At 72.9% G+C, this 109,390-nt stretch carries 100 protein-coding genes, 3 tRNA genes and 1 pseudogene (1 of these 104 cut by a window edge); 59 read left to right on the forward strand and 45 right to left on the reverse strand.

The genetic code is table 11. The features are described 5' to 3' along the window. On the reverse strand, positions 1-139 hold the beginning of the coding sequence (locus E4P38_RS04270) for a helicase C-terminal domain-containing protein (RefSeq protein ID WP_135130510.1). Its footprint begins 2,129 nt before the window's first position; only the first 139 of its 2,268 coding nucleotides appear in the window; it begins with the start codon at positions 137-139; its stop codon lies off the left edge, out of view. A gap of 50 nt (positions 140-189) precedes the next feature. On the opposite strand from E4P38_RS04270, the gene E4P38_RS04275 reads away from it, so the two are divergent. The 3 genes from E4P38_RS04275 (at position 190) to E4P38_RS04285 (ending at position 2,677) form a co-directional block, all read left to right on the forward strand. Continuing rightward, positions 190-702, forward strand: coding sequence for a hypothetical protein (locus E4P38_RS04275; protein ID WP_135130511.1), 513 nt, complete (start codon positions 190-192; stop codon positions 700-702). A 101-nt stretch (positions 703-803) separates the two neighbouring features. Continuing rightward, positions 804-1,025 carry a hypothetical protein gene (locus tag E4P38_RS04280; RefSeq protein ID WP_135130512.1) on the forward strand — a complete coding sequence of 74 codons (222 nt, stop codon included), beginning with the start codon at positions 804-806 and terminating at the stop codon, positions 1,023-1,025. Next, complete coding sequence (locus E4P38_RS04285; protein ID WP_135130513.1) at positions 1,022-2,677, forward strand: AMP-binding protein; 1,656 nt, start codon at positions 1,022-1,024, stop codon at positions 2,675-2,677. Before E4P38_RS04280 ends, E4P38_RS04285 begins: the two co-directional genes overlap by 4 nt. A 30-nt stretch (positions 2,678-2,707) precedes the next feature. On the opposite strand, the gene E4P38_RS04290 is transcribed toward E4P38_RS04285, so the two are convergent. Next, complete coding sequence (locus tag E4P38_RS04290; protein WP_135130514.1) at positions 2,708-3,034, reverse strand: hypothetical protein; 327 nt, start codon at positions 3,032-3,034, stop codon at positions 2,708-2,710. A gap of 49 nt (positions 3,035-3,083) precedes the next feature. Further along, positions 3,084-3,851, reverse strand: a complete 768-nt coding sequence (locus E4P38_RS04295; RefSeq protein WP_135130515.1) for an endonuclease/exonuclease/phosphatase family protein — start codon at positions 3,849-3,851, stop codon at positions 3,084-3,086. A gap of 76 nt (positions 3,852-3,927) precedes the next feature. On the opposite strand from E4P38_RS04295, the gene E4P38_RS04300 reads away from it, so the two are divergent. Continuing rightward, entirely contained in the window at positions 3,928-4,494 is a 567-nt protein-coding gene (locus E4P38_RS04300; RefSeq protein WP_135130516.1) for a nucleotidyltransferase family protein, read from the forward strand. Here E4P38_RS04300 and E4P38_RS04305 read toward each other — a convergent pair. Next, on the reverse strand, positions 4,481-4,795 hold the full coding sequence (locus E4P38_RS04305) for a DUF202 domain-containing protein (RefSeq protein WP_135130517.1): 315 nt from the start codon (positions 4,793-4,795) through the stop codon (positions 4,481-4,483). The genes E4P38_RS04300 and E4P38_RS04305 overlap by 14 nt on opposite strands. Continuing rightward, positions 4,792-5,151: a DUF202 domain-containing protein gene (locus tag E4P38_RS04310; RefSeq protein WP_135130518.1), complete on the reverse strand. Its 360-nt coding sequence runs from the start codon at positions 5,149-5,151 to the stop codon at positions 4,792-4,794. Before E4P38_RS04310 ends, E4P38_RS04305 begins: the two co-directional genes overlap by 4 nt. Positions 5,152-5,292: 141 nt before the next feature. Between E4P38_RS04310 and E4P38_RS23380 the strand changes: the two are divergent. Then, positions 5,293-5,469: pseudogene (locus E4P38_RS23380) on the forward strand (cold-shock protein); the annotation flags it as partial. Between the two features lie 223 nt (positions 5,470-5,692). Here E4P38_RS23380 and E4P38_RS04320 read toward each other — a convergent pair. Beyond that, positions 5,693-6,181, reverse strand: a complete 489-nt coding sequence (locus E4P38_RS04320; RefSeq protein WP_135130520.1) for a DUF2771 family protein — start codon at positions 6,179-6,181, stop codon at positions 5,693-5,695. Then, positions 6,172-7,614, reverse strand: coding sequence for an MFS transporter (locus E4P38_RS04325; RefSeq protein WP_245160772.1), 1,443 nt, complete (start codon positions 7,612-7,614; stop codon positions 6,172-6,174). The genes E4P38_RS04320 and E4P38_RS04325 overlap by 10 nt, the downstream gene beginning before the upstream one ends. A gap of 218 nt (positions 7,615-7,832) precedes the next feature. Here E4P38_RS04325 and E4P38_RS04330 point away from each other — a divergent pair, with 218 nt between their 5' ends. After that, positions 7,833-8,651 carry a DUF3027 domain-containing protein gene (locus tag E4P38_RS04330; RefSeq protein WP_135130522.1) on the forward strand — a complete coding sequence of 273 codons (819 nt, stop codon included), beginning with the start codon at positions 7,833-7,835 and terminating at the stop codon, positions 8,649-8,651. On the opposite strand, the gene E4P38_RS04335 is transcribed toward E4P38_RS04330, so the two are convergent. Together E4P38_RS04335 and E4P38_RS04340 are read right to left on the reverse strand one after the other, a co-directional pair. After that, positions 8,648-9,001 carry a VOC family protein gene (locus tag E4P38_RS04335; protein WP_135130523.1) on the reverse strand — a complete coding sequence of 118 codons (354 nt, stop codon included), beginning with the start codon at positions 8,999-9,001 and terminating at the stop codon, positions 8,648-8,650. The genes E4P38_RS04330 and E4P38_RS04335 overlap by 4 nt on opposite strands. 12 nt (positions 9,002-9,013) lie before the next feature. After that, entirely contained in the window at positions 9,014-9,244 is a 231-nt protein-coding gene (locus E4P38_RS04340; RefSeq protein WP_135130524.1) for a DUF2530 domain-containing protein, read from the reverse strand. 155 nt (positions 9,245-9,399) lie between these two features. Here E4P38_RS04340 and E4P38_RS04345 point away from each other — a divergent pair, with 155 nt between their 5' ends. The 5 genes from E4P38_RS04345 (at position 9,400) to thpR (ending at position 13,877) form a co-directional block, all read left to right on the forward strand. Next, a complete protein-coding gene (locus E4P38_RS04345) occupies positions 9,400-10,968 on the forward strand; it encodes an NCS2 family permease (protein WP_135130525.1) in 1,569 nt (522 codons plus the stop codon). A 63-nt stretch (positions 10,969-11,031) separates the two neighbouring features. Next, positions 11,032-11,466: a MarR family transcriptional regulator gene (locus tag E4P38_RS04350; RefSeq protein ID WP_135130526.1), complete on the forward strand. Its 435-nt coding sequence runs from the start codon at positions 11,032-11,034 to the stop codon at positions 11,464-11,466. Next, a complete protein-coding gene (locus E4P38_RS04355; protein ID WP_245160773.1) occupies positions 11,463-12,866 on the forward strand; it encodes an MFS transporter in 1,404 nt (467 codons plus the stop codon). Before E4P38_RS04350 ends, E4P38_RS04355 begins: the two co-directional genes overlap by 4 nt. Positions 12,867-12,930: 64 nt before the next feature. After that, the gene (locus E4P38_RS04360; RefSeq protein WP_135130527.1) at positions 12,931-13,317 is read left to right on the forward strand and encodes a hypothetical protein; all 387 of its coding nucleotides are present in this window, start codon (positions 12,931-12,933) and stop codon (positions 13,315-13,317) included. A gap of 14 nt (positions 13,318-13,331) precedes the next feature. Further along, a complete protein-coding gene (thpR, locus tag E4P38_RS04365; RefSeq protein ID WP_245160792.1) occupies positions 13,332-13,877 on the forward strand; it encodes an RNA 2',3'-cyclic phosphodiesterase in 546 nt (181 codons plus the stop codon). Positions 13,878-14,003: 126 nt separating this feature from the next. Here the strand turns inward: thpR and E4P38_RS04370 are convergent, their stop codons facing one another. Next, complete coding sequence (locus E4P38_RS04370; RefSeq protein ID WP_135130632.1) at positions 14,004-14,972, reverse strand: aldo/keto reductase; 969 nt, start codon at positions 14,970-14,972, stop codon at positions 14,004-14,006. A gap of 27 nt (positions 14,973-14,999) precedes the next feature. Here E4P38_RS04370 and E4P38_RS04375 point away from each other — a divergent pair, with 27 nt between their 5' ends. Further along, the gene (locus tag E4P38_RS04375) at positions 15,000-15,827 is read left to right on the forward strand and encodes a thioesterase family protein (RefSeq protein WP_135130529.1); all 828 of its coding nucleotides are present in this window, start codon (positions 15,000-15,002) and stop codon (positions 15,825-15,827) included. On the opposite strand, the gene E4P38_RS23760 is transcribed toward E4P38_RS04375, so the two are convergent. Genes E4P38_RS23760 through E4P38_RS04390 form a run of 3 tightly spaced genes read right to left on the reverse strand, consistent with a single transcriptional unit; the run spans position 15,824 to position 17,957 of the window. Next, positions 15,824-16,525, reverse strand: a complete 702-nt coding sequence (locus tag E4P38_RS23760; protein ID WP_280791043.1) for a TetR family transcriptional regulator — start codon at positions 16,523-16,525, stop codon at positions 15,824-15,826. The two genes, E4P38_RS04375 and E4P38_RS23760, sit on opposite strands and share 4 nt — an antisense overlap. Further along, complete coding sequence (locus tag E4P38_RS04385) at positions 16,441-17,241, reverse strand: ABC transporter permease (protein WP_209308923.1); 801 nt, start codon at positions 17,239-17,241, stop codon at positions 16,441-16,443. Before E4P38_RS04385 ends, E4P38_RS23760 begins: the two co-directional genes overlap by 85 nt. Then, positions 17,238-17,957, reverse strand: a complete 720-nt coding sequence (locus tag E4P38_RS04390; RefSeq protein ID WP_135130530.1) for an ABC transporter ATP-binding protein — start codon at positions 17,955-17,957, stop codon at positions 17,238-17,240. Before E4P38_RS04390 ends, E4P38_RS04385 begins: the two co-directional genes overlap by 4 nt. Positions 17,958-18,165: 208 nt before the next feature. On the opposite strand from E4P38_RS04390, the gene E4P38_RS04395 reads away from it, so the two are divergent. Then, the gene (locus E4P38_RS04395; protein WP_135130531.1) at positions 18,166-18,978 is read left to right on the forward strand and encodes an RNA methyltransferase; all 813 of its coding nucleotides are present in this window, start codon (positions 18,166-18,168) and stop codon (positions 18,976-18,978) included. On the opposite strand, the gene E4P38_RS04400 is transcribed toward E4P38_RS04395, so the two are convergent. The 4 genes from E4P38_RS04400 to sepH form a co-directional block, all read right to left on the reverse strand. Continuing rightward, entirely contained in the window at positions 18,975-19,448 is a 474-nt protein-coding gene (locus E4P38_RS04400; RefSeq protein ID WP_135130532.1) for a general stress protein, read from the reverse strand. The genes E4P38_RS04395 and E4P38_RS04400 overlap by 4 nt on opposite strands. Positions 19,449-19,519: 71 nt before the next feature. After that, the gene (locus E4P38_RS04405; protein WP_135130533.1) at positions 19,520-21,367 is read right to left on the reverse strand and encodes an ABC transporter ATP-binding protein; all 1,848 of its coding nucleotides are present in this window, start codon (positions 21,365-21,367) and stop codon (positions 19,520-19,522) included. Positions 21,368-21,440: 73 nt separating this feature from the next. Continuing rightward, positions 21,441-23,222, reverse strand: a complete 1,782-nt coding sequence (locus tag E4P38_RS04410) for an ABC transporter ATP-binding protein (RefSeq protein WP_135130534.1) — start codon at positions 23,220-23,222, stop codon at positions 21,441-21,443. Between the two features lie 56 nt (positions 23,223-23,278). Continuing rightward, positions 23,279-24,226, reverse strand: a complete 948-nt coding sequence (gene sepH / locus E4P38_RS04415; protein WP_135130535.1) for a septation protein SepH — start codon at positions 24,224-24,226, stop codon at positions 23,279-23,281. A gap of 235 nt (positions 24,227-24,461) precedes the next feature. On the opposite strand from sepH, the gene E4P38_RS04420 reads away from it, so the two are divergent. Together E4P38_RS04420 and E4P38_RS04425 are read left to right on the forward strand one after the other, a co-directional pair. Continuing rightward, positions 24,462-26,333 carry a prolyl oligopeptidase family serine peptidase gene (locus tag E4P38_RS04420; protein WP_135130536.1) on the forward strand — a complete coding sequence of 624 codons (1,872 nt, stop codon included), beginning with the start codon at positions 24,462-24,464 and terminating at the stop codon, positions 26,331-26,333. Beyond that, the gene (locus E4P38_RS04425) at positions 26,330-27,784 is read left to right on the forward strand and encodes a circularly permuted type 2 ATP-grasp protein (protein ID WP_135130537.1); all 1,455 of its coding nucleotides are present in this window, start codon (positions 26,330-26,332) and stop codon (positions 27,782-27,784) included. The genes E4P38_RS04420 and E4P38_RS04425 overlap by 4 nt, the downstream gene beginning before the upstream one ends. Positions 27,785-27,875: 91 nt before the next feature. Here E4P38_RS04425 and E4P38_RS04430 read toward each other — a convergent pair whose 3' ends face one another. The 3 genes from E4P38_RS04430 to E4P38_RS04440 form a co-directional block, all read right to left on the reverse strand. Next, positions 27,876-30,566, reverse strand: coding sequence for an ATP-binding protein (locus E4P38_RS04430; RefSeq protein ID WP_245160775.1), 2,691 nt, complete (start codon positions 30,564-30,566; stop codon positions 27,876-27,878). Positions 30,567-30,699: 133 nt separating this feature from the next. Then, on the reverse strand, positions 30,700-31,815 hold the full coding sequence (serC, locus tag E4P38_RS04435) for a phosphoserine transaminase (RefSeq protein ID WP_135130538.1): 1,116 nt from the start codon (positions 31,813-31,815) through the stop codon (positions 30,700-30,702). A gap of 111 nt (positions 31,816-31,926) precedes the next feature. Continuing rightward, on the reverse strand, positions 31,927-33,057 hold the full coding sequence (locus E4P38_RS04440) for a citrate synthase 2 (RefSeq protein WP_135130539.1): 1,131 nt from the start codon (positions 33,055-33,057) through the stop codon (positions 31,927-31,929). Positions 33,058-33,242: 185 nt separating this feature from the next. Between E4P38_RS04440 and pdxH the strand changes: the two genes are divergently transcribed. After that, positions 33,243-33,890 carry a pyridoxamine 5'-phosphate oxidase gene (gene pdxH / locus E4P38_RS04445; RefSeq protein ID WP_209308924.1) on the forward strand — a complete coding sequence of 216 codons (648 nt, stop codon included), beginning with the start codon at positions 33,243-33,245 and terminating at the stop codon, positions 33,888-33,890. Then, positions 33,887-35,275 carry an MFS transporter gene (locus E4P38_RS04450; protein WP_135130540.1) on the forward strand — a complete coding sequence of 463 codons (1,389 nt, stop codon included), beginning with the start codon at positions 33,887-33,889 and terminating at the stop codon, positions 35,273-35,275. The genes pdxH and E4P38_RS04450 overlap by 4 nt, the downstream gene beginning before the upstream one ends. Positions 35,276-35,428: 153 nt before the next feature. Here the strand turns inward: E4P38_RS04450 and E4P38_RS04455 are convergent, their stop codons facing one another. Continuing rightward, complete coding sequence (locus tag E4P38_RS04455) at positions 35,429-36,097, reverse strand: UdgX family uracil-DNA binding protein (protein ID WP_135130541.1); 669 nt, start codon at positions 36,095-36,097, stop codon at positions 35,429-35,431. An 86-nt stretch (positions 36,098-36,183) separates the two neighbouring features. On the opposite strand from E4P38_RS04455, the gene E4P38_RS04460 reads away from it, so the two are divergent. The 6 genes from E4P38_RS04460 (at position 36,184) to E4P38_RS04485 (ending at position 44,213) form a co-directional block, all read left to right on the forward strand. Beyond that, positions 36,184-37,101: an ATP-binding cassette domain-containing protein gene (locus E4P38_RS04460; protein ID WP_135130542.1), complete on the forward strand. Its 918-nt coding sequence runs from the start codon at positions 36,184-36,186 to the stop codon at positions 37,099-37,101. Then, entirely contained in the window at positions 37,098-38,288 is a 1,191-nt protein-coding gene (locus tag E4P38_RS04465) for an ABC transporter permease (RefSeq protein WP_135130543.1), read from the forward strand. The genes E4P38_RS04460 and E4P38_RS04465 overlap by 4 nt, the downstream gene beginning before the upstream one ends. Positions 38,289-38,326: 38 nt before the next feature. Continuing rightward, positions 38,327-39,307 (forward strand): TIGR03557 family F420-dependent LLM class oxidoreductase, encoded by a 981-nt coding sequence (locus tag E4P38_RS04470; protein WP_135130544.1) that lies wholly within the window; start codon positions 38,327-38,329, stop codon positions 39,305-39,307. A gap of 73 nt (positions 39,308-39,380) precedes the next feature. Further along, on the forward strand, positions 39,381-40,253 hold the full coding sequence (locus tag E4P38_RS04475; protein ID WP_135130545.1) for a tetratricopeptide repeat protein: 873 nt from the start codon (positions 39,381-39,383) through the stop codon (positions 40,251-40,253). Between the two features lie 83 nt (positions 40,254-40,336). Next, a complete protein-coding gene (ppc, locus tag E4P38_RS04480; protein WP_135130546.1) occupies positions 40,337-43,144 on the forward strand; it encodes a phosphoenolpyruvate carboxylase in 2,808 nt (935 codons plus the stop codon). After that, positions 43,137-44,213, forward strand: a complete 1,077-nt coding sequence (locus tag E4P38_RS04485; RefSeq protein WP_135130547.1) for an inositol monophosphatase family protein — start codon at positions 43,137-43,139, stop codon at positions 44,211-44,213. Before ppc ends, E4P38_RS04485 begins: the two co-directional genes overlap by 8 nt. Before the next feature lie 3 nt (positions 44,214-44,216). On the opposite strand, the gene E4P38_RS04490 is transcribed toward E4P38_RS04485, so the two are convergent. Beyond that, complete coding sequence (locus tag E4P38_RS04490) at positions 44,217-45,617, reverse strand: FAD-dependent oxidoreductase (protein ID WP_245160776.1); 1,401 nt, start codon at positions 45,615-45,617, stop codon at positions 44,217-44,219. 81 nt (positions 45,618-45,698) lie between these two features. On the opposite strand from E4P38_RS04490, the gene E4P38_RS04495 reads away from it, so the two are divergent. Next, the gene (locus E4P38_RS04495) at positions 45,699-46,007 is read left to right on the forward strand and encodes a putative quinol monooxygenase (protein WP_135130549.1); all 309 of its coding nucleotides are present in this window, start codon (positions 45,699-45,701) and stop codon (positions 46,005-46,007) included. Positions 46,008-46,011: 4 nt separating this feature from the next. Here the strand turns inward: E4P38_RS04495 and E4P38_RS04500 are convergent, their stop codons facing one another. From E4P38_RS04500 to E4P38_RS04515, 4 genes are all read right to left on the reverse strand, one after another. After that, on the reverse strand, positions 46,012-46,827 hold the full coding sequence (locus tag E4P38_RS04500; RefSeq protein WP_135130550.1) for a hypothetical protein: 816 nt from the start codon (positions 46,825-46,827) through the stop codon (positions 46,012-46,014). 63 nt (positions 46,828-46,890) lie between these two features. After that, the gene (locus tag E4P38_RS04505; protein ID WP_135130551.1) at positions 46,891-47,700 is read right to left on the reverse strand and encodes a zinc finger domain-containing protein; all 810 of its coding nucleotides are present in this window, start codon (positions 47,698-47,700) and stop codon (positions 46,891-46,893) included. Continuing rightward, entirely contained in the window at positions 47,693-49,063 is a 1,371-nt protein-coding gene (locus E4P38_RS04510; protein ID WP_135130552.1) for a deoxyribodipyrimidine photo-lyase, read from the reverse strand. The genes E4P38_RS04505 and E4P38_RS04510 overlap by 8 nt, the downstream gene beginning before the upstream one ends. A 37-nt stretch (positions 49,064-49,100) precedes the next feature. After that, the gene (locus E4P38_RS04515; RefSeq protein WP_135130553.1) at positions 49,101-49,421 is read right to left on the reverse strand and encodes a GNAT family N-acetyltransferase; all 321 of its coding nucleotides are present in this window, start codon (positions 49,419-49,421) and stop codon (positions 49,101-49,103) included. Between the two features lie 180 nt (positions 49,422-49,601). Between E4P38_RS04515 and E4P38_RS04520 the strand changes: the two genes are divergently transcribed. Further along, positions 49,602-49,674 (forward strand) — tRNA-Arg (locus E4P38_RS04520). A gap of 32 nt (positions 49,675-49,706) precedes the next feature. Here the strand turns inward: E4P38_RS04520 and E4P38_RS04525 are convergent. Further along, positions 49,707-51,644, reverse strand: a complete 1,938-nt coding sequence (locus E4P38_RS04525; protein WP_135130554.1) for a PKD domain-containing protein — start codon at positions 51,642-51,644, stop codon at positions 49,707-49,709. Between the two features lie 133 nt (positions 51,645-51,777). Then, positions 51,778-53,676, reverse strand: a complete 1,899-nt coding sequence (locus tag E4P38_RS04530; RefSeq protein WP_209308925.1) for a PKD domain-containing protein — start codon at positions 53,674-53,676, stop codon at positions 51,778-51,780. 184 nt (positions 53,677-53,860) lie between these two features. On the opposite strand from E4P38_RS04530, the gene E4P38_RS04535 reads away from it, so the two are divergent. The 4 genes from E4P38_RS04535 to E4P38_RS04550 are packed head-to-tail and all read left to right on the forward strand — an operon-like array spanning position 53,861 to position 56,378. Continuing rightward, positions 53,861-54,235 carry a hypothetical protein gene (locus E4P38_RS04535; RefSeq protein ID WP_135130556.1) on the forward strand — a complete coding sequence of 125 codons (375 nt, stop codon included), beginning with the start codon at positions 53,861-53,863 and terminating at the stop codon, positions 54,233-54,235. Between the two features lie 49 nt (positions 54,236-54,284). Next, the gene (locus tag E4P38_RS04540; RefSeq protein WP_135130557.1) at positions 54,285-55,145 is read left to right on the forward strand and encodes an NAD-dependent protein deacetylase; all 861 of its coding nucleotides are present in this window, start codon (positions 54,285-54,287) and stop codon (positions 55,143-55,145) included. Further along, positions 55,142-55,447 (forward strand): biopolymer transporter Tol, encoded by a 306-nt coding sequence (locus E4P38_RS04545; RefSeq protein WP_135130558.1) that lies wholly within the window; start codon positions 55,142-55,144, stop codon positions 55,445-55,447. The genes E4P38_RS04540 and E4P38_RS04545 overlap by 4 nt, the downstream gene beginning before the upstream one ends. A 16-nt stretch (positions 55,448-55,463) precedes the next feature. After that, on the forward strand, positions 55,464-56,378 hold the full coding sequence (locus tag E4P38_RS04550; protein WP_135130559.1) for an MSMEG_6728 family protein: 915 nt from the start codon (positions 55,464-55,466) through the stop codon (positions 56,376-56,378). Here E4P38_RS04550 and E4P38_RS04555 read toward each other — a convergent pair. After that, on the reverse strand, positions 56,375-56,794 hold the full coding sequence (locus E4P38_RS04555) for a PaaI family thioesterase (RefSeq protein ID WP_135130560.1): 420 nt from the start codon (positions 56,792-56,794) through the stop codon (positions 56,375-56,377). The two genes, E4P38_RS04550 and E4P38_RS04555, sit on opposite strands and share 4 nt — an antisense overlap. Then, positions 56,791-57,147 (reverse strand): VOC family protein, encoded by a 357-nt coding sequence (locus E4P38_RS04560; RefSeq protein WP_135130561.1) that lies wholly within the window; start codon positions 57,145-57,147, stop codon positions 56,791-56,793. Before E4P38_RS04560 ends, E4P38_RS04555 begins: the two co-directional genes overlap by 4 nt. Positions 57,148-57,286: 139 nt before the next feature. On the opposite strand from E4P38_RS04560, the gene E4P38_RS04565 reads away from it, so the two are divergent. Further along, positions 57,287-57,973: a YbaK/EbsC family protein gene (locus E4P38_RS04565; RefSeq protein ID WP_167760442.1), complete on the forward strand. Its 687-nt coding sequence runs from the start codon at positions 57,287-57,289 to the stop codon at positions 57,971-57,973. Here E4P38_RS04565 and mscL read toward each other — a convergent pair. From mscL to E4P38_RS04580, 3 genes are all read right to left on the reverse strand, one after another. Continuing rightward, complete coding sequence (gene mscL, locus E4P38_RS04570) at positions 57,970-58,416, reverse strand: large conductance mechanosensitive channel protein MscL (protein WP_245160777.1); 447 nt, start codon at positions 58,414-58,416, stop codon at positions 57,970-57,972. The two genes, E4P38_RS04565 and mscL, sit on opposite strands and share 4 nt — an antisense overlap. A gap of 36 nt (positions 58,417-58,452) precedes the next feature. After that, positions 58,453-59,073: a Flp pilus assembly protein CpaB gene (gene cpaB / locus E4P38_RS04575; RefSeq protein WP_135130562.1), complete on the reverse strand. Its 621-nt coding sequence runs from the start codon at positions 59,071-59,073 to the stop codon at positions 58,453-58,455. A gap of 106 nt (positions 59,074-59,179) precedes the next feature. Further along, a complete protein-coding gene (locus E4P38_RS04580) occupies positions 59,180-59,509 on the reverse strand; it encodes an FmdB family zinc ribbon protein (RefSeq protein ID WP_135130563.1) in 330 nt (109 codons plus the stop codon). Positions 59,510-59,667: 158 nt separating this feature from the next. On the opposite strand from E4P38_RS04580, the gene E4P38_RS04585 reads away from it, so the two are divergent. Then, positions 59,668-60,162 (forward strand): MarR family transcriptional regulator, encoded by a 495-nt coding sequence (locus E4P38_RS04585; protein ID WP_135130564.1) that lies wholly within the window; start codon positions 59,668-59,670, stop codon positions 60,160-60,162. 4 nt (positions 60,163-60,166) lie between these two features. Here E4P38_RS04585 and E4P38_RS04590 read toward each other — a convergent pair whose 3' ends face one another. Genes E4P38_RS04590 through E4P38_RS04605 form a run of 4 tightly spaced genes read right to left on the reverse strand, consistent with a single transcriptional unit; the run spans position 60,167 to position 64,961 of the window. Then, positions 60,167-61,708 (reverse strand): carboxyl transferase domain-containing protein, encoded by a 1,542-nt coding sequence (locus tag E4P38_RS04590; protein ID WP_135130565.1) that lies wholly within the window; start codon positions 61,706-61,708, stop codon positions 60,167-60,169. Further along, the gene (locus tag E4P38_RS04595; RefSeq protein WP_135130566.1) at positions 61,705-62,955 is read right to left on the reverse strand and encodes a CoA transferase; all 1,251 of its coding nucleotides are present in this window, start codon (positions 62,953-62,955) and stop codon (positions 61,705-61,707) included. The genes E4P38_RS04590 and E4P38_RS04595 overlap by 4 nt, the downstream gene beginning before the upstream one ends. A 17-nt stretch (positions 62,956-62,972) precedes the next feature. Continuing rightward, positions 62,973-64,325 carry an SLC13 family permease gene (locus E4P38_RS04600; protein ID WP_135130567.1) on the reverse strand — a complete coding sequence of 451 codons (1,353 nt, stop codon included), beginning with the start codon at positions 64,323-64,325 and terminating at the stop codon, positions 62,973-62,975. 42 nt (positions 64,326-64,367) lie between these two features. Beyond that, positions 64,368-64,961, reverse strand: coding sequence for a 5-formyltetrahydrofolate cyclo-ligase (locus E4P38_RS04605; protein ID WP_135130568.1), 594 nt, complete (start codon positions 64,959-64,961; stop codon positions 64,368-64,370). A 26-nt stretch (positions 64,962-64,987) separates the two neighbouring features. Here E4P38_RS04605 and E4P38_RS04610 point away from each other — a divergent pair, with 26 nt between their 5' ends. The 5 genes from E4P38_RS04610 to E4P38_RS04630 all read left to right on the forward strand — a co-directional run bounded on the left by E4P38_RS04610 (position 64,988) and on the right by E4P38_RS04630 (position 69,016). Beyond that, a complete protein-coding gene (locus E4P38_RS04610) occupies positions 64,988-65,932 on the forward strand; it encodes a UTP--glucose-1-phosphate uridylyltransferase (RefSeq protein ID WP_135130569.1) in 945 nt (314 codons plus the stop codon). 76 nt (positions 65,933-66,008) lie between these two features. Continuing rightward, a complete protein-coding gene (glp, locus tag E4P38_RS04615) occupies positions 66,009-67,433 on the forward strand; it encodes a gephyrin-like molybdotransferase Glp (RefSeq protein ID WP_209308926.1) in 1,425 nt (474 codons plus the stop codon). Between the two features lie 52 nt (positions 67,434-67,485). Continuing rightward, positions 67,486-68,052, forward strand: coding sequence for a GNAT family protein (locus E4P38_RS04620; protein ID WP_245160778.1), 567 nt, complete (start codon positions 67,486-67,488; stop codon positions 68,050-68,052). Between the two features lie 165 nt (positions 68,053-68,217). After that, on the forward strand, positions 68,218-68,877 hold the full coding sequence (locus E4P38_RS04625) for a hypothetical protein (protein WP_245160779.1): 660 nt from the start codon (positions 68,218-68,220) through the stop codon (positions 68,875-68,877). Positions 68,878-68,942: 65 nt separating this feature from the next. Next, positions 68,943-69,016: transfer RNA gene (locus tag E4P38_RS04630), tRNA-Ala, on the forward strand. A 63-nt stretch (positions 69,017-69,079) separates the two neighbouring features. On the opposite strand, the gene E4P38_RS04635 is transcribed toward E4P38_RS04630, so the two are convergent. Both E4P38_RS04635 and E4P38_RS04640 read right to left on the reverse strand, forming a co-directional pair. Next, positions 69,080-69,856, reverse strand: a complete 777-nt coding sequence (locus tag E4P38_RS04635) for an enoyl-CoA hydratase-related protein (protein WP_135130572.1) — start codon at positions 69,854-69,856, stop codon at positions 69,080-69,082. Positions 69,857-69,894: 38 nt separating this feature from the next. Continuing rightward, positions 69,895-71,424, reverse strand: coding sequence for a phospholipid carrier-dependent glycosyltransferase (locus E4P38_RS04640; protein WP_135130573.1), 1,530 nt, complete (start codon positions 71,422-71,424; stop codon positions 69,895-69,897). A 105-nt stretch (positions 71,425-71,529) separates the two neighbouring features. Here E4P38_RS04640 and rsmI point away from each other — a divergent pair, with 105 nt between their 5' ends. Both rsmI and E4P38_RS04650 read left to right on the forward strand, forming a co-directional pair. Next, the gene (gene rsmI, locus E4P38_RS04645) at positions 71,530-72,369 is read left to right on the forward strand and encodes a 16S rRNA (cytidine(1402)-2'-O)-methyltransferase (protein ID WP_135130574.1); all 840 of its coding nucleotides are present in this window, start codon (positions 71,530-71,532) and stop codon (positions 72,367-72,369) included. A gap of 180 nt (positions 72,370-72,549) precedes the next feature. Further along, a complete protein-coding gene (locus E4P38_RS04650; RefSeq protein WP_245160780.1) occupies positions 72,550-73,359 on the forward strand; it encodes a DUF559 domain-containing protein in 810 nt (269 codons plus the stop codon). A gap of 60 nt (positions 73,360-73,419) precedes the next feature. Here E4P38_RS04650 and corA read toward each other — a convergent pair whose 3' ends face one another. Then, on the reverse strand, positions 73,420-74,544 hold the full coding sequence (gene corA, locus E4P38_RS04655; RefSeq protein WP_135130576.1) for a magnesium/cobalt transporter CorA: 1,125 nt from the start codon (positions 74,542-74,544) through the stop codon (positions 73,420-73,422). Between the two features lie 128 nt (positions 74,545-74,672). Between corA and E4P38_RS04660 the strand changes: the two genes are divergently transcribed. The 8 genes from E4P38_RS04660 (at position 74,673) to E4P38_RS04695 (ending at position 83,786) form a co-directional block, all read left to right on the forward strand. Continuing rightward, positions 74,673-76,178: an amino acid permease gene (locus tag E4P38_RS04660; protein WP_167760443.1), complete on the forward strand. Its 1,506-nt coding sequence runs from the start codon at positions 74,673-74,675 to the stop codon at positions 76,176-76,178. Positions 76,179-76,252: 74 nt separating this feature from the next. Continuing rightward, positions 76,253-76,915 (forward strand): hypothetical protein, encoded by a 663-nt coding sequence (locus E4P38_RS04665; protein ID WP_135130577.1) that lies wholly within the window; start codon positions 76,253-76,255, stop codon positions 76,913-76,915. A gap of 48 nt (positions 76,916-76,963) precedes the next feature. Beyond that, a complete protein-coding gene (gene metG, locus E4P38_RS04670) occupies positions 76,964-78,763 on the forward strand; it encodes a methionine--tRNA ligase (protein WP_135130578.1) in 1,800 nt (599 codons plus the stop codon). Then, positions 78,760-79,680 carry a TatD family hydrolase gene (locus E4P38_RS04675; RefSeq protein WP_135130579.1) on the forward strand — a complete coding sequence of 307 codons (921 nt, stop codon included), beginning with the start codon at positions 78,760-78,762 and terminating at the stop codon, positions 79,678-79,680. Before metG ends, E4P38_RS04675 begins: the two co-directional genes overlap by 4 nt. Before the next feature lie 18 nt (positions 79,681-79,698). Next, positions 79,699-80,535 (forward strand): hypothetical protein, encoded by an 837-nt coding sequence (locus E4P38_RS04680; protein WP_135130580.1) that lies wholly within the window; start codon positions 79,699-79,701, stop codon positions 80,533-80,535. A gap of 377 nt (positions 80,536-80,912) precedes the next feature. Next, positions 80,913-81,998 carry a resuscitation-promoting factor gene (locus E4P38_RS04685; protein ID WP_135130581.1) on the forward strand — a complete coding sequence of 362 codons (1,086 nt, stop codon included), beginning with the start codon at positions 80,913-80,915 and terminating at the stop codon, positions 81,996-81,998. A 148-nt stretch (positions 81,999-82,146) separates the two neighbouring features. Beyond that, entirely contained in the window at positions 82,147-82,875 is a 729-nt protein-coding gene (rsmA, locus tag E4P38_RS04690) for a 16S rRNA (adenine(1518)-N(6)/adenine(1519)-N(6))-dimethyltransferase RsmA (protein WP_245160781.1), read from the forward strand. Then, entirely contained in the window at positions 82,872-83,786 is a 915-nt protein-coding gene (locus E4P38_RS04695; RefSeq protein WP_135130583.1) for a 4-(cytidine 5'-diphospho)-2-C-methyl-D-erythritol kinase, read from the forward strand. Before rsmA ends, E4P38_RS04695 begins: the two co-directional genes overlap by 4 nt. Positions 83,787-83,795: 9 nt before the next feature. Here the strand turns inward: E4P38_RS04695 and E4P38_RS04700 are convergent, their stop codons facing one another. Further along, the gene (locus E4P38_RS04700) at positions 83,796-84,452 is read right to left on the reverse strand and encodes a TetR/AcrR family transcriptional regulator (protein ID WP_135130584.1); all 657 of its coding nucleotides are present in this window, start codon (positions 84,450-84,452) and stop codon (positions 83,796-83,798) included. Positions 84,453-84,537: 85 nt separating this feature from the next. Beyond that, entirely contained in the window at positions 84,538-85,530 is a 993-nt protein-coding gene (locus E4P38_RS04705) for an acyl-CoA desaturase (RefSeq protein ID WP_245160782.1), read from the reverse strand. Positions 85,531-85,760: 230 nt separating this feature from the next. Between E4P38_RS04705 and E4P38_RS04710 the strand changes: the two genes are divergently transcribed. The 13 genes from E4P38_RS04710 (at position 85,761) to E4P38_RS04770 (ending at position 106,097) form a co-directional block, all read left to right on the forward strand. Continuing rightward, positions 85,761-85,833, forward strand: a tRNA-Gln gene (locus tag E4P38_RS04710). 54 nt (positions 85,834-85,887) lie between these two features. Next, a complete protein-coding gene (gene glmU / locus E4P38_RS04715; protein ID WP_245160783.1) occupies positions 85,888-87,381 on the forward strand; it encodes a bifunctional UDP-N-acetylglucosamine diphosphorylase/glucosamine-1-phosphate N-acetyltransferase GlmU in 1,494 nt (497 codons plus the stop codon). Between the two features lie 15 nt (positions 87,382-87,396). Next, positions 87,397-88,377, forward strand: a complete 981-nt coding sequence (locus E4P38_RS04720) for a ribose-phosphate diphosphokinase (protein WP_135130585.1) — start codon at positions 87,397-87,399, stop codon at positions 88,375-88,377. 465 nt (positions 88,378-88,842) lie between these two features. Beyond that, positions 88,843-89,532 (forward strand): 50S ribosomal protein L25/general stress protein Ctc, encoded by a 690-nt coding sequence (locus E4P38_RS04725; RefSeq protein WP_135130586.1) that lies wholly within the window; start codon positions 88,843-88,845, stop codon positions 89,530-89,532. A gap of 67 nt (positions 89,533-89,599) precedes the next feature. Then, positions 89,600-90,202 (forward strand): aminoacyl-tRNA hydrolase, encoded by a 603-nt coding sequence (gene pth / locus E4P38_RS04730; protein WP_245160784.1) that lies wholly within the window; start codon positions 89,600-89,602, stop codon positions 90,200-90,202. A 231-nt stretch (positions 90,203-90,433) separates the two neighbouring features. Beyond that, on the forward strand, positions 90,434-91,918 hold the full coding sequence (locus E4P38_RS04735; protein ID WP_245160785.1) for a sugar transferase: 1,485 nt from the start codon (positions 90,434-90,436) through the stop codon (positions 91,916-91,918). A 155-nt stretch (positions 91,919-92,073) separates the two neighbouring features. Further along, on the forward strand, positions 92,074-93,267 hold the full coding sequence (locus E4P38_RS04740) for a DUF1972 domain-containing protein (protein ID WP_135130644.1): 1,194 nt from the start codon (positions 92,074-92,076) through the stop codon (positions 93,265-93,267). Between the two features lie 74 nt (positions 93,268-93,341). After that, entirely contained in the window at positions 93,342-94,100 is a 759-nt protein-coding gene (locus E4P38_RS04745; protein ID WP_135130588.1) for a CDP-alcohol phosphatidyltransferase family protein, read from the forward strand. Then, positions 94,097-94,756, forward strand: a complete 660-nt coding sequence (locus tag E4P38_RS04750) for a DUF4352 domain-containing protein (protein WP_135130589.1) — start codon at positions 94,097-94,099, stop codon at positions 94,754-94,756. Before E4P38_RS04745 ends, E4P38_RS04750 begins: the two co-directional genes overlap by 4 nt. 309 nt (positions 94,757-95,065) lie before the next feature. Beyond that, a complete protein-coding gene (locus tag E4P38_RS04755) occupies positions 95,066-99,565 on the forward strand; it encodes a PKD domain-containing protein (protein ID WP_135130590.1) in 4,500 nt (1,499 codons plus the stop codon). A gap of 223 nt (positions 99,566-99,788) precedes the next feature. After that, positions 99,789-103,352 carry a PKD domain-containing protein gene (locus E4P38_RS04760; RefSeq protein ID WP_135130591.1) on the forward strand — a complete coding sequence of 1,188 codons (3,564 nt, stop codon included), beginning with the start codon at positions 99,789-99,791 and terminating at the stop codon, positions 103,350-103,352. Between the two features lie 197 nt (positions 103,353-103,549). Beyond that, positions 103,550-104,755 carry a hypothetical protein gene (locus tag E4P38_RS04765; RefSeq protein WP_245160786.1) on the forward strand — a complete coding sequence of 402 codons (1,206 nt, stop codon included), beginning with the start codon at positions 103,550-103,552 and terminating at the stop codon, positions 104,753-104,755. Positions 104,756-104,846: 91 nt separating this feature from the next. Next, entirely contained in the window at positions 104,847-106,097 is a 1,251-nt protein-coding gene (locus E4P38_RS04770; protein WP_135130592.1) for an O-antigen ligase family protein, read from the forward strand. A gap of 31 nt (positions 106,098-106,128) precedes the next feature. Here E4P38_RS04770 and E4P38_RS04775 read toward each other — a convergent pair whose 3' ends face one another. The 3 genes from E4P38_RS04775 to E4P38_RS04785 form a co-directional block, all read right to left on the reverse strand. Next, the gene (locus E4P38_RS04775; RefSeq protein WP_135130593.1) at positions 106,129-107,271 is read right to left on the reverse strand and encodes a glycosyltransferase family 4 protein; all 1,143 of its coding nucleotides are present in this window, start codon (positions 107,269-107,271) and stop codon (positions 106,129-106,131) included. Between the two features lie 196 nt (positions 107,272-107,467). Then, entirely contained in the window at positions 107,468-108,238 is a 771-nt protein-coding gene (locus tag E4P38_RS04780; protein WP_135130594.1) for a 2OG-Fe(II) oxygenase, read from the reverse strand. Positions 108,239-108,524: 286 nt separating this feature from the next. Then, a partial coding sequence (locus E4P38_RS04785) for a hypothetical protein (RefSeq protein WP_209308927.1) occupies positions 108,525-109,390 on the reverse strand: 866 nt, incomplete at its 5' end.

Raw genomic sequence — 109,390 nt, forward strand, 5'->3', positions numbered from 1 at the left:
CGAGCCGGCTGGCCAGGGCGACGACGTCGGAGGGGGCGGGGCGGGCGACGTCGGGGCGGGCCACCAGCAACGCGCTCAGCTGCTCGTCGCTGCGGGTGCGCAGCCAGGCGGCCAGCGTCGGAGGAGGGTCCGTGGGCATCCGGTCCACGCTACGTCGTCGTCGCAAGCGGCTGCTGACAGCATGGAGGGATGCAACCGGGAGGCGACGATCCGCAGACCCGCTCGGCCCTCGCCGCCCACCAGGTGGGTGCGCTGCGCTGGCTCGGCGGCGGCGTCATCGCCGTCGTGCTCGCTGCCCTGCTCGGCACCGCGGCCGCCGCGATGGCCGGCAGCAGCGGGCGGCGGGTGCCGGCCGCCGGCCTGGTCGTCGTCGCGCTCGTCTTCATCGGCATCGTCGCCGTCGGCGCCGGCATCGGCGCGCTGCTGCGGACGGTGCGCTGGCGACGGGCCCTGGCGGCGGCGAGCTGGCGGACCGGGACGCTGCGCAGCGCCGGCCCGTCGGTCATGGCGTTCGAGCCCGACGGCTCCGACGAGTCGGTGTCCCTCCGGCTGCTCAGCACCGCGATCTGGCGGACCCGGGCGGTGCAGGGCCTGGACGGCGCCGAGGTGCGGGCGGCCCCCGTCGGCGGCGGGCAGTGGGTGTTGACGGCGGACGGCCTGGGCACGATGGTCGGAGCCCGGTCGGTGCGCCGGCGTTCCTGAGCGACGGGCCCGGGCGGGGGACTGTGCGTGCGCACGACGGGTGGTGTCCGCGAAGATGACCCCGACGTGCGCCGCGCGGTGCACCTGGACACGGAGGCGACATGGCCAAGCGCAAGGCGAAGAACGTGCACCTGGTGGAGCCCACCTGGGGTCAGTCCGAGGACGGCGGCCCGCCGCTGACCGAGCTGACCAGCGAGTCCGCCGGCGCGCTGTCGCCCTTCGGTGAGGACCACAGCTTTCCGCTGCCGGTCGACCTGATCCGGTACGCCCACCCGACCGACAAGCCCAACCGCGCCGGCGTTCAGGTGGTGGAGGGCCGGTGAGTGCACCCGCGCTGCCGTCCTACAGCAGCGGGACCTCCACGGTCCCCCTGCTGGGCGACACGATCGGGGCGAACCTGGATCGGACGGCGGCGCGGGTCGGCGAGCACGAGGCGCTGGTCGAGTGCGCCACGAGCCGGCGCTTCAGCTATCCCGGGCTGGTCGCGGCGGTCGACGCCTGCGCGCTCGGCCTCGACGCCCTCGGGGTGCAGAAGGGCGACCGCGTCGGCATCTGGGCGCCCAACTGCGCCGAGTGGGTGTTCGTGCAGTACGGCACGGCCAAGCTCGGCGCGATCCTGGTCAACATCAACCCCGCGTACCGCACGCACGAACTGGGCTACGTGCTGAAGCAGGCCGGGATCTCGGTGCTGGTGTCGGCGCCGCAACTCAAGACCAGTGACTATCGCGCGATGGTCGCCGAGGTCCGCGGCGAGTGCCCCGAACTGCGGGAGGTGCTGTTCCTCGGTGACCCCGAGTGGGAGCAGCTGCTCGCCACCGGCCGGAGCGCCGACCGCGGCCTCCTGGCCCAGCGGGAGACCGAACTGTCGGCCGACGACCCGATCAACATCCAGTACACCTCCGGGACGACGGGCTTCCCCAAGGGCGCGACGCTGACCCACCACAACCTGCTCAACAACGGGTTCTTCGTGGGCGAGGGCTGCGGCTACACCGAGGCAGACCGGATCTGCATCCCGGTGCCCTACTACCACTGCTTCGGCATGGGGATGGGCAACCTCGCGGCGACCTCGCACGGCGCGACGATGGTGATCCCCGCGCCGGGCTTCGACCCCGCGCTGACCCTGCAGGCCGTGCAGGACGAGAAGTGCACGTCGCTGTACGGCGTCCCCACGATGTTCATCGCCGAACTGGCGCTGCCGAACTTCGCCACCTACGACCTCACCAGCCTGCGCACCGGGATCATGGCCGGCTCGCCGTGCCCGGTGGAGGTCATGAAGCGGGTGGTCACCGAGATGGGCATGGACGAGGTGACCATCTGCTACGGCATGACCGAGACGTCCCCGGTCTCGACCCAGACGGGCGCCGACGACGACCTCGACCGGCGCACCTCGACCGTCGGGCGGGTGCACCCGCACCTGGAGGTAAAGATCGTCGACCCGGCCACGGGGCTCACCGTGCCCCGCGGGGAGACCGGCGAGTTCTGCACCCGTGGGTACTCGGTGATGCTCGGCTACTGGGAGGAGGCTGAAGTCACCGCGAAGACCATCGATTCCGCCCGCTGGATGCACACCGGCGACCTCGCGGTCATGGACGGCGAGGGCTACCTCAACATCGTCGGCCGGATCAAGGACATGGTCATCCGCGGCGGGGAGAACGTGTACCCGCGGGAGATCGAGGAGTTCCTCTACACCCACCCGGACATCGTCGACGCCCAGGTCATCGGGGTGCCCGACGAGCGGTACGGCGAGGAGCTCATGGCCTGGGTGCGGCTGCGCGAGGGCGCCGATCCGCTCACCGCCGAGGGCCTGCGCGAGTTCTGCACCGGCAAGCTGGCCCACTACAAGGTGCCGCGCTACGTCAAGATCGTCGAGGAGTTCCCGATGACCGTGACGGGCAAGATCCGCAAGGTCGAGATGCGCAGCGTCTCCGTCGAGGAGCTCGGCCTCGAGGGCGCCGCGGCGGTCAAGAACGCCTGACGGGCCTTTATGGCCATAAGGGCCGGGGGCTCAGGCCTTGGCCTTGGAGGACGACGCCGGGGTCAGTCGCACGATCAGCTTGGACACCAGGCTGCCGACGACGACCCAGATCAGCGCGGCCAGCCCGTCGTTGATGGCCTCGGCGATCTTCGGGTCCGACGGCGTGAACAGGTTCTTGGTGAACCAGCCGAAGGTGTCCCGCCAGCCGGCGGTGAAGCGGACCAGCAGGTTGTCCGGGTTGGCCTCGAACAGCACGAAGACCGCGTGGACCACGATCAGCGCGGCGATCACCGAGCACACGACCCGGACGATCGTCGCGAGGAGGGTGAAGACGCGGGCTGAACCGGTGCTGGCCATGCGCGTCATGATCTACCTGTGACCACCGGTCCGCATCCGGTGCGGGCGATCACGAGGGTCCGCAGGGGACGACGAGCGCCCGGTGGTCGGACAGCGGGAGCCGCACCGCCTCGGCCGCCCCGGTCGCTCGCACGCCGCCGCGGGCCAGCACGTGGTCCAGCTGCCGCCGCGGATGGTCGACCGGGAAGGTCGGGGCGGTCGCCAGGGGCCGCAGCCCGGTGACCCGGGCGGCCTGCCGCTGCTCCATGTTGAGGTCGCCGATGACCACGAGCGGCTCCCGTGTGCCGGTGAGCGAGCGGACCAGCCGGCTCAGCTGCAGCGCGCTCCACCCCGGGATGAACGACAGGTGGGTGTTGCAGACGGTGAACTCCCCGAACGGGCCGTCCAGGACGGCGGCGACGGCGACCCGTGGCTCGTCGCTCACCCAGATCGGCTTGCGCGAGCCCTTGAACCACATCGGGACGCCGGCGCGGAGTGCGGGCAGCCGGACCACGCGCCACGAGACCACCGGGTACCGGGACAGCAGCGCGATGCCGTACGTGGCCGACCCGGGCTGCTCGTCGCCGGTGGCCGCCATCCAGGTGCCACCGGGTGTGCCGGCGAGCGCGGCGACGAACTGGTGCTCCGGGGCGCCCATGGCTTCGGCGGCGACCGCGGTGAGGTCGGCGCCGAACGAGCGCGGCTGGTCGCGGTCGACCTCCTGCAGCCCCAGGACGTCGGCGTCCAGGCTCTTCACGGCGGCGGCGAGACGGTCGACGTCGACCTGGCCGTCGGCCAATGAACGCCCGTGCAGGATGTTGAAGGTCGCGATGCGCACGCTCGACCTGTGCCCCGCCCGGGCCGGTTCTACCGCCCGTGTGCGTGCGACGGGCCGGACGGGTAGCAGGAGGAGCGTGCAGCCATCGGACCGGGACGAGATCCGGGAACTCCTCAAGCGCACCGCGGTCGCGCTCAAGAAGGGGAACGTGCCGTTCGCCCTCTGCGGCGGCTACGCCGCGTGGGTGCTGGGCGCTCCGGAGCCCGACCACGACGCCGACTTCCTCGTGCCCGCCGCGGAGGCGGAGCGGGCGGCGAAGGTCCTGGCCGACGCGGGCCTCGAGGTGCAGGACCCGGCGGAGGACTGGCTGCTCAAGGTGGTCAGCGGGGGATCGTTCGTCGACGTCCTGTGGCGCACCTGCGGTCATCCGGTGGAGACGGACCTGATCGAGCGGTCGGAGGTCCGCCCCGTCCTCTCGGTGCAGATGCCGGTCCTCGCCGCGACCGACATCCTCGTGACCAAGCTGATGGCGCTCGACGAGCACTACTGCGACTTCGCCCGGATGCTCCCGGTCGCGCGGGCACTGCGGGAGCAGGTCGACTGGGCCGAGGTCGGCCGGGAGGTCGCCGGCAACGACTTCGCGGTCGTCTTCCTGGACCTGCTCGACCGCCTCGACGTCGTGCCGCGCACTAGCGCAGCGTGACGATCACGGCCGCGGCCGCCGCGACGGCCACGAGCACGACGGCGGTCGTGACGGCGGCCATCGCGGCCGGGGCCGCGACGCCCGCCCCCGCGGTCCGCTGCCGCTGCAGCAGGCGGTAGCGCCACGGCGTCAGCACACCCAGGACGCCGATCCCGACCAGCCCGGCGATGCCGGCAGCGACCAGCAGGCCGGCCGACCCGTCGGTGAGTGCGCGGTGCCCGACCAGCCCGGCCACGGCGAGGATCCCCAGCCCGGTGCGCTGCCACGCCAGGTCGGTGCGCTCGGCCGGGCCGGCTGTCACCGGTGCAGCACCTCGATCGCCACGAGGACGCCGACGACCACCACGACGGCGGCGATCGCGGTGGCCAGGACGGTCGGCACCGAGCCCCGGGGAAGCGGCCGGTCGTCGCGGATCGCGTCCTCGTTCGCCCGCCAGCGGTGATGACCGGCCACCGCGACGCCCAGCCCGAGGAGCACGAGTCCGAGCGCCACCGCGCCGCTGCCCCAGGGAACGCCGAGGTCGGGTGCGTAGGTGGCCACCGCGACGCCGCCGGCCACCAGGGCGAGGGCGGTCCGCAGCCAGGCCAGCAGCGTTCGCTCGTTGGCGAGGGTGAACCGGTAGTCGGGATGACCGGGTGCGTCCGCGGGTGTGGGCACGCGGTCAGGCTAGGGCCGCAGGTCATGGCGGCTCGCGGTTGCGGCACCGGCGGTTAACCTGTCGGGCGAGCGGCCTGGGGGTCGCCGTCGTCCCCCCGGCCTGCGTGCCGGACCTGGCTGCTAGTGACTGAGGGATCCAACGTGCCCACCGGCAAGGTCAAGTGGTTCAACCCGGAGAAGGGTTTCGGCTTCCTCGCGCGCGAGGACGGCCCGGACGTCTTCGTGCACAAGGACGCCCTCCCGGCGGGAACGGACGAGCTGAAGCCGGGGCAGCGCGTGGAGTTCGGGATCGTCGCCGGCCGCCGTGGTGACCAGGCGCTGCAGGTCCGCATCCTCGACCCGCTGCCGTCGGTGACGGCCTCGGTCGCCGCGGCGAGCCGGAAGAAGCCCGACGACCTGGTCCCGATCATCGAGGACCTGATCAAGCTGCTCGACGACGTCGGCGAGGGCCTGCGCCGGGGCCGGCACCCCGACCGCTCGGAGTCCCGCAAGGTGGCGTCCGTGCTGCGCGCCGTCGCCACCGACCTCGAGGGCTGAGGCCTCAGCCGGCGGGCGGGGCGCTGCTCGCCGGCGTCCCGCTCAGGTCGCCCCCGGCGCGCAGGAACCCGATCGGCCACGCGCCGGAGAACTCCCCGCACGCGCCACCCTTGTCCTCGACCACCACGAGGTAGAAGGCCGGCGGGACGACGTCCGAGGTGTTGATCTCGTCGAACACCGCGTCCCCCTCGGGGACGTCGACCTCGCCGATCGCCTCCTCGAGACCCTCGTCGAAGACCTGCACGCTCCAGCCCTGCTCGGCCACGGACGCCGGAACCGTCAGCGTGATGACCGAGTCGGGCGACACCTCGATGATCGGCGGGGTGGTGGAGTAGCGCTGCCCGTCGCCGTCCAGGCAGTACTGGACGGGGCGGACGGAGACCTGCTCGGCGCCCACCGACACCTCGACGTCCTCCGGCCCGGCTGCCTCGTCGCGACCGCATCCGGCCAGGACGAGGAGCAGCAGGGCAGCGGCGCACCTGCTCAGGACCACCGCTGCTCCACGGGGGTCGTCGGTGCCTCAAGGGAGACGCCCTGGCCGGAGTAGGCGCGGGAGCTGCCCCGGTAGAGGCTCCAGACGATCAGGCCCACCGCGACGACCAGGAGCGCCGCCGCCACGGTGAACCCGAGCCAGCCGGTCGGGGGCAGGGCGATCCCGAAGGCGCCGCCGACCACCCAGGCCAGTTGCAGCATGGTCTCGGACCGGGCGAAGGCGGAGGCGCGCAGGCTCTCCGGGACCTCCCGCTGGATGATCGCGTCGAGGGACACCTTGCCCAGCGCGTTGGTCACCGCGGACACGAGCGCGACCACGGCCGCCATGGCGAAGCTGTAGAAGAACGCCGCCACGACGGTTATGGCGGCGGCCGAGGCCGCCGAGATGAGGACGAGCCGGTCGGGCTCGGCGGCGTGCAGCCGCGACCCGGCCGCGGTGCCCGCGAAGCTGCCCACGCCGGCCGCGGCGGCGAGGGCGCCCAGCGCGAGGGTGGCCTCCCACCCGCCCTGGAAGGTCGCCTGGACCAGGAATGCGCAGAAGATGGTGAGGAAGCCGCCGAGGAAGCGGAGTGCGGTGTTCGCGCGGAGGGCGAGGACGACGTGCGGGCTGACCCGGCGGCGGCGTCCCCTCCCCATGGGGATCTCGGCGGTGGTCAGCACGTCGGCCTGGAGCTCGCCGGTGGGCACGTCGACGTGGCGGGGCAGCCGGACGGCGAACACCCCCGCGGTGAGGAACACGACGGCGGTCGCGCCGAGCTCCCAGTCGAAGCCGAGCAGCGCGGCGATCGCCGCGCCGATCGCGCCTGCGACCCCGGCCGTTGCGAGGCCGAACACCGACAGCCGGGCGTTGGCCGAGGTGAGGGACATGGCGGCCGGCAGTACGCGGGGGACCACCGCGGCCCGCAGCACGTTGTGCGCCTTCGACAGGACGAGCACGCCGAGCGCCGCGGGGTAGAGCCACAGGTCGTCGAAGTGGCTCATCATCACCAGCGCCAGGACGGCGCGGCCCAGATGGCTGGCCGCGAGAGCCCAGCGGCGCCCCCGCTGGAGCCGGTCGAGCGCCGGGCCGATCACGGGGGCCAGCACGGCGAACGGCGCCATGGTGACGAGCAAGTAGAGCGCCACGTTGCCGCGCTGGGCATCGGTGGTCGCGGCGAAGAAGAGCGTGCCGGCCAGCGAGACGGCGATCAGGGCGTCGCCGGCCATGTGGAGGGCGTTGACCCAGAGGAGCTGGGTCAGCCCGCTCTCGCCGGCGCCGTCCGCCCGGCTGGCCGCACGGACCCGCCGGGCCGCTGCCACGCTGAGCTGCCGGGAGCGGGCCACGGCCACGCGGGTGACCGTGACCTTCGGGGGCCTGCCCGCCGCCGGACCGGACAGCGGCAGTTCGGGGACGACGTCCGTCGGGAGCTCGTCGGGGGAGGGCGGACCAGCCACTGGCGGCACCCCCAGCGGGGCGGTGTCGACCCGATCCGCCCGCGCCGGGTCGGAGTGCCCGGCCGATCGCGCGCGCCGGCGCACACCGGGCGGTCGGCGGGAGGCAGGCACGTCTCCATGGTGCCGCACGTAGCTGTGCGCGCGGGGTCGGCGGCCGCGATGCGCGTCGGAGGGAGGCGGTCGACCCCCGGTGCGGCTCCGTCAGCGACAATGGGCGGGTGACCGACTTCTCCGCACGCGCCCGGTCCGTTCCCGCCGACGACTCCCTGGCAGCCGCGGTGGAACTGGCCCGCGCCGCCGCCGTCGAGACCGCCGGGGACGCGGAGCTGGTCGGGGAACACCTGGGTGCGGCACCGGAGGCCGTCGCGCCCGCGACCGACGGCGTCCCGGTGGAGGCGCTCGGCACGGTCCTCACGCACACCTTCGACAGCCGGCTGCCCGGCTACGTCGGCTGGCACTGGGCGGTCACCGTGACCCGCGCCCCGGACGACGACGAGGTCACCGTCGACGAGGTCGTGCTGCTTCCGGGTGAGTCCGCGCTGCTGGCGCCGGCCTGGGTGCCCTGGCACGAGCGGCTGCGCCCCGGCGACCTCTCCGTCGGCGACGTGCTGCCCTCCACCGAGGACGACCCGCGGCTCGTACCGGCCTACACCGCGGACGACGACTCCGCCGACGACCCCGAGGGCAGCGTCGTCGCCTTCGAGGTCGGCCTCGGCCGGGAGCGCGTCATGTCCCGGGACGGTCGCAGCGAGGCCGTCGGCCGATGGAACGCGGGGGAGTTCGGCCCCGAGTCCTCCATGGCGCGGCACGCCCCGGGTCCGTGCGCGACCTGCGGGTTCTTCCTGCCCCTGGCCGGCTCACTGCGGGAGCTCGTGGGCGCCTGCGGCAACGCCTACGCCCCGGCCGACGGTCGCGTCGTCACCGTCGACTACGGCTGCGGCGCGCACAGCCAGGCGACCCTCGTCGCCGACGAGGCCACCGAGGTGGTCCGGACCGCGCGCTACGACACCGGCGCGTTCGACGTCCTGACCGACTAGTCCGGGTGTCCGGCGATGTTGACCACGATGCCCTGCGGATCCCGGACGAAGAAGCGTCGTACGCCCCAGGGCTCCTGGGTGAGCGGGTGGACGATCTCGTACCCGCGTCGTCGGGCTTCCGCGTAGACGGCGTCGACGTCGTCCACGGCGACGGTGAGCAGCGACTGCTCGGGCGCTGAGGCGTCGCCGGAGACGAGGCTCACCTGAACGCTCGGGTTCGACGGTGACCGGAAACTGGCGACCCAGCCCATGTCGAACTGTTTCTCGAGGCCGAGGAACTCCTCGTAGAAGTCGTGGCCGACGGTGGCATCGCCGACGTTGAGGTTCGGCACGATGCGGTGGATCTTCATCGACGTCGCTCCCTAGTCCCGCGGGTGCCGGCGCGGCAGTTGGCCCTGCAGCCGCATCACGCCGAGACCGAGAACGGCGAGTCCGATCGCGGCCACGCACGTCCAGGTCCACATCCGGTCGACCCGGTCACCGAGAAGCAGCAGGACGACGAGGGCGACCGCCCACAGGGCGATCCCGGCGAGCACCACGCGAGCGGTGTCCACCTGCAGCGGCGGCGGGGCCTGCTTCGTCGGTCCGGGCACGGTTCGACCTTAGGACGCGCCACGTCCGGGTGGTGATCGCCCATCCGGGCGTCGGTGGAACGATCATGTGGCACGCTGTCGCCGCCGTACCGGCCGGGAGGGGTGCGCGAGCGCTCTCACCCCGGACAGGAGACCGTCCGCACCGGGGAGTCCGCATGCCCGACAAGTCCCGTCCCTCCAGGGGAGCCACCAGCGCGAAGGCCCGTGCGCAGGCCGCGGCCGACACCGTCGTCGCCGACAGCGGCACCCCCGCCGATGTGGTCGAGGGCGCGGCGCGGCCGCGCCGCAGCGACGGCCCCCGCCCCCGCCCCAAGAACGGGCTGGACCGCTACTTCGAGATCAGCGCCCGGCGGTCGACCGTGGGCCGCGAGCTGCGCGGTGGCCTGACGACCTTCTTCACGATGGCCTACATCGTGGTGCTGAACCCGATCATCCTGTCGGGCGCGGACATCAGCGGGACGACGCTTCCCTTCGCGTCGGTCGCCGCCGTCACGGCGCTCCTGGCCGGTGCGCTGACCATCCTCATGGGCGTCGTCGGCCGGTACCCGTTCGCGGTGGCCACCGGTCTCGGTATCAATGCCATCGTGGCCGTCTACGCCGCCACGCAGCTGTCCTGGCCCGAGATCATGGGCCTGATCGTGCTCGAGGGCCTGCTCATCACCCTGCTGGTCCTGACCGGTTTCCGGCGCGCGGTGTTCGAAGCCATCCCGGCCCAGCTGAAGACGTCGATCGCCGTCGGCATCGGCTTCTTCCTGACGATCATCGGCCTCGTCGACGCCGGCTTCATCCGCCGTGCGCAGGAGGGCGTCGTCCCGATCAGCTTCGGGCTCAACGGGCAGCTGGCCGGCTGGCCGCTGCTGGTCTTCGTCGTCGGCCTGCTGCTGACCAGCATCCTGGTCGTCCGCCGGGTCAAGGGCGCCCTGCTGATCGGCATCATCGCCACGACGGTCCTGGCGATCATCGTGGAGGCGATCGCCAAGATCGGCCCGACCTTCACCGACGACGGGGTGAACCCGCGCGGCTGGGCACTGCAGGTGCCGAAGCTGCCGGACAGCATCGTCGCGACGCCGGACCTCTCGCTGATCGGCAACTTCTCGCTGTTCGGCGGGTTCGAGCGGATCGGCGTCCTGGCCGCGGTCCTGATCGTCTTCTCGATCATGATCGCCGACTTCTTCGACACCGTCGGCACGGTGACCGCCGTCGGCGCGGAGGGCGGCCTGCTCGACGAGAACCGCAACCTGCCCAAGTCGCAGCCGGTGCTGCTGGTCGACTCCTTGGCCGCGGCAGCGGGTGGCGCGGGCAGCGTCTCGTCGAACACCACTTACATCGAGAGCGCCTCCGGGGTCGCCGACGGCGCGCGGACCGGCCTGGCCAGCATCGCCACGGGTGTGCTCTTCCTCGTCGCGATGTTCTTCAGTCCGCTCGTGCAGGTCGTGCCGTCCGAAGCGGCGGCCCCGGCCCTGGTGATCGTCGGCGCGCTGATGATCACCCAGATCCGGCACCTCGTCTGGGACGACATGTCCCTGGTGATCCCGGCGTTCCTGACCATCGCGCTGATGCCGTTCACGTACTCGATCACCAACGGCATCGGCGCCGGCGTCATCTCCTTCGTCGTGCTGCGGCTGGCGGTCGGCCGCCGCCGCGACATCCACCCGCTCATGTGGCTCATCGCGCTGCTCTTCGTCATCTACTTCGCCCTGGAGCCGCTGCAGCAGCTGCTGTGAACGGAAGCGCCTTCTGGGCGTGGTGCTGAGCATGGCTAACCATCCGGGGTTACTCTGGTCGGTGTGAGCAGGACGACGCTGGACACCGCGGCGCTCGCCCACGATCTCCGCCTGGCGGTCATGCGACTCTCCCGCCGGTTGCGCAACCAGCGGGTGGACACCTCGGTGACGCTCACCCACCTCGCCGCCCTGTCGACGTTGAAGCGGCACGGCCCGATGAGTCCCGGCGAGCTGGCCGCGCACGAGCGCGTCCAGCCGCCGTCGATGACCCGCGTCGTCGTCGCGCTCGAGGGGATGGGGCTGGTCACCCGGACCCCGCACCCGACCGACGGCCGGCAGGTGATCATCGGCCTGACCGACGCGGCCGAGGAGCTCCTGTCGGCCGAGGCCCGCGCCCGTGAGGCGTGGCTGAGCGGACGGCTGCAGGAGCTGTCGGCCGAGGACCGGACCGTGCTGCGCGAGGCGGCGGTCATCATGGACAAGCTGGCCAGTGGGTGACCCGGACGAGCACTGAACCCACCGCCCCCACCGACGCCGCGGAGCCTGCCCAGGACCACGCGATGTTCCGCGCGCTGCGGGTGCGCAACTTCCGCATCTACGCCTCCGCCAACCTGGTCAGCCTCACCGGCACGTGGATGCAGCGGATCGGCCAGGACTGGCTGGTCCTGCAGCTCTCCGACGACAGCGGTGTCGCACTCGGCCTGATCACCGCCCTCCAGTTCGGGCCGACCCTGCTGCTGAGCATGTACGGCGGGGTCCTGGCCGATCGCTACGCCAAGCGCCGGGTCCTCGTGATCACGCAGGCGCTCATGGGCCTCCTCGCCCTGGTGCTCGGGATCCTGGTCGCGACCGACGGCATCGCCCTCTGGCACGTGTTCGTGCTCGCCGCCGGGCTGGGCTCCGTCTCCGCCATCGACGTCCCCGTGCGTCAGGCGTTCGTCTCGGAGATGGTCGGCCCCGAGCTGCTCGGCAACGCCGTGAGCCTCAACTCGACGATCTTCAACGGCGCCCGACTCGTGGGCCCGTCGCTGGCCGGGCTCCTGATCGCGGCGGCGTCCGGGGACACCGCACTCGCCTTCTTCGTGAACGCGGCGAGCTTCGCGTTCACGATCGGTGCGCTCGCCGTCATGCGCGCCGACGAGCTGCGCCCCAGTCCACCCGTAGCCCGTGCCCGCGGGCAGCTGAGGGAGGGCCTGGCCTACACGTGGGCGCACCCGGACCTCGTGCTCGCGATGGTGCTGGCGTTCGTCATCGGCACCTTCGGGTTCAACTACCAGGTCACCATCGCGCTGATGGCGCGGGAGCGGTTCGACCTCGGCGCCGAGGCGTTCGGCCTGCTCTCCACGTTCTTCGCGATCGGTTCGCTCAGCGGGGCGCTGCTCTCCACCCGGCGCAGCGTCCGGCCGCGCCAGCGCTTCCTCGTGATCTCCGCCGTCGTGTTCGGGCTGTTCACCGTCATCGCCGGACTGATGCCCGGCTACGCGTCGTTCGCCGTCCTGCTCGTGCCGACGGGGGCGGCCGCGCTGGTGTTCAGCGTGGCGAACAACAGCTTCGTCCAGCTCGGCGTCGATCCGCAGATGCGCGGCCGCGTCATGGCGCTGTACTTCATGTGCTTCATGGGGGGCACCCCCGTCGGGGCTCCGCTGATCGGCTGGATCTCCGAGCACCTCGGCGCCCCCTGGGGTCTCATCCTGGGCGGCGGGATCTGCGTCGTGGCGGGCCTGGCCGCGGCCGCCTTCCTCGCCCGCGGTCGCCGGGTCCGGCTGGACGCCGGCCTGGCCCCGCCCCGCCTGCAACTGCGGGTGGGCGCGCGCACCGCCGTGGATTCTCCCCGGCTCCGCGCGGCCGAGGAGGTCGTGGCGGAGGCGGCGCCGGGGCAGCAGTCCCTGAACCGCTGACCCACCCCCGGACCCGCGGACCCGGAGTACCGTCGCGCCATCCCCATCCGGGTCGGGAGGCGACGTGGTCACCCCATTGCTGCAGATCGGCGGCACCGTTGCCGTGACCGCCGCGCTCATCGCCTGGACCGGTCCCACGGTCCGCTGGGCGCTCCGCCGCCTGGCGCGCCGCCGGGAGGCGCGGCATCCGGAACCCCTGCGCCGGCCCCTGCAGGTCGTCGCCGCCGACGTGCGGCGGCTCGGCCGTCAGATCGCGCTGGTGCCGGCCGGCGCGCCGATGGCCCGGCGCCGGGCCCTGGCCGCCGCCTACGACGACGTGCTCATCGAGGCCGCGCTGCTGCTGGACGTGGCGAGCGACCTGCGTTCGGCACCCGTCGGACCGGCCCGCGACGCCGCACGGCTGCGGCTCCTGGCCGACCTCCAGGAGGCCGGGCTGGCGGTCGAGGCCTGAGCGGTTCCCGGCGGATCTTCTTCGCCGTCGATCCGCCGGAGGAGGCGCGGGCGGACCTCGCCCGCTCGCTCGACCCGCTGCGCGACGCGAACGGCGCCCCGCGCTGGACGGCTCCGGACCGCTGGCACCTGACCCTGCTGTTCCTGGGCGCCACCCCGGAGGATCGCGTGCTGCCGCTCGTCGCCGCCGCCGGCGAGACGGTGGCCACGGCGCCGGCGATGACCCTGCGGCTGGCCGGCGCGGGGCGGTTCGGCTCGACGCGCCGTCCCCAGGTGTTCTGGGCAGGTCTGGACGGCGACGTGGAGGCGCTCGTCGAACTGGCGCTCCGGCTCGCGGCGGTCGCCGGCGCCCTGCGCCTGCCCGTCGAGGACCGCCCCTTCCGACCGCACCTGACCCTCGGCCGCTGGCCACCGCGTCGGCCCGCTGACGGCTCACTGACCGAGCGACTGGCCGGCTATCGCGGCCCGGCCTGGCCGGTGACCGAGGTGCGGCTGTGGGAGAGCCACCTCGGCCCGAAGCCCACCTACGACACCCTCGCCGAATGGAGGGTCAGTCAGTGAGCCGCCCTGCGAGGCGGGACGAGGAGTGGGGGCCGGAGGCCCCCCGACGAGCTTCCGGGACCCGCTCCGTTCAGACGGGGACGGTAGTTGGCCGCGGTGTCGTCCGGAGGACGACAGTGTCATCGCTCACCAGGCGTACTCCTGGGGGGCCGTCTTGTAGCCGGGGAAGATCTCGTCCAGCCGGGTCAGGGCGGCGTCGTCCAGTGCGACCTCGAGGGCGGCCAGCGATCCCTCGAACTGTTCCATCGTGCGCGGGCCGACGATGGGTGCAGTCACCCCGCGTTGGTGCAGCAGCCAGGCCAGCCCGACGTCGGCGGGAGCCTGGCCGAGCTCCCGGCACAACGACTCGTATTCCTCCAGCGCCGGGCGGTGGCGCTCGATCCGCTTCTGCATGTTCGCGTCGCCCCGCCGTCCACCCTCGGCCTTCTCCAGGACCCCGGCGAGCAGACCGCCGGCCAGCGGGCTCCACGGGATGATGCCGACGCCGTAGTGCTGGGCGGCGGGAAGCACCTCGAGCTCGATGTGCCGGGTCAGCAGGTTGTAGTGCGACTGCTCGCTGACCAGTCCCTGGAAGTTCCGGCGGGCGGCTGCCTCGTTGGCGGCGGCGATCTGCCAGGCGGCGTGGTTGGACGAGCCGATGTAGAGCACCTTGCCCTGGGCGACCAGGGTCTCGCAGGCCTGCCAGATCTCCTCCCACGGCGTCCTCAGGTCGACGTGGTGGAACTGGTAGAGGTCGATCCAGTCGGTCTGCATCCGCCGCAGCGATCCCTCGCAGGCGCGCACGATGTTGCGGGCGGACAGGAACGTGTCGTTCGGCCAGTCCGACATCCCGCCGTAGACCTTGGTCGCCAGGACCGTCCTGTCCCGTCGCTCGGCGCCCTGCGCGAACCAGGTGCCGAGCACCTCTTCGGTGCGGCCCTTGCCGGCGTCGAAGCCGTAGACGTTGGCGGTGTCGAAGAAGTTGACCCCCTCGGCGAGGGCGCGGTCCATGATCGCGTGCGCGTCGGCCTCCTCCGTCTTCCAGCCGAAGTTCATGGTGCCGAGACAGAGCCGGGAGACAGACAGACCGCTGCGTCCGAGGTGCGTGTACTTCATGAGTTCCACCCTGGCACCCTGGCGCTCGTGCCGCAGAACGATGTCCCGCCGTCCGAGTTCGATGCCGCGACCGCAGTCCAGCGGGCGGAGGGCGGAGGGTTGGCGACCGTCCTCGATCCCGGCTGGGACGTCGGCGGAGGCATCCTCAACGGCGGCTATCTGCTGTCGGTCGTCGCGCGGGCGGCGGTCCTGGAGAGCCCGCACGCCCACCCGGTCGCGCTGTCGGCCAGCTACCTGCGCGCGCCCGCGGCCGGCCCGGCCACGCTCACCGTCGTCCCCGGACCGGCCGGCCGGACCCTCGCGCACTCCCAGGTGACGCTCGCCGACGCAGGAGGCCCGGCGCTGGCGGTCAACGTCACGACGGCGACGCTCGGCGACGACGAGTCGGTGTGGTCGGAGCCGATGCCGGACGTGCCGCCGGTCGAGGAGTGCTTCTCCCTGGCCGAGCACCGCCACCTGGCGCCGCCGGGCGTGCAGGTGCCGGGCCTGTCCCTGCGCGTCGACACGCGGCTGGACGTCGCCTCGGCAGGCTGGGCCTTCGGGCAGCCCTCGGGGGAGCCCGTGCTGCGGGCCTGGATGCGGTTCACCGACGGCCGCGAGCCGGACCCGCTGGCGCTGGTCACCTTCGCCGACGCCCTCCCGCCGACCAGCTTCTCGCTGGGCAACCTGGGCTGGGCGCCGACGGTGCAGCTCCAGGTGCTGGTGCGGGCACTGCCCGCGCCGGGCTGGTGCCTGGTCGAGGCGCGGTCCAGCGAGATCGCGGGCGGCTGGGTCGACGAGGACTACCGGATCTGGGACTCCACCGGACGGCTGGTCGCGCAGAGCCGCCAGCTCGCCCGCGCCCCGCGCGGCTAACGGGGGAGCTCGACCTCGCCGGTGAGGTAGCGCTGCAGCGTCGGGCCCAGCGATGCGACCAGCGACTCGTGCGACGCCGAGGCCAGGGGTTCCAGCTTGAGCACGTACCGGGCCATGACGACGCCGATGAGCTGCGAGCCGACCAGCGCGCCGCGCGCCTCGCGCTCGCCGGGGGGCAGGTCGAGCGTGCCGAGCACCCGGCGCAGGACCTGCGAGACGAGGAACTCGCGCAGCAGCTTCGCCGTCCACTCGTTCCCGACCGCGGACCGGACGAGGGCGAGTGCGGCCGGCCGGGCTGGACCGTCCCAGACGCTCAGGAACGTCCGGACGAGGTTGGCGCCGAGCTCCTCACGGCCCCCTTCGAGCACAGGGGGAAGCAGGTCGCCGGGGTCGGCGGGGGCGTGCACCGCGGCGAGGAACAGTTTGTCCTTGCTGCCGAAGTAGTGGTGCACGAGCGCCGGGTCGACCCCCGCGGAGGTGGCGATCGCCCGGATGGTGGCGCCGTCGAAGCCCCGGTCGGCGAAGGCCTCCCGGGCGGCTGCCAGGACGGCCTCCCGGGTGTCGGGGTTCCCGGGCCGACGTCCCGACCGCCGGCTCGGGGCCGGTTCCGCGCTCAGCTGGTCCTCCGTCGCAGGGTTGCCGCCGCGAGGGCGAGGGCGAGCAGGGCCGCGCCCGCGACGATCGCGATGTCCGCCCACATGGTGCCGGTGGCCGAGGCGGACCGCCCCACCTCCTGCAGGGCCTCGACGGCGTAGGTCAGCGGCAGCACATGGCTGATCGCCTGCAGCCAGCCGGCCATCTGGTCCACGGGGACGAGCAGTCCGCACAGGAAGAACTGCGGCAGGACGATCACCGGCATGAACTGCACCGCCTGGAACTCGCTCCGGGCGAAGGCGCTGGCCAGCAGCCCGAGCGCGACGCCCAGCACAGCGTCGACGACGGCGATGAGGACGACGAGGGTGACCGAGCCGGCGACGTCCAGGTCGTAGACCGTCGTCGCCACGGTCACGGTGACCAGCGCCTGCAGGGCCGCCGCCAGGCCGAAGGCCAGGCCGTAGCCGAGCAGCAGGTCCAGGCGCCCCTGCGGGGTGGTCAGCAGCCGCTCGAGGGTGCCCGAGGTCCGCTCCCGCAGCATCGCGATGCTCGTGACCAGGAACATCACCACGAACGGGAAGATCCCGAGCATGGTCAGACCCACGCGGTCGAAGATGCCCGGTTGGCCGGGCAGGGTCGGCACGTCCTTCCACAGCAGGTAGAGCAGGCCGAGCAGCGCGCTGGGCAGCACGAGCAGCATCGCGATCGTGCGGTGGTCGTGCCGCAGCTGGCGGAGCACCCGGCCGGCGGTCGCGGCCGTGAGGCGGGGGCTCAGGTGCGTGGTGCGGGCCCGCACCGGCTGGAGCGTGGCGGCGGTCATGCCGTGATCCCTTCGCGGGCGGTGATCAGGTTGAGGAAGGCCTGTTCCAGGTCGTCGGACCGGCCGTCGGCGCGCAGCTGCGCCGGCGTGGAGTCGGCGATCAGGTCGCCGTCGCGGAGCAGCAGCAGCCGGTCGCACCGGCCGGCCTCGTCCATCACGTGGCTGGAGACGATCAGCGTCGTCCCGGCGGCGGCGAGGGCGTGGAAACGCCCCCAGAGCTCGACCCGGAGCACCGGGTCCAGCCCGACGGTCGGCTCGTCGAGGACCAGGACCTCGGGGGCGCCGACCAGGGCGCAGGCCAGCGAGACCCGGCCGCGCTGGCCGCCCGACAGGTCGCGGACCAGCTGGCCGCCGGAGTCGGACAGGCCGACATCGGCGGTCGCGGCCTCGGCCTCCCGGCTGCTCATCCCGTAGAGCGCGGCGAAGTAGCGGACGTTCTCCCGCACCGTGAGGTCCTCGTAGACGCTCGGTGCCTGGGTCACGTAGCCGACCCGGCTGCGCAGCCCGGGCGATCCGGCCGGCTCGCCGAGCACGGTGACCGCGCCGCTCCGGACCAGCTGCACGCCGACGAGGGCCCGCATCAGCGTGGTCTTGCCGCTCCCGCTGGGACCCAGCAGTCCGGTGACCTGGCCGACGGGCACGGTGAAGGACAGGCCGTTCAGCACCTGCCGGCGACCGCGCTCGACCACGAGATCGGTGACGGTGACAACGTCCATGAGGGCGACCTCCAGAAACTCAACGCCTGATGAACTCAACGCTAGATGAGTTACCGCGGCGGAGTCAACGGAGTCCTTGGTCCCTGCCGCCGAATGATCAGGAGACCTGATCATTCGGGGTCCTACCTCACCGTCGACCGTGAGCCAGGACCCGTATTGATCAGGTGACCTGATCAATAGGGATGGGTGGCCAGGCAGAATCGCGATCGTGCCCGCACCCGTAGTCATCACCGATCCGGGCGACCCGCGGGTGGCCGACTTCCGGGACCTCAAGGCCGGCGACCGGCCGGAGGGGACGCCGCGATGGGGCGGCCCGGTGATCGTCGAGGGCGTGTCCGCGGTCGAGCGGCTGCTGGACTCGCCGTACCGGGTCCGGGCGGTGTTCGGCGTCCCCGGCCGGGTCGCGGCCCTCGACCTTCCGGACGACGTGCCGGCGTACGAGGCCGACAAGTGGGTGCTGTCGGAGGTGATCGGCTTCCGGCTCACCCGCGGGGTGATCGCCTCGGCCGACCGAAGCCCGCCCGCCGACCTGGACGAGCTGCTGGCCGGCCCCGACCCTGCCGCCCCGCGCCGGCTCGCGATGCTGGAGGCGCTCAACGACGCGGAGAACCTGGGCTCGATCGCCCGCTCGGCGCTCGCGCTGGGGATCGACGGCCTGCTCCTCGACCCACGCTGCGCCGACCCGTTCTACCGCCGGTCGGTGCGGGTATCGATGGGCCACATCCTGGCGCTGCCCTTCGCCGTCCTCCCGGACTGGCCGGCGGAGCTGGACCGGCTGCACGACGCCGGCTACACGACCGTCGCGCTCACGCCGTCGGCCGACGCCGTCGATCTGACGTCGATCGACCCCGTGGCACACCCGCGGACGGCGGTGCTGCTCGGCGCCGAGGGGCCGGGGCTCACGCCGGAGGCGCAGGCTGCGGTCCGGGTGCGGGCGCGGATCCCGATGCGGCCGGGCGTCGACTCCCTCGGCGTCGCGGCCGCGGCTGCGATCGCGTTCGCCACGCTCCGCTCGGACTAGCCGCGGAGGGAGAAGCGGGCCAGCAGCGCCCGGGCCTCCTCGGCGTGGGCCGGGTTGCACATCACGTCGTAGCGGCCGGCCACGATCTTGTTGGTGCTGGTGAAGTCGCGGCGCCCGCCGGTGGCGCGGTAACCGATCCAGCCGAAGACGGCACCGAAGACCAGCCCGACCGCCAGGCCGGTGAGCACCGAGCCGATCCACTCCGCACCGTCGGTGGAGAAGATGCCGAGCAGCAGCCCGACGAACAGCCCCCACCACGCGCCGCCCGCGGCCCCGGCGGCGATGGCGCGGCCCTGCGTGAGCCGGCCGGTCACCGTCTCGATGATCCGCAGGTCGGTGCCGATGATCGTCACGTTCTCGACGGCGAACTTCTCGTCGGAGAGGTAGTCGACCGCGGCCTGGGCCTGCTCGTACCCGTCGTAGGAACCCACCTGGACGCCGCCCAGCGGCATGGACACAGAAGCAGTCATGTCCGTCCCAACTCCTGCCCTCGAGGTTCCCTTCCCAGCCTGGCCTGCTCGCCCGCCGCGGACAAGCCCGTTCAGACCAGGCTGTCCGCCCAGGCGCGGTGCAGGCCGGCGAACCGACCGGTGCCGGCGACGAGCTCGGCCGGGAAGCCGTCCTCGACGATCCGTCCCTCCTCCATCACCAGCACCCGGTCGGCGATCTCGACCGTCGAGAGCCGGTGGGCGATGATCAGCGCCGTCCGGTCGGCCAGCAGCGTCTGCAGGCCCCGCTGGACGAGCCGTTCGCTGGGGACGTCGAGCGAGCTGGTGGCCTCGTCCAGGATCAGGACCGCCGGGTCGGCGAGGAACGCCCGAGCGAAGCTCACCAGCTGCCGCTGACCGGCCGACAGCCGCCCGCCCCGGCGGTGCACGTCGGTGTCGTACCCCTTCGGGAGCGACGCGATGAACTCGTGCGCCCCGATCGCGCGGGCGGCGGCCTCGATCTCGGCACGGTCGGCGCCGGGTCGCCCGAAGGCGATGTTGTCGGCGATCGTCCCGGAGAACAGGAAGCTCTCCTGGGTCACCATCACCACGGCACGCCGCAGGTCGTCGTCGGTCAGCCGGTCCAGCGGCACCCCGTCCAGCCGGACGACGCCGGCGACCGGGTCGTAGAAGCGGGCAGCGAGCCGGGCCAGCGTGGACTTGCCGGCGCCGGTGGCCCCGACCAGCGCCACGGTCTGCCCGGCCGGGACGGCGAGGTCCAGGTGCGGGAGCACGGTCCGGTCGGTGTAGCCGAAGCGGACGTCGTCGAAGACCAGCTCCCCGCGCGCGTCGTCGAGCGGCAGCGGGTCGGACGGCTCGGCGACCGTCGGCCGCTCCTCGAGGACGCCGGACAGCTTCTCCAGGGCGGCCGAGGCCGACTGATAGGAGTTGTAGAACATCGCGACGTCCTGCAGCGGGTCGAAGAACCGGCGCAGGTACAGCAGGAACGAGACCAGGGTGCCGACGGCCAGGTCGCCGTCCATCACGCGGAGCGCGCCGTAGCCGAGGACGGCAACCGTGACGAGGTTCCCGATCAGCGTCACGGCCGGCACGAACACGGCGATCAACCAGAACGCGCGGTCCTGCGCGCGCCGGTTGTCCTCGTTCAGCTGGGCGTGCAGCTCGTCGTTGCGGGGCTCGCGGCGGAAGGCCTGCACCGCCCGGATCCCGCCAAGGGTCTCGGTGAACTGCACGATGACCGCGGTGATGGACTCGCGGGTCCGCCGGTAGGCAGCGGTCGAGTTCTGATGGAACCAGCGGGCCACCCAGAACAACGCGGGGAAGCCGAGCAGCGCCACCAGACCCAGCGGCGGGTCCAGGACGATCAGCACGACGCCGATGGTGAGGACGCTGAACAGCGCCGTCACCAGGCTGTCCAGGCCCTCGTCGAGGAGCTCGGCGAGCGCCTCGACGTCGCTGGTCAGCCGGCTGATGGTCTTCCCCGACGTGTAGCGCTCGTGGAAGGACAGCGGCAGCCGCTGTACGTGGGTGAACACCCGGCGGCGCAGGGTCAGCAGCACGGCCTGCCCGACCCGGCCGGACCAGGTGAGGAAGACGAACCGCAGCACGGTGTCGAGGACGGCGGCGCCGAGCATCGCGGCGGTGATCCAGACCAGCGGCCACGCGTTCCCGCCGATCAGCGCCGGGACGGCGACGTCGATGCCCACGCCGATCAGGAACGGCCCGGCCAGCCAGGCGAGGTTCTGCACGGTGATCGTGAAGAGCAGGCCCCACAGCGAGCGCCGGTGCGGCGCCAGCAGCTCGCCCAGCAGCCTTCGGGAGCGGGCCCGCAGGAAGACACCCGCCCCGGCCGAGAGGTCGTCGGCGTTCTCGGCGGCCACGCCGCGCCAGTTCTCCTGACCGTCGGTGCCGTGACCGGGCGACGGCGTCTGCGCTGTCACGAGACCTCCTCGCTGGCGCTCGTCGGCCACGTGCCGGGCCGTGCTGTGTCCATGCGTGACCTCGCAAGCTCGGTCACGGCAGGGCCTCCGCCAGCTCGCTGTCCTGGGCCAGCAGCTCGCGATACCCGGGCACCTCGGCGAGCAGCTCGCTGTGCGTGCCCAGCGCGACGATGCGCCCCCCGGCCAGCAGTGCGACCCGGTCGGCCAGCAGGACCGTCGACGCCCGGTGCGCCACGACCAGGGCGGTGGTCGCGGCCAGGATGTCGCGCAGCGCCCGCTCGACCAGCGCCTCGGTGTGCACGTCCAGCGCCGACAACGGATCGTCGAGAACCAGCACGGAGGGGCGGCCGAGCACGGCGCGGGCCAGAGCCAGCCGCTGCCGCTGCCCACCGGACAGCGACAGGCCCTGCTCGCCGATGCGCGTGTCGAGGCCCCACGGCAGGTCGTGCACGAACTCGGCCTGGGCGACCTGCAGGGCCTCCTCGACGTCGGCGTCGGTGGCCCCGGGACGGCCCAGGGTGATGTTCTCTCGCACGCTCATTGAGAACAGCGTCGCGTCCTCGAAAGCGGTCGCCACCACGCTGCGCAGCTGGGCGAGCGGCAGGTCGCGGACGTCGACGCCGTCCACGGTGATCCGGCCGGCGGTCACGTCGAAGAGCCGGCCGACCAGGGCGGTCAGCGTCGTCTTCCCCGACCCCGTGGCGCCTACCACGGCGACCGTCTCTCCGGGCGCGACGTCCAGGTCGACGCCGTCGAGCACCGGGGAGGCCGACCCTGCGTAGCTGAACCCGACGTCCTCGAACCGCAGTCGCGCCGGGGAGCCGAGGTCGGCGGGGACGACGCCGGGCCGGTCGGTGACGGTGAGGGGTGCGTCGAGGAGCTCACCGATGCGGTCGCAGGCGCTCGCGGTCTCCTGCGCGAAGGCGAAGAGGAACCCCAGCGACAGGATCGGCCACAGCAGCACGGTGAACAGCGCGACGAAGGCGACCAGCCCGCCGACGGTGAGCGCGCCGGTGTTCACGGCCACCGCGCCGCCGACCAGGATGACCGCGAGGGTCACCTGCGGATGCAGCTCGAAGATGCTCCACAGCAGGGCCAGGGTGCGCACCTTGTCGAGCTCGAGTCGCCGCAACCGGGTGGCCTTGGCGTCGTAGCGGTCGAAGACGAGCCGGCTGCGGCCGAGCGACTTGACCACCCGGATGCCCTGGATCGCCTCCTCCACGTCGGTGGCCAGCTCGCCCTGCTCGTCCTGGACCAGGCGGGACTGGATGTTGTACCGCCGCTCCCAGCGCAGCGCCAGCGCCGACAGGGGCACGGTCGTGAGCAGCACGGCCAGCCCCAGTGGCCAGTAGGTCACCAGCAGCAGGACCAGGACGACGACGCAGGTGATCAGGTTGACCGCGAGGAAGACGGCGACGAAGCCCACGAAGCGGCGGACCGTCGACACGTCCGTGGTCGCCCGCGAGAGGAGCTGGCCCGACGCCCAGCGGTCGTGGAACGCGACGGGCAGCCGCTGCAGGCGCTGGTACACGGTGTCGCGCAGGTCGCGCTCGATCCGCAGGCAGCTCGAGTTCATCGCCCAGCGGCGCACGAAGAACAGCGATGCCTCCGCGACGCCGAACAGCAGCGCGAGGGCCAGCAGGGGGACCAGGCCGCCGCGGTCGCCGTCGGCGATCGGCCCGTCGACGACCGCCGCCGTGATCAGCGGGATGGCGAGCTGCGCGAGGGTGGCCAGCAGGGCGGCGGAGAACGTGACGGCGATGAGGCCGCGGTACGGGCGGGCGAAGGGCCAGAGCCGCAGCAGTGCGGAGAGCCGTCCCCGGTCGTCCGGTACAGGTCGCGGGGAGGTCGTCATGGCATAGCCGAGGCTATGCGGAGGTACTGACCGAGGCGAACCAGTTTCGGTCGGGCCTAACGGTGGCGGCGGACCCCGAAGACGATGTCCTCCCAGGCCGGGATGCGGGCCCGCGGGTCGTCGTCCTCGGGCTCCTCGGAGCTGCGGCCGAGGACGACGGTGTCGTGTTCGGCGACCTCGTCGAGCAGCGCGTCGATCGACCGGTCGTCGTCGGGCGTGCCGGTAGCGGCGTGCACGTCACGGACCCGCTCGTCGTCGTGGGCCAGGAGGTCCGACGGCAGGACGTCCGGGGTGACGGTGTCGTGGACCGTCCGGTGCACCAGGTCGTCGTCGGCCCGGGCCGGCTCGCGCACGACGGTGACGCCGCGGCGGGCGGTGGCCACGGTCAGGCCGACCGGCACGTCCGGCACGACCCGCACCAGGCGGGTGCCCTCGGCGAAGTCCATCGTGGCGGCGTCGGAGGGCGCGACCGTGCGCGAGGGGAGGTCGAAGCTCCACCGCGTCGTCCCCGACTTGTCGCCGGCCCGCCAGGCGCCGGTGACCTGCCAGCTGCCGTCGTCGCTCTTGTAGGCGTCCCAGGAGACGGCCTCGAGGTCGGAGTCGATGAGCCGCAGACGGTCGGTCATGAACTGCTGCAGAGCCACGGTCGGCGAGCCCTCGCTCAGCCGGACCCGGGCGTCGCGGGCCTGCTCGGCGATGCGGGCGCGCTCCTGGATGACCGGGTGGGCGAATCGCATGATCCGCTCGACCCGGGTGCCCGAGGCGGCGGCGACCTGCTCGGGGGTCTCGCCGGCGCGGATCCGGGCCTGGATCACGCGCGGCGGCAGCTCGGTACCGAGGTCGACGTCGATCTGGGTGAGCCGGCGGGAATCCCCGCGGGCGGCGGCGCGCAGCCGGTCGTCGATCTGGAGCTCGAACTTCTCGGCCTCGCCGTCGGGACCGTCGGCAGCCAGCACCACGCTCTTCCCGTCGTCGGAGAGCGCCACGAGGCGCAGCGTGCGCATGGGCGAACCTCCGGATGGACAGCGCGAGCCGGTCCGAGACCTAGACCGGAGCCCGAGGCTATCGGCGCGCGCCGGGCGCAGCGTGCAGGCGGCCCGGCGTGGCGAGCCGTGAGGCTCGCTCCCGCCAGGGGTGCGGGCACGATCCTTTCCCGCCGATGAGGGAGCCGTGTCATCTGTTCGCAACGCGGACTCGGCACAGTGGGTCCTGCGGACTGTCGCGAGTGAAGGAGGTGTGATGGCCGGCCCGATGACCGAGCGGCGCCCCGTCGCGCCCCGGGAGACGTCCGTGCTGTCGTCCGCCGTGACGCGAGCGGTCACCGAGATCGCCGGCGCGTCCGGCGCCTGGTGCCCCGCGCTGTCCCCGGAGGGCGACCGGGTCGCCTACGTCACCGACCGGTCGGGCATCCCCCGCCTCGAGGTGGCGCGGGTGGACGGGGGGACGCCACTCCTGCTGTCCGGTGCGGGTGAGGAGGTCGTCTCCGTCGCGTGGTCGCCGGACGGCGGATGGCTGGCCTATCTGGTCAGCCCCGGTGGCTCCATCTGCGCCGAACTGCACGTGGTGCGGCCTGACGGCAGCGACCACCGCGTGATGGCGGGGGAGGACCCCCGCGCCACCGTCTTCGCCGGCGGCTGGACCGGCCCCGCGCACTACGTCTGCTCGATCGCCCCCGGCGACGGGCCGGATGCCGACATCGTGCTCGTCGACGTCGCGACCGGGAAGCAGCGCACGCTGGCCACCGGGGGCTTCCTGTCGGTCACGTCCGTGTCGGTCGACGAGCGCCTCGTGCTGGCCCGTCGCGGCCCCCGCGGGTACCGGCACATCGTCGTGATCGACGTCGCCACCGGGGTGCAGCGCCGGGCGCTCGGCCTGGACGCCCCCGGTGGGATCGCCTCCGAGGACGGCCGGTTCGGGCCGGACGGCCGGTCGCTGTACCTGCGCGCCTCGCTGCCTGGTCCCCCGTTCACCGACCGGGCCGGACTCGTCGCCGTCCCGCTGTCGGAGGACGGCGTCCCGGGAGAGGGCCGGGTCGTACTGTCCCGCCCGGACGCCGACCTGGACGCCTACGCCCTGCGGACCGACGGCACCGTGCTCGGGGTGTGGACCGCCGACGGGGTGACCGAACTGCTGGTCCACGCCGTCTCCGACGGCTCGGTGCTGCGGCAGATCGCGCTGCCCGACCCGGTGATGCCGGGCTGGTCGCTGTCGGCCGACGGCGACACCATGGTCGCGGAGCTCACCGGCCCGCGAACGCCCCGCTCGCTCTGGATCGTTCCGATCGTCGGACCGGCGGCTCCCGCGCTGCTGCCCTCGGCCCCCCGCCCCCCGGATCCGGCGCTGCTGGTGACGCCGGTCCGCTACGACTACGTCGCGCCCGACGGGCTGCCGCTGTCGGGCTGGCTGTACACGCCCCGCGACGTGCGGGGACCCAACCGCACGGTGGTCAGCTTCCACGGCGGCCCGGAGGGGCAGGAGCGGCCCAGCTACTCCCCGGTGGCGCAGAGCCTCGTCGCCGCCGGCTTCACCGTCTTCGCCCCGAACGTGCGCGGCTCCGGCGGGTTCGGCCGCGCGTTCACGACCGCGGACGACGGTCCCGCGCGGGCGGCCTCCTTCGCCGACGTCCGGACGACGGTCGAGCAACTCGTCGCCGCCGGCATCGCCGCACCCGGGCGGATCGGGGCGCACGGGTGGTCCTACGGCGGCTACCTGACTCTCGTCGCGCTGACCCGGTGGCCGGACCTGTTCGCGGCAGGCGTCACGCTGGCAGGCATGAGCGACCTGCGGACCTTCTTCGCCGGCACCGAACCGTGGATGGCCGCGGCGTCGGTCACCGAGTACGGCGACCCGGTCACCGACCGGGACCTGCTCGCGGCCCTCTCGCCGATGACCGACCTCGGGCGGCTCACCTCGCCGGTCCTGCTGGCCCACGGGGACCGGGACACCAACGTGCCGGTCGCCGAGTCGGTGCAGGCCCACCAGGAGCTGCAGGCGCTCGGCGCACCCAGCGATCTGCTGCTGCTGCCCGGCGAGGGCCACACCATCGTGGGCCGGGACCACCTCGTCGAACTGAGCGAGCGCGTCGCCGCCTGGTTCGATCGCTGGCTGTGAGCCGGGATCCCTTCGCCGGCTACCCCGCATCCCCCGCCGACGAGGCGGTCTCCCCGGACGGACTGCTGCGCGACACCTACGCCCTTCTCGAGCCCGCGCTGCAGCGGCTGGGGATCGAGGGCCTGACCACCGCGGCCGACGTCATGGCCGCCGAACGCCAGACGCGCGAGGTGAACGTCGGGTCGTGGTCCGACGGCCGGCAGACCGTCCGCCCCTTCCCCCTGGACCCGGTGCCGCGCGTCGTCGCCGCCGCCGACTGGGTGCAGGTGGCGGCCGGCGTCGAGCAGCGGCACCGGGCGCTCAACGCCTTCCTCGCCGACGCCTACCGCGCGGCCGGACGGCGCCGTGGCGACGCCGACCGGGCGCCCGAGATCGTGCGGGCCGGTGTACTGCCGGAATGGGCGGTCGCGCACAGCCCCGGTCGGCATCCCGAGGCGGTCGGGCAGGCGTGGCCCGGCCAGCCACGGGCCACGGTGGCCGCCGTCGACGTGCTGCGCACCCCGAGCGGGACCTGGACGGCGGCCGCCGACCACCTGCGGGTTCCTGCGGGGCTCGGCTATGCCCTCGCCGCTCGGGAGAGCGCCCGCGCCGCGCTGCCGGAGCTGTTCGACCTGGCCCCCGCCGACCCGCGGGACGCCGTGCCGGTGCTGCGGGCGGGCCTCGGCGTCGCGGCCCCGCCGTCGTGTCCGGGGAGCCCGCGGATCGCCGTCCTCACCGCGGGGGAGAGCGACAACTACTGGTTCGAGCACCGGCTCCTCGCCGACGCGCTGGGAGCGCCGCTGGCCCGGGCCTCGGACGTCTGGCCGCGCTTGGACGGCGGGGTGGAGGTCTCGGTGGGCGGCGTCCGGCACCCGGTCGACGTCCTCTACCGGCGCTTCGACGACGGCGTGCTGAGCGCCTTCCGGACGCCGATCGGCCAGTCGCTGGACCTGCTGCTCACCGAGGCCGTGCGCTCGGGCCGGCTCGGGCTGGCGAACGTGCCGGGCAACGAGCTCGCCGACGACACCGCCACCTTCGCGTGGGTGCCGGCGATGATCCGGTTCTACCTGGGGGAGGAGTCGCTGATCGGGTCGGTGCCGACCTGGGTGCTGGCCGACGAGGCGCAGTGGGCGCAGGTGCGCGACCGGCTGCACGAGCTCGTGGTGAAGCCGGTGGCCGGGTACGGCGGGCGCGGAACGGTGTTCGGCCCGTCCTGCTCGGCCGCGGAGCTGGCGTCGCTGCAGGCCGAGGTCGCGGCGGCGCCCTACCGGTTCGTCGCGCAGGAGCCGGTGGAGTCCTCCACGGTGCCCACCCTCGTCGACGGGACCCTGCAGCCCCGCCGGGTGGATCTGCGGATGTTCTCGGTCGCGGGCCCCGGCGGATCGGCGGAGGCGCTGCGTGCGCCGTTGACCCGGGTGTCGCTCGGCGGCGGCGCGGGCCGGGGGAGCAAGGACACCTGGCTGCTCGGCTGAGGGGCGGGCGGCTCTTGCGCTCGTTCAGTCGCTCTCGCGGTCGTGCATCACCGCAAGTGCGAGGGAAACGGCGCAAGAGGAGATCGTCAGCTCAGCCGGTGCCGGACCGCTCGTCGGCCGGGGAGCTGACGATGACCACCGTCGTCCCCTCGGGGCTGGGGGTGGCGGTGATCTCGCCGACGGCGCTCATCAGCGTTCCGCCGCGGCCGCGGTCCATCGAGGAGACCCGCTCCCGCCACTGGCCGTAGTCGCGCACCGTGATCCGGATCCTGTCCCCGACGACGGCCGCGGTGACGTCGAAGTACGGCTGTGTCGGCTCCTGCGCGTGCTCGATCGCGTTGGTCGCCGCCTCACAGGCCGCCAGCAGCAGGTCGTAGGCCTGGTCCGGCTCCACGCCGGAGGCGTCCAGCCAGGCCCGTACGCGGCGCCGCAGCACCGGGATGGCAGCGGCCTCCGACGGCAGCCGCCAGCTCCCGGACGCCGTGGACGGGCCCTCCTGCGCACGGCGCGGGCTGGGCGGACCGCGCCGCGCCGCCGGCTGCGGCACGGGGACGGCGGTGGCGGTGACGACGGGCATGGGGGCGGTCGGCGGAGCCGGGTCGGCGGCGACGGTGGCTGCCGTGCGACGTCCGGCGGCCCGCTCCAGCACCACCCGGACGCGGGCGATGAGCTCCTCGGCCCGGAACGGCTTGGCCAGGTAGTCGTCGGCACCGGCCTCGAGGCCCTCGACGGAGGCCTCCTGGCCGGCCCGGGCGGTCAGCATGATCAGCGGGATGGCCCGGGTGGCCGGGTCGGCGCGCAGCCGGCGGAGCAGCTCGAAGCCGTCGACCCGCGGCATCATCACGTCGGTCAGCACGATGTCCGGCGCCTGCTCGGCGACCGCCGCGAGCGCCTCCTCGCCGTTGGCCGTCGTCCGGACCGTCCAGTGCGGGCCGAGCAACCGGGCCAGGTACGCCCGCATGTCGGCGTTGTCGTCGACGACGAGGACGCTGCCGTTCGGCGACGTGCCCGTGGCCGGCTCGCCGGGGCGAGAGGTGTCCTGCTCCCAGCTGGCCGCCTCGCCACGGGCGGCGTCGGAGGGGGTCGGCGCCCGGCGCGGGGTCTCCTCGACCGCGTCGGGTGCGCCGAACGGCAGCGCGACCGTGAAAGTGCTGCCGGTGCCCGGCTCGCTCTCGACCGACACCGTGCCGTCGTGCAGCGCGGCGAGCTCGTGCACCAGCGCCAGACCGAGGCCGGTGCCCTCGCGCGTACGGGCGGTGGCCCCGGCGACGCGGTGGAAGCGCTGGAACAGCTGCGGGAGCTCCTCGGCGACGATGCCGACACCGGTGTCGGTGACCGTCAGCAGGATCCGGTCGTCATCGGCCGCCAGCGCGACGTGGATGCCGCCGACGAACGTGTACTTGACCGCGTTGGCGAGGAGGTTGACGACGACCTTCTCCCACATGCGCGGGTCGACGTAGACGGGCCGGTCCACCGGCGGGCAGTCGACGGTGAGCCGCAGCCCGGCCCGCTCGGCCGCGGCGCGGAAGATGCCGGCCAGCTCGGCGGTGAACGTGGCGATGTCGGTCTCCACCCGCACCGGGCTGGCGCGGCCGGCCTCGATGCTGGCGAAGTCGAGCAGATCGTTGACCAGCCGCTGCAGGCGCTGGCCGTTGCGCATGGCGAGGGAGAGCTGCTCCTGGACGCCGGCCGGCAGGGGTGCCGCGGGATCGTCGAGGACGTCGCCGATCGGGCCGAGCAGCAGCGTCAGGGGCGTGCGCAGCTCGTGGCTGACGTCGGAGAAGAACGTGGTCTTGGCGCGGTCCAGCTCGGCCAGGGCCTCGGCGCGGGAGCGCTGGTCCTCGAAGGCGCGGATGTTGACGACCGCGCTCGCGAACTGCCCGGCCACCAGCTCGTGGAAGGTGCGGTAGTCGTCGTCCAGGGCGAGGTTGGGGCTCTTGGCCGCGAGCAGCAGGCCGATCGGCGCGCCGTCCCGGCTGGGCGTGAGGGGGAGCACGACCGTCTCGGTGACCCCGTCGCCGAAGGCTCCGCCGGTCGCGCCCAGCAGCTCTGCCACCCCGAGCAGCTCGGCGCCGTCGCCGTCGGTCTCGGCCGGCAGCAGGTCGGCGTCGCAGCCGACCGATGCCACGCGCCGGAACCGCTGCTCACCCGGCGCGGAGAGGTAGACGGCCGCGAACGGCATGTCCAGCGCGTCGCCCGCCAGGGCCGCGCACATCGCCGCCACCGTCTCCTGCTCGGCGCCGAGCCGGGCACCGACGGTGGACAGGTCGTGCAGCAGCCGCTGGCGTCGCTCGGCGAGGATCTCCCCGGTCATCTCGGTGCAGACGGCGTGCATCCCGGCGACCCGGCCGTTGTCGTCGAAGGCGGGCGCGTGGGAGACGGTGAAGTAGGTCTCCTCCCGGTAGCCGGCGCGCTCGAGCAGGAGCAGCAGCCCCGGGAGCCACGAGGCCTCGAGAGTCGTCATCGCGTGCTCGATCGGCGGACCGAGGGCGTCCCAGCCCTCGGCCAGCGTCAGCCGGATGTCCTCGCCGATGGCGGGGTGCTTCGCGCCGATCAGCGGGGCGTAGGCGTCGTTGTAGAACTGCCGGTACTCCGGGCCCCAGGTCAGCACCATGGGGAAGCGGGACACCAGCACGGTGCGGACGGCGAAGCGCAGGCTCGCCGGCCAGGTCTCGATCGGACCGATGGGTGTGCTCGCCCAGTCGTAGGCGGACATCAGCCGACCGGCCTCACCCCCGGCGGCGAACAGGTCGCCGGGTCCCGACGGGGAATCGGGAACCACGCTCACCTCCAGCCGATCAGGACGGACCACCGCGAGTCCGGACGCTGCGTCCGGCCGGCAGCCGTCCCCGGCTTCGGCACCCGCGCTCCGAAAGTACCGCGACCCCGGACTGCTCGCGGGGGCGGTGCAACGACTAGAGGCGCTCGACCACGTAGTCGATGCAGGCGGTCAGGGCGGTGACGTCGTCGGGGTCGACGGCGGGGAACATGCCCACCCGCAGCTGGTTGCGCCCGAGCTTGCGGTAGGGCTCGGTGTCGACGACGCCGTTCGCGCGCAGCGTCTTGGCGATCGCCGCGGCGTCCACCGAGTCGGCGAAGTCGATCGTGCCGACGACGAGGGACCGGTGGGCCGGGTCGGTCACGAACGGGGTCGCGTACTCCGACTTCTCCGCCCAGCCGTAGAGCCGGCTCGAGGAGTCCGTCGTGCGTGCCACCGCGCCGGAGAGGCCGCCGAGGGACTGCAGCCAGCGGATCTGGTCGGCCAGCAGGAACAGCGTGGCGACCGCCGGGGTGTTGTAGGTCTGGTCCTTGCTCGAGTTGTCGACGGCGATCGACAGGTCCAGGAACCCGGGGATCCAGCGGCCCGACGCCTTGATCTCGGCCACCCGCGCCAGGGCGGCCGGGGACATCAGCGCCACCCAGAGGCCACCGTCGGCGGCGAACGACTTCTGCGGCGCGAAGTAGTAGACGTCGCTCTGGGCGACGTCGACGGGCAGGCCGCCCGCGCCGCTCGTCGCATCGATGAGGACCAGGGCGTCCTCGTCGGCCCCCTCGGGCCGGATGACCGGTGCCATGGCGCCGGTGGAGGTCTCGTTGTGGGCCCAGCCGTAGGCGTCGATCCCCGCCTGGCCGGAGGGCAGGGCCACCGAGCCGGGGTCGGCCTTGGCGATCACCGGGTCGTCGAGGAACGGCGCCTCGGCGACGCCCGAGGCGAACTTGGCGGAGAACTCGCCGTAGGTGCCGTGGGCGCTGCGCTTGCGGATGAGCCCGATCAGGGCGGCGTCCCAGAAGGCCGTCGTCCCGCCGTTGCCGAGGACGACCTCGTACCCGTCGGGCAGGTCGAACAGGTCGCCGAGGCCCGTCCGGATCTGGCCGACCAGGCCCTTGACCGGCGACTGCCGGTGCGAGGTGCCCATGATCGCGGCGCCGTCGGTGGCGAGCGCCTGGAGCGCCTCGGGGCGCACCTTCGACGGCCCGCAGCCGAAACGGCCGTCGGCGGGGAGGAGTTCGGCGGGGATGGTGATGCTCATCCGGGAAGGTGCCTCTCGACGCAGCGGAGGGTGCCGGTACAGGTCACCGGCGAGGCCCCGTCCGGAGGCTCGCCCCGAGCTTGCGAGGGGTGAGAGGGACGGGGTCCTTTTTCAGGCGGGCGCAGCCTCGGTGATGGACTTGACCGTGATCGTGTCGAAGCCCTCCACCTCTTCGGGCTTGCGCGGGTCGGGACCGATGTACCGGGCCGACGGGCGAACGAGGCGGCCGGTCTTCTTCTGCTCGAGGATGTGCGCACACCAGCCGGCGGTGCGGGCACACGTGAACATCGAGGTGAACATGTGGCTGGGCACCTCGGCGAAGTCGAGGACGATGGCCGCCCAGAACTCCACGTTCGTCTCGATCGGCCGGTCGGGACGCCGCTCGCGCAGCTCCTTCAGCGCGGCCTGCTCCAGCGCCAGCGCCGCCTCGAACCGCGGTGCGCCGAGCTCCTCGGCGGCGCGCCGCAGCACGCGGGCGCGCGGGTCCTCGGCGCGGTAGACGCGGTGACCGAAGCCCATGAGGCGGTCGCCGCGGTCGAGCAGGTCCTTCACGTACTGCTCGGCGTTGCCGCTCTCCTCGACGCCGTCGAGCATGTGCAGCACGCGCGAGGGCGCGCCGCCGTGCAGCGGGCCCGACATCGCGCCGATGGCGCCGGACAGCGAGGCCGCCACGTCGGCGCCGGTGGAGGCGATGACGCGGGCGGTGAAGGTGGAGGCGTTCATGCCGTGCTCGGCGGCCGACGTCCAGTAGGCGTCGACGGCGGCGACGTGGCGGGGGTCGGGCTCGCCGCGCCAGCGGACCATGAACCGCTCGACGATCGTGGCGGCCTCGTCAATGCGCTTCTGCGGCACCGCGGGGATACCGATGCCGCGGGCGGACTGCGCCACGTAGGACAGCGCCATGACGGCGGCCCGGGCGAGCTCCTCGCGGGCCTCCTCCGGGTCGATGTCCAGCAGCGGTCGGTAGCCCCAGATCGGCGTGAGCATGGCCAGCGCGGCCTGCACGTCGACCCGGACGTCGCCGGTGTGCACCGGGATCGGGAACGGCTCGGCCGGGGGCAGGCCGGGGCCGAACTTCCCGTCGACCAGCAGCGCCCACACGTTGCCGAAGGTCACCTTGCCGACCAGGTCCTCGATGTCGACGCCGCGGTACCGCAGGGCGCCGCCGTCCTTGTCGGGTTCGGCGATCTCGGTCTCGAAGGCGATGACGCCCTCGAGGCCGGGTACGAAGTCGTCGGCCATCTCGCATGCTCCTCTGCGCGCGGGACCCGTGTATTCCACCCGGAAAGGCGGACACGATTGCGTGGCCGACCCTAGGCGGTGGGAACACGCCCGTCACACGCGGGCCGGTTGCGGTGGCCCCTTCCCGAGCCCCACAGGACCCGGCGGTGCGAGCGGAGCACACCGGGCGGTGTCAGCATGGCGGCGTGCCAGACCTCTCGCGGATGCGCAACGACTACACGGCCGGCCGCCTCCGCGAGGAGGACCTCGCGCCCACCTGGGTGGAGCAGTTCGATCGGTGGTTCGGAGACGTGGTGGCTGCGGAGGTGCCGGAGCCGAACGCCGTCGTGGTGGCCACGGCCGACGCCGACGGCGCCCCGGACGCCCGCGTCGTCCTGATGAAGGGCTACGACGAGGCCGGGTTCATCTTCGGCACCAGCTACGCGTCGGCGAAGGGCGCGCAGTTGGCGGTCAACCCGCGGGCCGCGCTCGTCTTCCCCTGGCACGCGATCCAGCGCCAGGTGCGGGTGACGGGGCGGGTGGAGCGGATCGGCGAGACCGCCTCCGACGGGCTGTGGGACCCGCGTCCCCGGGGCGCACAGCTGGCCGCCGTCGCGTCGGTGCAGTCGACGGTCGTGGACTCCCGGGAGGAGATGGCCGACCGGGTCCGGCTGCTCGACGAGGAGACGCCCGACGGAAAGGTCCCCCGGCCGGCCGTCTGGGGTGGCTACCGCGTCGTGCCGGAGACGATCGAGTTCTGGCAGGGCGGCCAGGACCGGCTGCACGACCGGCTGAAGTTCTTCTGGGACGGCGACGAGGGGGGCGGCTGGATCGTGCGCCGGCTGGCTCCGTGAAGAAGGACCCCCCTGCCCCCCAGACCTCGCAAGCTCGGCCCGGGTCCCTGCAGCGGGGCCACGACGGGCGGCGCGGCTGGGCGATCGACACCTCTCCGCTGCGCATCCCGGCCTTCCGGCGGCTGTTCTGGGGCGTCGCCGCCACGATGCTCGGCCAGCAGATGACGCTGGTCGCCGTCCCGTTCCAGGTCTATGCGCTGACGGGCTCCTCCCTGCTGGTCGGGGTCACCTCGATCGTCGCGCTCGTCCCGCTCGTCGTCTTCGGGCTGCTCGGTGGCGCCATCGCCGACGCGATGGACCGCCGGAAGCTGATGCTCATCACCTCGACCGGAGCCGCGGTGACCAGTGCTCTGCTGGGCGTGCAGGCGCTGCTCCCCGGCGGCGGGAACCTCGCGCTCCTGTGGGTGCTGACCGCCTGCGTCTCGGGCTTCGCGGCCGTGAACCAGCCCACCCGTGCCGCCGTCATCCCGGCGGTGGTGGGGCCCTCCGGGGTGGCGGCGGCGAACGCCCTCTCGATGACGGTGCGGCAGGCCGGGGTCATCGTCGGGCCGCTGCTCGCCGGCGTGCTCATCGGCCTGGGCGACCTGTTCCTCGCCTACGCCGTCGACGCCGTGGGGTTCATCGTGGCGGCCCTGCTGCTGCGCGGGCTGCCGCCGCTGCCGCCCGGCCGGATCGTCGGCCGGCTGCGGATCGGCGCCGCCGTCCGCGGTGTGGGCGAGGGCTTCGCGTTCCTGCGGACCCAGCCGGTGCTGCTCATGACCTTCGTCGTCGACATCATCGCGATGACGTTCGCCTGGCCGCAGGCGGTCTTCCCCGAGCTGTCGGTGACGCGCTTCGCCGAGTCGCCCAACAGCCTCGGCTGGCTCTTCGCCGGCGTCTCCATCGGGGCGCTGGTGATGGGGTTGTCGTCGGGCTGGGTGACCCGGGTCGACCGGCAGGGCGCGTTCGTCCTCGGCGCGATCGTGGTGTGGGGGATCGCGATCATCGGGTTCGGGCTGGCGCCGACCCTCTGGCTGGCCGTGCTGTGCCTGGCGGTGGCGGGCGCGGGCGACATGGTCAGCGCGGTGCTCCGGACGTCGATGCTCCAGCTGGCGGCGCCCGAGGACATGCGCGGCCGGATGCAGGGCGTCTTCATCGTGGTCGTCGCCGGTGGGCCGCGGCTGGGGGACCTGCGGGCCGGGGCGCTCGCCTCCGCCGCGGGGGTCAGCGTCGCGATGGTGTCCGGGGGCGTGGTGATCGTCGTGGCGATGGTCGTCGTCGCGCTGATCGTGCCCTCGTTCTGGTTCTTCCGCGCCTCGCGTTCGGCGCAGGAGACGGGAGAGGCCCGACCGGGCTCGCCCGCCCCCGAGAGTGGCGAGGACCGGCCGGGCCCTTCCGCGGTCTGAACGAATACACGACTTCAGGACGCTTGGGTACCGGTACGGGCCCTTGTCTCTCCGCCGTCCAGGCACCGACTTCGGGGAAGTAGGCCTCGCGGAGGCGTCCGGAGGGCCAACTTCCCCGAAGTCGGCGATCCGCCGTCGGTCGGCCGAGCGGTTTCAGGCCAGCGCGCGTGCCACCACGGCGAGGTCGGCGACCAGGGCGTCGTAGGCCGCGGGCCGGCTCTCGTCCGGGGTCCGCAGGATCGCTGAGGGGTGGGTCGTGGCGAGCATCCAGGTCTGGTGCGGGGCGTCCTCGTCCTCATCGGCGGGCTCGACCGCCTCCACCCCTGGCGGGGTCCAGGGCAGCAGCTGTCCACGGTCCTTCGTGATCCGGAAGGACGGCGAGATGAGTGCCTTGGCCGCCGTCGCGCCGAGGCAGACGACGATCTCGGGCTTGAGCACCGTGAACTCGGCCTCCAGCCACGGCCGGCACGCCCTCAGGTGCTCGGGGCCGGGTGTCTGGTGGATCCGGCGCTTTCCCTTCGGCTCGAACCGGAAGTGCTTCACCGCGTTCGTGACATAGGCGTCCCGGCGGTCGATGCCGGCGTCGGTCAGCGCCCGGTCGAGGACCTTTCCGGCGGGGCCGACGAAGGGCTCCCCGATGCGGTCCTCCTGATCGCCGGGCTGCTCACCGACGAGGACGATCCGCGCGGTCGGTGGACCCTCCCCGAACACCGTCTGCGTGGCCGGCTTCCACAACTCGCAGGCCCGGCAGCCCGCGGCGGCCGTCCGCAGCCCGTCGAGACCCACCCCGTCGGGCGGCTGGGCAGGGACGTTCTCGCTCATGCGCCGATGACACCGCACGGAGCCCCCCGGCGCGAGGGGGCCGACCGATACGGTTTCGGTCAGCAACCGCGACGACGGGAGAACCGGTGCTCGAGTTCGACGGGCTCCACAAGAGCTTCGGCCCCAACCACGTGCTCGACGGCGTCGGCTTCAGCGTTGCCCCCGGGTCGATGTTCGGCTTCGTCGGCTCCAACGGAGCCGGCAAGACGACGACGATGCGCATCGCCATGGGTCTGGTCCGTGCCGACGCGGGCGGGGTGCGCTGGCGGGGCCGACCACTGGACTCCGAGGCGCGGCGTCGCATCGGGTACATGCCGGAGGAGCGCGGGCTCTATCCGAAGATGAAGGTGGGCGAGCAGGTCACCTACTTCGCCCGCCTGCACGGGCTCGGTGCGGCCGATGCCGCACGGGCGTCCGAGGAGTGGGTGGAGCGGTTGGGCCTGGGCGAACGCCGCGGCGACCAGGTCGAGAAGCTGTCCCTGGGCAACCAGCAGCGCGTCCAGCTCGCCGCCGCGCTGGTCAGCCGGCCCGAGGTGCTGATCCTCGACGAGCCGTTCTCCGGCCTGGACCCGATCGGTGTCGACTCCCTCGCCGAGGCACTGCTCGGGCAGGCCCGTGACGGTGTGCCGGTCGTCTTCTCCAGCCACCAGCTGGAACTCGTCGAGCGGCTGTGCGACTCCGTCGGCATCCTCGCCCGCGGCCACATGGTCGCCGCCGGAACCGTCGAGGAGTTGCGCCGCCGGGAGACCGGCCGGCTGCTGCGCGTCGTCGTCCCGGACGCCCCTCCGCACTGGGCGAGCGCGCTGACCGGTGTCCGTGTCGTGTCCGAGCAGGCCGGCGACACCCTGCTGGAACTGGACGCAGGCACCGACGACCAGGCGGTGCTGGCCGCGGCACTGCGGACCGGCCGGGTCACCCACTTCGCCTGGCAGCAGCCCACTCTCGTCGAGCTCTTCCGCGAGGCCGTCGCGGCACCCGCCACGACCGTCGAGGTGGCGGCATGAGCGAGCCAGGTCCCCTCGGCAGCGCCGCGATGGTGCGTCTCGTGGCGACCCGCGAGATCTCCGCCCGGGTCCGCGACAAGAACTTCATCATCAGCTCGGTCGTGATCCTCGTGCTGCTGATCGGCACCCTCGGGCTCCAGGTGGCCCTCAGTTCCGGCGGCGAGGAGACGCGGGTCGGTGTCGTCGGCGACGTCGCCACCCTCCGCCCGGCGCTGGAGGCGCAGGGCCAGGCCCTCGACGTCGACGTCGAGGTCCGCGAGCTGGACGACGTCGCCGCAGCCCGCGCCGCCATCGAGGACGACGAGGTCGACGGCGTGCTCGTCGCCGAGAGCGGTCAGGAGCTCGAACTGCTGGTCGAGCAGTCGGCGGGCGGGTCGCTGCAGGCCGTCGTCCAGGGAGCGGTGGCCCAGCTCTCCCTGTCCGAGCAGCTGCAGGCGGCGGGACTGGCGAGCCTTTCCGTCCCCGAGGTCACGGTCACGGCGCTCGACCCGGATGCCGACCAGGACGGTCAGCGGGTGGTCGTCGCGATCATCGGCATCGGCGTCCTCTACGGGCTGCTGATCCTCTTCGGGCAGTTCGTCGCGCAGGGCGTGGTGGAGGAGAAGTCGAGCCGCGTCGTGGAGCTGCTGCTGGCCACCATGAAGCCCTGGCAGCTGCTCGCCGGGAAGATCGTCGGCCTGGGCCTGCTGGGGCTGGCCCAGATCGTCGTCATCGCGGCCGTCGGCGTCGCGGGCGCGCTGGCCTTCGACCTCGTGGACATCCCCGGTGAGCTGATCGGGACCGCCGTCTCGGTGGTGGCCTGGTTCGTGCTCGGCTATGCCTTCTACGCGGCGATCTTCGCGGTCGCGGCGTCGCTGGTCAGCCGCCAGGAGGATCTCGGCACGGTCGTCATGCCGACGACGCTGGTGCTCGTGGTGGCGTTCGTCATCGGCATCCAGGCGGCGAGCGACCCCGGTGGGACGCTCGCGACGATCACCTCCTACGTGCCCGGCCTCTCGCCGCTGGTGATGCCGGTCCGCCAGGCCGCGGGGGAGGTCGCGCTGTGGGAGATCGCGCTGGCCGTCGTCCTCATGCTGATCGCGATCGCGCTCATCGTCCGGCTCGGCGGGCGGGTGTACGCCGGAGCGCTGCTGCGGACGAGCGGCAAGACCAAGATCCGCGAGGCGCTCCGGGCCGAGCGCGCCTGACCCGGTTGGGCACAACCGGGCCGGGGTAGCCGGGCCCCATGGGCATGCAGCTGGGCTACACGATGATGACCGAGCAGGCCGGGCCGAAGGACCTGGTCAGCCACGTGGTGGGCGCCGAGGCCGCGGGATTCGACTTCGCCGTCAGCAGTGACCACTACTTCCCGTGGCTGGACGAGATGGGCCACTCGCCGAACGCCTGGACGACGCTCGGTGCCGCCGCGCAGGCGACCGGCCGCATCCCGCTCATGACCTACGTGACGTGCCCGAGCTTCCGCTACCACCCGGCGGTCGTCGCCCAGCAGGCCGCGACGCTGCAGATCCTCGCCGACGGCCGATTCACCCTCGGCCTCGGCGCGGGGGAGAACCTCAACGAGCACATCGTCGGCGGCGGGTGGCCGGGTGCCGACGTGCGTCAGGAGATGCTCGTCGAGGCGATCCACATCATCCGCGAGCTCTTCGACGGCGACGGCTACACCAACTTTCGCGGTGACCACTTCGACGTCGAGTCGGCCAAGCTCTGGGACCTCCCCGAGAAGCGGGTGCCGATCGGCGTCGCCGTCTCGGGCAAGCAGTCCTGCACGATCGCCGGGGAGCTCGCCGACGTGATGATCGCGGTCGAGCCGGAGGCGGAGCTGGGCGAGATGTTCGACGCGGCCGGCGGCGCGGGCAAGCCGCGGATCGGGCAGATGCCGATCAGTTTCGGCAGCGACAAGGCAGCCGCCGTCACCCGGGCGCACTCGCTGTTCCGCTGGTTCGGACTCGGCTGGAAGGTCAACGCCGAGCTGCCCGGCCCGCCGGCCTTCGACGCGGCCAGCCAGTTCGTCCGCGAGGAGGACGTCGACGACGCCATCCCGTGCGGCGACGACGTCGACGCCGTCCTCGAGGCGGCGAAGGAGTACGCCGATGCCGGCTTCACCCACCTCGCGCTGGTGCAGATCGGCGGCGACCAGCAGGTGCCCTTCATCGAGTGGAGCGAGAAGGCCCTCATGCCTGCCTGGCGCGACGCCTTCGGCAGCTGACCTGCACACCTTGGAGTGAGGTCACCCGGACGGGAGACGCGCAGGAGCCGTCGGGCCGGAATCATCTCCCACCATGACCGAGGACCTGGATGCGCGCCTCCGGCGGCTTCAGGCCTCCCGAGAGACCGACATCGACCCCGACGCACTGATCGACCTGGGCTGCGACCTGGCCGACGCCGGGCGGCAGACCGACGCCGAGGAGTGCTTCCGTCGCGCCGCCGACATGGGCGACACCATTGCCTCCTTCAACCTGGGCAACGCCCTGGCCGCGCAGCAGCGGTGGGAGGAGGCGGTCGCCGCGTACGAGGTCGCCCTGGCCGGCGGGGAGCCCGACGCGTGGCGCAACCTCGGCAAGGTGCTCGAGGACCTCGGCGACCTCGCGGGTGCGATGCGGGCCTATCGCGGCGCCGCGGACGCCGGTGATCTCGAGGGCGGACTGCAGCTGGCCTTCCTCCTGCGCGAGCAGGGCGAGCGGCACGCGGCCATGGACGTCGCCATGGAGATTGCGGCGATGGGCGACCAGGAGGCTGCTGCCGTCGTCGCCTGCTGGCGCTGGTGCGCCACGCTCGACCCGGCGCTGGAGCCCGACCTGCGGGCGGGTGCCGACTTCTTCCCGGCGGCACGCGCCGACCTGGCCCACCTCCTGCGGGCCAGCGGCCGTACCGCCGAGGCCCGCTTCGTCCTGGAGAAGGGCGCCAAGCGCGGCGAGGCCGTGGCCTGGCTGCCGCTGGGCAACTTCTACGCCGACGAGATGGAGGACGACGAGGCGGCGGAGGAGGCCTACCGCGGCGGCATCGCCGCAGGGGAGGCCTACTGCCACCACAACCTCGCCGTCCTGCTGGCCGAGCGCGGGGACTTCGACGGCGCCGTCGAGCAGTTCCGCCTCGGTGCTGCTGCCGGTGACCAGCTCGCCGCCGACGCCCTCCGGGAGCTCGAGCACGGGTAAGGACCACCCTTCCCCCCACGCCTCGCACGCTCGGCGCGGGCCCCTGAAGGGTGGCCGTAACACCGGGGTCGGATACTGCCCGCGTGTCCGAAGCCACAGTCGACGTCGCCGACCTCCGCTCCTCCGGGACCGCGCCCCGGACCGACGAACCGGAGAGTGATGCGCCGCTGCGCGAGGACATCCGCGTGCTGGGCCGGGTCCTCGGTGAGGTGATCGGGGAGCAGGCCGGTCAGGACGTGCTCGACCTGGTCGAGTCCACCCGTGTCGAGGCGTTCAAGATCCGCCGCTCGGAGGTCGACCGCGAGGAGCTGGCCGGCCGGCTCGGCGGTCTCGACATCCGGTCGGCCAACCACGTCATCCGCGCGTTCAGCCACTTCTCGCTGCTGGCCAACCTGGCCGAGGACGTCCACCACGAGCGTCGCCGGCGGTTCCACCGTCGCGAGGGCTCACCGCCCCAGGCGGGCAGCCTCGCCGCGGCGTTCCAGACGCTCGACGCAGCGGATCTCGATGCCGACGTCGTCGCCCGCGAGCTGACCGGCGCGCTGGTCTGCCCGGTCGTGACCGCCCACCCGACCGAGGTGCGCCGCAAGACGATCTCCCAGGTGCAGCGCCAGATCACCGACCTCTTCCGCCAGCGCGACCGGACGGCGGCGGGCGAGGGGGACGACACCCAGTGGTCGGCGCAGCTGTGGCGGTCGGTGCTCACGCTGTGGCAGACCGCCCTGCTGCGGTTGTCGCGCCTGCGGCTGCAGGACGAGATCGACGAGGCGCTGCGCTACTACGAGCTGTCGCTCTTCGACGTCATCCCGGCGATCAACGCCGAGCTGCGGACGGCGCTGAACGAGCGGTGGCCCGACGCCGGTCTGCTGTCCCGGCCGATGCTGCTGCCCGGGTCCTGGATCGGCGGCGACCGCGACGGCAACCCGTTCGTGACCGCCGACGCCCTGCGTCGGGCCACGAACCGGCAGGCCGAGACGGCGCTGGCCCACCACCTCGACGAACTGCAGCGGCTGGGCGCCGAGCTGTCGATGTCCGATCGGCTGGTCACGCCGACGCCGCAGCTGTACCACCTGGCCGAGGCCAGCCGGGACGACTCCCCGTTCCGCGCCGACGAGCCCTACCGGCGGGCCCTGCACGGCATCTACGGCCGGCTGGCCGCGACCGCGCGGGCCGTGCTCGGCCGGATTCCGGGGATCGAGCCGGACGCGCAGCTGCCGCCCTACGAGTCCCCCGACGAGCTGCGCGCCGACCTCGACGTCGTCGACGCCTCGCTGCGCAGCCACGGCGCCGGTGCCCTGGCCGACGACCGGCTGCTCCGGCTCCGCGAGGGCGTCGAGGTCTTCGGGTTCCACCTGTGCGGCCTGGACATGCGGCAGAACTCCGCCGTCCACGAGGAGGTGGTCGGGGAGCTGCTCGCCTGGGCCGGTGTCTGCGACGACTACGCCGGCCTCGACGAGAAGGCCCGGGTCGAACTCCTCGCCACCGAGCTGACCCTGCGCCGCCCGCTGGTGCGGCCGGACGCGGAGTTGTCCGACACCGCACGGGGCGAGCTCGACGTCCTGCTCGCCGCCGCCGACCAGGTCGCTCAGCTCGGCCCCCGGACCATCCCGAACTACGTGATCAGCATGTGCGAGTCGGTCAGCGACGTGCTCGAGGTGGCGGTCCTGCTCAAAGAGGTCGGCCTGCTCGACCCGGGCGCCGAGGGCGGCCCGACCTGCTCGGTCGGCATCTCCCCGCTCTTCGAGACCATCGACGACCTCCGGGCGGCCGCGACCACGCTGACCGCCGTCCTCGACCAGCCCCTGTACCGCTCGCTGCTGGCCTTCCGCGGTGACGTGCAGGAGGTGATGCTCGGCTACTCCGACAGCAACAAGGACGGCGGCTACCTCGCGGCCAACTGGGCGCTGTACCGGGCCGAGCTGGAGCTGGTGGAGGTCGCCCGCCGCGAGGGCATCCGGCTGCGGCTCTTCCACGGGCGGGGCGGCACCGTGGGCCGCGGCGGCGGTCCCAGCTACGAGGCGATCCGGGCGCAACCGCCGGGCGCGGTCGCCGGGGCACTGCGGATCACCGAGCAGGGCGAGGTGATCGCGGCCAAGTACGCCGACCCGGACCTGGCCCGCCGCAACCTGGAGGCACTGGTCGCCGCGACCCTGGAGGCCAGCCTGCTCGACATCGAGGGGCTGGGGGACGACGCGGAGCCCGCGTACGCGCTGCTCGACGACCTCGCCGAGCGGGCCCAGCAGGCCTACCGGGCGCTGGTGCACGAGACGCCGGGCTTCGTGGAGTGGTTCCGCGCCGCCACCCCGATCGCCGAGCTGGGGGAGCTGAACATCGGCAGCCGCCCGCCCTCGCGCAAAGCGGGCAACTCGATCGCCGACCTGCGCGCCATCCCCTGGGTGTTCAGCTGGTCGCAGGCCCGGATCATGCTGCCCGGCTGGTACGGGACGGGCTCGGCGCTGGAGCAGTGGGTGGGCGGCGACGACGATCGACTCGAGCGGTTGCGGGAGCTGCACCGCAGGTGGCCGTTCTTCCGCACGGTGCTGTCGAACATGGGCATGGTGCTCGCCAAGACCGACCTCGGCCTGGCCGCCCGGTACGCGGAGCTCGTGCCCGACGAGGAGCTGCGCGCCCGGGTCTTCGACAAGATCACCGCCGAGCACGAGCGGACATGTCGGATCCTGCTGGCGATCACCGGCGACGACCAGTTGCTGGCCGACAACCCGTCGCTGGCCCGCTCGATCCGCAACCGCTTCCCCTACCTGGAGCCGCTGCACCACCTGCAGGTGGAGATGCTGCGCCGGCGCAGGGGCGGGGACGACGACGAGCTCACCCGCCGCAACATCCAGCTGACGATCAACGGGATCGCAACCGCCCTGCGCAACAGTGGCTGATCCGGAGCTCCGGGTGGTCGCGACCACCCGCGAGCTGCGGGCCGCGGCGGAACGGCTCAGCCTGCCCGCTGTCGCGCTGGCCCCGGCGCTGGTCGAGCCCTCGCTGCGACTCCTGGCCGACGGGGCGGGGGCGGCCGTGCTGCTGCGCCGTCAGTGGGCCGGCGACGGCACGGCGGAGGCGGTCGTCCTGCACCGCGCCGGCGTCCCGCTGGAGCACCCGGCGGTCGTGGCGACGGCACTTGCCTGGGGATGCGACCAGATCTGCCACGCTTCCACCGGCCGCGCGGTCGACGTCCCCGCGCACCGGTACGACGTTCCGCTGGTCGAGCGATTCCGGCAGCTCGCGGCCCGGGCCGCCACGCGGGTGGAGATCGCGGTGGCGCTGGCCCAGGACAGCGGCCGGGAACGGGACAAGGACGACGGCAGCCCGAGGATCGACGCGGACGAGGCTGCGCACCGGGCCGCTGTGGAGGTCCTCGCGTCGCTCGGCGTCCCGGTGCTCAGCGAGGAGCGCGCGGACGGCGCCGTCGCGGACGGGCAGCCGTGGGTGGTGGTCGACCCGCTCGACGGCACGGGCAACTTCGCCGCGGGTCTGCCGCCGTGGGCGTTCTCCGTGGCGCTGGTCTCCGCCGGCCGTCCCGTCGCGGGGCTGGTCGCCGACCTCTCCTCGGGCCGCCGGTGGGAGGGCGCAGACGGTGCGGGCGCCCGGCGCGACGGCGTCCCGGTGCAACCGCGGCCGGGGAGCACGGTCGTCGTCCCCAGTGCGCCGGCGGGGGACAGCGTCGTCGTCCCGACCACGGCCCGCCGCGTGCGGATCACCGGGTGCACGGCGATCGACCTGTGCCTGGTCGCCGACGGCTCCGCGGCGGCCTGGCACGACGTCGACCGCAGCGGCAGCCATGTGCACGACGCCGCCGGGGGGCTGGCGATCCTGCTGGCCGCCGGGGGAGTCGCGCTGACCCCCGACGGCGAGCCGCTGCTGCTGAGCCCCGACACCGGGGCGCGCATCCACTTCGTCGCAGCCCCGAACGACGCGGCCGCCCGCGACCTGCTGGCGGCCGTGCGCTGACGTCTAGCGGGCGGTAGCGGCGCGGATGGCCGCCAGCAGCGCCTCCCGCTCGTGCAGGGTGGTCCGCGCCCGCCCACGGGTGGCACCGAGCGCCATCTCGGCGGCGTCGATCGCCCGCCAGTCGTCGATCAGCACCGGCGCGACGCCCCGCGACACGAGCTCGTCCACCAGGTCACCCACCGGGCCGCCCGTGGTGAGCACCCCGTCGGCGACGTCGGCCAGCAGCGCGGCCACGGTCTCGCGGGCGTCGTGCTTGTTGGTGCCGACGACTCCGCTGGGCCCCCGCTTGATCCACCCGGCCACGTACTCACCGGCCGACGGCTTCCCGTCGCGGAGGACCCGCCCCGCGTCGTGCGGCACGGTGCCGGTGCGCTCGTCGACCGGCAGTCCCGGCAGCGGCGTCCCGAAGTACCCCACCGACCGGACGACGAGGTCGGCCCGCAGCACCTCGGTCTCGCCGGTGCCGACGGCCCGTCCGTCGCCGTCCACCGCGGTGCGCTCGACCTCGACTCCGGTGACCCGGTCCTCGCCGAGCACGCGCGCGGGGCGGGCGAAGAAGCGCAGCCGCACGCGCGTGCGGTCCGGCTCGGGCACGTGGTCGGCCCAGCCGCGGAGCACGGCCAGGTTCCGCGTCACGTTGCGGTCGGCGGCGGCGCGCTCCTCGGCGCCCGGGTCGAGCTCGAGGTCGGGCCCGTCGACCAGCACCGTCGCGCCCTCGAGCTCGGCGAGCTCGCGCAGCTCCTGCGTGGTGAAGGAGGCCTGCGCCGGGCCGCGCCGGCCGAGGACGGTCACCTCCTCCACCGGTGTGGCGGCGAGCGTGTCCAGGACGTGCTGCGGCATGTCGGTGGACTCGAGCTCGGCCGCCGTCCGCGCGAGCACCCGGCCGACGTCCAGGGCGACGTTGCCGACCCCCACCACCACGACCGACCGCACGCCCTCGAGCGCCGCCTCGACGCGGGCGCGGTCGGCGTCGGGGTGCCCGGTGTACCAGGCGACGAGTTCGGTGGCCGCGAGGCTGCCGGGCAGGTCCTCGCCCTCGATCCCGAGGTGCCGGTCGAGAGCGGCGCCGTAGGTGTAGATGACGGCGTCGACGTGCCGGCGCAAGTCGTCGAGGGAGATGTCGGTGCCGATCTCGACGTTGCCGACGAACCGGACGAGCGGGTCGTCGAGCGTGCGGTGCAGGGTGTCGCGGATGGCCCGCATCTTCGGGTGGTCGGGGGCGATGCCGTGCCGGACCAGCCCGAACGGCGTGGGCAGCCGGTCGATCAGGTCGACGGCCACCGGGACGGCGTCCTGACGGGTGAGGGCGTCGGCGGCGTAGATGCCCGCCGGACCGGCGCCGACGACGGCGACCCGGAGGGGACGGTCTGCGGACGGGGGAGTGGCAGAACCGTCGGCGGACACGACTGGCATCCTGACCCGGCCGGGGCCCGGGCACCAGACCAACCGCCGGGTCCACCGAAGCCCGCGTTCCCAGGAGGACCCGTGTCCGTCGTCGTCGTCGCCACCCTCACCCCCAAGCCCGACCAGGTCGACGCCGTGCGGGAGGCGCTCCTGGCCGCGGTGCCGAAGGTGCACGCCGAGCCGGGCTGCGAGCTCTACGCGGTGCACGAGGGCAAGGGCGAGTTCGTGATGGTGGAGCGCTGGGAGAGCCTCGACGCCCTGAAGGAGCACGGCTCGGCCGAGGCCCTGACGACGCTCGGCGGTCAGCTCGCCGGCAAGCTCGACTCCGCGCCCGACGTGCGTCGGTTGACCGCCGTCCCCGCCGGTGACGAGGTCAAGGGCGCGGTCTAGACCGTCAGCGGCAGGACTGGTTGCGGTCCAGGTTGTTCTGCACGTACTGGGTCAGGGTGACCCGTCCGCCGGGAACGAGTGCCGGCTTGCTGCAGGACGCCTGGGCGTCGGCGAGCGACGTCGCGCCGGCCAGCCAGCTGTCGCGGCCGGTGAGGTTGCTGCCGGCGGGTACCGCTCCCACGATCTGGGCCCACTGCTGGCCGGTGGAGTAGACGCCGACCCGTCCGCCACGCGTGGTCAGGAACGTGGTCATGCCCTCGAGGGCCGCCCGGTTGCGGGCCAGCGCCTCGGGAGAGCCGGACTGCCAGGTGTTCATCGTCTCGACGTCCAGCCACCACAGGTAGCTGGCGGGGCGGCTGTCGACGCGGGCCGCGCGGGCGGCCGGCGTGAAGAAGGCGTCCACGCTGTTCTGGGCCCGCTCCCAGCCGTACTGCCACGAGCAGGCCGTCGTGTTCGCGCCGTTGCACAGGCCGTAAGGCGTCGCGCCCCGGCTCGGCCAGGTGGTGACCTGGGCGCGCAGCTCGCCGGGGTTGGCGGTGTTCAGGTAGAGCTGGGCACGCGGCTGCGCGGGCACGGACCCCGACGCCCCCCACGCCCAGCCGAGCTGGGCGGCGAGGCACGGGTTGGTCCGCGTCGACAGCCCGCCGTTGACCCCGACGACGGCGAAGGCGCGGTCCTGCGGAAGCGTCGTCCCGCACTGCGGATAGGACACGTCGTAGCCGACCGTCGTGGGCGCGGCGGACGCCGTCCCGGGCACAGCGAGGAGCGTCGCGACCGCTGCGAGGGCCACGACGACCACGGAGCGCAGTGCGTGCATCATCGTTGGCGAACGTACACGCGGCGTGCCGCCTGCGGAGATCCGTCCGGAGGGCCGCTCGAGCGCTCAGGCGGCCTGGCAGGCCGGGCACCAGTAGAGGTTGCGCCCGACCATGATCTCGGTGCGGACCTCGGTGCCGCACACCCGGCAGGGCAGCCCCGTGCGCCGGTAGACGTAGTGCGCGTCCTCCCGCTGGGCCGCGCCGCGGCGGCGGGACCGGTCCTCGGGGCGGGTCGTCACGATCCGGCCCAGCCGCACCCCCGCCCGCATGAGGGTGACCAGGTCGGTCCACATCCGCCCCCAGGCGTCCCCGTCGACCCCGCGGCCGGGCCGGAAAGGGGAGACGCCGTGCCGGAAGAGCAGTTCGGCGCGGTACACGTTGCCGACCCCGGCGAGCACCGACTGGTCCATGAGCAGCGCGCCGATCGCCATGCGACTGCGGGCGATCCGCCGATGGGCGGCCAGCGGGTCGGCCTTCGGTCGAAGCGGGTCGGGTCCGAGCCGCGCGAGGATCGCAGCGACCTCTGGTGCGGCCAGCACCTCGCACGCCGTCGGTCCGCGCAGGTCGGCCCACACACCGGCGCCGTCCGGGCCGGTGCCCTCCCAGCGCATCCGCAGGGCGCCTCGGGGAGCGGGCGGCGTCCCGGGGCCGCCGGTGAACGTGCCGTACAGCCCGAGGTGGACGTGCAGGGTGTCGCCGCCGAAGCGCGCGAACAGGTGCTTGCCGTAGGAGAAGACCTCCGCCAGCACCCGTCCGTCGAGCAGGGCGGCACCGGCGGCGAACCGGCCCTGCGGGCTGCTCACGTGCACCGGCCGGCCGGCGAACAGCGACGACTGCTCCCGGGCCAGGCGGAACAGGGTGTGCCCCTCAGGCACCGGATCGCACCTCCTGGAACCGGGCCAGGGCGACCTGCCGTTCGTGCGCGTGCTCGACGATCGGCTCGGGGTACCCGGCGGGGACGCCGTCCGGGGCCAGCCACGGCTCGTGCACGTACTTTCCCGGGACGTCGCGCAGCTCGGGAACCCAGCGCCGGACGTAGTCGCCGTCCGGGTCGAACTGCCGGCCCTGCGTCGTCGGGTTGAACACGCGGTAGTAGGGCGAGGCGTCGGTGCCGGTTCCGGCGACCCACTGCCAGCCGTGGTTGTTGCTGGCCAAATCACCGTCGACCAGGTACCGGAGGAAGTGCCGGGCGCCGCGCCACCAGTCCAGGTGCAGGTCCTTCACCAGGAAGGACGCGACGATCATGCGCACCCGGTTGTGCACCCACGCCTCGCCGCGCAGCTGCCGCATCCCGGCGTCGACGATCGGATAGCCGGTCCGCCCCTCCGCCCACGCCGCGAACCGCTCGTCGGCGTAGGCGCCGCTGTCGTAGGTCATGCCACGCATCCGGGCGTCGAACGGCTCGTGCGCGGTCTCCGGCCGGTGCCAGAGGACGTCGGCGTAGAAGTCCCGCCAGGCGAGCTCGTCGGTGAATCTGCGGACGTCCTCGCCGCCGTCCCGGATCGCGGCGAGGTCGGCCAGCAGCGTGCGCGGGTGCAGACACCCGTACTTGAGGTAGGCCGACATCCGGCTCGTCCCGTCGGCGCCCGGCACGTTGCGGCCCTCGGCGTAGCCGGCCAGCCGCTCGTCGCGGAACCGCGCCCAGGCGGCGCGGGCGGCCGCCTCGCCGGCGGCCGGCAGGCGGGCGCCGGAGTCCTCGGGACGCGGCAGGTCGTCGGACGCGACGCCGGTCCGCCACGGAACGCGGTCGGGCCGGGACGCGGGTGCGCGCCAGCCGTGCGCGCGCCAGGCCCGGGAGAACGGCGTGAAGACCCGGAAGGGGCTTTCGTCGGCCTTGGTCACGCGGCCGGGCGTGACGGCGTACGGGGATCCGGTCCGGATCAGCGGGACGTCGGCCAGCGCTCGCTCGACCGCGGCATCGCGGCGCCGTCCGTAGGGACCGGCATCGGCGGAGATGTGCACGCCACCCGCCTGCACCTCGCGCACGAGGTCAGGAACGACGGTGGCCGGATCGCCGGAGCGCACCACCAGCGCGCCGTCCACCGACTCCTGCAGGGCGGCGAGGCAGTCCAGCAGGAACTGCCGGCGGGGTGCGCCGGCCGGCGTCCACAGCCGCGGGTCGAGGACGAACACCGGCACGACGGCACCGTCGGTGCCCGCCGCGTCGATCGCGGCGAGCAGCGCGGGATGGTCGGAGAGCCGGAGGTCGCGGCGGAACCACAGCAGCGACGTCGGCACTTGCGGAGCGTAGGCGGGCGCCGCGGGTGCCCGCAGATCAGCGGTCGGCGGTCTCCAGGCCGAAGTGCGGCCGGTCGTCGGCCGCCACGAGATCGGTGTACTCCGGATGCTGCTGGATGTAGTGCCGGATGAAGGAGCAGTAGGGAAGGACGGTCAGGCCGCGCTCACGGGCAGCCGCGAGGACACCGGCCACCAGCGCTGTCCCGATCCCCTGGCCACCGACGGAGGGGTCCACCTCGGTGTGCGGGAGGGTCATCGTGGTGCCGTCGACGTGATAGCTCGCCAGCCCGACGACACGGTCGTCGACCCGGACCTCGAAGCGTCCCCTCTCGGGGACGTCCACCACCTTCGTGTCCATGCTTACCTCGTCCTTCCGTCCCCCGGCGCCGTTGCCGGAGCCTGACGTGTACCCGGAACCGTAGCCCGGTATCGCGTCCGTGCGGTTCACCTATTGGTGACGAGTCGGGCCCGGCAGGTGTTCCCGGCCCAACAGATAGCCTGTGCGCCGCGGCGGTCGACAGCCTGTCGGCCCGCCACGGGCCCCGTAGCTCAGGGGATAGAGCAACGGTTTCCTAAACCGTGTGCCGCAGGTTCGAATCCTGCCGGGGCCACCCAGCACGACCCGCGCCGGGCGGCGGCGCGGTCAGGCCGCCGGGCGGGCGCTGAGCGCGTCCATCCGCACCACCACGGGCGCGTTGGTCGCGCTCCCCGACAGGCAGGTGGCGATGCCGACGGCGCCGGGGGTCTGCAGTGCCGCGTAGGTGTCGGTCGCGGTGGTCTGCCAGGCCGCCGGCTCCGTCACGCTCGCCGGCCACACCTTCAGCCGGACGGTCGTCGCATTGGTTCCGGTCACCTGCATGCGCACGTTCACCTGCGAGCCCGCGGAGTAGGTGATCGACGTCGGCAGGGTGACCGCCGTGGCGATGGCGACCGGGTTCCCGGTCCCCTTCAGCGCCGTCAGTTGCACCGTGATCCGCCCGTTGGCCGCCATGACCAGGCGGGCGCGGTACTCGTTGTTGAGGCTGACGCGGCGGCCGATCACGTCGAGGTAGAGGCCGTTGCCGGTGGGCACCTTGTCCAGCGCAAGGGTCATCCGCAGGTCGGTGTCGCTGCGCGTGGTGGCGCCGAGCCAGCCCGACCGGATCTGCCCCGCGCTCGGCGAGGTGATCGCTCCGGCGCTGCCGTCCACGGCGAAGTTCGCCGCGGTGCCGCTGAGCGACCACGCCCCGCCGGCGTCCGCCGTCCCCAGGCCGTTGCTGACCGTGCGGCCGAAGTTGTCGACGACGAAGTCGACCGGGCCCGGCGGAGGATCGGTCACGGTGACCGGTTGGGTCTCCGTGTCGGTGGCGCCGGCACTGTCGGTGACGGTCAGCGTGACGTTGTACGTGTCGGCCGCGGCATAGGTGTGGGAGGGCTGGGCGCCGCTGCCGGGCGGCATGCTGTCGCCGAAGTCCCACGAGTAGGACGCGATCGGCCCCTCGGTGTCGGTGGACCCGCGCCCGTCGAAGGTGGCGGTCAGGTTGCTGGTGGACGACGTGAACGCGGCCGTCGGTGGGGTGTTCGGCGGCGGCGTCCCGCGGTTGATCACGAAGGAGTCGGTGAACGTCCCGCCGGCGACCGGCACGAACCGGGCAGTCAGGGCATCGTCGGTCGCCGACACGTCGAAGAAGCCGTCGGTCGGGTTCAGATTGCCACCCGAGTAGCTCGCGAAGTAGCCGGCCTCGGTGTCGGCGGTGTTGACGTCACGCCGCTCCTGGCCGCTCAGTCCGGACGTCACGAAGACGGTTCCGGCGCCCTGGTTCATGGTGGCGTCGGTGTCGGCGCGGCAGGCGGCGTTGTAGGCGTCCGGGGTCACCGTCGTGCACCCGGCGCGCGTGCCGAGCTGGTGGGAGCGCTGGTACAGGTGCTCGTGCCCGTGCAGCACCAGGTCGACGCGCTTGCTGATCAGCATGTTCGTGAAGTCCGAACCGATCTCGCACGTGTAGTTGCCCATGGAGAAGCAGGGCTTGTGCGCGCCCACGACGACCCACGGGATGTTGTTGGCCCGGGCGCCGTCGATGGCCGCTTCGGTCCAGGTGTAGCGCGGCGATCCTGCGGCGTAGGACCACGTGCTGTCGGGGAACTGCAGTGCGGGCGACACCATCACGAACCGGACGATCGGGTCGATCTGCGGGACGTCGACGTACCACTGCCGGCCGTAGGTGCCGACCAGGCCGGGGAGCTGGTTGGGCAGGCAGGCGGAGAAGTCGTTGATGTTGCCGTTCTGCCCGTTGCTCTCGTGGTTGCCGGCGATCAGCTCGAAGGGGAAGCCCGCGCCCAGCTGGGACGTGACCTTGTCGCACCAGGCCTGCTCGGTGCCGGTGGCCGCGTAGGAGAGGTCGCCGAGCGCGAGGCTGAGGTCCGGATCCGCCGCGTTCATCCCGGCCAGCACCGTGTCGGTGCGCGCATTGCTGCCGAAGTCGCCGGCGGCGGTGAAATGGACGACGCCGGGCTGGGGTGCGCCCTGGGCCACGGTCCCGCCGCTCACCAGGGCGAGCAGCATCCCGACCACGACCACCTGGGCCAGCGTGCGAGTCCTCACAGCGTCCTCCGCTCAGCGGGCAGGCGAGAGCGCAGGAAAACCCGACCCCGTCTTTGGCCGCGGACCGTAACCCCGCTGTATGCCGTGCCATAGGGGTACGGACGCGTCTCACCCGGGAGAAGGACGCCGCACCTCACGTCGGCCGCCCGCCGAGCGCGTCGATCCGGACGACGACCGGGGCGTTGGTGGCGCTGCCCGACAGATAGGTCGCCATCCCCACGGCGCCGGGGTTCTGCAGCGCCGCGTAGGTGTCGGTGGCGGTCGTCTGCCAGGCCGTGGGCTCTGCCGCCCCCACCGGCCAGACCTTGAGCCGCACGGTCGTGGGGTTGGTCCCGGTCACCTGCATGCGCACGTTGAGCTGGGATCCGGCCGAGTAGGTGATGGACGTCGGCAGGGTGACGGCAGTGCCGATGGCGACCGGGTTCCCGCTGCCCTTCAGCGCCGTCAGCTGCACGGTGATCCTGCCGTTGGCGGCCATCACCAGGCGGGCGCGGTACTCGTTGTTCAGGCTGACGCGGCGGCCGACGACGTCGAGGTAGAGGCCGCTGCCGGTGGGCACCTTGTCGAGGGAGAAGGTCATCCGCAGGTCGGTGTCGCTGCGGGTGGTGGCGCCGAGCCACGCGGACCGGAGCTGGCCGACGCTCGGCGAGGTGATCCTCCCGGTGCCGCCCGAGACCGTGAAGTTGGCCGCGGTGCCGCTGATCGACCACGGGCCGCCGACGTCCGCCGTCCCCAGGCCGTTGGTGACGCTGCGGTCGAAGGCGTCCGCGACGAAGTCGCTGGCGGGCGGGGGTGTGGTGACCGTGACCGGGTGCGTGACGGTGCCGGTGAGCCCGGCGCCGTCGGTCACGGTGAGGGTGACGTCGTAGGTGCCCGCGGCCGCATAGAGGTGCTGGGGCTGGGCCTGGGGACCGGTGGTCGTGCCGCCGTCCCCGAAGTTCCAGGCGTACGAGGCGATCTGGCCGTCGTCGAAGGAGCCGCGGCCGTCGAACGTCGCGGTCAGGCCGGACGCGGAGGAGGTGAACGCCGCGGTCGGTGCCGTGTTGGGTGGTGGCGTTCCGCGGTCGATGGTGAACGAGTCGGTGAGGGTCCCGGTGGTCGCGACGAACTGCGCCCGCAGGTCGTCCTCCGTCGCGCGCACGTCGAGATAGCCGTACGCCGGGTTGCGGTTGCCACCGGAGATCGTCGCGAAATAGGCGGTCTCGGAGTCGCTGGCCGGCAGGGTCGTGAACGAGCGCCCGCCGACGCCGACCGTCGCGAGCACCGTCCCGGCGCCCTGCCTCATCTGGCCGTCGGGGTCCACGACGCAGTCGGGGTCGTACGCGCCCTGGACGACCGGGCAGTTCGCGCCGAGGGCCAGTTGATGGGTGCGCCCGTAGATGTGCTGGTGCCCGTGCAGGACCAGGTCGACCCGCTTGCTCAGCAGCAACGCCAGCAGGTCCCCGCCGATCGTGCACTCCAGGCCCAGGGCGATGCACGGCTCGTGGGCACCGACCACGACCCACGGGACACCGGTCGCGCGGGCGCCGTCGATGGCCGCGGCCGTCCAGTTGTAGCGCGGCGTGCCGGCGGCGTAGGACCAGGTGCCGTCGGCGTACTCCAGGGCCGGCGAGATCATGACGAACCGGACGAGCGGGTCGTCCTGCGGGACGTCGACGTACCACTGCCGGCCGTAGGTGCCGACCAGGCCGGGGAGCTGGTTGGGCAGGCAGGCGGAGAAGTTGTTGATGTGCCCGTGCTGGCCGCTGCTCTCGTTGTCGCCCGAGATCAGCTGGACGGGGAAGCCGGTGCCGACGTGCGAGGTGACGTAGTCGCACCACGCCGGCTCGCTCCCCGGTCCCGCGTAGGACATGTCGCCCAGGGCGAGGTTCAGGTCCGGGTCCGACGCCGACATGCGGTCGAGGAGGGCGCTGGTGTCGGCCGAGGAGCCGTAGTCGCCGACGGCGGTGAAGTGGACGACGCCGGGCTCGGCGGCGCCCTGGGCGGCCGAGCTGACGGTCACCGAGGCGAGGAGCAGCACCACAGCGGTCACCTGTGCGATCGCCCGGATCCGCATCCGGCCTCCAGAAGGCAGCGTGTCGTGATCCCCCTGGCCCACCGGCGGACACGAACCCGTCGGCGTCGGCGGACGCTAGCCCCGAGGGCTGCCCGCCGTAAGGGGGGACCGCGCGTCTCGATTCCGCGCCGCACCGGCCCCGGCGAACTAGCGTCGGGTCATGATCGTCGGCCTGGTCGAGCTCGCCCTGATCTTGGGCGTGCTCGGGCTGCTGGTCTTCGGCGGGCTCGCGCTCTGGCGCGCCCTCCAGCGGGAGGCCGGAGGGGCGGGACGGCTGCCGAGCGGGCCGCGCGCCGAGCTCGCCGCGGCCATCGCGCGCGCACGGTGGGCGCCCGCCCACGACGAGGTCGACGGCGTCACCCGGGTGCTGGTCCGCCGCGCGTACACCGGGCTCGACGGGCGGCCGGTCGTGCTCGAGGAGCGGGTGATGGAGACGTTCCCCGCTCAGGACCCCGCGTGGGAGGCGCTCTTCACCGAGGCGATGTCCAAGGCCCGCTTCCGCTGCAGCTACCTCAACACCGAGGAGGACCCGTAGTCGCGCGACCGTCCCGGCGCGGTCGCCGATTCGCAGGGACCATGGACCGGTGACCGCAGCGCCCACCGCTCTCCCGCGCTCCGATCCGGCGTCTCTCGACGCGCTGGCCGAGCTGGTGGCCGACGGCGACGTCGTCGTCCTCTCCGGGGCCGGGCTGTCGACGGACTCCGGCATCCCCGACTACCGGGGCGCGACGGGCAGCCTGCGGCGGCACACCCCGATGACCTACCAGACCTTCACCCGCGACCCACGCGGCCGGCACCGCTACTGGGCGCGCAGCTACGTCGGCTGGCGGCAGATCCGCGGCGCCCGGCCCAACGAGGGGCACCGCGCGGTGGGCGCGCTGCAGGCGGCGGGACTGCTCGGCGGGGTCATCACCCAGAACGTCGACGGCCTGCACCAGGCCGGCGGCGCGAGTGACGTCGTCGAACTGCACGGCGGGCTGGACCGCACGGTCTGCCTCGGCTGTGGGGACGTCGCCGGGCGGGCGGCGCTCGACGAGCGGCTGCGGGCGGCCAACCCGACGTTCGGGCCGAGGGTCGACGAGGTGAACCCCGACGGCGACGCCGAGCTGCCCGACGAGCTGCTCGACGACTTCGTGATGGTCGGCTGCCTCGCCTGCGGGGACGGGCCGCTGAAGCCCGACGTCGTCTTCTTCGGCGAGACCGTGCCGCGGGACCGGGTCGAGCACTGCTTCGGCTTGCTCGAGGAGGCGGGGAGCCTGCTGGTCCTGGGCTCGTCCCTCACGGTCATGAGCGGCTACCGGTTCGTGCTGCGCGCGGCGAAGCTCGGCATCCCGGTCGCCATCGTCAACGTCGGCGCCACCCGCGGCGACGCGAAGGCCGACGTCCGGGTCGACGCCCCGCTCGGGGACGTCCTCCCCGCCCTGGCCGCCCGCCTCGCCGGATGACCCGGGAGGTCGAGCGCACCGACGACGGCCGGTACGTGGTGGTCGACGGACGACGCTGGCGGACGGCCGACCCGGCCCTGCCGGACGACGTCCGTGCCCGGCTGCTGCACCACCTGGGTGTCGCCCGCTCCGGGGTGCGGACGGCGGGGCAGGCCGGCGACGAGGCCGCCGTCGCGGCCGCGCGGGCCCGGGTGCAGCTCGGGAAGACCGGCCTGGGGGAGCGGGGCGAGGCCTGGTGGGACCAGTCCGACGACGCCCGTCGCGCCCGCTGGGAGGCCGCGCTGCGCGCGCTCGACGGCTGAACGAGACTGGACGGCGATGCAGACGTTCCTCCCGGTGGCCGACTTCGCCGACAGCGCCCGGCTGCTGGACTCCCCGCGCCTGGGCAAGCAGCGGGTCGAGACGCTGCAGATCCTGCGGGCGATCGAGCTGCCCGACTACGGCTGGGCCAACCATCCCGCCGTGCTCATGTGGCGGGGCCGCACCCCGGCGCTGGTGGCCTACGGGTTGGCGATGGCCCGGGTCTGGCAGGAGCGCGGGTTCGCCGACAGCACAGAACACCAGATCGGGGAGTTCGCCCCCGAGGTCGTGGGCGTGCCGCAGAAGGAGCTGGCCTCCGCGGGGGTGCTGCCGACCTGGCTGGGGAACGAGGAGCTGCACCGCTCGCACCGGTCCAACCTGATCGCGAAGGATGCCGGCTTCTACCGGGCCCGCTTCACCGAGCGCTTCGGTGCCGAGCCCGACGACTTGCCCTACGTGTGGCCCCCGCCCGACGACGTGCCGCCGGTGCCGGTGCCCGACGGCGTCCGGGTCCGGGTGGTGCGGCCGCGCAACCACAACGAGCTGGGTGCCTGCCTGGCCGCGGGGGTCGTCGGGCTGGGCACGCAGTCGGGCATCGATGTGGACGCGACCGGGCTCTCGCCGACGGAGCTGCGGGAGCTGGCGAAGGAGCTGTCGGGACGGCGCCCGGGCAAGGACCTGCGACAGCTCTCGGTCTTCCTCGACGACATCCGCCCGGGCGACCGCGTCGCGCTGCCGATCGAGCACGGCGCGGGGCTGCTGCTGGGCGAGGTCGTGGGCGACTACGTGTTCCAGGGCCGCGACCTGCTGCCGCACCGCCGTCCGGCCCGGTGGGACCGGGTCGTGCCGCGGTCGGCCGCGCTCCCGCCGGCCACGTTGCAGGACCCGCGGGCGCTCTTCCAGGTCACCCTCGACCCGGCCGTGGTCGGCTAGGCCCCCGGGAGGGGGACGTTCTGCAGCCGCACCTGGCCACGCGCGACGAGTTTCCCGTCGTCGGCCCGGGTCAGGCGCACCTGCCAGAGCTGCAGCGTCCGGCCCTGCTGGATCGGCTCGGCCACCACGTCGATCCGGCCGGAGGTCATGGGCCGGAGGAAGTCGGTGTTGTTGTTGACCCCGACGGCGAACTGGCCGCGGTCGACCACGGCGGTGCTCGCCCCGATGCTGGCAGCGGACTCGACGACCGAGCAGTAGACGCCACCGTGCACGACGCCCCAGGGGGTGTGCTGGTCGGGCCCCAGGTCGACGTGCCCGGTCACCCGCGTTCCGGTGGCCTCGGCCACCTCGAAGTTCATGGACGCCACGAACGGACTGGCGGCGCTGAGATCCACCGGCGGCAGGTCGGCGCTCATGCGTCCCACACCAGGCAGAAGGGGTGGCCCACGGGGTCGGCGTAGACGCGGAAGTCGCCACCCCCGCCGGGCAGCCGCCGGGCACCGAGCTCGAGGACCTTCGGCTCGGCCTCCTCGACGTCGGCCACCCGGATGTCGAGGTGGAACTGCTGGGGGCGGGCGGGGTCCGGCCAGTCCGGTGGCACCAGGTCCGGCGCCTGCTGGAAGGCGATGCGGTAGCCCGCGCCGGTGATGGTGACCCAGTCGTCGCCGGGTGCACCCTTCACGTCCATCCCGAGCAGCCGGGCGTAGAAGGTGGCGAGCGCATGGGCGTCGGGAGCGTCGATGACGACGGAGTGGAGCTGGCCGATCATGAGCCCATCCTGACGTGACCGCGGGGCGCGCGACAGTCGGATCCCGGCCGGTCAGCGCGACGATGCGGCCACCCGCCCTGCACGCGGACGCCCGGGTGTCGCAAGATCTGCCCGTGCCGTCGCGACCTGCTCCCGCCCGATGACCGCCCCCCGTCTGGGCTCGCTGACCTGGCTGCCGGCCACGGAGCGGCCGGACCTGCTGGGTGCACCGGTCGCTGCGGCGCTCTCGCTGCTGCCGGGTCCGGCGTGGGTCGCCGAGATCGATGCCGAGCTGGCCGACACGGCGGCCTTCTGCGCCGCCTACGACATCCCGCTCGAGATCTCGGCCAACTGCGTGGTCGTCGCCGCGCGGCGGGCCGGGCAGACCACGCTGGCGGCCTGTGTGGTCCTCGCCACCACGCGCGCCGACGTGAACGGGCTGGTGCGGCGGCACCTGGGCGCCCGCAAGGCGTCGTTCGCCCCGCAAGACGTCGCCGTGGCCGAGTCGGGCATGGAGTTCGGCGGCATCACGCCCGTCGGGCTGCCCGCCGACTGGCCGGTGCTCATCGATCCCGAGGTCGAGGCGGCGGACTTCGTCGTCATCGGCTCCGGGATCCGCGGCGGCAAGCTCGCCGTCGCGGGGTCGCTGCTGGCCGCACTGCCGGCCGCCGAGGTGCTCGACGGCCTGGGGCAGCCCCTGCCGGAGCCCGACCCGTCGGCGCCGGCGACCCCGCCGACGCGCGCCCCGGACGACAGCGACGTGGGGTGGGGCGATCGGCCCGGGGAGCCGGCCGACGACGACCGCCGGTACCTGGAGGACCGCCCGCCGCACTGGGGCAGCGACTAGAAGGACCCCGTCCCACCCACCCCTCGCTCGCTCGGGACGGTGCCCTGGACGGGGCCACTCTGCTGGGCGCGGAGCAGGTCGCGGATCTCGACGAGAAGCTCGACCTGGGTCGGCAGAACTGGACCGGCTTCCTCGCCGCGCTTGCGCCGCTCCACGAGCACCTTCATCGGGAGCACGACGACGAAGTAGACGACCGCCGCGGTGAGCACGAAGGTGATCAGCGCGTTGATGAACGCGCCCCACGTGAACTCCTGCCCGTCGACGACCGCCGTCCCGCCGTCGACCCCGCCACCGGCGACCAGGCCGATCAGCGGCTGCAGGAACGACGTCGTGAAGGCCGTGACCAGCGCCGTGAATGCGGTGCCGATGACGACCGCCACCGCCAGGTCGACGACGTTGCCGCGGAGCAGGAAGTCCTTGAAGCCCTTGATCATGGGGTCCATCCACCCACACGAGGCCGGGCAGGGCGTCGCGCCACGTCAGGGTGGGGGCAGGTTCACAGTCAGGGTCGCGGTGGTCGCGGCCGCTGCGAGCCGGGCCGCAGTGTCGCCGTCGACGGCGATCAGGAGCAGCCCTGCTCCCGACTCCTCGTCCGCCCCGATCGCGGCGAGCACCAGCGCACCACCGGCGACGACCTCGGCGGCAGCGGCGTCGGCGGCGGTCGCCAGGACGTCCACGCGGTCACCGGTGCGCACCAGCCCCGCGATGGCCAGGTCGGCCAGCCGGACGGGTGCGGCGACCTGTCCCTCCGGCAGCAGTGCGGTCAGCCCGGCGCCGACGAGGCGGGCATCGGTGATCGGCTCCCCGGCACGAACGCCACCGGCCAGCACCCGGTGCAGCAACTGTTCGGGGTCGGCGGCCACCCCGGCCGGCACCGCCTCGGGCGGGTACCGGGCCGCCTCGAGGTCACCGGCGCCGAGGACCGTGCCGGCCGGCAGGTCGCGGACCGACACGGCCACCTCGACCCCGTCGGGTACGCGTGCCGTCGCGTCGACCGGCGCCGGTCGGAGCGCCAGGACGAGCGCGAGGACCCCGAGCAGCACCGCGGCGACCTGCCGGGCGACGTGCACCGGCGAGCGGGGGCGGCGGAAGTGCGGCATGGCCTGAGGCTGGCCGAGCGCAGGGTCGGGGGACCCGGCTCGGCTCAGGTTGTGGAGAGCGACGCGTCCTGTGGACGACGACGGGGCGACGGTCGGCCCCGTGTGGTCAGTTGGCGGCCTTGGACCCGCTGCTGCCGGACGAGGACGGCGCCGCAGGGGCGGGGGAGGAGGTGGAGGAGGACGACCCCTCCTTCGACGACGACGACGAGGAGTCCTTGGATGACGACGACGACGTCTCCGACGCGGTGGCGCTCTTGCGGCTGTCGGTCCGGTAGAAGCCGGAGCCCTTGAAGACGACCCCGACCGACCCGTAGACCTTGCGCACCGGGAAGCCGCACACCGGGCACTCGCTGATCGGTGCGTCGCTGAAGGACTGCACGACCTCGAACTCGTGCTTGCCCTCGGGGTTGGTGCAGGCGTACTCGTACGTGGGCACGGCGGTGGCTCCCTGGTGGTGCGGTGACTGTTGCGGGCTGGCACTCACGCCCGGCGACTGCCAATGATGCGCCATGCCGCGACCGTCCGTCCACGTGCCGCTCCCCACGGTCCGACCTTCGGGGGATGGGTGCTGAGCAGCCCAGTACCTTCTGGCGCGTGGCATCCGAGTGGCTGGACGAGGACCAGCAGCGGACCTGGCGCGCCTGGCTCACCGTCTCCGAGCTGGTGCCGCGGGCCCTGGATGCCCAGCTGCAGCGCGACGCCGGCATCAGCCACGCGGCCTACGTCGTCCTGGCCATGCTGTCGGAGTCACCCTCGCGCAGCCGGCGGATGAGCGATCTGGCCCGGCGCGCCAACCAGTCGCAGAGCCGGCTGTCGCACACGGTCGCCCGCCTGGAGGACCGCGGCTGGGTACGCCGCGAGCGCTCCACCGACGACGGCCGCGGCAACCTCGCGGTGCTCACCGACACGGGGTGGGACGTCGTCCGGTCGGTGGCGCCCGGCCATGTCGACGCCGTCCGCGAGGCGATGTTCGCGCCCCTCACCACCGAGCAGACGCACGCGCTCGGCGAGGCGCTGCAGGCGATCGTCGAGCAGCTCGACCCCGACCGCAGTCAGCGCATCGAGATCGCGGTGGAACCCGAGGGCTGACCGCTCAGCGACCGAGGTGGCGGTAGCGGTGCAGCCGGCTGCGGTAGCGCTCGCCGTCGTCGCGCCCGAGGAGGCCGGCGAGCTCCTCGCCCAGCACCCGGCCCAGCCGCTCGCAGAACTCGGTGGGCTCGTCGGCGGCGTCCGGACGCTCGGGCACCACCCGGTCGACGATCCCCGCCCGCCACAGGTCGGTCGCCCGCACGCCCTGGGCCTGCGCCATCTCGCCGGCGTGCGTGATGTCGCGGTGCACGATCGCCGAGGCGCCCTCGGGGGGCAGCGGGCCGAGCCAGCCGTTGGCCGCGGCGAGCACGCGGTCCGCCGGCACCAGGGCCAGCGCCCCGCCACCGGTGCCCTGACCCAGCAGCACTGCCAGCGTGGGTGCCTTCAGCATGACCAGGTCCTGGAGGCAGCGGGCGATCTCACCGGCCAGGCCGCCCTCCTCCGCCTCCCGGGACAGCGCCGCCCCGGGGGTGTCGATCAGCGTCAGCAGGGGCAGCCGCAGCTCCTGGGCCAGGTGCATGCCGCGTCGCGCCTCACGGAGGGCCGCCGGGCCCAGCGGTGCGGTCAGGCTCTGCCCGCGCCGGTCCTGCCCGAGGACGACGCACGGCGCGCCGCCGAAGCGGGCCAGGGCCAGCAGCAGCCCCGGGTCCTTCTCGCCGGCGCCGGTGCCGCTCAGTCCGACGACATCCGTGGCGGCCGTGCGCAGCAGCCGGCGCACCCCGGGCCGGTCCTCGCGCCGGGACGCGGTGACGACGTCCCACGCGCTGCGGCCGTCCTCGGGGTCGTCGGCGTCCGTGCCGTCGTCGGGGCTCGGGCGCTCCGCACCCGCCACGTCGCGGTGCCAGGTCGACCGCGCGGCCAGCACCCGGAGCGCCCGGTCGGCCACGTCGGCGATCTGGTCGTGCGGGACGACGGCGTCGATGAGGCCCCGCTCGGCCAGGTGCTCGGCGGTCTGCACGCCCTCCGGGAAGGGGTCGCCGTAGAGGGCCTCGTAGACCCGCGGGCCGAGGAAGCCGATCGACGCTCCCGGCTCGGCGATCGTCACGTGACCGGTCGACCCCCAGGACGCGAGGACGCCGCCGAACGTGGGGTTGCGCAGGTAGACGAGGTAGGCGAGCCCGGCCTCCTTGTGGCGGGCGATCGCCGCGGTGATGCCGATCATCTGGAGGAAGGCGACGGTGCCCTCCTGCATGCGGGTGCCGCCCGAGACCGGCGCCGCCAGCAGCGGCAGCCCTTCCTCCGTCGCCCGCTCCACGGCGGTGATCAGCCGCTCGGCGGCGGCCACCCCGATGGAGCCGGCGAGGAAGCTGAACTCCCCGGCTACGACGGCCACGCGCCGGCCGCGCAGGGTGCCTTCCCCGGTGATGATCGACTCGTCCTGCCGGCTCTTCTCCGTGGCGGCGGCCAGCTCGGCGGCGTAGGCGTCATCCACCTCGCGCGGGGGGACCGGAGCGTCCCAGGACTTCCACGACCCCGGGTCCAGCACGAGGTCACGGAGGGTCCGGGCGTCGACCCGTGGCGGGCGGGAGGACGTGGGAGCGCTCATGTGGCGTGTCCGTTCTCGATGTCGTCGTCGTCCTCCGGCTGCGGCACGCCGGAGGAGGCCTCAGACAACCATGCGCGAATTGACGGTCCGTCAGCACCCAGCACGGGGGGCGCCGTGTGCGTCCGTCGGGTCGTCTCCGTCTCGCCGTCCGGAGTCGCGTCGAAGAACCGCAACGGGGGTCCCGGCAGCGACAACGGGCCCAGCGTCGCGTGGTCGACGTCGACGAGCAGCCCCTGCGAGAGCGCCTGGTCCCAGCCGTAGACCTCGTCGATGGTCCGGACCTTCCCCGCAGGGATGCCGACCGTCGCCAGCCTGGCCAGCAGGTCCTCGGCGGTGATGTCGGCGAACGCGCGCTCGAGCAGCGCGATCACCTCGTCGCGGTGCTCCACCCGGTCGCCGTTGGTCTCCATCCCTGGGGTCTCCGGGTCGAGGTCGAACTCCGCGCACAGCCGCCGCCACAGCGACTCGTTGGCGCACGCCACCTGGACGCTGCCGCCGGAGCAGTGGAAGAGGCCGTAGGGCGCGATCGAGGGATGGTGATTGCCCTGCGCGCGGCCGACCTTGTTCGCCACCGTCCACGCCGTCCCCTGGAAGGCGTGCACGCCGACGATCGCGGCCAGCAGCGAGGTGCGCACGACCTTGCCGCGGCCCGTGCGCTCGCGCTCCATCAGCGCGGCCAGCACGCCGTAGGAGCCGTACATGCCGGCCAGCAGGTCACCGATCGGGACGCCGACCCGCTGCGGGTCGTCCGGTCCGGAGCCGGTCAGCGACATCAGGCCGCCCTCGCCCTGGGCGATCTGGTCGTAGCCGGCGCGGCCGCCCTCCGGGCCGTCGTGGCCGAAGCCGCTGATGGCCAGGGTCACCAGCCGCGGGTTCAGCTCGGCGAGCACCTCGGTGCCGAAGCCCAGGCGGGCCAGGGTGCCGGGACGGAAGTTCTCCATCAGCACGTCGGCCCGGCGGAGCAGATCGGTGAGGACCGCCTTGTCGGCGTCGTCCTTGAGGTCGAGGGTGATCGACTCCTTGTTCTTGTTCGTCGACAGGAAGTAGGTGGACTCCCGGGCTCCGGGCCCGGGGTGGCCCTCCGGCTGGACGAACGGCGGACCCCAGCCGCGGGTGTCGTCGCCGGTGCCCGGGCTCTCCACCTTGATCACCCGGGCGCCGAGGTCGCCGAGCATCATCGCGGCGTGCGGCCCGGCCAGGGCTCGGGTCAGGTCGACGACGAGCACGCCGTCCAGCGGTCCGGTCATGGTGGACTCCGATCAGCTCACACCCACGACGGGACGACGACGAACACGAGCCACGCCAGCAGCGGGCCCACGGCGACGACGATCCCGGCGTAGCTGAGGATCTGCTTGTAGAAGCGGTCACGGTCGACGTCCTGCGCGTTGGCCAGCACCAGTGCGCCGTTCGTGGAGAACGGGCTCACGTCGACGATGGTCGAGGCCACGGACAGGGCGACCACCACGCCCACGGCGCCGATGTCCCCGGCGAGCAGGAACGGCACCGCGAGTGAGATGGCGACGCCGATGATCGCGGTCGACGACGCGAACGCCGACACCACCCCTCCGATGTAGCAGAGGAGGAGGGCGATCAGCAGGGGGACGCCCAGCCCGGTGACCGCGTCGCCGACGTAGTCGATCGTGCCCGCCTCCTGGAGCACGAAGACGAAGGTGAGCACGCCGGCGATGAGCAGGATGGTGGACCAGCTGATCTGGGTCACCGCGCCCTTGTGCTGCTGGGCGGAGAACAGCGCCAGGACGACGGCCACGGTGATCGCCACGAAGCCGATATCGAGGTCGAAGACCAGCGCGAGGACGGCGACGACGACCAGCCCGATCAGGGTGAGGATCTGCTCGAACCGCACCGGCTGCGGGACCTCGGGGTGGATGTGCTCGTCAGCGTCATCGGCAGAGTCGCCCCCGACGCCGGGGCCGGGAGCCGCGCCGTGGCCCCGGACGACGGTCCCGTGCGCGTGCTCGACGTGCTCCAGTCGTGCGCTCTCCACCTTGCGGCCGAGCAGCTTGCGGCCGCCCAGCACGAAGAAGAGGACCAGCGCGATCGCCAGGTTGAAGAAGAGGCTGCCGAGGAAGACCTGCAGCGAGGCGTCCGGGAGGCCCTCGTCCTCGACGATGGTGTTGACCGTGACGCCGTAGACGCTGATCGGCGAGAACCCGCCGCCCTGGGCGCCGTGGATGACCATCATGCCCATCAGCAGCGGGCTGATCCCGTGCCGTGCGGCGAAGGTCAGCGCGATCGGCGCGATGATCGCGACGGCGGCGGGGGAGAGCGCGCCGATCGCGGTGAGCAGCGCGGTGACGAAGAACATGATCCAGGGGATGGCGGCGACGTGGCCGCCGACGAGTTTCACCGCACCGCGGACCAGCAGGTCGACGGTTCCGTTGTTCTGCGCGATCGCGAACAGATAGGTGACCCCGATCAGGGTCAGCACGAGCTCGGCCGGGAACCCGCCGAGGATCTCGTCGGTGGTCATTTCCACCGACAACGTGCCGACGATGAACGCGGCGACGAAGGCCAGCGCGCCCATGTTGATCGGCAGGAACGTGGCGATCGCGAAGATCACGACCAGTGCGATGATGGTGACGATCTCAGGGGACACGGTCACTCCCACGGCGTCGGGGGATGCGGCCGGTCCACTGTCTCAGTGACTCGCGGGTAGCGCCTGCCAGCCGCCGGACGGCGTCACCACGGCGGTGACCCGCCGGTCGTGCGGTTCCACGGGCACCTCGTCGAGCAGCTCGTCGTCGAAGACGACGGCCACCAGGACGGCGTCCGGCCGGGCGTGCCGGAGCGCCCGGTCGTAGTAGCCACCGCCCCGGCCGAGCCGTTCGCCGTCGCGGGCCACCGCGAGGGCCGGCAGGACGACGACGTCCGCGGCGCCGAGCGCGGCCGGGTCCAGCCGCTCGCCCACCGGCTCCAGCAGGCCGAAGCGCCCCGGCTCCAGCCGGCCGGTGTCGACACCCCAGGCCAGGTCGTGACCGACCGACGGCACGACAGGCAGCAGCACCCGCGCCCCGAGCTCGGCGAGGGCGGCGGGAAGGGCGCCGTGACCGGGCTCGATCTCGTCCGGGACGTAGGCGGCGACGGTCCCTGCCCCGGCCAGCCCCTGCACCAGGGCGGCCGAGATCGCCGCGGCCGCCGCGGTCCGCTCCGCCTCCGGGCGGGCGCGCCGGCGGGCCAGGAGGCGGGTGCGGACGGCGGTCTTGGCGGCGCCGACCTCGGGCCCGATGGTCATCCCGGCAGGCTAGCTAGGCTGCCGGAATGTCGAGCCCCACCACCCGTCGCACCTCCGGGCCGGCCACCAAGGCCGTCATCCCCGTCGCGGGAATGGGCACACGCTTCCTGCCGGCCACCAAGGCCGTGCCCAAAGAGCTGCTGCCGGTCGTCGACCGCCCGGCGCTCCAGTACATCGTCGAGGAGGCCGCCCGGGCGGGCCTGCCCGAGGTGCTGATGGTGACCGGCCGCAACAAGGCGGCCATCGAGGACTTCTTCGACCGCGTGCCCGAGTTGGAGGCGGCGCTGGAGAAGAAGGGCGACCCCGACCGGCTGGCCGCCGTGCACGCCTCCACGAACGTCGCCCAGGTGCACTTCGTCCGGCAGGGCGAAGCCATGGGTCTGGGTCACGCGGTGCTGCAGGCGGCGGCGTTCGTGGGCGACGCGCCCTTCGCCGTCCTCCTCGGCGACGACCTGATCGACGAGCGCGACCACCTGCTCGAGCACATGCTGGCCGTCCAGGCCGAGCACGGCGGCTCGGTCATCGCCCTGCTCGACGTCGGCATGGAGAACATCGACAAGTACGGCGCGGTTGCGATCGAGCCCGGTGCGCACCCGGTGATCGACGGCGACGAGGTCGTGACCGTCACCGGCCTGGTCGAGAAGCCGCCGGTCGACGAGGCGCCCAGCAGCCTGGCCATCATCGGCCGCTACGTTCTCGCGCCCGAGATCTTCGAGGTGCTGCGCGGCACGCCGCCCGGACGCGGCGGCGAGATCCAGCTGACCGACGCCCTGGCGACTCTCGTCGAGCGCGGCGAGCCGGTGCACGGAGTCGTCTTCAGCGGCCGGCGCTACGACACCGGCGACCGGCTGGACTACCTGAAGGCCGTCGTCCAGCTGGCCAGCGAGCGCGACGATCTGGGCCCGCCGATGCGTGCTTTCCTGCGTGAGTTCGTGGCCGGCCTGCCCGCAGAGGGCGCGTCGCCGTCCTGACCGGGCCCGGCAGGGGCACCATCGGGCGGGGGAACACCGTCGGAACCGGCGGTACGGCGATACGACGGTGGTGAGGATGAGTCAGGACAGCGCGGGCGGGGGGTTCCGGGGATACCGGGACACCGCCCAAGTGGACATGCCGATGGCGCCTCCGCGCCCGACCGACAGCCAGCGGGTCGGCACGGCCGCCCGCCTGGAGAGCCGCCCCGTTCCCGAGCCCCGGATGCAGAGCGAGCAGCCGGTGCCGATCCTCCAGCTCTCCGAGGGGCTGGCCACGGTGCGCACCGTCGAGCGGCATCTCGACGAGATCCTCGCCGCGGTGCCCCAGCCGGACCCGATCGAACTGGCCGTCCTCGACGCGCAGGGTCTGCTCTGCGCCGAGGAGGTCGTCAGCCAGCGCGCGCTGCCCGCATTCGACCAGGCCGCCCTCGACGGCTACGCCGCCCGAGCGGACGACGTCCATGGCGCGAGCCTCGAGGCGCCGGTCGAGCTGGCCGTCGTGGGGGAGAGCGTGCCCGGCGCCAGCGTGCCGTCGTCCATCGGTCCGGGGCTGGCCCTCAAGGTCGCCGCCGGCGCGATGCTGCCGGCCGGTTCCGACGTCGTCGTCCCTGCTGTGTGGACCGACCAGGGTCCGGTGCGCGTCGCCGTCCACGCCGGGCCCCCGGCCGGCAGCTACGTGCGCCGGACCGGCGACGACGTCGCCCCCGGCGACCCCGCCGTCCAGGTCGGGACGCCGATCGGGCCCGCGCAGATCAGCCTGCTCGCCGCGGTCGGCCGCGAGCGGGTGCTGGTGCGCCCGCGCCCGCGGATCGCCGTCCTCTGCGCGGGCACCGAGCTGGTCGACGTCGGGACGGCGCCCGCGCCCGGTCAGGTCGTCGACGTGAACAGCTACGCGCTCGCCGCGGCCGCCCGGGACGCGGGTGCCGAGGCCTACCGCTCGGGCATCCTGCCGTCGGACCGACGCCGCCTCACCGAGGTGCTGGAGAGCCAGCTCCTGCGCAGCGACCTGGTGCTCATCGCCGGGACGTTCGCCAGCGGCGGGTTCGACATGGTGCAGGAGGCGCTCGCCGAGCTCGGCGAGATGCGCTTCCGGCAGGTCACCATGCACCCCGGCCCGGCGCAGGGCTTCGGTCGCCTCGGACGCGACGACATCCCGGTCATCTGCATCCCCGGTGAGCCGGTGGCCGCGCTGGTGGCCTTCGAGGTGTTCGTCCGCCCGGCGATCCGGCTGATGCTCGGCAAGCGGCAGCTGTTCCGGCGGACCGTCCAGGCGATCGCCGGGCAGCACCTGATGTCCCCGCTGGGCTACCGGCAGTACCTGCACGGCACGGTGATGCGGCACCCCGACGGCGGCTACGTCGTCGAGCCCGTCGGCGACGGCACCGAGGCGCTGCTCGCCCGCATGGCCCGGGCGAACTGCCTGATCGTCATCGACGAGGACGTGACCGAGGTGGCCGCCGGTGGGCTGGTGACCGTGATGCCGCTCCTGCTCGGCGGCTGAGCTGGACCCCGCCCTCCACCCCGGCTGGCCGGCGACGCTCGGCTGGGGACCGGTGGAGCTGCACCCGCTGCGCCGGAGGGACGCCGCCGAGTGGAGCCGCATCCGGGTGGCCAACGAGGCCTGGCTGAGCCCGTGGGAGCCCTCGCACGGGATCCCCTGGCGGGAGCGACACACCCCGGCGGCATACCGGGCGATGCGCCGGGCCGTGCTCCGTCGGGCGGGCCAGGGCACCTCGCTGCCGTTCGCCGTCCGCGTCGAGGGGCGGCTGGCCGGTCAGGTCACCCTCGACAACATCGTCCGCGGCGCGCTGCGCTCGGGCTTCCTCGGCTACTGGATCGACCGCGAGGCCGCCGGCCGGGGCATGGCCTCCCTGGCGGTCGCCCTCGTGTGCGACCACGCCTTCCGCGAGGTCGGGCTGCACCGCGTGGAGGCAGACATCCGGCCCGAGAACGAGCCGAGCCAGCGGCTGGTGGAGCGCCTGGGCTTCCAGCGGGAGGGCCTGCTGCGGCGCTACCTCGACATCGACGGCGACTGGCGGGACCACATCGCGTACGCGTTGCTGGCCGAGGACCACCCCGGCGGCGTGCTCGCGCACTGGCAGCAGCGCCTATCACGCTGAGGGCCCGTGGTCCGGGGACCCGAGCGGCGACACGCCTCGCTCGTCACACGGGCCACACAAGACTCGGCGACACACCGCGCGCCTCCCGTGTTGCGTGTGCCCTGCTGCATAACCTCGCCTCTGCGAGTGACTCATGTGACAGGTGGTGTTCGAATGGGATCGGGCGTGCTCTTGGCCGCTCTGGTCGTTCTCTGGTTCGTCGTGCTGGTGCCCATGGTGGTGACCCGCGGCGACACGCAGGGAGGCCGAGCGGAATTGGCCGACTCGGGCCGAACGCTGCAACGGCGCCGGACCGTGGACCCTGTGGTCCACGCCGACACCGAGCGGGTCTCGGTCGACCGTGACCTGCTGCGCACCAGCGGTGAGCTGCAGGTGGACGTGCACGCCCTCCGGCGTCGAACACTCGGCGGACTGGTCGCGCTCGCTGCGCTGGCCATGGTCGGCGCAGTCGTCGCCAGCCCCTGGCTGTGGACGGCGCAGGTGCTCCTCGACGTCGCCGTCGTCGGCTACGTGCTGGTCCTCCGCAAGGTGGCCCGGCGCGAGCGGCTGGCCGCCCGCCGGGCAGCGCGTGCCGCGGCCCGGGAGGCGCTGCGTGCCTCGGCAGCTGAGCCGGAGCCGGAGGTCCACGAGACCGTCGCTGCGCCGGTGCTCCCGCACCCCAGCGTCCCGCTGGCGCCGGTGGCCCAGTTCCGCGCCCGGGTCGTCGTGGCCCGCACGCCGGCGCCCGTCGGCTGGCAGCAGAGCGCGGTGGTCGGTCTCGACGACGACGACATCGGGTTCGCCGACATCGACGAGTACCAGCCGCGCCGGGTGGTCAACGCCTGACATGTCCCATCCCGGCTCCCCGGTGCACGCATCGGGGAGCCGGGACGGTATTCTTCTGCCCTGAAGGGGCTGTGGCGCAGTCCGGTAGCGCACCTCGTTCGCATCGAGGGGGTCAGGGGTTCAACTCCCCTCAGCTCCACACCTTCACGACAGAGGCCGGGCCCGTCTGGGCCCGGCCCTTCGTCGTTCCGGGGGCGTCGGGTCAGCGGGCGTTGCGGAAGTCCGGCGGCCGCTTCTCGATGAACGCGCGCACGCCTTCCCGGCCTTCGGGGTCGGCGGCGGACTCCGCGATCAGCTGGGCCTCGTCGTCCAGCTGCTCCTCCAGCGTCCGGATCGCCGCGCGGCGGACCAGGGCCCGCGTGCGCACCATCGCGCGGACGGGCCCGGCGGCGACCTCGTGGGCCAGGGCGATCGCGGACTCGCGCAGGTCGTCGTCCTCGACCAGCCTGCCGACCAGCCCGAACAGGTGCGCATCGGCGGCGGTCAGGGTGCCGTTCGTGAGCATCAGTTCCAGTGCGCGGGGCGCACCCAGGGCGCGGGCGAGCGCCCACGACGAGCCGCCGTCGGGCGAGAAGCCGATCGAGCCGTAGGCGGGGCGCAGCTTCGTGCCGCGCGCGCAGACGACGACGTCGCAGGCCCCGATCAGGCCGAGGCCCGCGCCGGCGACGGCTCCGTGGATGCCGGCCACCACCGGCACCGGGGTGCCGAGCAGCAGCCGGACGACCTCGTGCCAGTCGTGGGCGAGCTGACCCACGAAGGCGCCGGGATCCTCGGCGCCCGCGAAGCCCTGCACGTCGCCGCCGACGCAGAAGCGGGGGCCGTTGCCCAGCAGCAGGACGGCCCGGGTCTCCTCCGGCCGGTCCGAGAACGCGGCGGCGAGTTCCTCGGCGAGAGCGGGGGTGAGTGCGTTCCCGGACTCCGGGCGATCGAGGGTGATCCGCCAGACGTCGCCGTCGACCTCGGTCAGCACGTCGCTCATCGACAACCCCTTCGTCGGCCCTTCCGCCACCGTAGGGGTCAGAACCAGGAGGGGAACCACATCCGCTGCAGCCATTCCGCGTGCGACAGCGGCTCGCCGGTGAGCACCGGGTAGAAGAAGGCGAAGGTCGCGGCGACCAGGGCGACGTAGAGGCAGACTGCACCCAGGCCCACCTGCCGCCGGAACGGGTCCGCGCCGGGCCGGCCGATGACGTCCTGCAGCACGAGCGTCACCGCCAGCACGAAGAACGGCAGGGCGGGCGCCATGTAGAAGATGAACATCGTGCGCTCGGGGTTGAGGAACCAGGTCAGCCAGCCCGCGGCGATACCGACCGCGACCGTGAGGGCCGCCGGGTCCCGCCGTCCGACCATCCGCCAGATGAGCCACACCAAGGCCGGCGCGAAGGCGAACCAGAGGGTCGGCGTCCCGATCATCAGGATGTAGCGGACGACCTGGTCGCCGGCCGGGTCGGTGAGTCCCTGCGGGTTCCACAGCAGGATCGGCCGGCCGTCGACCAGCCAGGACCAGGGCCCGGACTCCCACGGATGCGGCGTCGACAGGTTGTTGTGGAACTTCAGCCACTGGGCGTGCTCGTGCCACAGCGCGCGCAGCGCATCGGGGACGAAGCCGAACGCGGTGTCCGGGTGCTGCTGCGCCCACGCCTTGCCCTGCGAGGTCTCCCCGAGGAACCACCCCGTGAACGACGCCAGATAGGCCAGCACCGGGACGGCGCCCAGCGCCCAGGCCGCACCCGGCAGACCGCGGCGCAGCACGGTGCGCGAGGGCCGGGGGACCCCCGCCTCCCGCCACGCGGCACGGTCCCAGAACAGCGACAGGACGGCGAAGAACGCCAGGAACCAGATGCCGCTCCACTTCACCGCGCAGGCGCAGCCGAACAGGACGCCGGCCGCGATCCGCCAGCCCCGCGGGCCCAGCCGGAACCCGGTCGCCGGGACGTCGACCACCGCCCGCACCCGGGCACGGACCTTGTCCCGGTCGACGACGAGGCAGGCGACCGCGGACACGACGAACACCTGGAGGAAGGCGTCGAGCAGGCCGATCCGCGACAGGGTGAAGGAGAAGCCGTCGAGCGCGAGCAGCAAGCCGGCCAGCAGGCCGAGCAGCGTGGAGCCGGTCAGCCGCCGCGCCAGCCGGACGAGGACGACGACGGCCACCGCTCCGGCGACCGCGGAGGGGAACCGCCAGCCGAAGGAGTTGTAGCCGAACACCTGCTCGCCGGCCGCGATCAACCACTTTCCCAGCGGCGGGTGGACGATGAACGAGTAGCCGCGGTTGTACTCGAAACCCCAGGTCAGGAGCTCGTGCGCCTCGGGCGGGTAGTACGCTTCGTCGAAGAGTTTGTCGCTGGGATAGCTGATGACCCAGAGTCGGCTGGCCAGGCTGACGACGCCGAGGACCACCGTCAGGACCCACGCCACCTCGCGGTCGTCCGGCAGCGCAGGCGTGCTGTCCCGACGCGGGCGGGGGAGCGGCCACCGCCGGGACCGGCCCGCCGGCCCGGGTTCCCGGGGGCCCGGGTCCGCCCGCTCGGGAGCCAGCACCGCCATGCCCGTCAGGGTAGTGAACTGACCCGGCTGCCCCCCGGCACCCGCAAGCTCGCGCCGGGACCCTGCGGGCGGGCCTGCGGCAATCGCCGTGACAGGCTCCGTGCCGTGACGGGTCGGCTGGTTCTGGGTGGTGCGCCCCTCGGGCAGCCCGGCGACGTGGGCCCCCGGCTGCGCGAGGTGATGGCATCGGCCGACGTGCTCGCCGTCGAGGACACCCGGCGCCTGCACCGGCTCGCCAAGGACCTCGAGGTCACGTTCACCGGCCGGATCGTCACCTTCCACGAGTCGGTCGAGCAGGCGCGGCTCCCGGGGCTGATGGCCGCCCTCGCCGACGGCGCGACGGTCCTGCTGCTCACGGATGCGGGCATGCCGTCGGTCTCCGACCCCGGCTACACGCTGGTGCGGGCGGCGATCGAGGCGGGCGTACCGATCACCTCGGTGCCCGGGCCGTCGGCGGTCACCACGGCGCTGGCGGTGTCGGGTCTGCCGGTCGACCGGTTCTGCTTCGAGGGGTTCCTGCCGCGCCGAGCGGGGGAGCGCCGGTCCCGCCTGGCCGGGCTCGCGGACGAGCGGCGCACGATGGTCTTCTTCGAGTCGCCGCACCGGCTGGCCGACTCCCTCGCCGACGCCGCGGCCGTCTTCGGCGAGGCGCGCGAGGCCGCAGTGTGCCGGGAGCTGACCAAGACCTACGAGGAGATCCGCCGGGGTCCGCTGGCCGAGCTGGCCGAATGGGCCGCCGAGGGCGTCAAGGGCGAGATCACGCTGGTCGTGGGCGGTGCGCCGGAGGTGGCGGTGTCGCTGGACCCCGCTGCGCTGGCCGCCGCCGTGGCCGCCGAGGAGGACATGGGCTCCACCCGCAAGGACGCCATCCGCGCCGTCGTCGTCCGCACGGGGTTGCCCAAACGCACCGTCTACGACGCCGTCCTCGCCGCGAAGCAGCCCTAGCTCTACCGCGACTGTGCACCTGTCCACGTCATTCCGGGTGGATGACGTGGACAGGTGCACAACCGCTCGGCCTGTGGACAGTGGAGCCGACGGGGGCCGGCAGTCGGGCACGGTTCCGGTGTGCGGCCGGCGAGCGTTCCCCGACAGCTGCGTGCCGATGTGTTCCGCGGTACCGAAGCGGTGCGAGCCGGTCTGCTGACCCGACGGCAGCTGGACGGCCCGACGTGGCGGCGGCTGTTCCGCGACGTCTACGTCCACGCCGCGGTCCCGGTGACCCACCAGGTGCGCGCCGCGGCAGCGGCCGTCCTGCTGCCGGACGCCGTCGTCACCGGTTGCAGCGCCGCGCTGCTGTGGGGCGTCGACCTCGTGGGGGCCGACGACGACGTGGAGGTCACGCTGCCTCCCACGGCGAACGCGTGCCGGATGCCAGGCCTGCGGGTGCGCCGGGCCGTTCTGCCTCAGGACCTGCGCGCCCGCCGTCTCGACATCCCGGTGACGACCGCCGAAGCCACGGCCGTACGGCTGGCGGGGTCACTCCCGACCGACGACGCGGTTTGTGCCGTGGATCAGCTGATCGCAACGGGTGTGGTCGACCTCGAGCCCGTTCGCCGGCTTGCCGCCAGCACCGGTGGCCCTGGATCGGCGCGCGCACGTGCCGTGTGCGATCTGGCTGACGGCCTTGCCGGGTCACCTCAGGAGACGCGACTCCGGCTGCTGATCCTGCGGAGCGACCTCCCGGCCCCGGTGGCTCAGTTCCGGGTGCTCGATGGCGAGGGCGTCGCAGCGCGCGTGGACTTCGCCTGGCCCGACCAGAAGGTCGCCCTCGAGTACGACGGGCTCTGGCATGCCGAGGCGGGACAGTTCGCCAAGGATCGTCGGCGCCTCAACAGGCTGCGCGCGGCGGGCTGGACGGTGGTGTTCGTGACTGCCGCCGACCTGCACCGACCCGAGGAGTTGCTCATGCGGATCGCAGCCGCGATCGAGGCGTGACTGTGCACCCGTCCACGTCATTCCGCCCGGGTGACGTGGATACGTGCACAACGGCGCGGGCTAGAGCCAGCCGTTGCGCTTGAAGCTGCGGTAGAGCACCAGGCAGATGCTCAGGATGAGCAGCAGCACGAGCGGATAGCCGTACCGCCAGCTCAGCTCGGGCATGTGGTCGAAGTTCATCCCGTAGATGCCCGCGATCGCCGTAGGGACGGCGATGATGCCGGCGTAGGCCGAGATCTTGCGCATGTCCTCGTTGTCGGCCAGCGAGCTGCGCGCCAGCGACGCCTGCAGGATCGACGAGAGCAGCTCGTCGAGGGAGCCGACCTGGTCGCGCACGCGGATCGCGTGGTCGAGCACGTCCCGGAAGTACGAGCGCATCGCATCGGGGACGACGTCGATCTGCTTCTCGGCCAGCTTCTGCAGCGGCACCTCGAGCGGTGAGACGGCCCGGCGCAGCGACATTAGTTCGCGCTTCAGCTGGTACAGCCGGCCGATGTCGTCGCGGCGGTCGCTGGCGAAGACCGAGGCCTCCAGCTCCTCGACGTCCGCCTCGACCGCGACCGCGACCTCGACGAAGTTGTCGACCACCAGGTCGGCGACCGCGTAGAGCACGGCCGACGGGCCCAGGGCGAGCAGGTCGGGCTGCTCCTCGAGGCGGCTGCGGAGGTCGGTCAGGCCGCCGTGCTGGCCGTGCCGGACGGTGATCACGTAGGAGGCGCCGAGGAAGACCATCACCTCACCGGTGTCGACGACCTCGCTGGTCGCGGTCAGCTGCTCGTGCTCCACGTACCGGCCGGTCTTCAGCACCATGAACAGCGCGTCGTCGTAGTGCTCGAGCTTGGGCCGCTGGTGGGCGTAGACGGCGTCCTCCACCGCCAGCGGGTGCAGCCCGTACCGCTCGGCGATCGAGGTCAGCTCCTCCTCGTTGGGCTCGAACAGCCCCAGCCAGACGAAGCCGCCGTTCTCGGTGGCCACGCGGAGCGAGTCGTGTGCGGGCACCGGCGCGTGCCGCTTCCCGCCGACGTAGACCGCGCAGTCGACGATCGGGTCCACACCGGTCGGGCGCGACGGCACCGACCGGGGTGCCCCGGCCGGCCGCGGCCGCAGGCTCGGCGGGGGCGCTGAGACGGGCAGGTCGACCGGGAGGTCCACCGGGGTGGCTGCCGGGTTCTCGTTGCCGCTCATCGGCGCACCTCCTCGGGATGGCCCGGGCGTGGGCCACTGCAGCGTAGGCATGCGGCGGCCGCGCGCCCGTGCGACGCTGCGAGAAGTCGATCACGGGCCGGTGCGAGCCGGCCCACGAGGAAGACGCCGTGGCCGCTGGGATGCGCCGGATCAAGTCCGTCGAGGACTCCATCCGCGACACCGACGAGCCCGAGCACCGGCTCAAGCGGCATCTGTCCGGACTCGATCTCACCGTCTTCGGGGTCGGCGTGATCATCGGCACCGGCATCTTCGTGCTCACGGGCGAGGTGGCGAAGACCGCCGCCGGGCCGGCCGTGGCGATCTCGTTCGTCATCGCCGGCGTCGTCTGCGGGCTGGCTGCGCTCTGCTACGCCGAGTTCGCCTCCACCGTGCCGGTCGCGGGGTCCGCCTACACGTTCTCCTACGCCACGCTCGGTGAGTTCGTCGCCTGGATCATCGGCTGGGACCTCGTCCTGGAACTCGCGCTCGGCGCCGCCACGGTCTCGGTCGGGTGGTCCGGATACCTCAACCAGTTGCTCGGCGACCTGGGCATCCCGCTGCCGACCTCCATCGCCGGCGAGACGGCGACTGTGAACATCCCCGCCATCTTCATCGCGCTGCTGATGACGGGAGTGCTCATCCTCGGGATCAAGCTCTCCTCCCGGGTCACCACGGTCATCGTCGTCATCAAAGTGGCGATCGTGCTCATGGTGATTGCGGTCGGCATCTTCTTCGTCAAGGCCGCGAACTACACGCCGTTCGTGCCCCCGGCCGAGCCGAGCGAGGGCGGCAGCGGGCTGACCGCGCCGCTCATCCAGACGCTCTTCGGGTTCACGCCGAGCACGTTCGGGGTCGGCGGCATCCTCGCCGGCGCCGCCATCGTCTTCTTCGCGTTCATCGGCTTCGACATCGTCGCGACGGCGGCGGAGGAGACGAAGAAGCCCGAGCGCGACCTGCCCCGCGGCATCGTCGGATCGCTGGTCATCTGCACGGTGCTCTACGTCGCGGTCTCGCTGGTCGTGGTGGGCATGCAGAAGTACACCGAGCTGTCGACGACGGCGCCGCTCGCCGATGCCTTCCGGAGCGTCGGACTGCCGTTCTTCTCGGGGCTCATCTCCGTCGGGGCGCTCGCCGGGCTGACCTCGGTCGTGATGATCCTGATGCTCGGCCAGTCGCGGGTGCTGTTCGCGATGAGCCGCGACCGGCTGCTGCCGCCGGGGCTGGCCGCGGTGCATCCCCGCTACGGCACCCCGTACAAGATCACGATCATCACCGGGGTCGTCGTCGCCGCGCTCGCCGGCTTCGTGCCGCTGAGCACGCTCGCCGAGCTGGTCAACATCGGGACGCTCTTCGCCTTCGTGCTGGTGTCCATCGGTGTGGTCATCCTCCGTCGCACGCGGCCGGATCTGGAGCGCTCCTTCCGGGTGCCGGGGGTGCCCTTCGTCCCGATCCTCTCGGTGCTGGCCTGCCTCTACCTGATGCTCAACCTGCCCGGCGAGACGTGGCTGCGGTTCGGGCTCTGGATGGTCATCGGGATGGTGCTGTACTTCGTCTACGGCCGGTCGCACAGCCGCTTCAACACACCGGGCGACCGCGAGGACGCCGCCGCCGCGAACGCCGCCCGGAAGGCCTGAGCCGCCCTCACCCCGACGGGTGAGATGCACCGCCTGCCTCTACAGCCACAGCCGGAACCGGCCGAGCTGACCGTATGGCGATCAGCGTCCTCGATGTCCGCGACACCTTCGTGGCGCCGCACGTTTCCGTGCCGGCGCGTGCGACGGTCGCCGCTGCCGAGGCCGCTCCCCGCCGGCTCCCCCTGACCGTCGTCTCGGCCGGCCTGATCGGCGTCCTCGAGGCCGTGGGCCTGCTGGCCGTCGCGCTGACCGGACTGGACGGCGTCCTGACCTCCCCGTGGCGTCCGGCCGGCTGGATCGTCGCCGGCGGGCTGGTCCTGCTCGCGGGGTGGATCGTGCTCTGTGCCGGCAGCGGCGCGGCCCTCATCGACGGCGCCGGCCGCAAGCTCCTCCTCGGCGTCGCGTACGCCGAGATGGCCCTGGTGGCGATGCTCCTGGTCCTCGCGACGGCGCTGCCGATCCCGACCCCGGGTGACCTCCCCGTGCCCCTGCTCGGCCTGCTCGCCCTGACCGTCCCGGTCGGCAAGCTGCTGCTCGCGGGAGCGCCGTCGGCTCGCGCCTTCGTGGCCCAGGGCCCCCGCACCCGGGTCCGCCGCGCCGACCCGGTGCAGACCCACCGTCTGCTCGCCACGGTGACGCTCGGCGTCATCGGCCTCTCGCTCGCGGCTGTCGCCGTCCTCGCCCCGGTGCCGACCAGCGCCCCGAACGACGTGGCGTCCGTCTTCACCCAGCCCTGACCGCCCCGCTCGCGAAGCCGGGTGGACGGCGCTCACTAGTCTCGTGACGTGAGTGATCGGCACATCCTGACCGCAGTCGCCTGGCCCTACGCGAACGGGCCGCGGCACATCGGCCACGTCTCCGGGTTCGGTGTCCCCTCCGACGTCTTCAGCCGCTACCACCGCATGGCCGGAGACAAGGTGCTGATGGTCAGTGGCACCGACGAGCACGGCACCCCGATCACCGTCGCGGCCGACGCCGAGGGCATCACGCCCCGGGAGATCGCCGACCGCAACAACCGGATCATCGTCGACGACCTGGCGAGCCTCGGGCTGAGCTACGACCTGTTCACCCGGACGACGACGCAGAACCATGCCTCGATCAGCCAGGAGATCTTCCTCGGCCTGCTGAAGAACGGGTACGTCTTCCCGAAGACGACGCTCGGCGCGATCAGCCCGTCGACCGGGCGCACGCTGCCCGACCGCTACATCGAGGGCACCTGCCCGATCTGCGGCTACGACGGTGCCCGCGGCGACCAGTGCGACAACTGCGGCAACCAGCTCGACCCGATCGATCTGATCAACCCGGTCAGCAAGATCAACGGCGAGACGCCGAAGTTCGTGGAGGAGGAGCACTACTTCCTCGACCTGCCGGCCTTCGCGCGGGCGCTGGGCGACTGGCTGGGCACGCGCAAGAGCTGGCGGCCCAACGTCCTGAACTTCAGCGTCAACCTGCTCAAGGACCTCAAGCCGCGCAGCTACACCCGCGACATCGACTGGGGCGTGCGGGTGCCGCTCGAGGGGTGGATCGACCGGTCGGACAAGCGGATCTACGTGTGGTTCGACGCCGTGGTCGGCTACCTGTCGGCGTCCATCGAGTGGGCCCGCCGCTCCGGTGACCCCGAGGCCTGGCGGCAGTGGTGGCAGACGCCGGACGCCGATGCCTATTACTTCATGGGCAAGGACAACATCGTCTTCCACTCCGAGATCTGGCCGGCGCAGCTCCTCGGCTACAACGGCGAGGGCGACAAGGGCGGGACGCCGGGCTCGCTCGGCCGGCTCAACCTGCCCACCGAGGTCGTCTCCAGCGAGTTCCTGACGATGGAGGGGCGCAAGTTCTCCTCCTCGCGCAACGTCGTCATCTTCGTGCGCGACTTCCTCGCCCGGTACGACGCCGACGCGCTGCGCTACTTCATCGCCGTCGCCGGCCCGGAGAACCAGGACACCGACTTCACCTGGGCGGAGTTCCTCCGGCGCAACAACGACGAACTCGTCGCCGGCTGGGGCAACCTGGTCAACCGCACGGTGTCGATGGCGGCCAAGAACGTCGGCGCGGTGCCGACGCCCGGTGAGCTGAGCGCCGACGACCGCGCGCTGCTGGCGACGACGTCCGGCGCCTTCGCACCGGTCGGTGACCTGCTGTCGCGCAACCGGCAGAAGGCCGCGATCAACGAGGCGATGCGCGTGGTCGGCGAGGCGAACAAGTACCTGTCGGACCAGGCGCCGTGGAAGCTCAAGGAGGACCCGGCCCGTCGGGACACCGTCCTGCACACCGCCCTGCAGGCCATCAAGGACTGCAACACCCTGCTGACGCCCTTCCTCCCGCACTCGGCGCAGAAGGTGCACGAGCTGATCGGCGGCACCGGTGTGTGGTCGGTCGCGCCGGAGATCCACGAGGTCACCGACCTCGACGACGGCTCGCCGTACCCGATCATCACCGGGCCCTACGACGACGGGCAGGCGGGCTGGGTGTCCACCCCGCTGCCGCCGTCGGGCACGCCGCTGGCCACGCCCACGCCCATCTTCACCAAGCTCGACCCCTCGATCGTCGAGGAGGAGATCCGCCGGCTCGAGGAAGGCGGCGCATGAGCCGGTCGGCGTCCTCCCGCGCGAACCGGCGGGGCGAGCCGCCGCCGTCCCCCGAGCCGCTGCCGTCCCCGGCGCTCGACAGCCACACCCACCTGGACATCGTCCTGGGGGAGCGGCCGGCGGACGGGCACGGGAACTGGCCGTCGGACGACGAGGTGGACGCCGAGATCGCGGCCGCGGCGGCTGTCGGCGTTCCGCGGCTGGTGCAGGTCGGCGTCGACGTCGCGTCCTCGCGCTGGTCGGCCGAGCTCGCCGCCCGGCACCCGAACGTGCTCGCCGCCGTTGCCATCCACCCCAACGAGGCCGGCGCCGCGGACGACGCGGCGCTGGCCGAGATCGACCGGCTGGCCGCCCTGCCCCGGGTGCGTGCCGTCGGGGAGACGGGCCTGGACCGCTACCGCACGGGCCCCGAGGGCTGGGCCGCGCAGGAGGCGTCCTTCCGGGCGCACATCCGCATCGCCAAGGAGCACGGCATCGCACTGGTCATCCACGACCGGGACGCCCACGGCGAGATCCTCGAGGTGCTCGACGACGAGGGCGCCCCGGAGCACACCGTCTTCCACTGCTTCTCCGGCGACGCCGCCTTCGCCACGGCCTGCGTCGAGCGCGGCTTCGTGCTGTCCTTCGCCGGCACGCTGACGTTCGGCAACGCGGGCTACCTGCGGGAGGCGGCGGCGCTCACGCCGGTCGACCAGTTGCTGGTGGAGACCGATTCCCCCTTCCTGACGCCCATGCCGCACCGCGGGCGGCCGAACGCCTCCCGGCTGGTGCCGCTCACCGTGCGGGCGCTGGCCGACGTCACCGGCGTCGACCTCGCCGAGCTCTGCGCCACGCTCACGACGACCGCCGAGCGAGTCTTCGGCAGCTGGGCAGGCACATCGGCCGTGGACAACCTTTCCGTCCCCATCCACAGCTAACCGGGGGACACTCTTTCCGTGGGCCGCCTCATCGCAGTCATCCTGTTCATCGCCGTGCTCGTGCCCGGGGTCCTGCTGGGCCGGGCATGGTGGCTGGCGGCCGGCCGTCGCGCGGTGGCCGGTGGATCGGTCGAGCTCGCCGAGCCGACCCCCGAGGGCACCCAGGCCCTGCGACGCCAGGCACAGCACGGCCGCCGGGTACGGCGGCTCGGCCTCCTCCTGGGGGTCGCCGCGGTGATCGGCAGCGTCGTCCTGCTCGCTGAGGCGTCGGTGTTCCTGTGGGCGCCGGCGCTCATCGTGGGCCTGCTGGCCGGCGTGCTGCTGGCCGAGGTCACCCGGCCCCGCCCGCGCTGGAAGACCGCCGTCCCGGCCCGCCGGCCGCGTCAGGGCGAGCAGATCTCGGGCTGGCTGGTCTGGACGATGCGGGCCGCGGCCGTCGCCGAACTGGTCGTGACGGTCGTCCTCTGGCGCGACGGGGAACTTCCGGACGGCGTCGCCTGGGCGGCTCTCGCCCTCCCCCTGGTGGGCTGGCTCCTCGCGGAGGCCGCTCTGCTCCGGGCGCTGCTGCGCCCCATGCCGGCCCAGGGCGCCGATGTGCCGGTCGACGAGGCGCTGCGCACCTGGACGGCGCACCTGGTCACCGCCGCCGCGAGCGTGCTGGCGCTGCTGCCGCTGGGTGCCCTGCTGCTGACCGCCGGCATCGATCCGGACCGGGTCTCCGAGGGCGTGGACCTGCTGCCCGTCACCCTGGTCGCGGGCGGATTCTCGGCTCTCGCGGCCGGGATCGCGGTGGCTGCGTTCCTGCTGACCTGGCTGCGGCCGGTGCAGGCGAACGCCCGCGCGCTGGCCGGCTGAGCACCGGTCGCCGGCGGCCGGTGCTGCCCGGCAGCCGGGCCTTACACACTGTGGCCTTCGTCACGGCGAGTGGCGTCACAATCCCAGGCGTCTCACTAGCACCTCCCGGCACGGCTGTCACAGAACGTATCGGCGCGCCCACTCTGAGCACTTGAGACTCTCTGTTTCACTCCCTGTGCACAGTTGCCAGCCGGACCGTGTTCGTTATCGTGTCGTGACCGACAGCCGGGGTGGAGACCGACCCGGGCGGCGTTCACCGGCCTGGAGCCTTCCGCTCCGGGCCGGATTGCCGTCCGAGCCGGGAACGCGACCGGCGGGCCGTCTGCGGACGGCGCGCCCGTTCTCCTGCCCGGGTCCTGTGACCCGATGGAAGTGTTGTGCGCCGCTCGCTCCAGCTCAGTCTGTTCGCCGTGGTCCTGCTCGGACTCATCGGCGGCACGCTGGCCTTCTTCGTCGCCCAGAAGTCCGTGACCCTCACCGTCGACGGACAGGTTCGCCATGTCGGCACGTACGCCGACACGGTCGGCGACGTGCTGGAGGACGAGGGCCTCGAGCCCGCCGCGCACGACGTGCTCCTGCCGTCGGCCGGGGACGCGGTCCGGGACGGCGACACGGTCATCCTGAACCGCGCCCGCCCGCTCGAGCTCACCGTGGACGGCGTCTCGCGCCAGGTGTACGTCACCGCCCTGTCGGTCGACGAGGCGCTCGGCCAGCTGGGCTTCCGCGCCGACGACCTGGTCCTCTCCGCCAGCCGCAGCGAGCGCCTCCCGCTCCGGGGCATGGAGCTCACGATCACCACCCCCAAGGAGATCGTCCTCGTCTCCGACGGGCAGCAGCGCGTCGTCACCACGACCGCCGCCACCGCGGGTGCCCTGCTCGCCGAGCAGGGCATCGCGCTGGGCGAGACCGACAAGACCAGCCTCTACCTGAACCAGGCCCTGCTGAACCGCATGAAGCTGCAGGTCTTCCGCGTGCAGGTCAACGAGGTCGCCGAGACCGCCGAGGTGCCGTTCGACAAGGTCGACACCCCGGACCCGGAGGCCTTCGAGGGCGACCGGACCGTGACGCAGCCCGGTTCGGCAGGCCAGCAGCACACCACGTACCGCGTGACCGTCGTCGACGGCGTCGAGACCGCCCGCGAGGTCATCGAGTCCACCGTGACCGTCGCGCCGGTCGCCGAGCAGGCCACGGTCGGTACCAAGCCGCGGCCCACCGTGGCGCCGACCGCCGACGGGCTCAACTGGTACGCGCTGGCCAAGTGCGAGTCGACGAACAACCCCCGCGCGGTCAACCCCGCCGGCTACTACGGGCTCTACCAGTTCTCGTTGTCCACCTGGCGCTCCGTCGGTGGCACGGGCAACCCGATCGATGCCTCCCCGGAGGAGCAGACAGCCCGCGCGCAGATGTTGTACAACAAGGCCGGCGCCGGCCAGTGGGGCTGCGGCCGCTACCTCTTCCAGTGATCGGGTCCTGCTGAGCATTCCACCCGAGCAGTCCGACGGGCTGCTGGGTCCGGCCGCCATCCGCGAGCTGGCCCAGCAGCTGGAGCTGCGTCCGACCAAGACGCTCGGGCAGAACTTCCTGCACGACGCCAACACGATCCGGCGGATCGTGCGCACCGCCGACCTCCGGCCCGATGACGTCGTCCTCGAGGTCGGGCCCGGGCTGGGATCCTTGACGCTCGGCCTCCTGCCCGCGGTGGCCCGCGTCGTCGCCGTCGAGATCGACGAGCGCCTGGCCGACGAGCTGCCGATCACCGTCACCGCGCGGCGGCCCGACCTGGCCGATCGGCTGACCGTGGTCACCGCCGACGCCCTGCGCATCCAGGAGCTCCCCGGTCCGCCCCCGACGGCGCTGGTGGCGAACCTGCCCTACAACATCGCCGTCCCGGTGCTCCTGAACCTGCTGGAACTGCTGCCGACGCTGGACCGCGCCCTGATCCTCGTCCAGGCGGAGGTCGCCGAGCGGCTGGCCGCGCCTCCCGGTGGGTCGGCGTACGGCGTTCCCTCCGTCAAGGCGGCCTGGTACGGCGAGGTGCGCCGGGCGGGGAACGTCGGCCGGCGGGTCTTCTGGCCCGAGCCGAACGTCGACTCGGGGCTGGTGTCCCTCGCGCGGCGTCCGCCGCCGCCCGGTGACCGCCGCGCCACCTTCGCCGTCGTCGATGCCGCCTTCGCGACCCGGCGCAAGGGGTTGCGCGCCGCTCTCGCCCCGTGGGCGGGGAGCCCTGCCGCCGCCGAGGTCCGGCTGCGCGCGGCGGGGATCGACCCGGCGACGCGTGGGGAGAGGCTCTCGGTCACCGACTTCGCCCGGCTGGCCGCGACCGACCCGGTGGAGCCATGACGCCGGCCGAGGTCGTCGCTCGGGCTCCGGCGAAGGTGAACGTCCATCTGGCGGTCGGTCCGCTCCGCGCGGACGGATTCCACGAGCTGCGCACGGTCTACTTCGCGGTGTCGCTGTTCGACACGGTCACCGTCGGGCCGGGGGAGGGCCTGGCCGTCTCCGTGACGGGGGTCGACGCCGGCGTCGTCCCCACGGACCGTCGCAACCTGGTCTGGCGGGCAGCAGTTCTGCTCGCCGAGCATGCAGGGGTGCGGCATGACGCCACCATCGGCATCGCCAAGGCCATCCCCGCCGCCGCCGGGCTCGCCGGGGGCAGTGCCGACGCCGCGGCTGCGCTCGTCGCCCTGGACGCCTTCTGGGGCACCCGGGTGGGCCGGGCCGACCTGGACCTGCTGGCCGCACAGTTGGGCAGCGACGTGCCCTTCAGCCTGCTCGGCGGCGTGGCCCTGGGTTCCGGCCGCGGCGAACAGCTCTCCCCGGTGCTCGCCCCCACCCGCCGGCACTGGGTTCTCGGCATGGCGGGGGAAGGCCTGTCCACGCCCGCCGTCTACGGCGAGCTGGACCGGCTGCGGGCGGCCGGCCGGCTGCCCGGGGACAGCGGGCTCGGCTCCGCCGACCCGGTCATCGCCGCGCTCCGCAGCGGCCCGCCGGCCGCGCTGGCGGGAGCGCTCGCCAACGATCTGCAGACGCCCGCGCTCGCCCTGCGGCCCGAGCTGGGCCGGGCACTGCGTGCGGCGACCGATGCGGGGGCCCTGGCGGCCCTGGTGAGCGGCTCCGGACCGACGGTGGCCGCCCTGGTCGAGGACGAGAGCAGCGCGATCCGGCTGGCGGCCGAGCTGGCCGGAGTGGGGATCTTCCGGACGCTGCGCGCCGTCCACGGCCCGGTGCCGGGCGCGCGGCTCGTCGGCTGACGCGAGGACTCAGGCCTCGGCAGCGGGCACCGGGGCCTGGGTGACCAGGTTCGGCTCCGCTTCCAGGTGCGCGAGGCCGTTGTAGGCGAGGTTGACCAGGTGCGCGGCCACCTCGCGCTTGCCCGGCGAGCGGGAGTCGAGCCACCACTGGCCGACGAGCGCCACCATGCCGACCAGCGCCTGGCTGTAGAGCTCGGCGAGCTGGGGGTCGTACCCGCGCTCGTCGAACTGGTCGGCCAGGATGTGCTCCACCTTGCGGGCGACCTCACCGATGAGCGAGGAGAACGTGCCGACGCCGCTGGTGACCGGGGGCGCGTCCCGGGTCAGCACACGGAAGCCCTCGGTGTCCTCCTCGATGTACTCCAGGAGGACCAGGGCGGCCCGCTCGAGGAGCTCCCGCGGATTCCCCGGCGAGGACAGCGCCGAGGTGAACCGGTCCAGCAGGACCTGCATCTCGCGATCGACGACGACGGCGTAGAGGCCTTCCTTGCCGCCGAAGTGCTCGTAGACCACCGGCTTGCTGACGTCCGCATGGGCGGCGATCTCCTCGATGGAGGTCGCCTCGTAGCCCTTCTGCCCGAACAGCTCGCGGCCGATGTCCAGCAACTGCTGGCGCCGCTGGGCACCGGTCATCCGGACCCGGTGCCGCGGAGCACTGCTGGTCATGTGGTCATCCTCCCGTGAAAGCGACTCCGCCCGGGCACCTGCGTCGTGCAGGTCGCCCGGGCGGAGGAGAGCCGGTGTGCGTTCCCTAGGCCGAGGCCGTCACGGGAAGACGACGCTTGGCCTCCAGGCGCACGGGATCGGGCCACTTGACGTCCCGGGCCCAGCCGAGCTTCTCGAACATCCAGATCACGCGTGCGCTCATGTCTATCTGGCCGCGGAGAACGCCGTGGCGCGCGCAGGTCGGGTCCGCGTGGTGCAGGTTGTGCCACGACTCGCCACCGCTGAGGATCGCCAGCGGCCAGAAGTTCGTCGCCCGGTCGCGACCAGGGGAGACGAAGGGCCGGTTGCCGACGACGTGGCAGACGGAGTTGATCGACCAGGTCACGTGGTGCAGGAGTGCGACCCGGACGAGCCCGGCCCAGAAGAACGCCGACCAGGCACCGGCCCAGCTGTCGGTGACCACGCCACCGATGACGGCCGGCAGCGCGAAGCTCAGGAAGGCCCAGAAGGCGAACAGCCGGCTGGTGACGCGCAGGCCGTTGTCCTTCAGCAGGTCGGGGGCGTAGCGCTCGGCGTTGGTCTGCTTGCGGTCGAACAGCCAGCCGAGGTGCGCGTGGAACATGCCCTTGGCCAGGGCGCCGGCGTCATCGCCGTAGCGCCACGGCGAGTGGGGATCGCCCTCGCGGTCGCTGAAGGCGTGGTGCCGGCGGTGGTCGGCGACCCACTGGACGACCGGTCCCTGGATCGCCATGCAGCCGATCGCGGCGAGCGCGAGTCGCAGCGGCCGGTTGGCCTTGAAGGACCCGTGGGTGAAGTAACGGTGGTACCCGACCGTGACGCCGAGCAGGGTCAGGAAGTAGAAGCCGACCGCGAGGCCGACGTCGAGCCAGGACAGCCCCCAGCCCCAGACGGCCGGCACGACCGCGGCCAGCGCGAGGAAGGGCACCACGACGAACACGTAGAGGACGACCTGCTCGAGCACGCCCTTCTCCTTGCCGAGCGCGTTCGCCGGCAGGCCGACGTTCGGGTCGGCGGTGCGGGGCGGTGCCATGGGCCGGGTGAGGGTGGGTACGGACAAGCGAACTCCTGAACGGTGTTGGGCTGGCCCCGGCGCGGTTCGACAGACCGGCGTGCGCGGGGCTACGTCCCCGTAACCTACGGCACCGTAGGGATGGCAGCGAGTCGATCATGGGACACCCGGACGGCGGACCGTGCCGTGCCGATGGATGCCCCCACCGCGACGCGGCCCTAGGCTCCGGGACGGGTGTCGTCCCGTGGCGGCGCCTGCGTGGCCACCCGTGTCGCGGGTGGGGGATGGGGTAATCGGCAGCCCGCCGGCCTTTGGAGCCGTGCAGTCTCGGTTCGAGTCCGAGTCCCCCAGCGCAGAGCAACACGTCGCCGTCCGAGGAGATCCGTGATCCCGCAGGAGTCAACGGTGCCCGCCACCACCGGGGGGCCGGCGCTGGCCGCCGTCGTCGTCCTGGCCGCGGGGCAGGGCACCCGCATGCGTTCGTCGACGCCCAAGGTGCTGCACCCCCTCGGCGGGCGGAGCCTGCTCGGCCACGTGCTCGCCGCCGCCGAGCCGCTGAACGCCGGCGCCACCGTCGTGGTCGTCGGCTCGGGCCGCGACGTCGTGGAGCAGCACCTGGCGGACATCGCCCCCGCGGCGCTGCCGGTCGTGCAGCACGAGCAGAACGGGTCCGGTCACGCCGCGGCGGTCGCGCTGGCCGCCGTCCCCGATCTCGAGGGGGACGTGCTCCTGGTCAACGGCGACGCGCCGCTGCTGCGCGTCGCGACCGTGGCCGCGCTGGTAGATGCACACCGGGCCGCCGGCAACGTGCTCACCGTCCTGACCGCGGAGGTCGACGACCCCACCGGGCTGGGCCGGATCGTCCGGGACGACGACGGCGCGGTGCTGGCCATCGTGGAGGAGCGGGACGCCACCGACGCCCAGCGGGCCATCCGTGAGATCAACGCCGGCGTCTACGTCGGCGACGCGGCCGCCCTGCGCCGCAGCCTGGCGAGTCTCGGCGCGGACAACGACCAGGGGGAGCAGTACGTGACCGACGTGCTCGGTCTGCTGGTGGCCGAGGGCGCCCCCGTCGGCGGCGTCCTGGCCGAGGACGCCGACGACGTCCTCGGCTGCAACGACCAGCGTGAGCTCGCCGCCCGCCGGCGCACCCTCAACGACCGCGTGCTCGACGACCTCATGCGCGACGGGGTCACCGTCGTCGACCCGCAGACCACCTGGGTCGACGTCACCGCGTCCGTGGCGGCCGACGCCGTCCTCCAGCCGGGAACCCAGCTGCTGGGGCGCACATCGGTCGGTGCCGGCGCGACCGTCGGGCCGGACACGACCCTCGTCGACACCGAGGTGGGGGCCGGCGCCTCCGTCGTCCGTTCCCACTGCCTGGGCGCGGCCATCGGCCCCGCGGCGACCGTCGGCCCGTTCAGCTATCTGCGGCCCGGGACCCGGCTCTCCCGCGCCGCCAAGGTCGGCGCCTTCGTGGAGACGAAGAACGTCGAGGTGGGCGAGGACTCCAAGGTGCCGCACCTGTCCTACGTCGGCGACGCCACGATCGGCCGGGGCGCGAACATCGGCGCGGCCACCGTCTTCGTGAACTACGACGGGGTCGCCAAGCACCGCACCACCATCGGCGACCATGTGCGGATCGGCTCGGACACGATGCTCGTGGCGCCGGTCACAGTGGGGGACGGCGCCTACACCGCAGCCGGTTCGGTGATCACCTCCGACGTCCCGCCCGGGGCCATGGCCGTCGCGCGGGCCCCCCAGCGGAATGTGGCAGGCTGGGTGCGCCGCCGCCGCTCCGGGACGCCCGCGGCCCAGGCCGCGGAAGCGGCCGAGCGCCGGGCGGAGGCACCCGACGGGGGCCCGTCCGACGCCCCCCGGGCGGACACCGACAAGTAGGGGACAGCGAAGCCGATGAGCGCGATCCGGCAGGCGAACAGCAAGAGCCTCATGCTCTTCTCCGGGCGGGCCTACCCCGAGCTCACCGATGAGATCGCCGGCCACCTGGGCGTGACCCCGACGCCGACGGCGTCCTACGAGTTCGCCAACGGCGAGCTGTTCGTCCGGTTCGAGGAGTCGGTCCGCGGCTGTGACGCCTTCGTCGTCCAGAGCCACACGGCGCCGATCAACACCTGGCTCATGGAGCAGCTGATCATGGTGGACGCGCTCAAGCGCGCGTCGGCCAAGCGGATCACCGTCGTCGCCCCCTTCTTCCCCTACGCCCGCCAGGACAAGAAGCACCGCGGCCGTGAGCCCATCTCGGCCCGCCTGGTCGCCGACATGTTCAAGACCGCAGGCGCCGACCGGCTCATGGCCGTCGACCTGCACACCGCGCAGATCCAGGGCTTCTTCGACGGCCCCGTCGACCACCTCTTCGCCCTCGACCTGCTCGTCGACCACGTGAAGGCGCGGTGGAGCGACCGCGAGCTCACGGTCGTCTCGCCGGACTCCGGCCGGGTCCGCGTGGCCGAGCGCTGGACCGACAAGCTCGGTGGCACGCCACTGGCCTTCATCCACAAGACCCGCGACCCGATGAAGCCGAACGAGGTCAAGGCCAACCGTGTCGTCGGTGAGGTCGAGGGCCGCGTCTGCGTGATCGTCGACGACATGATCGACACCGGCGGCACGATCGTGAAGGCCGCCGAGACGCTGTTCGAGGCGGGCGCCGCCGACGTCATCGTGACCGCCACCCACGGGGTGCTCTCCGGCCCGGCCATCGACCGGCTGAAGAACAGCCGCGTCAGCGAGGTCATCGTCACCAACACGCTCCCGATCGCACCCGAGCGACAGTTCGACAAGCTCACCGTCCTGTCGATCGCGCCGCTGCTGGCCCGCGCGATCAAGGAGGTCTTCGAGGACGGCTCCGTCACGAGCCTGTTCGACGGCGCTAGTTGATCTGTCGTCCTACCGGACGACACCGCGGCCACGTGCCGTGCCCCTGGTGGGCTGAGCCCCTCTCGTCCCTCCTCTGGGACCCTCCGGGCCCCGTCGTCGGGACCGCTTCGCTGGGTTCCTTGCCCGTCCTTCCTCGGGGGACCCTCCGGGCCCCCGCTCGGCCGGACGGCTTCGCTGGGTTCCTTGCCGGTCCTCCCTCGGGGGACCCTCCGAGCCCCCGCTCGGGCGGACCCCGAGTTCGGGGAAGTAGGGGCCTGGGCCGTGCTTCAGGGGCCTACTTCCCCGAAGTCGGGCCCTGAACGGGTCGGCGGCGGCCGCTCCGGTCGGTCGCGTACCCTGTGCACGTAGCCCGGCGAGGGAGACGGTTCACCCGTACTCCGTGATCGACGTGCGTCTGCCCTCATGGGGTGCCGCGCCCGTTCGCCGGCGCGCAGACCCGATCCACCTCCTGAGGAGCACATCACCGTGGCTGACTTCCGCCTCGAAGCAGAGTCCCGCACCGAGTTCGGCAAGGGCAGCGCACGTCGCACCCGCCGGGCCGGCCGCATTCCCGCCGTCCTCTACGGGCACGGCCAGGACGTCGTCCACCTGTCGCTGCCGGCCCGCGAGTTCGCCGCGGCCCTGCGCAACGGCGGCGCCAACGCCCTGCTGACCATCGTGCTCGAGGGCAAGGAGCAGCTCGCGCTGACCAAGGCCGTCCAGCGGGACCCGCTGAAGCGCACCCACGAGCACATCGACCTGCTCCTGGTCCGCCGCGGTGAGAAGACCACCGTCGAGGTCCCGATCGTCATCGTCGGTGAGGTTGCGCCGGACACGATCCCGAACCACCAGCTGAGCACCGTCTCCATCGAGGCCGACGCCACCAAGCTGCCCGACAGCATCGAGGTCGACGTCACCGGCCGCGCCGCCGGTCAGAACATCACCGCCGGCGACCTCGTGCTGCCCCGCGGCGCGACCCTGATCACCGACGCCGAGTCCCTGGTCATCGGCTTCCTCGGTGCCCCGACCGCCGAGGCCCTCGAGGCCGAGCTGGCCGAGCTCGAGGCCGAGGCCGGCATCGAGCGCGAGGAGTCCGACGAGGAGAAGGCCGAGGAAGCTGCCGCCGAGGGTGGCGACTCCGCCCCGGCCGAGGGCGCCGGCTCCGACGAGTCCTGAGCAGGATCCCCTGACCGACAGCTCGACCCCCGGGGGCGCCGGCACTGCCGGCGCCCCCGGTTCGGGCGTGCCCGAGCGCACGGTGTCCGAGGGGCCGTTCCTGATCGTCGGGCTGGGAAATCCCGGACCGGGCTACGCCGGGAACCGCCACAACGTCGGCGCCATGGTGCTCGACGAGCTCGCCGCCCGCGCCGGCATCCGGCTCTCGGCGGGCAAGGGCGCGCGCTCGCGGGCGCTGGCCGGTGAGGGCCGCCTCGCCGGGCGCCGGGTCGTCCTCGCCCGTCCGCTCACCTACATGAACGAGTCCGGCGGCCCCGTCCGCGGACTGCTCGACTACCACCACCTGCCCGCCGAGGACCTCGTGGTCGTCCACGACGAGCTCGACATCCCGTTCTCAGCCGTGCGGCTCAAGCGCGGCGGCGGCGAGGGCGGGCACAACGGGCTGCGCTCGATCACCCGCTCGACCGGGACGAAGGACTACCTGCGCGTGCGCGTCGGCATCGGCCGGCCCCCGGGGCGGCAGGACGCCGCGGACTTCGTCCTGAAGGACTTCTCCGGCACCGAGCGCAAAGAGCTCGACCTGCTGATCGCCGAGGCCGCCGACGCCGCCGAGGCCCTCCTGGTCCGCGGCCTCGAAGCCGCCCAGAACGAGGTCCATCCCCGCACCTGAGCCCCGACGGCTCCTCCGGGTGACGCCGGTCACGTCGCACGCCTCCATTGGGTGAACGATGATCTTCCGCATTGACGCCTTCATGACTCTCTGTGAATGTTGCTGCGATGTCGGGTCGCCATCTGAGCGAATACGCAGCTCACAGCTGTGGTATTTGATCAACGGGTGGCGCCTTGACTACGCAGTGTCACGGTTTCCGGGGGGAACACCATGCTTCTTGATCAGCGACATGTGGGCGACAAGACGGTCGCACTGACCGCGAGCGCCAGTTCTTCCTTCGCGCTCGCCTCGGCCCGTCCGCGGTCCCTCGCCCGCCGCCCCCAGCCGCGCTGGGTGCGGACGTACACCCTGTCGCTGGTCGCCCTCGAGACCGTGGCCGCAGCCGTCGCCGGCGGCACCGTCGTCCTGAGCAAGGTCGGTTCGCTCGAGGCCTCGCGCCTCCTCTTCTGGGCCGCCGTCGCGCTCGTCGTCGCGTGGCCGACGTTGCTGGGTGCCACTGGCGCCTACGCCGAGCGGGTGTACGGCACCGGTAGCGACGAGTACCGCCGGGTCGGGAAGGCAGGCTTCCTCCTCCTGGCCCTGGCCAGCTTCCTGTCCTACGCCGCCGCCCTGGACCTCAGCCGGGTGTTCGTCGCCGCCGCCATCCCGGCCCTGACGGCCGTCAGCCTCCTCGGGCGCTACGCCGCCCGCATCCAGCTGCGCCGCCGGCGGACCCGCGGGCTGTGCACCAAGCGGGTCGTCGTGGTGGGCCGAGGTGGCGCCGTCCTCGAACTCGCCGGTCGCCTGCAGCGTGAGCACTACGCCGGGCTCAACGTCGTCGCCGCCTGCGTGACACCGGCCGACCGGGCCCGCGTCGCCGAGGAGACCGGCGTGCCGGTGGGCGGTCTGGACGACGTCCTGTCCCTCGCTGCCGAGGTCGACGCAGACACGATCGCGGTGACGTCGGCCAGCGAGACGGCGGCCCAGTACCTCCGGCAGCTCTCCTGGCAGCTCGAGGGCACCGGCATCGAACTGCTCGTGGCCCCGGGGCTCATGGAGGTCGCCGGTCCGCGGCTGCACATCCGGCCGTTCGAGGGCCTCCCGCTGCTGTCGATCGAGCAGCCGCAGTTCGAGGGCTGGCGCCGGGTGATCAAGAGCGGCGTCGACCGCGTCGTCGCCTCGCTGGCACTCCTACTGCTCGCGCCGGTCCTGGGCTCGCTCGCTCTGGCCGTGAAGGTGAGCAGCCCCGGCCCGATCCTCTACCGCCAGGAGCGGGTCGGCCTGAACGGCACGTCCTTCACGATGCTCAAGTTCCGCAGCATGGTCGCCGACGCCGACCGTCAGCTCGACGACCTCCGCGGCGACAACATCTCCGACGGCCTGCTCTTCAAGATGCACGACGATCCGCGGGTCACGCCGGTCGGCCGGCTGCTGCGCCGGCTGTCGCTCGACGAGCTGCCCCAGCTGTTCAACGTGGTCCGCGGGACGATGTCCCTGGTCGGGCCCCGCCCGCCGCTGCCCGGCGAGGTGGCCCGCTACGACACGTCCGTGAGCCGTCGGCTGCTGGTCAAGCCGGGCCTCACCGGCTTGTGGCAGATCTCGGGCCGCAGCGACCTGTCGTGGGAGGAGTCGGTCCGCCTCGACCTGCGCTACGTCGAGAACTGGTCGCTCGCGCTCGACCTGCTCATCCTCTGGAAGACCGGCCGCGCCGTCCTGTCCCGCTCCGGCGCCTACTGAGCGCTTCCGGTCCTTCACCCCGGAGGGGTAGAGCCCCCTCTCAGATGCACCCGAACGATCTACGGTCGTCACAGCACGCGCTCCGTCGACGCCGACGGACCGCAACGGCCCAGCCGTCCTGACGTCGACCGAAACGGACTCCGCACGTGACCTCGATGGACATCGCAATGGTCGGGACCCGTGGGGTCCCCGCCCGTTACGGAGGCTTCGAGACCGCGGTCGAGGAGGTCGGCCGCCGGCTCGCCGCCGCCGGGCACCGGGTCGTCGTCTACTGCCGGACGGCGGCGAAGGACGGCGACACCGAAGCACCGGACCGCTACCTGGGCATGGACCTCGTGCACCTCCCCGCGGCGCGCAAGCGGTCGCTGGAGACCCTGAGCCACTCGGCGCTGTCCGTCGGGCACCTCCTCCGCCACCGCACCAACGCCGCGTTCGTCTTCAACGCCGCGAACGCACCGCTCCTGCCGCTCATCCGCGCCGCCCGGATCCCCGTGGCGACGCACGTGGACGGCCTCGAGTGGCAGCGGGCCAAGTGGGGCGGCGCCGGCCGGCGGTACTACCGGACCGCCGAGGCGATGGCGGTGCGCTGGTCCGATGCGCTCATCGCCGACGCCGTCGGCATCGCCGACTACTACCGCCGCGAGTTCGACGCGCCGACCGCTCTCCTGACCTACGGCGCCCCGCTCATCGCCCCCGGCTCGGAACGGCTGGCCGAGCTCGGGCTGGAACCCGGCGGCTACCACCTCGTCGTCGCCCGCTTCGAGCCCGAGAACCACGTCGACGTCATCGTCGACGGCTACCGGCGCAGCGCGGCCACGAAACCGCTGGTCGTGGTCGGGTCCGCGCCCTACTCCGACGAGTACACGGGGCGCGTGCACGCCCTCGCCGACGACCGGGTCCGGTTCCTGGGCGGGGTGTGGGACCAGACCCAGCTCGATCAGCTCTACAGCAACTGCTTCACCTACCTGCACGGGCACTCCGTCGGCGGCACCAACCCGTCGTTGCTGCGCGCGCTCGGGGGTGGGGCGGCCGTCGTCGCCTTCGACGTGGACTTCAACCGGGAGGTGACCGCCGAGGCCGGGCGCTACTGGCGCGGTGCCGACGACGTCGCCGCGGTGGTGGACGCCGCCGAGGCCGACCCCGCCGGCGTCGCCCGGGACGGCGACCGCGCCCGCGAGCTCGCCTCCGGCTACGACTGGGACGACGTCGCCGCCGGCTACGAGCAGCTGGCCCGCCGCCTGATCGCGCGTGACGTACCCGACAGGCGACCCAGCGGCCGACGCACCGCGGTTGCGCCCCTGGCGGGGAGGCCCGTGACATCCTCGGCCCGCGCGGCGGGGCGGTCATGAGCGCACTTCCGACAGCATCGAGAGCAGAGCGGTCTCCCCGTCAGCGGGGAAGGAACCGACGCGGGGGGAATGACATGACCACGACCAGCCTGAGTCCCACGGCGCCGACCGGCAGCCTCGGGGACACCCTGCGGCGGCTGTCGACGGCACAGAAGGGCGCGAAGGGGGCGCCGGCCTACTCGCGGTTCGTCAACCGCAAGCTGGGACGTGTCCTGGCCGCGCTCGCCTTCCACGCGCGGCTGACCCCCAACGCAGTCACCGGGATCAGCGCCGCGTTCACCGCGAGCGGGATCGCGCTGCTCGCGCTCGCCCGCCCCGGGTGGGGCACCGGCGTGCTGGTCTCCCTGTGCCTGGCCCTCGGCTACGCGTTCGACGCCGCCGACGGGCAGCTGGCGCGACTGCGTGGCGGCGGCTCGCCCGCGGGGGAGTGGCTCGACCACATGGTCGACGCCCTCAAGGTCTCCAGCCTGCACCTGGCGGTGCTGATCGGGCTGTACCGCTTCGAGACCGTCGAGCGGGGCCCGCTCCTGCTGGTTCCCATCGGGTTCTGCATCGTCTCCGCGGTCTTCTTCTTCGGCATGATCCTGAACGACGCACTCCGCGCCCAGCACGGCGTGGCGACCCGCGCCCAGGCGTCGGACGAACGTCCCAGCGTGTCGCGGTCCCTGCTTGTCGCCCCCACCGACTACGGCGTGCTGTGCTGGGTCTTCGTGCTGCTCGGTGCACCGGCCGTGTTCTTCTCGGTGTACTCGTTGATGTTCCTTGCGACGGGGGTCTTCCTGGTGCTGGTCTCGGTGAAGTGGTTCCGCGAGATGGGCCGGCTGCCGCGATGAGTGCCGAGTCGGGGCCCGGGACCGGGACCTCAGCGCCGGCCGACGGCCGGCGCCGGTGGCTGCTCGTCGCCCTCGCCGCGGTCGTGGTGGCTGCCCTCGTCGTGGTCTGGCTGCTCGTCCGCTCGGACGACGATCCGGGATCGGCCGTGCAGTCCGGCACGAGTTCGTCCGCGACGTCGTCGTCGACGCCGTCGGCCAGCGCGACGGAGTCGGCCTCCCCGCCGGCCCCGGGCCCGACCGATGCCAACGAACCACCCCCGGCGCTGCCTCCCGTCGCCCTGGACGCCCGCGGCGAGGTGGGCAACGGGGTCGTGGCCACCCTGCCGTCCATCGACGAGATCCAGAGCGAGGCCCAGGGGCCGGGCAACATCGCCGGTCCGGCCATCCGGGTGACCGTGCGGATCGAGAACGGCACGGCCGAAGCGGTGTCCCTCGGCGGCGTGGCCGTCAACATGTACACCGGCGCGGAGCTCACGCCGGCCTCGCCGCTGGAGGACCCGTCCCGGCGGGAGTTCACCGGGACCCTGGCGCCGGGGCAGTCCGCCGAAGGCGTCTACGTGTTCAGCGTGCCCTCGGACGCGCGGGACTCCGTGACCGTCGAGGTGGGTTACATCGCCGGCGCGCCCCTGCTGCTGTTCACCGGTCCCGTCGGCTGACGCCTGGACTGGAGCGGCGGGCCGGCGGGCACAATTTTCCGGTCCGAGGATTAGGCCAGGTCAGCAGCGGGTACGGCGTTCTGGTTTTCGCCCAGCTCACCTGAACGTCGGTCCACGATTACTCACAGTCATCAATCGGCCCCCATCAGGACCGGTTTACCTGCTCGTTCGTTCGGATGAGTGACGCGGAAGCCTCTAGCGGCCTGCCGAAAGTCACGCTTAGTATCCGCCGACACAGTCCGGGCATTTCCCGGGCGTTCGGATGTGAGAACAGCGGGGGAACCAACGATGGCTGCACGGTTGCAGATCGTGTCCAAGCAGGCTGTGGCGGCGCTTATCGGCTTGTTGCTGGTCGCGGGGGTGTTCACGTTCCTCGCCCCCGGCCAGGCGCGCGCCGACTCTGCGCCGCTCGTGCCGAGCCCGGCCACGCCGGCCACGGTGACCGCGGACGGGCTGCCCACCGTGCAGCACAACGGCGTCGCCTGGTCCCAGGTCGTCGTCGGCGACATCGTCTACGTGGCCGGCCAGTTCTCGCGGGCCAGGCCCGCCGGCGCGGCACCGGGCACGCAGGAGGTCGTCCGCAACAACCTGCTGGCCTACAACATCACCAACGGCCAGCTGGTGACGAGCTTCGCGCCCAGCCTCAACGCCCAGGCCATGGTCATCACGGCCTCGCCCGACGGCTCGCGCCTGTACGTCGGCGGCGACTTCACCAGCGTCAACGGCGTGGCCCGCAACCGGGTCGCGGCGCTGGCGCCGGTCACCGGCGCGCTCGTCACCACGTTCGCCCCGAGCGTCTCGAGCCAGGTCCGCGCTATCGCGGCGACGAACACCGCCGTCTACCTCGGCGGCAACTTCGGCTCGGTGAACGGCAACACCCGTAACCGGCTCGCCGCGGTGCAGGCCTCCAACGGCGCCATCTTGCCGTGGGCGCCTCAGCCGGGCGACGGTCCCACGTCCGGCAACTGGCACCCGAACCCGGCGAACAACACCGCCACGAGCCACGACGTGATGGCCATGGTCGCCACCAACGGCGGCAGCCAGATCGTCGTCGCCGGTCGATTCGACACCCTCAACGGTGCCGACGCCACGGGTGTCGGTGCTCTCGACGCCGCCACCGGCGCCACCCGGCCGTTCACGATCGGCACGATCATCACCAACCAGGGCGTGAACGCCTCCATCTTCAGCCTGTCCACCGACGGCACCAACGTCTACGGCACGGGCTACGACTTCTACGGCCCAGGCAACCTCGAGGGTTCGTTCGCGGTCACGGCCGACGGCGGCAACGTCATCGCCATCAACGACTGCCACGGCGACCACTACTCCGCCTTCGCGACGGGCGGCGCGCTGTACCTCGCCGGCCACCCGCACGACTGCAGCAGCGCCGCGGGCTTCCCGGAGTTCAACCCGCGGATCAACAAGTTCGCCACCGCGGTGACCATCACCGCTGAGGCCGGCGTCGTCGGCAACAACGCCTTCGGCTCCGGTCAGACCCGCGGGTTGCCGGCCGCGAAGATGCTGCCGTGGTTCCCGACCATGAGCCCCGGCAGCTACACCGGCCAGGGCCAGGCCGGCTGGAGCGTCACCGGCAACGACCGGTACGTCGTCTTCGGCGGTGAGTTCCCCCGCGTGAACGGCGTGGGCCAGCAGGGCCTGGTCCGCTACGCGATCCCGAGCCTCGCGACGAACAAGCAGGGCCCGGACTACAACGACGCGCTGCTCCCGACCGCCGTCTCACTGTCGGCCGGCACCGCCCGGATCTCGTGGCAGGCCACGTTCGACAACGACAACGAGAACCTGAAGTACCGCGTCATCCGCGCCGATCGGCCGGCCACGCCGGTCTACGAGACGACCGTCGCGTCCACCTTCTGGAACCGGCCGACCGTCGGCTTCATCGACCGTGGCCTGACCCCCGGCGCGAGCTACACCTACCGCGTCTACGCGATCGACCCGTTCAACAACCAGGCCATGCGCGGCCCGGCGACGGTGACGGTGTCCAACGCGACCGGAGGCGGCGGCCTGTACTCCGACACGGTCCTCGCCGACACGCCCAACCACTACTGGCGGCTCGACGAGGCGGCCGGTGCGGCCAAGTCCTACGACCAGGCCGGCTTCGACGACCTGAACGTGTCCGCCGGTGTCACGCGCGGCGCCGAGGGTGCCCTGGCGGGCACGCCGAACACCTCTGCTGACTTCAGCGGCGCCTCCGACGGGCTGGCGGCCACCGCCGCCGCCGTCCCGGGTCCGCAGGTCTTCAGCGTGGAGGCGTGGTTCAACACGACCACGACCAGCGGCGGCAAGCTCGTCGGCTTCGGCAATCGGAACACCGACCAGAGCGACAACTACGACCGCCACGTCTACATGACCGACGACGGCCGGCTCCGGTTCGGCGTCTACCCGGGCTTCCTGGCGACCGTCGGCAACGACACCCGCTTCAACGACGGCCAGTGGCACCACGTCGTCGCCACGCTCGGCTCGACCGGCATGGCGCTGTACGTCGACGGCCAGGTCACAGGTCAGCGCGGGGACGTCACCACCGCCCAGGACTACAACGGCTACTGGCGGCTCGGTGGCGACACCTCGTGGGAGGGCGGCACCTGGTTCGACGGCCGCATCGACGACGTTGCGACCTACCCGACCGCGCTGACGCTCACCCAGGCCCAGCGGCACTTCGCCGTCGGCAGCACCGGGCAGCCGTTCAACGAGCCTCCGACCGCTTCGTTCACGTCGTCGGCCAACGGCCTCGCGGCGTCCTTCGACGGTTCCGCTTCCGCGGACCCCGACGGCACGATCGCGAGCCGTGCCTGGGAGTTCGGTGACGGCGGTACCGGCAGCGGTGCCACCGCGACGCACACCTACGCCAATCCGGGTACCTACCGGGTGAAGCTGACGGTGACCGACAACCGGGGCGCGACCGCCACGGTGTCGCACGCCATCACCGTGCTGGCCACCGGCACCGCCGGCGGCCCGTACTCGAACGCCGTCCTCAGTGACGGCGCCGCGCACTACTGGCGGCTCGGTGAGCCGTCCGGCGCCGGCTACGACATGGCCGGCCAGGACGACCTCGTGGTCCGGTCCGGCGTGACCCGGGGGACTGCGGGCGCGATCCAGGGCGACGGCGACAAGGCCGCCACGTTCGACGGGTCGGAGTCGGGGAGTGCCTCGATGCAGACCCGGACCTCCGGGCCGAACGTCTTCAGCATCGAGGCGTGGTTCAACACGACCACGACCAACGGCGGGAAGATCGTCGGCTTCGGTAACGAGCAGGCGGGCAACTACAGCTCCAACTACGACCGCCACGTCTTCATGGACGAATCCGGCCGGCTGATCTTCGGTGTGTGGACCGGCGACGCGAGCGTCGTGTACAGCAACCCGGGGCTCAACAACGGGCAGTGGCACCACGTCGTCGCCATGCTCAGCCCGGCCGGGCTGGCCATGTACGTCGACGGTCAGCTGGCCCAGTCGCGCAGCGACATCACCGCGGGCCAGGGCTACGACGGCTACTGGCGGATCGGTGGCGACTCCACCTGGGCCGGCGCGCCGTTCTTCGCCGGCGCCATCGACGACGTGGCGATCTACCCGGCCGCGCTGTCCGCCTCGCAGGTCCAGCAGCACTACACGCTGGCCTCGAACGTGCCGCCGCCGAACCCGGCGCCGGTGGCCGACTTCACCTCCACGGTGAACGGCCTCACGGTGGACGTGGACGGCTCCGCGTCCACGGACAACGGCTCGATCGCCTCGTACGCCTGGGCCTACGAGGGTGGCGGCTCGGACACGGGAGTGACGGCGTCGCACACCTTCGGTGCCACCGGTACCTACGACGTGACGCTGACGGTCACCGACAACCAGGGTGCGACCAACTCGGTGACCAAGGAGGTCTCGGTCACCGCGCCCCCGGCCAACGTGCCGCCGAACGCGGCCTTCACGTCGACGGTCAACAATCTGAACGTCACGGTGAACGGCACGACGTCCAGCGACTCCGACGGGCAGATCAACAGCTACGCGTGGAACTTCGGTGACGGCGGTACGGCCACGGGCGCCACTCCGGCGCCGCACGCATACGCCACGGCCGGCACCTACACGATCACGCTGGTCGTCACTGACGACGACGGGGCCACCGACGACGCCACGGCGCAGGTCGCGGTGTCGGCACCGGCCGGGCCGGTCGTCGTCGCCGCGGACGCGTTCAACCGGACCGGCACCAACGGTCTGGGCACCGCCGACACCGGCGGCGCGTGGACGGCGCTCTACGGCTCGACCCGCCAGTCGGTGAACAACGGCGTCGGCACCTTCAGCCTCGCCGCGGGCACCCAGGCCGCCTCCTACCTGAACTCGGTCAGCGAGACCGGGGTCGACCTGACCAGCACCGTCTGGCTGGGTCAGCAGGCGACCGGGGGCGGCGTGAACGTCCTGATCACCGGCCGTCGGGTGGGGCTGAACCAGGAGTACCGGCTGCGGCTGCGGTTCCTCGCCAACGGGCAGGTGTGGGCGGGCTGGACCCGGCTCAACGGCTCGACGGCGGACACGCTGATCGGCGCAGAGGTGCTGCTCCCCGGTGGGGCCTACGTCGCGGGCACCCCGCTCCGCGTGCGGCTGAACGTCAGCGGCACGGGGACGACGCTGCTGAACGCGCGGATCTGGAATGCCTCGGCGGCGGAACCGACGACGTGGAACCTCGCCCGCACCGACACGACGGCGTCCCTCCAGGCCGCCGGCGGGGTCGGGGTCATGGGGTACCTGTCCGGCGCCGCCACCACGGTGCCGGTGACGGTCAATGTCGCCGCCTGGGAGGCCCGCAGGCTCGGGTGAACTGATCCCTGCGTCCCGTCGCTGGGACCGCTGGAGTCGTAAAAGCCGGGCCGCCCTCACTCAAAGTGAGGGCGGCCCGGCCGCGTAAGGAGCTGTTTTCGCTGGTCGTCACCCAGTCGTGTGACAGAAGGACTCTGGCCGAAGGATGATCGTCACGCTTAGTATTCATGCCAGAGTCCCGCGCCCGACGGCGCGTGGATCCGTAGCACGGGGGGAAACGACGATGAGTGCACTGTGGCTGACTGCGGCCAAGCAGGTGGTGGCGGGCTTCGTGAGCCTGCTGCTGGCGACCGGGGCGGCGATCACGCTGGCACCCGTCGCCGCCAACGCGGACTCGGCTCCGCTGAACCCGGCCGACCCGGGTACGCCGGTGACCGTCACCGCCGATGCGCTGCCCACGGTGCAGATCAACGGTGTGGCGTGGTCGCAGGTGGTCGTCGGCAACACGGTCTACGTCGCGGGGAAGTTCTCGACCGCGCGTCCGGCCGGCGCCGCTCCGGGGACCCAGGAGGTCACCCGCAACAACCTGCTCGCCTATGACGTCCGCACCGGCGAGCTGATCACCAGCTTCGCGCCGAGCCTGAACGCGCAGGCGATGGTCGTGACGGTCTCGTCCGACGGTTCTCGCATCTACGTCGGTGGCGACTTCTCCGCCGTCGACGGCCAGCCCCGCGCACGGGTCGCTGCGTTCAGCACCGCCACCGGTGCGCTCGTGCCCGACTTCCGGCCCAGCATGTTCGGCCAGGTCCGCGCCATCGCGGCCACGACCAGCACCGTGTACATCGGCGGGAACTTCACGGCCATCGGGTCGGCGGCGCGCAACGGCCTCGCGGCCCTCTCGGCCGCTGACGGCTCGCTGCTGCCCTGGGCTCCGCAGCCGGGCGTGGGCTCGACCAGCGGCAACCGGGTGCCCAACAATCCGGCGCTGAACGCCTCCACCAGCGACGACATCATGTCGCTGCTCCTCACCAGCGGCGACACCCAGGTCGTCGCGGCCGGCCGCTTCGACACCCTCAACGGCGTCAAGTCCACCGGCGTCGGCGCTCTGGACGCGGTCACGGGCGCCACCCGCCCGTTCGCGATCGGCAAGCTGCTGACCAACCAGGGCGTGAACTCGGCGGTCTACAGCCTCACCACCGACGGCACCCGGGTCTTCGGCACCGCCTACGACTACTACGGGCCTGGCAACCTCGAGGGCTCGTTCTCGGTGACGGCCGACGGCGGCAACATCCTGGCCATCAACGACTGCCGCGGGGACAGCTACTCGAACTTCGCGACCGGGGGGGCGCTCTACCTGGCCGGCCACCCGCATGACTGCGGCAACATCGGGGGCTTCTCCGAGCAGAACCCGCGGATCAACAAGTTCGGCATCGCCGTCAGCGTGGCCCCCGTTGGTACCGTCGGCTCCCGGACGCTGACCAACAGCAACTTCCGGGGTGCACCGGCCCCGGCGCTTCAGAACTGGTTCCCGACCATGAGCCCGGGCACCTACACCGGTCAGGCACAGGCCGGCTGGAGCGTGGCCGGCAACGACCAGTACGTCGTCTACGGCGGTGAGTTCCCGTACGTGAACGGCGTCGGCCAGCAGGGCCTCGTCCGGTACGCGATGTCCTCCATCGCCCCGAACAAGGTCGGTCCCGCGCAGAACGCCGACCTGACCCCGACGGTGTCCGCCGTCGCCCCGGGTCTCACCCGGCTCTCCTGGACCGCGACCAGCGACCAGGACAACGCGAACCTCACCTACCGGGTCTACCGGGACGGCGACACGACGACCCCGATCGGGCAGGTCACCCAGGCCTCCACGTGGTGGAACCGGCCCACTCTGCGGTTCACCGACGGCGGGCTCACCGGGGGCGACCACCGCTACCTGGTCACCGCCACCGACCCCGCGGGCAACGTGACGTCGTCCGCGTGGACCACGGTGACCGTGGCGGCCGGGGGCAGCGGCCTCCGCGCCTACGAGACCACCGTCCGCGCCGACGGTGCCAGCGGCTACTGGACGCTGGGCGAGTCCAGCCGGTCCACCGCCTACGACCACGCCGGCTCCACCGACCTCGGGGTCGGCAACGGGGTCACCGTCTCCCGTCCCGGTGCGATCTCCGGTGACACGGACACGGCCTACCGGTTCGGCGGGACCAGCAGCGGCATCGTGTACTCGCAGAACGCGACCCCGGCGCCGAACACCTTCACGGTCGAGGCGTGGTTCCAGACCACGGACAGGACCGGCGGGAAGATCGTCGGCTTCGGCAACTCCCGCACCAGCCAGAGCAACACCTACGACCGGCACGTCTACATGGACGCGCAGGGGCGGGTCATCTTCGGCGTCAACTCGAGCCTGAAGCGCACGGTGAGCAGCGCCACCGGCCTGAACGACGGCAAGTGGCACCACGTCGCCGCCTCGCTCAGCCCGGCCGGCATGGCGCTGTACGTCGACGGGAAGCTGGTCGGCTCGCGGGCCGACACGACGACCGGCTCGTCCTACAACGGCTACCTCCGCATCGGCGGTGACCGCAGCTGGTCGGGTGACTCCTGGTTCAACGGGCAGATCGACGACGTCGCGCTGTACACGGCGGCGCTCCCCGCGGACCGGGTGGCCAACCACTTCAGCCTGGGCAGCACCGGCAAGCCGCTGAACCTGGCGCCGGACGCGCGCTTCTCGTCCGCCGCCACGTACCTGGACGCGACGTTCGACGCGACCAGCTCGGTCGACACCGACGGATCCGTCGCGTCCTACGCCTGGACCTTCGGCGACGGCGGCACGGCGACCGGCGCCACGCCGACCCACCCGTACGCCGCTGCGGGCACGTACCCGGTCACGCTCACGGTGACCGACGACGACGGCGCCACGGACACGGCCACCGCGCAGGTGACGGTGCTCGCGCCGCCGCCGAACGTGACGCCGACCGCGGTGCTCGCCGCGACGTCCGACGGACTGGCCGTCTCGGTCAACTCCACGGGATCCGGGGATGCGGACGGCCACATCGTCACCTACACGTGGGACTTCGGTGACGGGTCGTCGGAGTCCGGCGCCACGGCGACGCACGTCTACGCCGCCGACGGCACCTACACCGTGCGCCTGACGGTGACCGACGAGCGTGGTGGCACCGGCACGGCCGAGCAGCAGCTCAGCGTGTTCGCGCCGGTCATCGTCGCCGCGGACGCCTTCAACCGGACCGTCACCGGCGGCCTCGGGACCGCAGACGTCGGTGGCGCCTGGACGGCCGCGTACAACGCCGTCCGGCAGTCGGTGGCGCCGGGTACCGGGACCTTCACGATGGTCCCCGGTGCGCAGGTGGGCTCCTTCCTCAACGGTGTGGCCGAGAACCGTGCCGACCTGGTGACCACGCTGTCGCTGGCGCAGGCGCCGACCGGTAACGGGCTCAACGTCCTGTTCACCGGACGCCGGGTCGCGGTCAACCAGGAGTACCGCCTGCGGCTGCGGTTCCAGGCCAACGGCACGGTCTACGCCGGGTTCACCAAGCTGGCCGGCACGGGCACCGACGTGCTGGTCGGCTCGGAGGTGACCCTGCCCGGCACGTACACCGCGGGCACGGCCCTGCGGGTCCGCCTGGTGGTCACCAGCGGCGCCGACGGCACGACGCAGCTCAGCGCCCGGGTCTCCCCGGCGACGGCGTCGGAGCCGACGGCGTGGACGCTCACGGCGACGGACTCGACCGCGTCGCTGCAGGCGCCGGGCGGCGTGGGCGTCAACGCCTACATGGCCGGCAACGCCGTCGGCACGCTGGCGGTCAACCTGTCCGGCCTCGAGGTCCGACGGGTCCGCTGACCGACCGACCGACCCGCCGGGCGGGGAACGGCGAACCTCGCCGTCCCCGCCCGGCGCGCGGCGTTTACTGGGTCCGCGCCTCAGGCGCGGAACGGGGGAACATGAACAGCGACGCCGCACAGGCCGCACCGCGGCCGGCTGATCCGCCCGTCCGGGCGCGCAGTGGCTCCGGGCGGTCCCGCCTGGTGGGTGCTGTCGTGGCACAGGGCACGCAGGCCCTCGGCGGCCTGGTCCTGTCCGTGGCCGCGGCCCGGCTCCTGGGCGCCGCCGGACTGGCGGTCTTCGCGCTCGTCTACGGCATCATCGTGCTGGCCACGGCCGTGTCCAGCGGGCTGGTCGGCGACTCCTTCGTGGTCCTCGACCGGTCGGACCCGGCAGTCCGCTCCGGTCTGGTCTGGTGGTCGGTGGGCGTGACCGGTGTGGCCGGGGCGATCGCTCTGCCAGCGGCCTGGCTCGGCGGCCTGCCGACGACCGCCGTCCTCGCCTGCGCCGCGGCCACCAGCGCCTTCATGCTGCAGGACCTCGCCCGCCGGGCACTCATGGCCGTGCGCCGCTTCTGGGCCCTGGTCGTGGTCGACGCGATCGGTATCGCGGTCACGCTGGCCGTCATCGCCGCCGGCGCCACCCGTCAGGACGCCAGCCTGGCGCTGATCCTCGCCGGTCTGGCGGTCGGCCAGGTGGTCTCCGTCGCGGTCGCGGTCTGGTTCCTGCGCCGGTCGCTGCGCCGCTGGCTGCCGACCCGGGAGAGCGACCTGCGCCAGGTGTGGCACTTCGGCAGCTGGCAGGCCGCCGGCCAGGCCATCCGGCCCACGGTCCTGACGATCATGCGCACGCTGGTCGTGGTGGTGGCCGGTGCCGCCGCCTACGGCCCGCTCGAGGCGGCGCGGGTCTACACGGCACCGCTGATCGTGCTGATCACCGGCGTGAACTCGTTCATGCTGCCGCACTACGTCGGCCGGCGGGACCGTCCGGTGACGGAGAACCTGCGCGTCGCCGACCGCACCGTCCTCGGGCTCGCGCTGGCCTGCCTCGCGCTCGGCGGCGTCGCGCTGCTCCTCCTGCCGGTCGGTGGGCCGCTCGTGACCGGTGGGGGCTTCGAGGTGCCGGCCCTCGCGGTGGCGGGCTGGTCGGTCTACGCGGCGGCCGGGGCCAGCCTCCTGCCCTATGCGGGCCTGGCGGCGGCGCTCCGTGAGCAGCGGCGTCTGCTCCTGCTGCGGTCCCTGGAGGTGCCCGGACTCCTCGTGGTCGCGCTGGTCGTCCTCCTGCTCCCCGACCACGCCGACCTGGTGCCGTTCGCGATGGCGGTGGGGCCGGCGTCGGTGGCGCTGGCCGTGCGGCAGCGGATCCTCGTGCGGATGGCTGTCGACCGTCCGGCCGGAGTTCCCGCCCCGCGCGATGAGTAACGGCTCCGCGGACCACCGCGCGGTTACAGTCGCACGGTCACCGTCCCCCGACCCGCCGGTGCGCCGTCGGCGCCCGAATGATTGGCCGCCCGTGTCCAGGGTTTCCGCTCGGCTCCTGATCGTCGGTCTCTGCCTGGTCGGCAGCACCGTCGTCTGGCGGCAGGGCACCTACTTCTCCGGGTCGGTCGACCCGGTGGTGGCCGCCAAGGGCCTGCTCAGCCTCATCGGCCTGGCGGTCGCGGTCGGCCTGGCGCAGTCGGCTCCGCGGCGCCCCGTCGGCACCGGCACGCTCTGGTTCGTCGGGGTCTTCCTGCTGTCGTCGGTGTTCGGCGCCGTCACCGGCGGGACGCTGGCGGCCAGCGGGCCGATCGTCGTCCGGGTGGCCATCCTCACCGCCACCGTCTACTTCCTGCTCCGCGCCGCACCGGCCGCCGACGTCATCCGTGCGCTCGTCCGGGCGTGCGCCGTCGTGGCGGTGGTCGCCACGGTCACAGGGGTACCGACGCTCGCCGAGGGCCGGCTGGGCGGTGGCATCCCGCCCCTGAACCCCAACGAGCTGGCCCTGCTGTCCGGCATCGTCGTCCTGGCCGCCGCCTGGCGGATCCTCCGGGGCCACGCGACGTGGCCGGGCAGCCTCACCGTGCTCGGGTTCCTGGTGATCATCTGGCTGACCGGCTCCCGCACCTCGCTGATCATGGTGCTGCTCGGTCTGGCCGTGATGACGATGTACGTCCGTCGTCCCCGCGTGGGTCTGGTCGTCACCCTGCTCTGCACCGCCGCCGTGGCCGTGCTCGTGGTCGCCACGACCGGCGTGGTGGACACCTTCGTCGAGCGCGGCGGCGACGGCACGAGCACGCTCGACTCGCGTCTCATCGCCTGGCGGGCCGCCTGGGGCTGGGCGGAGTCGGCATGGCAGATCGCCTTCGGCGGCGGCCTGTCGGTCAAGTTCATCCCGGTCGCGGGGCAGTGGTGGAACACCCAGCTCCTCGACAGCAGCTGGGTGTCGGCGCTGGTCCAGGCCGGCTGGGTGGGCCTGCTGGTCGCGCTGGCCTGGGTGCTGTGGATCTTCCGTGGCCTGCGGCTGGCGCCCCGGGAGGAGCGCATGCTGTTCACCGGGCTGGCGGTCTTCCTCGTGGGACGCAGCCTGCTCGAGAGCGGGCTGTTCGACGCGACGCCCGGATTCCTCCTCCTCGTGGCGATCTCGCTGCAGGTGGAGGGCGGGACGCGCCTGCGCGCATCCGGGCGGCGGTTGCGCTCGGCCGTGGCCGCCCCGCCCGAACGGCAGCCGGTTCCGTACGGCACCGACCCCGCCACGTCGGACCTCTCCGCGCGCACCGAGTAGCTCGCTGGTTCGCGCAAGGCCCCGTGGCGCGTCAGGTGCTCTGGAGGACCGCGTCCGTCAGTGCGGCCGAGTAGGCCTCGATGGAGAAGCGGGCCCGGGCATCGGCCAGTCCGGCACGGCCCAGCGCGGCAGCCTCCTCCGGGTGGGAGAGCAGACGGATGACCGCGTCGGCGAGCGCCTGCGGGTCGTCCGGATCGACGAGGAGCCCGGTCTCGCCGTCCTTGATCACCTCGGGCAGGCCACCGATCCGCGTGGCGACGACCGGCCGGCCCAGGAGGAGCGCCTCCACGGCCACGAGGCCGAACGACTCCACCCGCGACGGCATGAGCACGACGTCGGCGTCGGCCACGTACGGCGTCGGATCCTGGAAGCCGGTGAAATCGGTGACGTCGCTGACGCCCTCGCTCGCGGCCAGCGCGTGCAGGCCGTCGACGAGGTCCTCGTAGCCGGGATAGCCGTCGCCGACGAGCGTCAGCGTCGCGTCGAAGCCGGCCTTCCGGACCAGTGCGGTCGCCCGGATGGCGATGTCCTGGCCCTTGATCGCCGACAGCCGGCCGACGACGACGAGGCGTCGCGAGCCCGACTTGGGGCCCTGCGGCACGGTGGCGGACCGGGAGGGCTCCCGCACGCCGTTGTGCAGCACGCGGCTGCGACGGGCGACCCGTTCCCCGAGGGAGGACCTGATCCAGGCGAGGGTCCCCTCGCTGTTGGCGAGGACGAGGTGGGCCGCGAGCAGCGGCGACAGGAGCAGCGCGCTGGACGTGCGTGACATCTCCGGCACGCTCTCGTGCAGGTGGCAGACGACGCGGGTCCTGCTCAGCCGGCCGGCGATCAGCCATTCCGGCGCGGCGATCGTGCTCACGTAGAGGACGGCCGGACGCCGCGAGCGCAGCCACGCCGTCAGGGTGGCCACCGAGCGGAGGAACCGGACGAGGAAGACCAGCGCCTTCCACGGCGTCCTGAGCTCGACCTTGCGGAGGACCGGGAAGTCCATGATCTCGTGGGTGATGCCCCGGCCGGCCACCGCGTCGACCAGGGGTCCCTGCTTGGACAGGACGACCAGGACATCGGGGGCCATCGTGGCGATGCTCTCGAGGAACATCCGGTCACTGCCGTAGAGGTCCGCGTGCGGGTGCACCGCGATGATCGTGGGACCGGGAACGTGCGTCGTCATCGCGGCCTCCCTTCTTCACGTCGGACGCGGCTCAGTGCCGGCGCCTGGGGCGGTGCTCATCGGGCAGTGGTCATCGAGCGGTGCTCGCGGCCGCGCGGCACCTCCGGCGCGTCCGCGTGGCGGGCGACCGTCGCTCGACGGGGCCGGCCGTCCGGCCGCGGCGGATGCGCCGGGCCGGACGGTCGGACTCCGCTGATCAGCGGTTGTGCGCGGTGGCACTCCCGAAGATCTTCGTCTTGACCTTGACCGCGGTGTCGTAGTGCCGGGCAAAGGCACGCTTCAGCGGCCCAGCCGCCTCCGGCGACCAACCGGTCGTCCGCGCGACCTGGCTGCCCTCGGCCACGAGCTCGTAGGCGTAGGTGGCGATGGACTTCCGGGTGACGCCGGGCGGGAGCGTCATCTTCTTGAACCCGTGGAACGTGTGGTCGTCGGTCACCATGATCAGTCCACGGTTGAACACCGGCTCGATCGCCCGGGGCTTCTCGTCCGGGCTCGCCTTGATGAGCAGCTTGCCGTCGTACTCGGGCTTCCAGTCCTTGTTCAGGTACAGCAGCACGTTGAGCGTCCGCAGCCAGTTCGAGTGGAGCGGGTGCATGTTGAAGTCCACGTGGGTGTCCAGGAAGCCGCCGTCGCCGCTCTGGTGGAAACCGCCGCCGTGGAAGGCCGGGTCGACGAACAGGTCCTTACCGGTCAGCGTGCTGATGAACTGCTTGAACTGGTCACCCATGAGCGCGTCGTAGAAGGCCTTGCTCGTCGGGCCCTGCTCCGCGACGCTGGACAGCTCGTGCTTGTCGCCGAAGACGTAGTCGCGCGACTTGGGCATCGCGTCGGGCTTGGGGAATTCCTGCAGCAGCTGCTCAGCAGTCGCGGTGTCGAGAAAGTCGTCGATGACCAGGAGCGGGAAAGGATCGCCTGCCTGGAACTCCGGTGCGAGCTCCTCGGCCCGATCAATCCATGCGTTGAACATCGCTACTCCTGTTGTGATTGCCTGCCAGGTCCGTGGAGGCGTCCCACCATCAAGGAGGCGCCCCGTACAGCGACGATAGCTCCAAAGATCGACACTCCGATACGACGATTGACCCCTTGGGGGGACGCAGGACCGCGCCAAGTCGCGGTGTGTGACGGAGGACAAATCCTCTCTCCACAGGGAGTCGGGACATCGCGGTCGAACGGGTCGTCCAGGGCGGTTGGCGGCTCCTGAAAATGGTCGGCCGGAAGCGCTGCGGCCGGCCGCGGGGGAGCGGGACGACGCGTCAGCGCGTCGGCTTGCTGCCGCGGTTCTCGGTGCCGAGCAGCGGGCGGGCGCGCACGGCGGTGGCCGTGTTCGCGTTGCCGGCCGGGGGCGCCGGCGGGGTGCCCATCCGCACCGCGCTGGAGGACCGGTCGCCGGTCTCCGCCGGATCGGAATCGGAATCGGTGGACCGTCCCGGACGCCCGGCAGGAGCGGCCGCGAGGAAGCCCGGCGCAGCCGCCCGGCGGCCCCGCTGGCGCCTGGTCAGGACGACGGCGAGGGGCCGGATCGCCACGGTGCGGAGAATCGCGCGCACCTCCCGCAGGTCGGCGGCGACGACGCGGCCGCTGCGCACCACCAGGACGACGCCCGCGCAGTCCTGGGCGACGCGGCGCCAGACCTTGAGCGGCGCCATCGGGTTCCCGACGTCGATGCGGACCCGGGCGTCGGGGTCGGATTCCGGACCGGTGGTGTCGGGGTCGTACTCGGCCGTGGCCGCTGCGACGCCCCGCACCTTCAGTTCGTCGACGACCTCGGCGGCGAACTCGAGGACCGCGCGGCGCGCGGTCGGCGCCGGTGTCGGCGACAGCAGCAGGATGCGCACCGGCCGCTCCTCCGCCATCAGCTCCAGGCGGCGGGCCAGGGCGCTCGCCGGCCGGCCGGCGAGCGGACTGCGGCGCGCCCGGCCCGGCGGGGCGGTCAGGACGTGCACGTCCTCGTCCTCGCCCCAGGCCTCACGGATGTCCCGGTCGTCGTAGAGGGCGGTGCTCATCCGGCTGCGGGCGATGGCCAGCGCGATGCCGAACAGCAGGCCCACCACGAAGCCCAGTCCCATGACGTACAGCGAGGAGGGGCCGGAGGGGGAGGTCGGCTCGGTGGCGGGGTCGG

Source organism: Blastococcus sp. CT_GayMR16, assembly GCF_004570875.1.
Taxonomy (GTDB): Bacteria; Actinomycetota; Actinomycetes; order Mycobacteriales; family Geodermatophilaceae; genus Blastococcus_B.

Excerpts from the sequence above, each read along its gene's own strand:
- E4P38_RS04675 (WP_135130579.1), top strand. The coding sequence starts at position 78,760 with ATGAGCCGGTCGGCGTCCTCCCGCGCGAACCGGCGGGGCGAGCCGCCG.
- serC (WP_135130538.1), bottom strand. The coding sequence starts at position 31,815 with ATGAGCATCACCATCCCCGCCGAACTCCTCCCCGCCGACGGCCGTTTC.
- E4P38_RS04455 (WP_135130541.1), bottom strand. The coding sequence starts at position 36,097 with ATGAGCGAGAACGTCCCTGCCCAGCCGCCCGACGGGGTGGGTCTCGAC.
- E4P38_RS04775 (WP_135130593.1), bottom strand. The coding sequence starts at position 107,271 with ATGACGACGCACGTTCCCGGTCCCACGATCATCGCGGTGCACCCGCAC.
- E4P38_RS04400 (WP_135130532.1), bottom strand. The coding sequence starts at position 19,448 with ATGACTGCTTCTGTGTCCATGCCGCTGGGCGGCGTCCAGGTGGGTTCC.
- E4P38_RS04565 (WP_167760442.1), top strand. The coding sequence starts at position 57,287 with ATGACCGCCCCCCGTCTGGGCTCGCTGACCTGGCTGCCGGCCACGGAG.
- cpaB (WP_135130562.1), bottom strand. The coding sequence starts at position 59,073 with ATGCCGCACTTCCGCCGCCCCCGCTCGCCGGTGCACGTCGCCCGGCAG.
- E4P38_RS04385 (WP_209308923.1), bottom strand. The coding sequence starts at position 17,241 with ATGACCGCCGCCACGCTCCAGCCGGTGCGGGCCCGCACCACGCACCTG.
- E4P38_RS04635 (WP_135130572.1), bottom strand. The coding sequence starts at position 69,856 with ATGAGCGACGTGCTGACCGAGGTCGACGGCGACGTCTGGCGGATCACC.
- E4P38_RS04280 (WP_135130512.1), top strand. The coding sequence starts at position 804 with ATGGCCAAGCGCAAGGCGAAGAACGTGCACCTGGTGGAGCCCACCTGG.
- E4P38_RS04740 (WP_135130644.1), top strand. The coding sequence starts at position 92,074 with ATGGACATCGCAATGGTCGGGACCCGTGGGGTCCCCGCCCGTTACGGA.
- E4P38_RS04550 (WP_135130559.1), top strand. The coding sequence starts at position 55,464 with ATGCAGACGTTCCTCCCGGTGGCCGACTTCGCCGACAGCGCCCGGCTG.
- E4P38_RS04475 (WP_135130545.1), top strand. The coding sequence starts at position 39,381 with ATGACCGAGGACCTGGATGCGCGCCTCCGGCGGCTTCAGGCCTCCCGA.
- E4P38_RS04275 (WP_135130511.1), top strand. The coding sequence starts at position 190 with ATGCAACCGGGAGGCGACGATCCGCAGACCCGCTCGGCCCTCGCCGCC.
- E4P38_RS04555 (WP_135130560.1), bottom strand. The coding sequence starts at position 56,794 with ATGAGCGCCGACCTGCCGCCGGTGGATCTCAGCGCCGCCAGTCCGTTC.
- corA (WP_135130576.1), bottom strand. The coding sequence starts at position 74,544 with ATGAGCGGCAACGAGAACCCGGCAGCCACCCCGGTGGACCTCCCGGTC.
- sepH (WP_135130535.1), bottom strand. The coding sequence starts at position 24,226 with ATGCGCACGCTGCGCCTCGTGGCGCTCTCCGACGACGGGAAGAGCGTG.
- E4P38_RS04500 (WP_135130550.1), bottom strand. The coding sequence starts at position 46,827 with ATGATGCACGCACTGCGCTCCGTGGTCGTCGTGGCCCTCGCAGCGGTC.
- E4P38_RS04700 (WP_135130584.1), bottom strand. The coding sequence starts at position 84,452 with ATGACCAGCAGTGCTCCGCGGCACCGGGTCCGGATGACCGGTGCCCAG.
- E4P38_RS04595 (WP_135130566.1), bottom strand. The coding sequence starts at position 62,955 with ATGACCGGACCGCTGGACGGCGTGCTCGTCGTCGACCTGACCCGAGCC.
- E4P38_RS04695 (WP_135130583.1), top strand. The coding sequence starts at position 82,872 with ATGACGCCGGCCGAGGTCGTCGCTCGGGCTCCGGCGAAGGTGAACGTC.
- E4P38_RS04390 (WP_135130530.1), bottom strand. The coding sequence starts at position 17,957 with ATGGACGTTGTCACCGTCACCGATCTCGTGGTCGAGCGCGGTCGCCGG.
- E4P38_RS04545 (WP_135130558.1), top strand. The coding sequence starts at position 55,142 with ATGACCCGGGAGGTCGAGCGCACCGACGACGGCCGGTACGTGGTGGTC.
- E4P38_RS04470 (WP_135130544.1), top strand. The coding sequence starts at position 38,327 with ATGGGCATGCAGCTGGGCTACACGATGATGACCGAGCAGGCCGGGCCG.
- E4P38_RS04720 (WP_135130585.1), top strand. The coding sequence starts at position 87,397 with ATGAGCGCGATCCGGCAGGCGAACAGCAAGAGCCTCATGCTCTTCTCC.
- E4P38_RS04640 (WP_135130573.1), bottom strand. The coding sequence starts at position 71,424 with ATGGCGGTGCTGGCTCCCGAGCGGGCGGACCCGGGCCCCCGGGAACCC.
- E4P38_RS04610 (WP_135130569.1), top strand. The coding sequence starts at position 64,988 with ATGTCGAGCCCCACCACCCGTCGCACCTCCGGGCCGGCCACCAAGGCC.
- E4P38_RS04560 (WP_135130561.1), bottom strand. The coding sequence starts at position 57,147 with ATGATCGGCCAGCTCCACTCCGTCGTCATCGACGCTCCCGACGCCCAT.
- E4P38_RS04420 (WP_135130536.1), top strand. The coding sequence starts at position 24,462 with ATGGCCGGCCCGATGACCGAGCGGCGCCCCGTCGCGCCCCGGGAGACG.
- E4P38_RS04665 (WP_135130577.1), top strand. The coding sequence starts at position 76,253 with ATGGCGATCAGCGTCCTCGATGTCCGCGACACCTTCGTGGCGCCGCAC.
- E4P38_RS04605 (WP_135130568.1), bottom strand. The coding sequence starts at position 64,961 with ATGACCATCGGGCCCGAGGTCGGCGCCGCCAAGACCGCCGTCCGCACC.
- E4P38_RS04370 (WP_135130632.1), bottom strand. The coding sequence starts at position 14,972 with ATGAAGTACACGCACCTCGGACGCAGCGGTCTGTCTGTCTCCCGGCTC.
- E4P38_RS04535 (WP_135130556.1), top strand. The coding sequence starts at position 53,861 with ATGATCGTCGGCCTGGTCGAGCTCGCCCTGATCTTGGGCGTGCTCGGG.
- E4P38_RS04515 (WP_135130553.1), bottom strand. The coding sequence starts at position 49,421 with ATGGACACGAAGGTGGTGGACGTCCCCGAGAGGGGACGCTTCGAGGTC.
- E4P38_RS04465 (WP_135130543.1), top strand. The coding sequence starts at position 37,098 with ATGAGCGAGCCAGGTCCCCTCGGCAGCGCCGCGATGGTGCGTCTCGTG.
- E4P38_RS04410 (WP_135130534.1), bottom strand. The coding sequence starts at position 23,222 with ATGACGACCTCCCCGCGACCTGTACCGGACGACCGGGGACGGCTCTCC.
- E4P38_RS04345 (WP_135130525.1), top strand. The coding sequence starts at position 9,400 with ATGCCCGACAAGTCCCGTCCCTCCAGGGGAGCCACCAGCGCGAAGGCC.
- E4P38_RS04750 (WP_135130589.1), top strand. The coding sequence starts at position 94,097 with ATGAGTGCCGAGTCGGGGCCCGGGACCGGGACCTCAGCGCCGGCCGAC.
- E4P38_RS04440 (WP_135130539.1), bottom strand. The coding sequence starts at position 33,057 with ATGGCCGACGACTTCGTACCCGGCCTCGAGGGCGTCATCGCCTTCGAG.
- mscL (WP_245160777.1), bottom strand. The coding sequence starts at position 58,416 with ATGGACCCCATGATCAAGGGCTTCAAGGACTTCCTGCTCCGCGGCAAC.
- E4P38_RS04760 (WP_135130591.1), top strand. The coding sequence starts at position 99,789 with ATGAGTGCACTGTGGCTGACTGCGGCCAAGCAGGTGGTGGCGGGCTTC.
- E4P38_RS04335 (WP_135130523.1), bottom strand. The coding sequence starts at position 9,001 with ATGAAGATCCACCGCATCGTGCCGAACCTCAACGTCGGCGATGCCACC.
- E4P38_RS04780 (WP_135130594.1), bottom strand. The coding sequence starts at position 108,238 with ATGTTCAACGCATGGATTGATCGGGCCGAGGAGCTCGCACCGGAGTTC.
- glp (WP_209308926.1), top strand. The coding sequence starts at position 66,009 with ATGAGTCAGGACAGCGCGGGCGGGGGGTTCCGGGGATACCGGGACACC.
- E4P38_RS04290 (WP_135130514.1), bottom strand. The coding sequence starts at position 3,034 with ATGGCCAGCACCGGTTCAGCCCGCGTCTTCACCCTCCTCGCGACGATC.
- E4P38_RS04590 (WP_135130565.1), bottom strand. The coding sequence starts at position 61,708 with ATGAGCGCTCCCACGTCCTCCCGCCCGCCACGGGTCGACGCCCGGACC.
- E4P38_RS04745 (WP_135130588.1), top strand. The coding sequence starts at position 93,342 with ATGACCACGACCAGCCTGAGTCCCACGGCGCCGACCGGCAGCCTCGGG.